The organism is Photobacterium sp. GB-56 (assembly GCF_003026105.1).
Lineage (GTDB): Bacteria > Pseudomonadota > Gammaproteobacteria > Enterobacterales > Vibrionaceae > Photobacterium.
Window position 1 is genome coordinate 1 of sequence record NZ_PYNW01000011.1, and the last position, 115,343, is coordinate 115,343.

At 41.5% G+C, this 115,343-nt stretch carries 96 protein-coding genes, 2 tRNA genes and 2 rRNA genes (1 of these 100 running past the window's edge); 63 read left to right on the top strand and 37 right to left on the bottom strand.

From position 1 onward, the window contains the following. From C9J42_RS14720 to C9J42_RS14730, 3 genes are all read left to right on the top strand, one after another. Positions 1 to 174 (top strand): 23S ribosomal RNA (locus C9J42_RS14720); the annotation flags it as partial. A gap of 132 nt (positions 175 to 306) precedes the next feature. Next, positions 307 to 422 (top strand): 5S ribosomal RNA (gene rrf, locus C9J42_RS14725). Positions 423 to 559: 137 nt separating this feature from the next. Beyond that, a tRNA-Asp gene (locus C9J42_RS14730) sits at positions 560 to 636 on the top strand. Positions 637 to 1,362: 726 nt separating this feature from the next. On the opposite strand, the gene C9J42_RS14735 is transcribed toward C9J42_RS14730, so the two are convergent. Further along, on the bottom strand, positions 1,363 to 2,715 hold the full coding sequence (locus tag C9J42_RS14735; protein ID WP_107302099.1) for an MATE family efflux transporter: 1,353 nt from the start codon (positions 2,713 to 2,715) through the stop codon (positions 1,363 to 1,365). 191 nt (positions 2,716 to 2,906) lie between these two features. Here C9J42_RS14735 and C9J42_RS14740 point away from each other — a divergent pair, with 191 nt between their 5' ends. From C9J42_RS14740 to C9J42_RS14795, 12 genes are all read left to right on the top strand, one after another. Further along, a complete protein-coding gene (locus C9J42_RS14740; protein ID WP_107302100.1) occupies positions 2,907 to 4,697 on the top strand; it encodes an IucA/IucC family siderophore biosynthesis protein in 1,791 nt (596 codons plus the stop codon). Continuing rightward, the gene (locus C9J42_RS14745; RefSeq protein WP_107302101.1) at positions 4,684 to 6,414 is read left to right on the top strand and encodes an IucA/IucC family siderophore biosynthesis protein; all 1,731 of its coding nucleotides are present in this window, start codon (positions 4,684 to 4,686) and stop codon (positions 6,412 to 6,414) included. Before C9J42_RS14740 ends, C9J42_RS14745 begins: the two co-directional genes overlap by 14 nt. Before the next feature lie 10 nt (positions 6,415 to 6,424). Further along, on the top strand, positions 6,425 to 7,681 hold the full coding sequence (locus tag C9J42_RS14750) for an AMP-binding protein (RefSeq protein ID WP_107302120.1): 1,257 nt from the start codon (positions 6,425 to 6,427) through the stop codon (positions 7,679 to 7,681). Positions 7,682 to 7,690: 9 nt separating this feature from the next. Then, positions 7,691 to 8,965, top strand: a complete 1,275-nt coding sequence (locus tag C9J42_RS14755) for a DUF6005 family protein (protein WP_107302102.1) — start codon at positions 7,691 to 7,693, stop codon at positions 8,963 to 8,965. A 1-nt stretch (position 8,966) separates the two neighbouring features. Beyond that, a complete protein-coding gene (locus C9J42_RS14760; protein WP_107247349.1) occupies positions 8,967 to 9,806 on the top strand; it encodes a sugar phosphate isomerase/epimerase in 840 nt (279 codons plus the stop codon). 131 nt (positions 9,807 to 9,937) lie between these two features. After that, positions 9,938 to 10,645: a response regulator transcription factor gene (locus C9J42_RS14765; protein WP_107205939.1), complete on the top strand. Its 708-nt coding sequence runs from the start codon at positions 9,938 to 9,940 to the stop codon at positions 10,643 to 10,645. A gap of 147 nt (positions 10,646 to 10,792) precedes the next feature. Next, positions 10,793 to 12,757 (top strand): TonB-dependent receptor domain-containing protein, encoded by a 1,965-nt coding sequence (locus tag C9J42_RS14770; protein WP_107247350.1) that lies wholly within the window; start codon positions 10,793 to 10,795, stop codon positions 12,755 to 12,757. 75 nt (positions 12,758 to 12,832) lie between these two features. Next, a complete protein-coding gene (locus C9J42_RS14775) occupies positions 12,833 to 13,975 on the top strand; it encodes an ABC transporter substrate-binding protein (protein WP_233220748.1) in 1,143 nt (380 codons plus the stop codon). 90 nt (positions 13,976 to 14,065) lie between these two features. Continuing rightward, entirely contained in the window at positions 14,066 to 15,142 is a 1,077-nt protein-coding gene (locus tag C9J42_RS14780) for an iron ABC transporter permease (protein WP_005369426.1), read from the top strand. Further along, entirely contained in the window at positions 15,142 to 15,918 is a 777-nt protein-coding gene (locus C9J42_RS14785) for an ABC transporter ATP-binding protein (protein WP_107302104.1), read from the top strand. Before C9J42_RS14780 ends, C9J42_RS14785 begins: the two co-directional genes overlap by 1 nt. A 267-nt stretch (positions 15,919 to 16,185) precedes the next feature. Further along, positions 16,186 to 17,166, top strand: coding sequence for a sugar-binding transcriptional regulator (locus tag C9J42_RS14790; protein WP_005369422.1), 981 nt, complete (start codon positions 16,186 to 16,188; stop codon positions 17,164 to 17,166). 106 nt (positions 17,167 to 17,272) lie between these two features. Continuing rightward, positions 17,273 to 17,367: transfer RNA gene (locus tag C9J42_RS14795), tRNA-Sec, on the top strand. A 10-nt stretch (positions 17,368 to 17,377) separates the two neighbouring features. On the opposite strand, the gene selB is transcribed toward C9J42_RS14795, so the two are convergent. From selB to fdnG, 6 genes are all read right to left on the bottom strand, one after another. Then, the gene (gene selB, locus C9J42_RS14800) at positions 17,378 to 19,300 is read right to left on the bottom strand and encodes a selenocysteine-specific translation elongation factor (RefSeq protein ID WP_107302105.1); all 1,923 of its coding nucleotides are present in this window, start codon (positions 19,298 to 19,300) and stop codon (positions 17,378 to 17,380) included. Positions 19,301 to 19,323: 23 nt separating this feature from the next. Next, positions 19,324 to 20,793: an L-seryl-tRNA(Sec) selenium transferase gene (gene selA / locus C9J42_RS14805; protein WP_107290910.1), complete on the bottom strand. Its 1,470-nt coding sequence runs from the start codon at positions 20,791 to 20,793 to the stop codon at positions 19,324 to 19,326. A 13-nt stretch (positions 20,794 to 20,806) separates the two neighbouring features. Further along, positions 20,807 to 21,697, bottom strand: coding sequence for a formate dehydrogenase accessory protein FdhE (gene fdhE / locus C9J42_RS14810; RefSeq protein ID WP_107206455.1), 891 nt, complete (start codon positions 21,695 to 21,697; stop codon positions 20,807 to 20,809). Positions 21,698 to 21,794: 97 nt separating this feature from the next. Continuing rightward, complete coding sequence (locus tag C9J42_RS14815; RefSeq protein WP_005369417.1) at positions 21,795 to 22,430, bottom strand: formate dehydrogenase subunit gamma; 636 nt, start codon at positions 22,428 to 22,430, stop codon at positions 21,795 to 21,797. After that, on the bottom strand, positions 22,427 to 23,302 hold the full coding sequence (fdxH, locus tag C9J42_RS14820; protein ID WP_005369414.1) for a formate dehydrogenase subunit beta: 876 nt from the start codon (positions 23,300 to 23,302) through the stop codon (positions 22,427 to 22,429). The genes C9J42_RS14815 and fdxH overlap by 4 nt, the downstream gene beginning before the upstream one ends. Positions 23,303 to 23,305: 3 nt before the next feature. Then, positions 23,306 to 26,320 (bottom strand): formate dehydrogenase-N subunit alpha, encoded by a 3,015-nt coding sequence (gene fdnG, locus C9J42_RS14825; RefSeq protein WP_146144304.1) that lies wholly within the window; start codon positions 26,318 to 26,320, stop codon positions 23,306 to 23,308. Between the two features lie 100 nt (positions 26,321 to 26,420). Between fdnG and fdhD the strand changes: the two genes are divergently transcribed. Both fdhD and mepA read left to right on the top strand, forming a co-directional pair. Beyond that, the gene (fdhD, locus tag C9J42_RS14835; RefSeq protein ID WP_107247356.1) at positions 26,421 to 27,248 is read left to right on the top strand and encodes a formate dehydrogenase accessory sulfurtransferase FdhD; all 828 of its coding nucleotides are present in this window, start codon (positions 26,421 to 26,423) and stop codon (positions 27,246 to 27,248) included. A gap of 280 nt (positions 27,249 to 27,528) precedes the next feature. Continuing rightward, positions 27,529 to 28,359 carry a penicillin-insensitive murein endopeptidase gene (mepA, locus tag C9J42_RS14840; RefSeq protein WP_107205948.1) on the top strand — a complete coding sequence of 277 codons (831 nt, stop codon included), beginning with the start codon at positions 27,529 to 27,531 and terminating at the stop codon, positions 28,357 to 28,359. Positions 28,360 to 28,442: 83 nt separating this feature from the next. Here the strand turns inward: mepA and C9J42_RS14845 are convergent, their stop codons facing one another. Next, entirely contained in the window at positions 28,443 to 28,697 is a 255-nt protein-coding gene (locus C9J42_RS14845) for a YfhL family 4Fe-4S dicluster ferredoxin (protein ID WP_005369403.1), read from the bottom strand. Between the two features lie 5 nt (positions 28,698 to 28,702). Then, on the bottom strand, positions 28,703 to 30,091 hold the full coding sequence (yegQ, locus tag C9J42_RS14850; protein WP_045084309.1) for a tRNA 5-hydroxyuridine modification protein YegQ: 1,389 nt from the start codon (positions 30,089 to 30,091) through the stop codon (positions 28,703 to 28,705). A gap of 278 nt (positions 30,092 to 30,369) precedes the next feature. On the opposite strand from yegQ, the gene C9J42_RS14855 reads away from it, so the two are divergent. After that, complete coding sequence (locus tag C9J42_RS14855; RefSeq protein WP_107205949.1) at positions 30,370 to 31,398, top strand: substrate-binding domain-containing protein; 1,029 nt, start codon at positions 30,370 to 30,372, stop codon at positions 31,396 to 31,398. Positions 31,399 to 31,481: 83 nt separating this feature from the next. Here the strand turns inward: C9J42_RS14855 and C9J42_RS14860 are convergent, their stop codons facing one another. From C9J42_RS14860 to C9J42_RS14870, 3 genes are read right to left on the bottom strand one after another with little or no spacing between them, the layout of a single operon-like run. Then, on the bottom strand, positions 31,482 to 32,120 hold the full coding sequence (locus C9J42_RS14860; protein WP_045127690.1) for a bifunctional 4-hydroxy-2-oxoglutarate aldolase/2-dehydro-3-deoxy-phosphogluconate aldolase: 639 nt from the start codon (positions 32,118 to 32,120) through the stop codon (positions 31,482 to 31,484). Positions 32,121 to 32,142: 22 nt separating this feature from the next. Further along, positions 32,143 to 33,933, bottom strand: a complete 1,791-nt coding sequence (edd, locus tag C9J42_RS14865; protein WP_107287725.1) for a phosphogluconate dehydratase — start codon at positions 33,931 to 33,933, stop codon at positions 32,143 to 32,145. Then, positions 33,930 to 34,442 carry a gluconokinase gene (locus C9J42_RS14870; protein WP_107205951.1) on the bottom strand — a complete coding sequence of 171 codons (513 nt, stop codon included), beginning with the start codon at positions 34,440 to 34,442 and terminating at the stop codon, positions 33,930 to 33,932. Before C9J42_RS14870 ends, edd begins: the two co-directional genes overlap by 4 nt. Positions 34,443 to 34,605: 163 nt before the next feature. Between C9J42_RS14870 and C9J42_RS14875 the strand changes: the two genes are divergently transcribed. The 3 genes from C9J42_RS14875 to C9J42_RS14885 all read left to right on the top strand — a co-directional run bounded on the left by C9J42_RS14875 (position 34,606) and on the right by C9J42_RS14885 (position 38,112). Continuing rightward, positions 34,606 to 35,967 (top strand): GntP family permease, encoded by a 1,362-nt coding sequence (locus C9J42_RS14875; protein ID WP_107205952.1) that lies wholly within the window; start codon positions 34,606 to 34,608, stop codon positions 35,965 to 35,967. Positions 35,968 to 36,036: 69 nt separating this feature from the next. After that, the gene (locus C9J42_RS14880; RefSeq protein ID WP_107205953.1) at positions 36,037 to 36,630 is read left to right on the top strand and encodes a DNA-3-methyladenine glycosylase I; all 594 of its coding nucleotides are present in this window, start codon (positions 36,037 to 36,039) and stop codon (positions 36,628 to 36,630) included. 132 nt (positions 36,631 to 36,762) lie between these two features. Continuing rightward, positions 36,763 to 38,112 (top strand): permease, encoded by a 1,350-nt coding sequence (locus tag C9J42_RS14885; RefSeq protein WP_107302107.1) that lies wholly within the window; start codon positions 36,763 to 36,765, stop codon positions 38,110 to 38,112. A gap of 102 nt (positions 38,113 to 38,214) precedes the next feature. Here C9J42_RS14885 and rdgC read toward each other — a convergent pair whose 3' ends face one another. The 4 genes from rdgC to C9J42_RS14905 all read right to left on the bottom strand — a co-directional run bounded on the left by rdgC (position 38,215) and on the right by C9J42_RS14905 (position 41,612). Then, on the bottom strand, positions 38,215 to 39,126 hold the full coding sequence (gene rdgC / locus C9J42_RS14890; protein WP_199187096.1) for a recombination-associated protein RdgC: 912 nt from the start codon (positions 39,124 to 39,126) through the stop codon (positions 38,215 to 38,217). Between the two features lie 157 nt (positions 39,127 to 39,283). Further along, a complete protein-coding gene (locus C9J42_RS14895) occupies positions 39,284 to 40,510 on the bottom strand; it encodes an NAD(P)/FAD-dependent oxidoreductase (RefSeq protein ID WP_107287723.1) in 1,227 nt (408 codons plus the stop codon). A gap of 294 nt (positions 40,511 to 40,804) precedes the next feature. Continuing rightward, positions 40,805 to 41,197, bottom strand: a complete 393-nt coding sequence (locus C9J42_RS14900; protein WP_005369367.1) for a hypothetical protein — start codon at positions 41,195 to 41,197, stop codon at positions 40,805 to 40,807. Between the two features lie 172 nt (positions 41,198 to 41,369). Then, positions 41,370 to 41,612, bottom strand: a complete 243-nt coding sequence (locus C9J42_RS14905) for a hypothetical protein (protein WP_107205957.1) — start codon at positions 41,610 to 41,612, stop codon at positions 41,370 to 41,372. A 480-nt stretch (positions 41,613 to 42,092) separates the two neighbouring features. Here C9J42_RS14905 and C9J42_RS14910 point away from each other — a divergent pair, with 480 nt between their 5' ends. The 6 genes from C9J42_RS14910 (at position 42,093) to C9J42_RS14935 (ending at position 51,687) form a co-directional block, all read left to right on the top strand. After that, complete coding sequence (locus tag C9J42_RS14910) at positions 42,093 to 43,031, top strand: DUF6236 family protein (protein ID WP_107302108.1); 939 nt, start codon at positions 42,093 to 42,095, stop codon at positions 43,029 to 43,031. Between the two features lie 218 nt (positions 43,032 to 43,249). Then, positions 43,250 to 44,482, top strand: coding sequence for an exonuclease SbcCD subunit D C-terminal domain-containing protein (locus tag C9J42_RS14915; RefSeq protein WP_107302109.1), 1,233 nt, complete (start codon positions 43,250 to 43,252; stop codon positions 44,480 to 44,482). Between the two features lie 14 nt (positions 44,483 to 44,496). Then, positions 44,497 to 48,294 (top strand): AAA family ATPase, encoded by a 3,798-nt coding sequence (locus C9J42_RS14920; protein WP_107302110.1) that lies wholly within the window; start codon positions 44,497 to 44,499, stop codon positions 48,292 to 48,294. A 187-nt stretch (positions 48,295 to 48,481) separates the two neighbouring features. Next, complete coding sequence (phoB, locus tag C9J42_RS14925; protein ID WP_005369349.1) at positions 48,482 to 49,171, top strand: phosphate regulon transcriptional regulator PhoB; 690 nt, start codon at positions 48,482 to 48,484, stop codon at positions 49,169 to 49,171. Positions 49,172 to 49,330: 159 nt separating this feature from the next. Next, the gene (gene phoR, locus C9J42_RS14930; protein ID WP_107302111.1) at positions 49,331 to 50,662 is read left to right on the top strand and encodes a phosphate regulon sensor histidine kinase PhoR; all 1,332 of its coding nucleotides are present in this window, start codon (positions 49,331 to 49,333) and stop codon (positions 50,660 to 50,662) included. Between the two features lie 14 nt (positions 50,663 to 50,676). Further along, entirely contained in the window at positions 50,677 to 51,687 is a 1,011-nt protein-coding gene (locus C9J42_RS14935) for a PstS family phosphate ABC transporter substrate-binding protein (protein WP_107302121.1), read from the top strand. A 96-nt stretch (positions 51,688 to 51,783) separates the two neighbouring features. Here C9J42_RS14935 and ppx read toward each other — a convergent pair whose 3' ends face one another. The 3 genes from ppx to C9J42_RS14950 all read right to left on the bottom strand — a co-directional run bounded on the left by ppx (position 51,784) and on the right by C9J42_RS14950 (position 56,015). Next, entirely contained in the window at positions 51,784 to 53,304 is a 1,521-nt protein-coding gene (gene ppx, locus C9J42_RS14940) for an exopolyphosphatase (protein ID WP_107302112.1), read from the bottom strand. 1 nt (position 53,305) lies between these two features. After that, positions 53,306 to 55,393 carry a polyphosphate kinase 1 gene (gene ppk1, locus C9J42_RS14945; protein ID WP_107287720.1) on the bottom strand — a complete coding sequence of 696 codons (2,088 nt, stop codon included), beginning with the start codon at positions 55,391 to 55,393 and terminating at the stop codon, positions 53,306 to 53,308. Between the two features lie 121 nt (positions 55,394 to 55,514). After that, positions 55,515 to 56,015 carry a glycine cleavage system protein R gene (locus tag C9J42_RS14950; protein WP_107287719.1) on the bottom strand — a complete coding sequence of 167 codons (501 nt, stop codon included), beginning with the start codon at positions 56,013 to 56,015 and terminating at the stop codon, positions 55,515 to 55,517. Between the two features lie 287 nt (positions 56,016 to 56,302). Here C9J42_RS14950 and C9J42_RS14955 point away from each other — a divergent pair, with 287 nt between their 5' ends. The 4 genes from C9J42_RS14955 to phoU are packed head-to-tail and all read left to right on the top strand — an operon-like array spanning position 56,303 to position 61,772. After that, positions 56,303 to 58,534, top strand: coding sequence for an ABC transporter permease subunit (locus C9J42_RS14955; RefSeq protein ID WP_107302113.1), 2,232 nt, complete (start codon positions 56,303 to 56,305; stop codon positions 58,532 to 58,534). A gap of 15 nt (positions 58,535 to 58,549) precedes the next feature. Then, positions 58,550 to 60,187 carry a phosphate ABC transporter permease PstA gene (gene pstA, locus C9J42_RS14960; protein WP_107302114.1) on the top strand — a complete coding sequence of 546 codons (1,638 nt, stop codon included), beginning with the start codon at positions 58,550 to 58,552 and terminating at the stop codon, positions 60,185 to 60,187. Positions 60,188 to 60,233: 46 nt separating this feature from the next. Beyond that, positions 60,234 to 61,052: a phosphate ABC transporter ATP-binding protein PstB gene (gene pstB / locus C9J42_RS14965; protein ID WP_107205970.1), complete on the top strand. Its 819-nt coding sequence runs from the start codon at positions 60,234 to 60,236 to the stop codon at positions 61,050 to 61,052. 12 nt (positions 61,053 to 61,064) lie between these two features. Beyond that, positions 61,065 to 61,772, top strand: a complete 708-nt coding sequence (phoU, locus tag C9J42_RS14970; protein ID WP_006646297.1) for a phosphate signaling complex protein PhoU — start codon at positions 61,065 to 61,067, stop codon at positions 61,770 to 61,772. Positions 61,773 to 61,857: 85 nt separating this feature from the next. Here the strand turns inward: phoU and C9J42_RS14975 are convergent, their stop codons facing one another. Both C9J42_RS14975 and C9J42_RS14980 read right to left on the bottom strand, forming a co-directional pair. Beyond that, positions 61,858 to 62,601: a copper homeostasis protein CutC gene (locus tag C9J42_RS14975; RefSeq protein ID WP_107205971.1), complete on the bottom strand. Its 744-nt coding sequence runs from the start codon at positions 62,599 to 62,601 to the stop codon at positions 61,858 to 61,860. A gap of 221 nt (positions 62,602 to 62,822) precedes the next feature. Further along, on the bottom strand, positions 62,823 to 63,434 hold the full coding sequence (locus C9J42_RS14980) for a peroxiredoxin C (protein WP_045084291.1): 612 nt from the start codon (positions 63,432 to 63,434) through the stop codon (positions 62,823 to 62,825). A gap of 131 nt (positions 63,435 to 63,565) precedes the next feature. On the opposite strand from C9J42_RS14980, the gene C9J42_RS14985 reads away from it, so the two are divergent. The 3 genes from C9J42_RS14985 to aceA all read left to right on the top strand — a co-directional run bounded on the left by C9J42_RS14985 (position 63,566) and on the right by aceA (position 68,196). Beyond that, positions 63,566 to 64,462 carry a hydrogen peroxide-inducible genes activator gene (locus tag C9J42_RS14985; protein ID WP_107247366.1) on the top strand — a complete coding sequence of 299 codons (897 nt, stop codon included), beginning with the start codon at positions 63,566 to 63,568 and terminating at the stop codon, positions 64,460 to 64,462. A gap of 678 nt (positions 64,463 to 65,140) precedes the next feature. Beyond that, the gene (gene aceB / locus C9J42_RS14990) at positions 65,141 to 66,754 is read left to right on the top strand and encodes a malate synthase A (protein WP_107205973.1); all 1,614 of its coding nucleotides are present in this window, start codon (positions 65,141 to 65,143) and stop codon (positions 66,752 to 66,754) included. Positions 66,755 to 66,888: 134 nt separating this feature from the next. Continuing rightward, complete coding sequence (gene aceA, locus C9J42_RS14995; protein ID WP_107205974.1) at positions 66,889 to 68,196, top strand: isocitrate lyase; 1,308 nt, start codon at positions 66,889 to 66,891, stop codon at positions 68,194 to 68,196. Between the two features lie 148 nt (positions 68,197 to 68,344). Here aceA and C9J42_RS15000 read toward each other — a convergent pair whose 3' ends face one another. Continuing rightward, on the bottom strand, positions 68,345 to 68,812 hold the full coding sequence (locus tag C9J42_RS15000; RefSeq protein ID WP_107302115.1) for a CBS domain-containing protein: 468 nt from the start codon (positions 68,810 to 68,812) through the stop codon (positions 68,345 to 68,347). Positions 68,813 to 69,087: 275 nt separating this feature from the next. Here C9J42_RS15000 and queA point away from each other — a divergent pair, with 275 nt between their 5' ends. The 5 genes from queA to secF all read left to right on the top strand — a co-directional run bounded on the left by queA (position 69,088) and on the right by secF (position 74,767). Beyond that, positions 69,088 to 70,140 carry a tRNA preQ1(34) S-adenosylmethionine ribosyltransferase-isomerase QueA gene (queA, locus tag C9J42_RS15005; protein WP_107287717.1) on the top strand — a complete coding sequence of 351 codons (1,053 nt, stop codon included), beginning with the start codon at positions 69,088 to 69,090 and terminating at the stop codon, positions 70,138 to 70,140. Between the two features lie 301 nt (positions 70,141 to 70,441). Further along, a complete protein-coding gene (gene tgt, locus C9J42_RS15010) occupies positions 70,442 to 71,569 on the top strand; it encodes a tRNA guanosine(34) transglycosylase Tgt (protein WP_005369317.1) in 1,128 nt (375 codons plus the stop codon). 16 nt (positions 71,570 to 71,585) lie between these two features. Beyond that, complete coding sequence (gene yajC, locus C9J42_RS15015) at positions 71,586 to 71,921, top strand: preprotein translocase subunit YajC (protein ID WP_107205975.1); 336 nt, start codon at positions 71,586 to 71,588, stop codon at positions 71,919 to 71,921. 32 nt (positions 71,922 to 71,953) lie between these two features. Next, the gene (gene secD / locus C9J42_RS15020) at positions 71,954 to 73,807 is read left to right on the top strand and encodes a protein translocase subunit SecD (protein ID WP_107205976.1); all 1,854 of its coding nucleotides are present in this window, start codon (positions 71,954 to 71,956) and stop codon (positions 73,805 to 73,807) included. 12 nt (positions 73,808 to 73,819) lie between these two features. Continuing rightward, on the top strand, positions 73,820 to 74,767 hold the full coding sequence (gene secF / locus C9J42_RS15025; RefSeq protein WP_045084286.1) for a protein translocase subunit SecF: 948 nt from the start codon (positions 73,820 to 73,822) through the stop codon (positions 74,765 to 74,767). Between the two features lie 264 nt (positions 74,768 to 75,031). Here secF and suhB read toward each other — a convergent pair whose 3' ends face one another. Beyond that, complete coding sequence (gene suhB / locus C9J42_RS15030; RefSeq protein WP_107292375.1) at positions 75,032 to 75,832, bottom strand: inositol-1-monophosphatase; 801 nt, start codon at positions 75,830 to 75,832, stop codon at positions 75,032 to 75,034. Positions 75,833 to 76,117: 285 nt separating this feature from the next. Between suhB and trmJ the strand changes: the two genes are divergently transcribed. From trmJ to der, 20 genes are all read left to right on the top strand, one after another. After that, positions 76,118 to 76,858, top strand: a complete 741-nt coding sequence (gene trmJ / locus C9J42_RS15035; RefSeq protein ID WP_107205978.1) for a tRNA (cytosine(32)/uridine(32)-2'-O)-methyltransferase TrmJ — start codon at positions 76,118 to 76,120, stop codon at positions 76,856 to 76,858. Between the two features lie 110 nt (positions 76,859 to 76,968). After that, positions 76,969 to 77,484 carry a Fe-S cluster assembly transcriptional regulator IscR gene (iscR, locus tag C9J42_RS15040; protein WP_107206458.1) on the top strand — a complete coding sequence of 172 codons (516 nt, stop codon included), beginning with the start codon at positions 76,969 to 76,971 and terminating at the stop codon, positions 77,482 to 77,484. Positions 77,485 to 77,515: 31 nt separating this feature from the next. Next, positions 77,516 to 78,730: an IscS subfamily cysteine desulfurase gene (locus C9J42_RS15045; protein ID WP_107247367.1), complete on the top strand. Its 1,215-nt coding sequence runs from the start codon at positions 77,516 to 77,518 to the stop codon at positions 78,728 to 78,730. A 33-nt stretch (positions 78,731 to 78,763) separates the two neighbouring features. Beyond that, positions 78,764 to 79,150, top strand: a complete 387-nt coding sequence (gene iscU / locus C9J42_RS15050; protein ID WP_006646316.1) for a Fe-S cluster assembly scaffold IscU — start codon at positions 78,764 to 78,766, stop codon at positions 79,148 to 79,150. Positions 79,151 to 79,168: 18 nt separating this feature from the next. Then, entirely contained in the window at positions 79,169 to 79,492 is a 324-nt protein-coding gene (gene iscA / locus C9J42_RS15055; protein WP_005369297.1) for an iron-sulfur cluster assembly protein IscA, read from the top strand. A gap of 86 nt (positions 79,493 to 79,578) precedes the next feature. Next, complete coding sequence (gene hscB / locus C9J42_RS15060) at positions 79,579 to 80,094, top strand: co-chaperone HscB (RefSeq protein ID WP_045084323.1); 516 nt, start codon at positions 79,579 to 79,581, stop codon at positions 80,092 to 80,094. Positions 80,095 to 80,127: 33 nt separating this feature from the next. Continuing rightward, positions 80,128 to 81,981 (top strand): Fe-S protein assembly chaperone HscA, encoded by a 1,854-nt coding sequence (hscA, locus tag C9J42_RS15065; RefSeq protein ID WP_107294704.1) that lies wholly within the window; start codon positions 80,128 to 80,130, stop codon positions 81,979 to 81,981. Positions 81,982 to 81,983: 2 nt separating this feature from the next. Further along, entirely contained in the window at positions 81,984 to 82,325 is a 342-nt protein-coding gene (gene fdx, locus C9J42_RS15070) for an ISC system 2Fe-2S type ferredoxin (RefSeq protein WP_005369292.1), read from the top strand. Positions 82,326 to 82,412: 87 nt separating this feature from the next. Next, positions 82,413 to 82,616: a Fe-S cluster assembly protein IscX gene (gene iscX / locus C9J42_RS15075; RefSeq protein WP_107205981.1), complete on the top strand. Its 204-nt coding sequence runs from the start codon at positions 82,413 to 82,415 to the stop codon at positions 82,614 to 82,616. Positions 82,617 to 82,803: 187 nt separating this feature from the next. Further along, positions 82,804 to 84,087 (top strand): aminopeptidase PepB, encoded by a 1,284-nt coding sequence (pepB, locus tag C9J42_RS15080; RefSeq protein WP_107205982.1) that lies wholly within the window; start codon positions 82,804 to 82,806, stop codon positions 84,085 to 84,087. 78 nt (positions 84,088 to 84,165) lie between these two features. Next, entirely contained in the window at positions 84,166 to 85,443 is a 1,278-nt protein-coding gene (pepB, locus tag C9J42_RS15085) for an aminopeptidase PepB (protein WP_107302116.1), read from the top strand. A gap of 64 nt (positions 85,444 to 85,507) precedes the next feature. Continuing rightward, complete coding sequence (gene ndk / locus C9J42_RS15090; protein ID WP_005369284.1) at positions 85,508 to 85,939, top strand: nucleoside-diphosphate kinase; 432 nt, start codon at positions 85,508 to 85,510, stop codon at positions 85,937 to 85,939. Between the two features lie 271 nt (positions 85,940 to 86,210). Next, positions 86,211 to 87,332 carry a bifunctional tRNA (adenosine(37)-C2)-methyltransferase TrmG/ribosomal RNA large subunit methyltransferase RlmN gene (locus tag C9J42_RS15095; protein ID WP_045148230.1) on the top strand — a complete coding sequence of 374 codons (1,122 nt, stop codon included), beginning with the start codon at positions 86,211 to 86,213 and terminating at the stop codon, positions 87,330 to 87,332. A gap of 56 nt (positions 87,333 to 87,388) precedes the next feature. Further along, complete coding sequence (pilW, locus tag C9J42_RS15100; RefSeq protein ID WP_107205984.1) at positions 87,389 to 88,147, top strand: type IV pilus biogenesis/stability protein PilW; 759 nt, start codon at positions 87,389 to 87,391, stop codon at positions 88,145 to 88,147. Continuing rightward, complete coding sequence (gene rodZ / locus C9J42_RS15105) at positions 88,137 to 89,186, top strand: cytoskeleton protein RodZ (RefSeq protein ID WP_107205985.1); 1,050 nt, start codon at positions 88,137 to 88,139, stop codon at positions 89,184 to 89,186. Before pilW ends, rodZ begins: the two co-directional genes overlap by 11 nt. Before the next feature lie 15 nt (positions 89,187 to 89,201). Beyond that, positions 89,202 to 90,323, top strand: coding sequence for a flavodoxin-dependent (E)-4-hydroxy-3-methylbut-2-enyl-diphosphate synthase (gene ispG, locus C9J42_RS15110; RefSeq protein WP_107205986.1), 1,122 nt, complete (start codon positions 89,202 to 89,204; stop codon positions 90,321 to 90,323). Between the two features lie 95 nt (positions 90,324 to 90,418). Beyond that, a complete protein-coding gene (hisS, locus tag C9J42_RS15115) occupies positions 90,419 to 91,687 on the top strand; it encodes a histidine--tRNA ligase (RefSeq protein ID WP_107205987.1) in 1,269 nt (422 codons plus the stop codon). A 13-nt stretch (positions 91,688 to 91,700) separates the two neighbouring features. Continuing rightward, positions 91,701 to 92,312, top strand: a complete 612-nt coding sequence (locus tag C9J42_RS15120; RefSeq protein ID WP_107290894.1) for a YfgM family protein — start codon at positions 91,701 to 91,703, stop codon at positions 92,310 to 92,312. Between the two features lie 11 nt (positions 92,313 to 92,323). Beyond that, on the top strand, positions 92,324 to 93,487 hold the full coding sequence (gene bamB / locus C9J42_RS15125) for an outer membrane protein assembly factor BamB (RefSeq protein WP_107205989.1): 1,164 nt from the start codon (positions 92,324 to 92,326) through the stop codon (positions 93,485 to 93,487). Positions 93,488 to 93,663: 176 nt separating this feature from the next. Then, positions 93,664 to 95,166 (top strand): ribosome biogenesis GTPase Der, encoded by a 1,503-nt coding sequence (der, locus tag C9J42_RS15130; protein WP_107205990.1) that lies wholly within the window; start codon positions 93,664 to 93,666, stop codon positions 95,164 to 95,166. Positions 95,167 to 95,258: 92 nt separating this feature from the next. Here the strand turns inward: der and C9J42_RS15135 are convergent, their stop codons facing one another. From C9J42_RS15135 to tesA, 3 genes are all read right to left on the bottom strand, one after another. Continuing rightward, complete coding sequence (locus C9J42_RS15135; protein ID WP_107205991.1) at positions 95,259 to 96,113, bottom strand: co-chaperone YbbN; 855 nt, start codon at positions 96,111 to 96,113, stop codon at positions 95,259 to 95,261. Between the two features lie 470 nt (positions 96,114 to 96,583). Next, a complete protein-coding gene (locus C9J42_RS15140) occupies positions 96,584 to 97,411 on the bottom strand; it encodes an SDR family oxidoreductase (protein WP_107302117.1) in 828 nt (275 codons plus the stop codon). Beyond that, the gene (gene tesA, locus C9J42_RS15145; protein ID WP_107205993.1) at positions 97,408 to 98,022 is read right to left on the bottom strand and encodes a multifunctional acyl-CoA thioesterase I/protease I/lysophospholipase L1; all 615 of its coding nucleotides are present in this window, start codon (positions 98,020 to 98,022) and stop codon (positions 97,408 to 97,410) included. Before tesA ends, C9J42_RS15140 begins: the two co-directional genes overlap by 4 nt. Between tesA and C9J42_RS15150 the strand changes: the two genes are divergently transcribed. Both C9J42_RS15150 and C9J42_RS15155 read left to right on the top strand, forming a co-directional pair. Next, positions 98,021 to 98,710 (top strand): ABC transporter ATP-binding protein, encoded by a 690-nt coding sequence (locus C9J42_RS15150; protein WP_107247375.1) that lies wholly within the window; start codon positions 98,021 to 98,023, stop codon positions 98,708 to 98,710. The two genes, tesA and C9J42_RS15150, sit on opposite strands and share 2 nt — an antisense overlap. Continuing rightward, the gene (locus C9J42_RS15155; protein WP_107247376.1) at positions 98,700 to 101,171 is read left to right on the top strand and encodes an ABC transporter permease; all 2,472 of its coding nucleotides are present in this window, start codon (positions 98,700 to 98,702) and stop codon (positions 101,169 to 101,171) included. Before C9J42_RS15150 ends, C9J42_RS15155 begins: the two co-directional genes overlap by 11 nt. Before the next feature lie 293 nt (positions 101,172 to 101,464). Here the strand turns inward: C9J42_RS15155 and C9J42_RS15160 are convergent, their stop codons facing one another. Next, a complete protein-coding gene (locus C9J42_RS15160; RefSeq protein WP_107247377.1) occupies positions 101,465 to 102,070 on the bottom strand; it encodes a hypothetical protein in 606 nt (201 codons plus the stop codon). A 56-nt stretch (positions 102,071 to 102,126) separates the two neighbouring features. After that, positions 102,127 to 103,029, bottom strand: coding sequence for a TIGR01777 family oxidoreductase (locus C9J42_RS15165; RefSeq protein WP_107302118.1), 903 nt, complete (start codon positions 103,027 to 103,029; stop codon positions 102,127 to 102,129). Between the two features lie 269 nt (positions 103,030 to 103,298). Between C9J42_RS15165 and yfcE the strand changes: the two genes are divergently transcribed. Then, on the top strand, positions 103,299 to 103,844 hold the full coding sequence (gene yfcE, locus C9J42_RS15170; RefSeq protein ID WP_107247379.1) for a phosphodiesterase: 546 nt from the start codon (positions 103,299 to 103,301) through the stop codon (positions 103,842 to 103,844). 115 nt (positions 103,845 to 103,959) lie between these two features. Here the strand turns inward: yfcE and C9J42_RS15175 are convergent, their stop codons facing one another. The 4 genes from C9J42_RS15175 to C9J42_RS15190 form a co-directional block, all read right to left on the bottom strand. Continuing rightward, positions 103,960 to 104,247 carry a SelT/SelW/SelH family protein gene (locus C9J42_RS15175; protein ID WP_107247380.1) on the bottom strand — a complete coding sequence of 96 codons (288 nt, stop codon included), beginning with the start codon at positions 104,245 to 104,247 and terminating at the stop codon, positions 103,960 to 103,962. Between the two features lie 24 nt (positions 104,248 to 104,271). Beyond that, positions 104,272 to 105,036 (bottom strand): sulfite exporter TauE/SafE family protein, encoded by a 765-nt coding sequence (locus tag C9J42_RS15180; protein ID WP_107206000.1) that lies wholly within the window; start codon positions 105,034 to 105,036, stop codon positions 104,272 to 104,274. 154 nt (positions 105,037 to 105,190) lie between these two features. Next, the gene (gene pta, locus C9J42_RS15185; protein WP_199187094.1) at positions 105,191 to 107,338 is read right to left on the bottom strand and encodes a phosphate acetyltransferase; all 2,148 of its coding nucleotides are present in this window, start codon (positions 107,336 to 107,338) and stop codon (positions 105,191 to 105,193) included. 154 nt (positions 107,339 to 107,492) lie between these two features. Beyond that, positions 107,493 to 108,689, bottom strand: a complete 1,197-nt coding sequence (locus C9J42_RS15190) for an acetate kinase (protein WP_107206002.1) — start codon at positions 108,687 to 108,689, stop codon at positions 107,493 to 107,495. Between the two features lie 335 nt (positions 108,690 to 109,024). Between C9J42_RS15190 and yfbV the strand changes: the two genes are divergently transcribed. Then, on the top strand, positions 109,025 to 109,474 hold the full coding sequence (gene yfbV, locus C9J42_RS15195) for a terminus macrodomain insulation protein YfbV (protein ID WP_158259290.1): 450 nt from the start codon (positions 109,025 to 109,027) through the stop codon (positions 109,472 to 109,474). Between the two features lie 422 nt (positions 109,475 to 109,896). Here yfbV and C9J42_RS15200 read toward each other — a convergent pair whose 3' ends face one another. The 5 genes from C9J42_RS15200 to C9J42_RS15220 all read right to left on the bottom strand — a co-directional run. After that, positions 109,897 to 110,205, bottom strand: a complete 309-nt coding sequence (locus C9J42_RS15200; RefSeq protein ID WP_105059635.1) for a DUF6172 family protein — start codon at positions 110,203 to 110,205, stop codon at positions 109,897 to 109,899. A gap of 442 nt (positions 110,206 to 110,647) precedes the next feature. After that, positions 110,648 to 111,610 carry a ChaN family lipoprotein gene (locus C9J42_RS15205; protein WP_107247381.1) on the bottom strand — a complete coding sequence of 321 codons (963 nt, stop codon included), beginning with the start codon at positions 111,608 to 111,610 and terminating at the stop codon, positions 110,648 to 110,650. A gap of 124 nt (positions 111,611 to 111,734) precedes the next feature. Beyond that, positions 111,735 to 112,565 carry a 23S rRNA (guanine(745)-N(1))-methyltransferase gene (gene rlmA / locus C9J42_RS15210; RefSeq protein ID WP_107247382.1) on the bottom strand — a complete coding sequence of 277 codons (831 nt, stop codon included), beginning with the start codon at positions 112,563 to 112,565 and terminating at the stop codon, positions 111,735 to 111,737. Between the two features lie 138 nt (positions 112,566 to 112,703). Beyond that, complete coding sequence (locus C9J42_RS15215) at positions 112,704 to 113,978, bottom strand: sigma-54 dependent transcriptional regulator (RefSeq protein ID WP_107206006.1); 1,275 nt, start codon at positions 113,976 to 113,978, stop codon at positions 112,704 to 112,706. Beyond that, a protein-coding gene (locus tag C9J42_RS15220; protein ID WP_107206007.1) for an ATP-binding protein crosses the window boundary here: on the bottom strand, positions 113,968 to 115,343 show its 3' portion. Its footprint extends 1,009 nt past the window's final position; the window shows 1,376 of its 2,385 coding nt (coding positions 1,010-2,385); its start codon lies off the right edge, out of view; it ends in the stop codon at positions 113,968 to 113,970. The genes C9J42_RS15215 and C9J42_RS15220 overlap by 11 nt, the downstream gene beginning before the upstream one ends.

Sequence of the window (115,343 nt, forward strand, 5' to 3'; positions counted from 1 at the left end):
GGAATCGATAACCGCTGAAAGCATCTAAGCGGGAAGCGAGCCTCAAGATGAGTCATCCCTAGACCTTTAAGGTCTCTAAAGGGTTGTTGAAGACTACAACGTTGATAGGTCGGGTGTGTAAGTGCTGTGAGGCATTGAGCTAACCGATACTAATTGCCCGTGAGGCTTAACCATACAACACCCAAGGGGTTTTTATCTCGTCAAGAGAAACGCGGACTCCAAGTACACTTGAACGTGTAGAGAACACTAGTTAACTTTTCCCAGATTGCTATTTATTGTCGATGACAATAAATAAAACCAAATTTGCTTGGCGACCATAGCGTTATGGACCCACCTGATCCCATGCCGAACTCAGTAGTGAAACGTAATAGCGCCGATGGTAGTGTGGGGTCTCCCCATGTGAGAGTAGGACATCGCCAGGCTTCCAATTCGTTTTCATCTTTTTAAGAAAAAGACGAAAGCAAAAAAATAGATATCTATTTGAACTATGGATATCGCATGTGGTGTTATCGCTCTTAGCCATCCATGGCTTCGCGATATTAGAACATCCATGTTCGTCGGAGCGGTAGTTCAGTTGGTTAGAATACCGGCCTGTCACGCCGGGGGTCGCGGGTTCGAGTCCCGTCCGCTCCGCCACTTATATTAAGCCCTAGTCGAAAGACTGGGGCTTTTTTACATTTGGAATAAATGAGTTAAATGTATTTGAGTGAGTTGGCAGTTCAGTTGGTTATCCTCTTTATTGGAGAGCTTAGCGGCCTGTCACGCCGGGGGGGCGCGGGTTCGAGTCCCGTCCGCTCCGCCACTTATACTAAGCCCTAGTCGAAAGACTAGGGCTTTTTTACATTTGGAATAAATGAGTTAAATGTATTTGAGTGAGTTGGTAGTTCAGTTGGTTAGCCTCTTTATTGGAGAGCTTAGCGGCCTGTCACGCCGGGGAGCGCGGGTTCGAGTCCCGCTTGAGCGCAAGCCCGAACTAGGCGTCCCCACCGTTCCGCCACTTATATTAAGCCCTAGTCGAAAGACTAGGGTTTTTTTACATTTGGAATAAATGAGTTAAATGTATTTGAGTGAGTTGGTAGTTCAGTTGGTTAGCCTCTTTATTGGAGAGCTTAGCGGCCTGTCACGCCGGGGGGCGCGGGTTCGAGTCCCGCTTGAGCGCAAGCCCGAACTAGGCGTCCCCACCGTTCCGCCACTTATTAAGAAGCCTCGCTAGTAATAGCGAGGTTTTTTTTCGTCTGTAGAAAGTGGAAATGATAGTGTGTAGTTAAGCTTTTATTGCGAAGCTTAGGCAAGTCTTGCACTCTCGGCCACTTATTTAAGATCTCAGTAGAGCTTTTTTGTATGGCTGATTATTGATAAGCATCATATAGTTACCAGCTTAGACTTGTGTTTTATGCTGTATTGGAAACGAAGGTAAAGCGTTAATGCAATAATAAAAGTGCTTAATTCTGCGATAGGTAAAGCAAAAAGAAACGGGATGCTTGGAATAAAATTTGTGAAGAGTAGAAGCAGTGATACAGGTAAAACTAACCCTCTTGATAAAGCGATAATAGATGATTGAAGAGGACAATGCATCGCTGTGAAATAACAAGATAGTAAGACATTTATTCCGCTAAAGATAAAACAGGGCCATATAACGCCAATGTAACTTAATGCCAATTTATAGGCGTCAGACTCTGTATTATCAATGAAAAGCTTCGTTATTGAATCTGATCCTGACAGTACGCTTACTATTAATAGTGTACTAATACTTATCACGGTAACGGTAGCTAAAAGCATGAATTGGTTGATGCGTGTGAAATTTTTTGCTCCATAGTTTTGGCTTACCAGTATATGAAGAGCATCGATAATGCCGTAAAACAGCATCATGCTAATAAATAACATATAGTTTGCGACAGCGAAGCCTGAGATAGCAGTATTGCCCTGCACTTTCATCAATAGCCAATGAATAGTGAAAATAACAATACCAACAGAAATTTCATTGATATATTCTGAAATCCCATTAAGTAGCCCTCTGAAGTAAGGTTTCACGCTTGAATAACAGAGCTTAAATTTAATTAATCTTTGTTTCTTAGTGAAAAAAGTACAGAGCACTAATAACTGTATTATCTGTGCTATACCTGTTGCCCAAGCGGCCGATTGAATTCCCCACTGAAAATAGCCAAGAAAAAGAACATCAAGCATGATGTTAACGACAGAGCCCAAGACTAAAGCTGATGTTGCTAGCGTTGGAAAGCCATCTGCGCGTACAAAATAATATAAAACCATCGTGGTTAGTTGAATGATGAGTACGACTGATATTACTTGGAAGTAAGCTTGAGTAAGGGGGGTTAATTGTTCATCAACACCAAGAAATAAAAATAAAGTCTCATTGAAAAATAAACTAATAATCGCCATCAAGGTAGCGAATAAAAAAATAGAGATTAACGATAAGGTAAAAATACCATTAGCCTCTTTATAGTTTCCTTCTCCGATAAATTTTCCTGCAGTTACTGTCCCACCAATAGCCACCATTAGACCCAATGCAAACATGAATGTGATGTAAGGAATAAGAATATTGATAGCTGCTAAAGCTTCATAACCTAGATATTTTCCTACAAAGATCCCATCGACCAAACTTGCAGTGGTAATAGCAAGTAATGCAATGAGTGCAGGAAAAGCAAACAGGAAAAAAGTACTAATGATAGGGCCCTGAGTGACCTTGTTATACGTCATGAATTTATGTTTTATGAATGAGCTTAATGTCCATTTTGAAGCGTTTCAATCATAAGTACGAGCGTTGAAGTGCCACGTTTTGCTGCTGCATACATTTTTGTGTAACAAATGTAATCATTGTTGAAATGAGAATTAATATCATTAAGAATCTTTAATTAATTTCTTATTTATCAATAAATAGTCGGTTCAACATGATGTTAACAGCAAAAAAAATAGCTGAAGTCGCTTCATTTCAGGCCCTCTTTAATTGTTACTTAAAAGAATGTAAGCAAGATTCATGGTACCGAGTTGATGCGTGGATGGAGAAAAATGAATTATGTTGTTCACCATCGTGTCAGTGGATTATTGAAATAAACTTACCTATAGAACATGTAGTTATAGCCGTTGAAGTGACTTATAAAACCATTGTTGGTCGCCATACTTTTGGTGATATCTGGTTAAAAAATAATGATGAAAATTGGTATAACAGCTCTGAAAAAGAAGCTGCAATTACGCTTTTAGATTCATTTTTTGAGCAAAAGACAATGTCACTGAAAAAACAGGAACTATTGATTCGCCTGTTAGAAAGTATGTCGCTCATGGAGTATTTTTTGGCGGAAAATATGACAAAAAATGCACCGCCTTCTCGCTGTTTTATTGATGCTGAACAGAGTTTAGTTTTTGGACATTGGCAACATCCGACGCCTAAAAGTCGTCAAGGGATGCTTGATTTTCATCATCAATATTATGCGCCTGAATTAAAAGGGGAGTTTGCACTTCATTACTTTAATGTTGCCCGCTCTTTGATTTGCCAGCGCTCAGCATTATCAATTTCAGCTGAAGAGATCATTGCTTCTTCTCTCGAAACCGCAGACTTACAAATTTCAGATGAGTTTATAGTCTTGCCTATGCATCCGCTGCAAGCGCAAAAATTATTACATGATCCTGCTATTCTGGATTTAATGACTCAGGGGCTAATTATTGATAGCGGACAGCATGGTTGTAAGTTCACCGCAACGTCCTCTGTGAGATCGCTATACAGTGCGCATTTATCTTGGATGTATAAGTTTTCGATACCTGTAAAAATTACGAATTCTCTTAGAGTAAATAAACGTCATGAACTTGATGCTGGCGTAGTTATGGCTGGGTTATATCGTAAGACGGGATTTAGTGGTGATTATCCTAGCTTTAATGTTGTGACAGATCCTGCATACGTCACCGTATTATTACCAGAGCGAGAAGAAAGTGGTTTTGAAACGATTATTCGAGAAAATCCATTTCAGGCGGATCAAGATCAGGATGTTCTTACTATTGCTGCATTGACACAAGATCCGCTGCCAAATCAAGCATCGTTATTAGCCTCTATTATTGTTGAGTTGGCAACGAAAGAGCATTGCTCTGAATCTCATGTAGCGATGCGATGGTTTGCCCGCTATTGGGATTGTGCGATAGATCCTATGATCCGTTTGTATGATGAGCATGGCATTGCGTTAGAAGCACACCAACAAAATAGCGTTATTCAATTAGAGACTGGTTATCCATCGAATTATTATTTCCGAGATAACCAAGGTTTCTATTTATCAAAAAGCTACCGCAGTTATTTAGAAGGTATGGAGCCTGAATCTAGCCGTGTTCATGACTTGTATTTTGATGATGAAATGATCTGTGAGCGATTCACTTATTATTTAATGATCAACCATCTCTTTTCGATTATTGGTCGACTAGGCGCTGATCATATTATTGATGAAGCTTTATTACTGAATTTTGTTAAGCAACGGCTCACCGCATTACATAAATCATTACTGGGTGGCGGTAAATTATTTGTCGAGCAATTACTGACAAATAAGCAATGGGCAATGAAAGCGAATTTACTGACACGTGTCCACGATGTCGATGAATTAATGGTTGAGAACGAACAGGCGATTTATTGCTACATCGATAATCCATTTATAACAGCTGATACCACAAATCAGAAAAAGGAGGTATCAGATGCCATTGCCTAATTGTCTTACGCTAGAACCTGAACAGAGAATCATTAAGCAAATTTTTGAAGCTATCATGTTTGAACAATTGGTTGAAATTGATGTTGGCTCTGAGAATGGTTACAACACGTTTACTTGGATCATGGCGGAAAAGCATTATCACGTTCGTGGTCATATTGGCGCTTTTGGGCGTTATCGTTTAGATATTTCAACCTTAACGATTGATGGTCAGCCTCAGCTTATCTCGCAATCTTGGGAAGATATTGTTCGAGATTTGCCTGCCCTTGAGCAAGTTAAGTTATCTATTATCGAAGAGTTTAAACAAACCTCCAATTTGTGTCGCTGGAATCAAGACAATATTCCAGCTCGTGATTCACGTCGGCAGGCAAGTTTTATTGAGTTGGAAGCACAACTTGATGAAGGACATCCTTATCACCCCTCTTTTAAAGCGCGAACAGGGTTTAACTTTCTTGATCATCAATGTTATGGACCTGAAGCTGGGGAATCATTTTGTTTGCACTGGATCGCGATAAAAAGAACACATTTTCGTTCACATTTACCTGATGAGCATGATCGTTTTTGGTCTAGTGAATTAGATCAAGATCACTGGCAAACATTGAGTTTTATTTTATCTCAGCAGCAAGGTAACTGGCAGGAGTATGCTTTATTGCCTGTTCATCCTTGGCAGTGGCGTCAATTACACAAAGAAGATTTTCCATCTTTACTTGATCAGAAAATTATTATCGATTTGGGAGAGTTAGGAGACCAATATGTTGCTTCGCAATCGGTCAGAACTTTACTCAATGTGACGAATAAAGCAAAAGCCAATATCAAATTGCCATTGAATATGGTGAACACCTCTTCTAAGCGGACCTTAGCTGGTTATTCCGTTTGCTTGGCACCAGAGATATCAACATGGCTTGAAACCATTGTTAGTCAAGATCCTGAGTTGTCAGGATTAGACATCTTAGCCGAATACGCGGGCGGGATTTATGTACCGCTTGGGAAAACGGTGGAGTGTGATCCTTTAAGTGACCAACTGGCGGTTATTTTTAGAGAAAGCCTAGAAAAAAAATTATCACCTGAGCAAACGGCGGTACCATTTAATGCGTTGATGATGGTCGAGCAAGATGGTCAGCCATTCATTGATCATTGGATTGATAAATATGGCTTAGTACCGTGGCTTTCGCAACTTATCGAGGTGGCAGTGATCCCAATTTGGCACTTATTGGTCAAGTATGGGGTGGGAACGGAGCCGCACGGACAAAACATGGTATTGGTTCACCGCAATGGTTGGCCTGAAAAGATTATTATTCGTGATTTTCATGAAAGTGTCGAATACCACTCTGCGTTCCTTAGTACTGAGTTTCCAGCACCTGATTTAGCATTATTAGAACCAACCTTAGCCAAGGCACCTCTAGATATATTTTATGCCATGAGTTCGGTAGAGCTGCTGCGCGAATTAGTGATGGATACCTTATTCATTTATAACCTTGCAGAGGTCTCTCACCTTATTGAATGGCATTACGGTGGAACGGAAAGGCAGTTCTGGCAACTGGTTGAGAATAAGCTCGAACAATACAGTGCAGCGCATCCAGAGCTCGCTGATCGGATAGCTCAACTCGATTACCAATCTACTTCAATTGCAACAGAATCATTATTAGCTCGAAAATTTCAGGCTAAGAAACAAGAGTGTCACCATATCGTGTCGAATGCGCTTTCGTGCGCTTTTAAATAATAGGGATATTATGATTTACGTTAACGATGATTATATCGATAGTGCTTTTTTCTCACAGTGCTTCCAAATATTTTCAGCGCACCCTCAGTTAAAAGACTGTGCAGGAAAACGTGTTGCCGTGTGCCTACAAAATCCTGCTCAGTTGCTAGCACTTTGTTTATATTTAAAAAGAAATGGTGGTTCATTTTATCCTATTTTAGCCACGACTCCGCGTTTAGCGGCAAAGCGTTTAGCAGACAAAGCAAACTGTCATATCGTTATTTTTGATATTGAGCAGACGGGACTGACGCTAAAAAGAGAAGATAAAGATCAACAAGCGGTTTTAGTACAAACTAGCTCTGGGACAACTGGTGAGCCGAAAGTGATCACTCGCTCTTGGTTGTCTATTGATGAAGAAATTGAAAGTTATGTGACAACCTTTACAGCACCTCAGTCCATGACCCCTTTAATTGCATGTCCAATTACTCACTCTTATGGATTAATTTGTGGCGTACTTGTCGCGCTTAAGCGTGGTTTAGTGCCTGTGATCATAACCAACATTAATCCTAAATACCTATTGAGAAAATGCTTAGAGAATAGTGAGCACTTGCTTTATTCATCACCAAACTTACTGCATTCCCTCGTACAGCTCTATCCCAAACAAGAACAACTACATGCTGTGATGACGTCAGGAACGGTGCTACCGCAAGCCTGGTTTGAAGCGATAAAGGTACGAAGTCAGTATTTATTCCAGCAATACGGTTGTTCTGAAGCCGGTTGTATTGCCGTCTGTGAAAATCCTGAATATGCCAATCAAATGGGCTTTCCACTTCCACATTTAAGGGTATCAGCAGGGAGTGATGTCACTTCCCCGCAAGAGATCATCGTATCCAAAAATAAGCTTGATATTAATACTCAAGATCTTGGTTTTTTTGATGTGCAAGGGCAGTTATGTTTCGTTTCCCGTAGCGATGACATGATCAATGTTTCTGGGCTGAATGTGTATCCACAAGATGTGGAAAACGTTGTGATGGAATTGGCTGAAATTACAGATGCGGTGGTGTTTAAGCGTGCCGATGAGTTATCTGGTGAGCGTGTGTGTTTGCAGTTTGTGGCTGACACAATGATTGAACCAAGCCGGATTCGTCAATGGTGTGGAACGCGTTTAGCGAATCACCAGTTACCCGTTGATATAGAGCAGCGCGAGATTATCGAAAAAGCGGCAAACGGAAAGATAAATCGAAAAGCGCTTTCACAAAGTAGTGTTTCAATTGCAGCGATTGGTTAAGGAAGAAAAATGCAGCGCGAAGAGATGATCCAAGCTATCAAAAAAGTGCTTGAAGAAAATATGCAAAATAGCCATATGGCGCTTTTTAGTCCATCAGCAAAGTTGAATGAAGAGTTGTATTTAGATTCAGTGTTAATACTTCAGCTTATTTTACATTTAGAGCTCGATTTAGGATTGACCGTACCAGAGCAACATATTACAGCTGCAGATTATGCGACAGTTGCGAGCCTAGCCGATTTCCTATGCCAAGTTAACAATGAGTCAGAGCTCGCACCGAAAGAGCCTGAGGTTGAATTTGAAGATGTAAAAGTACATTGCTTTGTTAGTTGTGTATGTGAAGCGTTAAAGAGCAAAGGCATTGATCATCGACCATTTTATTTTGCGGTATGGGATGCGACGTTTGATGTAAGTGAGCGCTACCAACTGCAATACCATAGTGACGACATTAATCACCAATTATTTATTGATTGGTACCAACGTTTGTTTGGTGGCGAGCTTATCGCTTGGTATGACAGTGAGAAAACCAAGCTCGCGAATTTAGCCACCATGAGAGCGTTACTTGGTAATAAATCGAACTCAGAGCACTTGATGGTGATGCTCGATCTTTATCACCTTCCTGAGCGTGAAAATAAATTTAATCAGAACCCATTTCCCCATTACGTTATGTTGACGGAAACAGAGACGCCAGAGCACTGGATGATGTGGGATCCTGACTTTCGTTGGCAAGGTGAAATTTCACAAGATCGCATTGAAAATGCGATCTCTCAGCCGACCGTTGAGGGAGGGTATATTTTTAATGAAAATGCTCTGCACGATGCGCCGTTACATGTGGTGCAAGATTATTTCAAGCTTTGCTTTATTGAAGATAAAAACCCGCTAACAAATGCCGTTCGTGAAATTATCCAAGCTCACCTTGATGAAACGCAGGGGATTAGTTTGTCAGATCTCCCACTTGCTTTACGTGAATTAAAAGTTATCGCGGTGCGTAAATATGCTTACGAACATGGCTTTGCTTATTTTGGCAGAGCGTTAGGTCAAAGTGATGATGATTTTGAATATTGGTGTGATGTGATTGAAGAATTAATCCAGACCTATACCAGTATTCAGTATCAAGTAATGAAAATGGCAGAAACCAAAGATCTTAATTTATATACAGGTATTCAATACTTGTTGGATAAGCAAGACAGAACAGAAAAGCGTATTAAGAAAGGGTTATTTGATATGTATTCCGATTGGTGTGAATTAAACGACTTACCGTGTGATTCTGTTATGGAGGCTTGCTGATATGCAATTATCTATTTGTACTATTTCGTTTCGTCATCAATTAATGTCATTAGAACACTTAGCGCAATGGGCAAGAAGCCATGACTTTCAAGGTATCGAGCTTTGGGGGGTACATGCCATAAGTCTGGAGTCACAACCTCAATATGATGCTCAATGGTTAAAGGAAATGGGACTCTCGATTTCGATGCTAAGTGATTACTTACCCTTAGTGGGTGACCCAACAGTCACTCAACAAAAGTGTGCGCATATTTGTAAGTTAGCGAACTATTGGAACACAAATAAAATACGTACTTTTGCAGGGCATCAAGCCAGCGATAAGGTTAATAAAAATGACCGAGAAAAGCTGGTTACAAGACTACGTCATATTTGTGAATACGCGCATCACCAAGGGTTAAATGTACTTGTTGAAACCCATCCCAATACTTTAGCGGATACGACAGAATCGATTCTGCAGCTTTTAGATGAGGTTTACCATCCGGCTTTAAAAATTAATTTTGACAGCTTACATGTTTGGGAATCTGGTGCTGACATTAATTATTTTCACAATCAAATTAGTGATTATGTCGATCATTACCACTTAAAAAATATCGCTTCCCGAGAATATTTAAACGTGTTTTCACCTGATAACGTTTATTCGCCAGCAGGTAGCCGTGAAGGAATGACACCTTTATTTGAGGGGGTATTAGATTATCAACATTTTATTGATGGATTATCTCGAAATAAAAATACAACCGCATCACTTGAGTGGTTCGGTAATAATGTAAAGCAAATCTTAATAAATGACAAAAAAGCATTAGATAGGTTTGGTGAGAATATAAAACAGGCTGAATTACTGTTTTAGTTTTAATTTTTATTTAACTGATTTCGATAAATAGGCATTGATTATAAAAAAACGCTCGTATACTATCAGTTACCTAACTGATAGTGATAACTATTATCAATAAAGTGACAGATACTTAGCTAGGGATTGGCATGAATATAGATAAGGTCCATCATTCAAGAACAATCTTAATTGTGGAACCTGAGCATAATTATGGTCAGCAGTTAATTGAACTGTTTTGGCGTGAAGGTTTTGTGATCAAACGTTGCCAATCTGCACTTGAAGCTGAAAACGTTTATAAAAATGCGACAGTAGATCTTATGCTGGTCTCTAATCAATTACCTGAAATGAAAGGGTTTACGTTTTTAAAACAGTGCCGGCAAGTTTCTCACATTCCTATTGTCTTATTAGCGGATAACTATAGCGATACTGAATGCGTAAACAGTTTTTTCCATGGTGTAGATGATTACATTCCACGTAAACAGCCGATTAAGGAAGTCTTGTGTCGTGTTATTGCGATTTTAAGGCGTATTCAGCAGCGGCAATTACCGTCAAATAAAACCAAGTTATTAATTGTTGATGATTTGAAAATGGATAAGCAAAGTTTAGCGGTAAGTTATAAAGAAACCACATTATCAATGACACCAATTCAATTTAATTTACTTTGGACATTAGCTTTTCAACAAAATCAAGTATTGAGTAAAGACTATTTATACCGACAGGTATTGTCACGTGAGTTTAGCTTATATGACCGCAGTTTAGATATGCACTTAAGCCGAGTTCGACGAAAATTAGTATCGGCAGGTATGCCAGTTGAGCGGCTGAAAACGGCTCATGGCGTTGGTTATAGTTTTAGTTAATAAGGAAAAAGCTCTTATCGAAAGGTAAGGGCTTTTTTCATAGTAATTAATTAGTTGTGTGGTTGTAACAATTGTAAAAAGCATTTACATCTTAGTGCGTAGAAGCAAAATAATGATAATTATTATCATTAACAATGGAAAATTAAGATGTTGAAAGGATGCAAATTCAAGCTGCTACCGACAACGGTTGCTGTCTCAAGTGCGTTGTTTACACAAATTGCGGTTGCCGACTCAGAAGGTGAACATGAAAAAATGGTTGTAATGGGTAACCCATTACAAGCGACAGAAGTGTTTATTGATTCTGAGCAGCTTGAACGACAACAAGCCAACGATATCAATGATATTTTCCGCACAGATCCCGAAGTCAGCATCGGTGGCGGTACTGGTGTTGCTCAAAAGATTTATGTTCGTGGTTTAGAAGATAGCCAGCTAAACGTGACTATTGATGGTGCTGTTCAATCAGGCAATATTTTTCACCACCAAGGGCGTTTATCAATAGAACCAGAATTATTGAAACAAGTTGAAGTTGCGGCGGGTGCTGGACGTGCGACAGATGGTGCGGGGGCACTGGGTGGTGCGATTCGTTTTAAAACCAAAGATGCTGAAGATATGTTGCAAGGTGACGAACGTTTTGGTGGCTTAGTGAAGGCGGGCTACTATGATAATACGAAAGGATATAAAACGAGCGTCAGCGGCTATGGTTACCTTACTGACAACGTAAGCGTTGTTGCTACTATGGTGTATAGCGATTTAGGTAACTACACAGATGGCGATGGTAACGAGCAGCCGTTTACTGAAGCACAAAACAAAGTTGGCTTTATTAAACTTGTTGGTGATATTACTGACGCGCAGAAAATCACTTTAAGTTATGATCACCGCGGTGATGAAGCGTATCGTAACTTCCGACCTCACTGGGCTGAAAGTAGAAAGAATTTCCCGCTTGACCAAGAGATGAACCGAGATACTTTCACGCTGAATTACGGTTTAAATCCTGCTGATAACCCATACCTTGATCTTGATGTTACCGCATATAACACCGAAACTGAGCTAAAGCATAAGAGTCGTCCAGACGTACCTCGTGAAACAAATAATATCGCGAAAACACACAGCTATGGTGGTGATATTCGTAACACGAGTAGCTTTAACTTGTTTGCTGTTACGTATGGTGTTGATTACCGTAAAGATATAACAGATGGCACATTCTTAGCTTATAGCCCAGATACTTATGAGTTTAAAGGCACTGTTGCAGGCGTCTATGTACAGAGTGATTTCCGTATTGTTGAGCCGCTACTATTAAGTGTTGGTGGTCGTTACGATACATATAAATTAAAAGATTCTTACGGTACAGAAGTCGATCATTCAGGCTTTAGCCCTAATGTTAGCCTGAACTACAGCGTTATACCGGGTTTGAATGTTTATGCCGGTTACGCAGAAGCTTTCCGTGGCGCCCAGATCCCAGATTCATTCATGACTGATATTGAGTTAGATCCAAACCGTAAAGCAGAGCGAGCACATAATACCGAAGTGGGGGCTAGCTGGGTAAACGGCGGTCTAAATCTATCAGCAACGGCGTACATTAATAAAATTGACGATGTGGTCGGTAAGAGTGCGAAAAATCAAGGCGACTTAGAAACCAAAGGTTTCACTGCGCGTGCTGGCTACACCTTCAATGATTTAAGTATGTCATTAAGCTTCAATCACTCTCTCTCGGATCTTGATGGTCAACGTTTAATTGATGAGAACTTTGGTATTGGTACCTCGACAGGTGATACATGGGTTGCGGATATTAATTACTATGTATTTGATAACTTGTTAATTGGTTATACAGGTCGCTATGTTGCTCGTCTTGATGATGCAGTAGAAGTGGTTGAAATCTATAAAGGTGAAGAGTACGTCACTAACTACAGTGAAAAGCCAGGTTATGCCGTTCATGATATTTACAGCCAGTGGCAACCATTATCGGGTGAAGAGTTAACACTCTCTCTGGCAGTTAAAAATCTCTTTGATAAAGATTATCGTGATCATGCTAGCTACGGTGATGTAAACGCTATTGCGAGTGCACCACGCGAGCCGGGTCGTGATATCCGATTTAATGTTGCGTATGCCTTTTAAATAAATGAACAAGGAGGGACGTCTGTCTCTCCTTTTTTCGTTTAAGGCTAGGTGAATGTGATCAAAGGGAAAGTTATGCCGCAATTTCTATCAATAAAAAATCGTCTTATTGCTCTGCTCAGTGTTTGCTTGGTGTTATGTAGTACTCACAGTGTAGCGAAAAGCATTACTGTAACGGATTTAGCTGGGCGAGAAGTCGTAATATCCCAACCTGCGGAAAGATTACTGTTAAGTGAAAGTCGCTATATTCCCGCGTTAGCGATTTTAGAAGGCGATCAAGTGTTATCTCGTATTGTCGGTATGATGGGAGACATGAAGTTAGTCGATCCTGATTCTTATCAACAATATCAAACCGCATTTCCTGACATCGATAATATCCCTCTTTTTGGTAAAGGCGCAACGGAGAGTTTTAGTTTAGAAACCGCATTAGCGCTTAAAGCGGATGTGGCTTTTTTAGGTGTCGAAGGTCATGGGCCTAATGCGCGAAATAGCGAAATTATTGAAATTTTAGAGCGTGCGGGTGTAACGGTCGTCTTTATCGATTTTCGCAAAGAGCCGGTGAAAAATACCTTACGCAGCCTAGAAGTTATGGGCAAAGTACTGGGTCGAGAAGCGCAAGCGAAAAGCTATATTCAATTTTATAACCAAGAATTAGATAAGGTGAAGCAAGGTCTTGCAACGGTAAAACCTGAAGATGTTCCGACAGTCTTTCTTCATAGTCGTGTAGGTGTTAACGGTGAATGTTGTGAGACCATGGCTCGGGGTATGGTTGCTCAAATGCTTGACTTTATTGGGGTGAAGAATATGGCACAGCCACTACTTCCGGGATCTGTGGGCGTATTAAATCAAGAGTATTTATTAACGCATCAGCCTGACATTTATATTGGTACTGCTGTTGGCTCAACCCAGACTCAAAAAGAAGCACCGCAATATATTGTTCTTGGTACCAGTATTAGTGCCAAAGTAGCACACCAGTCTTTGGCTGCCATTACTCAACGACCGCCACTTAATCAATTAACCGCAGTGAAAAATAAACGGGCTTATTCTATCTGGCACCATTTTTATAATACGCCGCTCAATATTGTTGCTATTCAGACGTTTGCTAAATGGGCCTACCCCAAAACGTTTGCTGAGCTATCACCACAAAAAACATTAGAAACACTATATCGTGATTATCAGCCAGTGCCTCTTAATGGTACCTATTGGATGGCGTTATAAATTAAATATTAGTGTTGTTTTAATTAATTCAATGAGCCGGATGACGTCACTGTTATCCGGTTTTTGGCTTTGTAAGATAAAGGAAATATCATGAAATCAGCCACATTAAGTGTTGATGAAAACCATCAAACAACCAGTTTGTCACAGCGTTATCGGCGCTTTGTGATTAAACGAATTCTCTTGTTAAGTATGATGGCGATAGCACTTGTCATTGCATGGGTTATTGATACTGCAACCGGCCCGTCTCAAATTGGCTTAAACCATATTTTTTCTGCGCTCTTTCAGCCAGAAGTACTCGATCCCGTCCAACAAGTGATTATTTTTGATGTCAGGATCCCTTACGCTTTAATGGCCATTGTTGTTGGTGCGGCATTAGGGTTAGCGGGGGCTGAAATGCAAACCTCTTTAAATAATCCGTTAGCGAGTCCGTTTACCTTAGGCATTGGTGCGGCTGCAACATTAGGCGCGGCGGTTGCTATCTTATTTGATTGGTCGTGGTTACCGTTTCGCTTTGACTACATTCTGCCTTTGTTTGCTTTTGCTTTTGCGCTTTTAGCATCACTTTTGGTGGTGGTGTTATCACGAAGCCAAGGCGCATCGGTTAATACCGTGATCTTGTTTGGTATTTCACTCTTTTTTGCCCTTAACGCCTTAGTCAGTTTATTAATGTTTGTCGCAGACAGTAATGCTTTACAACAGATAGTGTTTTGGACCATGGGCAGTTTGGTGCGAGCAAATAACGAAAAAGTGTTGATTGTCGCACTTGTCTTTGCGGTGTGTTTCCCGCTTTCTATGCGTCAAGCATGGGCGATGACAGCGATTCGCTCGGGAGAAGATCAAGCAAGAAGTATCGGTATTCGCGTAGAGCGCATGCGCTTAATGGTGTTGTTGAGAGTGAGCTTATTAACGGCTGTCGCTGTGGCGTTTGTGGGGGAAATTGGCTTTGTTGGGTTAGTCGGTCCTCATATAACAAGAATGTTATTAGGCGAAGATCATCGCTTTTTTCTTCCGGGGAGTGCCATTGCCGGTGCATTGTTGTTATCGCTGGCTTCCATCGCGAGTAAAAGCTTGATCCCTGGAGTGATTTTACCAATTGGAATCGTAACATCATTAATTGGTATCCCATTCTTCATGAGCCTTATTTTATCGAGTAAAGGGAAGTTGTAATGTCATTAAATATTAATAGCCTCACAACGGGGTATGGTCAGCAAAAGATCATTGAGCAACTTTCTGTTGAGCCGATCCAAAATGGTGAGTTGGTGGCGGTACTCGGCCCTAATGGAGTAGGTAAATCGACATTGCTCAAAGCGATCGCGCGATTACAAAAATATCAAGGTGATGTGTCTCTTGATGGTGAAATATTAAGTCAGTTAGCCCTTAGCGAAAGTGCCAGAAGAATCGGTTACTTGCCACAAACACTGCCTCAGGCAACTAGCCTTGTTGCTTATGAAATTGTATTTAGTGCTTGTCGCGCGGTAAAACCCGAACTGAGTAAAAGTTATATTGAGCAAATCATTGAAAAAACATTTTCCCAATTAGGAATAACCCATTTAGCACTTAAACAACTTGCACAAATGTCAGGTGGGCAGCGACAGATGATCGGATTAGCGCAAGTGCTGATTCGAGAGCCTCGATTATTATTACTTGATGAGCCAACCAGTGCGTTAGATCTGCATTGGCAAATTAGTGTACTTCAGGCTGTAAAACAAAATTTGGCGTACACTGGTGGCATGGGTCTTGTCGCGATCCATGACATAAATTTAGCATTACGTTTTTGCGATAAAGTGTTGGTCCTCAGTCCTGATGGGGTAGTCGTTATGGGCAAAGGAGAGCAAGTGTTAACAGCAGAGGTATTACGTAACGCTTATGGTGTCAAAGGGCGAGTAGAGCAGTGTTCGCAAGGCTATCCGATAGTACTGGTGGATGAAGCGATGAGTGCGTAATGAATTGTGTGCAGCCTTTTTAGCTTTTGGTACATTTAAGGTAAAAAGCTGTACGTGATATTAAGTGTTTATATATCATACTGTTATATGTGGCGTTGGGAGTTGGCCTATAGGTGGTAAAAAACACGTTCACTTTTGTGCTGTTTTTATGAGTGAAAGCTGTACACGTCTAAATGTGAGAGTTTAGTCAGTATTGCTTTGTTCTGCTCAGTGATAGAATAAACCGATAATATAAATAAATCGGTTATCCACACAAAGGGCACAAAAATGAGCATAAGCAGTACTGACAGTAACCATGTAGACAGTGATTTACTTACCGAGATCGCTATTGCTTATTATCAGGATGGTGCTACTCAAGAAGAGATCTCTCAGCGCTTTGGTATGTCTCGCGCTAAAGTCGGTCGTTTACTTCGTCGTGCGCGTGATGAAGGGGTAGTGGAAATTACCGTTAAATATCACCCTGTTTTTAGTGAAAAATTAGAACAGCAATTGATTGAGCGTTTTAATTTAAAGCGCGCATTGGTTGCACTCGATCAGCCTGATGACGAAACCCAACGTCAGCAAGTGGCAAGTCTGGTTTCGAGCTACCTAACGACGACATTAACTGATGATATGGTGGTTGCGGTTGGGCAAGGACGTAATATCGCGTCTATTGCTAATCATGTTGGTGTTGTGCCGCATCGTAAATGTCGATTTGTTTCTGGTATTGGTGGTACACACCGTTCAGGCAATGCCATTAATGCCGATCACATTTGTCGCCAATTGGCGAAAAAATATGATGGTATTAGTGAAACCTTGTATGCCCCCGCTTATGTTGACGACATCATAGTGAAAGAAGCATTTATGAAAAATGGCACGGTAAAAGAAACCTTAGATCGTGCTCGTCGTGCTGATTTAGCGTTGGTTGGCGTAGGCGATATGAATGAAAATAGCCATATGGTGAAGTTAGGTTGGTTCACACCACAAGAAATTGTTGAAGCGCGAATTCGTAAAGGTGTGGTCGGTGATATTGCGGGCTATGACTTTTTTGATAGCCATGGAAAACAAGCCGATACCATGATGAGCGATCGTGTTATTGGTTTAACCATGGAAGAATTACGAAATATTCCAACTGTTGTGGTAACGGCAGCAGAGAATAGTAAAGCCTTAGCATTATTAGGCGCACTGCGTTCTGGGGTTGTTGATGTATTAGCAACCAGTGTAAGTAACGCGCTCACTATTTTAAATTTAGATCAGCAAATGAAGTAGCTTGATATTTAATCAGTTGTTCTTAAAAAACAACTGCTATCCCTGAAATATGGTGATAGCAGTTGATAACTATACCTTTAATGCATAAAATACATCACACAAATGAGGAAGAACGGCGTATCCGGTGATGCGTCCGGATTTCAAATCCGGGTAGGGCTGCCAGCAGTCCTGGGTAGGTTCGACTCCTATGTTCTTCCGCCACTTCATTTGTTTATCCTTTCAGTAAACCTTCATCTCGCAGTTCGCGATAGTTAAATTTCCTTTTTGTAAAACCAATCTTATCGAAATATTCCAAGATCTGAATGGCGACTTTTCGTCCTAGTAGACTAATCGTTCTAAACTCTGCTGTTTCAAGTTTTTGATGGTGTTCAATATGTTCACGGACACGATTAGCAATCGAGATCAAATAGTCGTGGCTTACATAGCGATCTTTAACAATCGCAGAGATATAGCCCAGTTGTGCCAATTTATAGCTTAGAGCACGCAATTCGTCTTCATCAAAATCACATTCATTGGCGAGATCGCGCACCCACCAAGGGGTTGAACTTTGCTGCATGATTTGGGCAATGCGCTGCCAGCTTTTTTGTTCAAGCTCTGTGAGTTGTAGCTGGTGGCTGGCAAGGTGTAACCAACCACGAGTATTGATAATGGTTTGCTGGGCTAATAGCTGAGCCAACAGCTCATTAAAAATAGCAGCAGGTTGGTTGAGTGCTGCAATGCGATAAAGACGATCTTTACCTAAGCCGATGTGGTCATTTTCTTGTTGATGGTATAACGCGAGTTTTTCAATGATGTTCTGTTGTAGTTGTACTTGATACGCAGAAGTACAAAGGAAATCACCGTACTGGGTAATATCATTTTCAACATGACTACTTGCGACTTGTTCGATGTGCTGACTTTGATGCTGCCACGTTAACTCACTGATAGATTGTGGTTTATTGGCAAGTTTAAAGGCAATAATATCTTTAAGGGAATCAAGTTCTGCACGTTGGGTTAAATAAGCTAAACGCTCTGCCTTTCGCTTACCACGATTAGGTGGTAGCAAATCAATGACGACGCCACTACCAAGGTTTGTTTTTAAAGCGGGATCGCGCAGTAATAGACGATCTTGCTCTGCTAAACATAATGGACTATCGAAGGTAATCTCAGCCAGTACATGCTCGCCTCCCTTCGCCTTATCTGTTTCAAGTAGCGCAATACGACCAGTGGTATGGGCTGCAGCATGGAAAAGTTGTACTGCTTGCCAGTGTTTAATATCGGTATTGGCAGCCAGTGTAATCGTTACGCGATTGATCACTGCGTCGGGCACAATATTGATTAACCAGTCGCCACGGCTAAGCTCGTCCTTATCAATGTCACCAACGATATTCATCGCTACACGCTGGTTTGCTGTTGCCGTTTGCGCTGTATTTCCTTGGGCGTGTAAACCTTTTATACGGACAGTTTTTGCCTGTGTTTGACCTTGCTTAAGTTTGTTATGGCTAACAAAATTCAGGCTATCACCGACCTTTATGCTGCCACTTAATGCCGTCCCAGTAACAACCAATCCTGCCCCTTTTGCGTGAAAAGCACGATCAATGGCAAGACGAAAGCCTAAATCATTTTGTTGCTGTTTTTCATTGTCAGCTAAAGCGATTAAGTGAGCTTTAAGTACATCAATACCATCACCAGTAAACGCGGAGCAATGAAATATTGTTGGCTCGGTAAAACCTTGTTGAAATAAGAGTTGAGTGAGTTGTGCTTCTAACTGCTGTTGTTGCTCTAAGGTAGTGAGATCTGATTTTGTGATCACCACTGTTAGGCTATTCATCGCCAATAAACGCAAAATGGCTAAATGCTCATAGCTTTGCGCCATCATGCCTTCATCACCTGCGACAATCAGCATCGCATGATGGGCTGTACCGACACCGGCGAGCATGTTGGAAAGAAACCTCTCGTGACCCGGTACATCAATAAATCCGAGGGTTTCTTGTTGTTGCGTTTGCTGTGAGTGATAGGGCATAAACGCATACCCTAAATCAATGGTTAGCCCACGTTTTTGCTCTTCTGGTAAGCGATCAGCATTGGTGCCTGTTAGGGCTTGAAGTAAATGGGTTTTACCATGATCAACATGGCCAGCGGTGGCAATTATCATAAAGTGGCGTTATTAGTTCTTTGTTATTCGTGATTAGCATTAGAAAGTGAAAGTTGAGCAAGCTGAGTCATGAAATCTTGTTCATGGCTGATCCCACGTAAACATAACCACAGTTTGTCATGGTGAATACGACCGATAATTGGGATCTCACCGCTTGCTAAAAGATCGGCAAGATCATTAAGCGTGTAGGATGTTTGATTATTGTTAACACTGAAACATAACGCGACAGATTCAAGTTGTTCGGTGGGTAGCGCACCACTGCCTATTTGCCCCATTGAAGGCATCACCGTTACTGTAAAGTACTGACCAACCAATTGCTGACAGTAAGGCACTAGACGTTCCCCCAAATCTGTCAGCGTATCAAGGCTGCGAGTTAGCATCGACAGCGTAGGGAGATCGCAAGGTAAACGCTCTGGATGACGGTATAAATTCAATGTTGCTTCAAGGGCAGCTAAGGTCATCTTGTCACAGCGAAGTGCACGTTTAAGTGGGTGATGTTGCAGCTGTTCAATGAGTTCAGATTTCCCAGCAATGATCCCAGCTTGTGGTCCACCGAGTAATTTATCGCCAGAAAAGCTCACTAAATCAATGCCATCTTGCAGCATCTTTTGTGGCATCGGCTCGCTTGGTAGTCCGTATTGGGCTAAATCGATTAATGACCCACTGCCTAAATCGCTGATCACTGGTACTTGCATTGCGCGTCCCAACGCACAGAGTTCAGCTTCAGATACCGCGCTGGTAAAGCCTTGGATCATGTAGTTACTGGTGTGTACTTTCATCAGTAACGCGGTATTTTCATTAATCGCTTGTTGATAGTCTTTCAAGTGAGTGCGATTCGTGGCACCGACTTCAACGAGCTGACACCCTGCTTGTCGCATGACATCTGGAATGCGAAATGAGCCACCAATTTCAACTAACTCACCACGCGATACAATGACTTCTTTTCCACTGGCAAGGCTGGCTAGCATTAACAGTACCGCAGCGGCATTGTTATTTACTAAGCACGCATCTTCACAACCAATGAGCTGTTGCAGTTGTTCACTGATGGCTTGATCGCGGTGGCCTCGTTTACCTTGCTGGAGAGAATACTCTAAAGTCGAAGGGAAACGCATCACCTCTGTCACCGCTTTTATTGCAGCTTCTGCTTGCAGCGAACGACCTAAATTGGTGTGTAAGATAGTACCGGTTAAGTTAAAAACACGACGTTGCCCTTGATGTTGTAAAGGCAGGGTCGATTGCGCGAGATGATGAGAAAACAGATTTATACGTGCAAGTTTCTGTTGCGATAGTGCCAGCCCGTCGCACTCATTAAGTGTCAGCCACTGAGGTAATTGTTGTTGATCTCGAATTGTCTCGCGGGCTTGATCTAATAATTGACGAACAAGCGTAGTGATGTGCTCTTTACCAAATTGATGGATCAAAGGCTGTTGTAATTCGTGATTTAAAATCAGATCAACACTGGGTAAGTGGGCATAGAGTGCTTGGGCTGTCATATCGCTCTCAGTATTACTGTATTAGTGGTAAAAAGAATGGGTTAAATCCATTACGGTATAATTCGTTTTGGTTTAGCTTATGATCTAACACTAATGTCGCAAGATCGTCTGCGATAGGATCAAGGTTTGGTTGCTTTTCTAAAAATAAAATCTTGAGGTAGCTATTACAGTGACCGCAAGTTTCAGCACGTACCGCATCTTCTAGGGTTTCACTTTGTAGATGAATATTTTCACCATCCGCACATTGGGTACATTCAGCACGAAGACGATGCCATTCTGTTTCACATTGGCTGCAATGCAAGTAACGGTGGCCACTGCCTTTAATCAAACTTGCCACTGGCGCACCACCACAAAGAGGGCAGAAATGCTGTTTTACATTGGGCTCGGGTTGCCACTCTAGTGCCGTGGTTTTTACAAGTAGGCTGGTGAATGTATTAATACAAGCCCATAGCAAAATAGCAAGATCAGCAGGTACACGCTCAGGCTGGTTATGCTGAAGTGCGGTGAAGTAATGGTGTAGGGTGTCGCTATCAAGATCTTGAAGTGAATCGATCACTTTTACGATGTCGTCAGATGCAACTAAACGTAATGAGGTGGTTAATTGCGCTAACATGGCTTCTAAGATTGGAAACCAAGCTTGATCTAAAGATAGCGGCCAAGTTAAAGCATTTTCTGATACGAAGTTAGCAACAGGTTGGGCAAAGTCTTCGGCCAATCGCGCTTGTTGTTGAACAATTTGTCCGGCTAATAGTAGGTAATCTGCCATGAAAGAGTCTTTAGCCAGTGCACGTAAACGCTCGGCACGAGCTGAAAAAATGGTTGCAGGATCACCAATAATTAACGGAGTAAAGCCATCACTTTTTTGTTTTATAATGGTATTTTTATCTAGAATTTTAACGCTCATGCTGTTTTCCAATGACAAGAATACCAACCAAAGTAAACCTTGGTTGGTATAAAAAGGTAAAGCGGTAAGTGCAGGCTTACCGCTTTTAATCATGTTGTTAGTGTTGGTTTTTGCCGCTAGTTAGCGAACGTAGCCAACGAGGGTGGTGTTTTTTCGCCCAAGCAGGAGAAACCTTCCCTTCTAACATGCCATCGATAGAGCCTTCTACCCAGTACGCCATGTAAGCATGGATAATCAGGCTAAGAGCAAAAACAATGGCTGTGATTGAGTGAACAATCAGTGCAATGCGAACGACATCAATGCTGAAGTAAGCCGCAAAGTAGGCACGCCATGCAATCAAACCGGTAACAAGAAGGATCAGACCACAAGCAATAAATTGACGTAGGATCATTTTTTGACCTGCGTTGTATTGTCCAGCTTCTGGTACGTTTTCTTCGTTCTCGGTTAAGACGTCTTTAACTTTTAGCATCCACTGGAGATCACCTTTTTCAAAGTGGTTATGGCTCCAGTAGCGTGCAACTAAAAACGCAAGTCCGATTGTCATCACAATTGCGCCGAATGGGTGCAAAATACGTGCAAGTTGCGGTGAACCGTAGACATAGCTAAGGAAGTGCAATGGTGCGAACATAAAAGATAAACCAGACAATAGAGTCCAGATACCCGTTAGTGCTACCGTCCAGTGCACAACGCGATCTAAAGGCTTATGACGTAAAATTGTTTTATTCAAACTCATTTTTCATCTCCTTCTTCTTCCGCAACACGGCTGCGACCAACAGTCACACGGTGAATCGCTGCCAACGCAAGCGTACCCACTAAACCTGCTGCTGCAAGTGGCTTCACATCGTCTTTCCACAATTTCACTGTTTCGCTGATCTTTGGATCTTTTGGCAGATCGTAACGTTCAGGATCAGTAATATCGTGCAACACATAAATCACGTGTGTGCCGCCCACACCAGCTGGGTTGTAAATACCCGCATTCTTGTGACCTTTGGCTTGCAGTGCAGCCACTCGTTGGTTAGCGTATTCAAGAATTTCTTCTCGCTCACCAAAACGTAGTGCACCTGTAGGACAGGTTTTTGCACATGAAGGCACTTGACCTGCCTGTAGGCGATCAAGACACAAAGTACACTTGTAAACACGGTTATCGACTGGGTTCATACGTGGAATGTCGAATGGACAACCCGCAATACAGTAACCACAACCGACACACTTTTCAGAGTTAAAATCGACAACACCGTTTTCATATTGCACGATAGCATCAGGTTCAGGGCAGGCTTTTAAACAGCCAGGATCAGAACAGTGCATACAGCTGTGTTTGCTGAATAACCATTTGAACTTGTTATCTTCTTCAATTTCTTTGAAGTGGATAGTGGTCCATGTTTCAGCGGTTGTATTTGGCGGATTTTGGTAGGTACCTTCAAAGGTACCTACTTTGCCGCGCAAGTTGTTCCATTCGCTACACGCATCCATACAGCCTTTACAGCCAGTACAGCACGTTACATCGATAAGCTTTGTTACCTGAATTTGGCGTTTACGCGCATCAGGTGAAGGCGTTAGCGATGATGTCGCAGAACTACGAATAATATTCTGTGATTCCATACCCATGGCTTACTTCACCTTTTCCACGTTAACCAAGAATGCCTTGTACTCTGGCGTTTGTGAGTTAGCATCACCCACACATGGCGATAGCGCATTTGCTAAGTAGCCAGGTTTGGTGTCGCCTTCATAACCCCAGTGAATAGGAATCCCCACAGTGTGAACGGCTTGGCCATTAACATGCAGTGGTGTAATACGCTTAGACACATACGCTTTTGCTTCAATGAAGCCACGCTTAGAGGTGACGCGAACCATGTCAGCATTCTTAATGCCACGCTCTTTTGCCAAGCCTTCGCCAATCTCAACAAATTGTTCTGGTTGTAGAACAGCGTTGAAGTGAGAGTGACTTGTCCACGTATGGAAGTGCTCCGTTAAGCGGTAAGTCGTACCCACAAATGGGAACTGCTCTTTTTGACCAAGCTGTGCAAGATCGTCTTTGAAAATACGTGCCGCTGGGTTTGATACCACATTCTTATGTAATGGGTTGGTACCAATGGGTGTTTCAAACGGTTCGTAGTGTTCAGGGAACGGACCTTCAGCCATTTTATCTAATGCAAATAGACGACCAACGCCTTCTGGTTGCATGATAAATGGACCCGCATTGCTTGATGGTGGAAGCTTAGCGTTAAAGTCAGGCACATCAGGGCCAACCCATTTGCTACCATTCCATTCAACTAAAGTACGTGACTTATCCCAAGGTATGCCGTCAGGACGTGTTGATGCACGGTTGTACAGAACACGACGGTTAGCAGGCCAAGACCATGCCCAGTTTGGTGCTAAACCTAAACCAGATGGATCGCTGTTATCACGACGTGCAGTTTGGTTACCCGCAGGAGTCCAACTACCGGTGTACAGCCAACAACCTGCTGTAGTAGAACCATCAGCTTTTAGTTGAGCAAAGCTAGATAGCTGGTTGCCGTTAGCATCTTTACCGTTAAGTTCTTGTGCTAATTCTTTAGTGTTTGGCGCATCAGGAATGGCGTAGTTCCAATCTAGAGAAAGGATTGGATCTGGGTATGTACCACCATGTTGTTGGTACATATTACGCATCTTCATGAAGATACCCGCTAAGATCTCAGCATCACCTTTCGCTTCTCCCGGCATATCTGCCGCTTTCCAGTGCCACTGTAACCAGCGCGCTGAACTTACGATGGTGCCATCTTCTTCAGCAAAACATGCACAAGGTAAACGGAATACTTCCGTTTGGATATTCTTGGTATCCACTTCGTTTACGTTTGGTTTGTTCTGCCAGAATGTTGATGTTTCTGTCGCTAGTGGATCGATAACCACTAAGTATTTCAACTTAGATAGCGCATCCAATGTTTTTTGCTTGTTGGACATAGAGCCAACAGGGTTAAAACCTTGACAGATGTAACCGTTCATTTCGCCTTTCTTCATCATGTCGAAGACGCGAAGCATGTCGTAACCCTGATCCCACTTCGGCATCATGTCGTAACCAAAGTTATTTTCTGCGGTTGCATTTTTACCGTAGAACGACTTCAGTAATGATACGAAGAAAGACGGGTAGTGTTGCCAGTAGTTTGTTTGATCTGCTTCAAGTGCCACTGGTGTGTGGTGCTTAAGGTGAGTGGCAAGATCGACATCTTTATCAGATGGCAGTTTCAAGTAACCCGGCAGATTTTGTGCTAACAAACCAAGGTCAGTAATACCTTGGATATTTGAGTGACCACGTAGGGCGTTAACACCGCCGCCAGCCATACCCATGTTACCTAGAAGTAACTGGATCATTGCCATACAACGGATGTTTTCAGCGCCTTTTGAGTGCTGAGTCCAACCTGTTGCGTACAAAATAGTGGCAACACGGTTATCGGCAGCAGTGCTACCTAGCGCCTTACATACGTGTTCAAACATATCAACAGGCGTACCTGTGATGTTTGAAACTACATCAGGTGTGTAGCGAGATACGTGTTCTTTCAGTAAGTTCCATACACAGCGAGGATGTTGTAGGGATTCATCCTTCATTGCGTAGCCGTCATCGTCTAGCTTGTAGAACCAGCTACTACGATCGTACTGACGTTTCTCTGCGTCATAACCTGAGAACAGACCATCATGGAATGCGTAATCATCACGTACGATAAAGCTAGCGTTAGTGTAGGCTTTTACATATTCGTGATTTACTTGGCTGCTTGCGATCAGGTAACGAATAGCACCTAATAGGAAGGCAATATCAGCACCAGAACGGATTGGTGCATAGTGATCAGCCACTGCTGCAGTACGCGTGAAACGTGGATCAACCACAATGATTTCAGCGTTATTGGTTTTTTGAGCTTCAATTGCCCAGCGGAAGCCTACAGGGTGTGCTTCTGCTGCGTTGCCGCCCATTACAAGGATTACGTTGGCATTTTTAATGTCAACCCAGTTGTTGGTCATCGCACCGCGGCCAAATGTTGGAGCAAGACTTGCTACCGTTGGGCCGTGTCAAATACGCGCTTGAGTGTCAACTGGAACCATGCCCAAACCACGGGCAAATTTTTGTGTTAACCAACCATTTTCGTTGCTTTCTGCCGAAGCACATAGCATACCTGTGGTTAGCCAGCGGTTAACTGTGGTGCCTTGCTCATTTGTTTTAACAAGGTTTTCATCACGGTCTTGCTTCATTAACTTGGCAATACGAGTGAATGCTTCATCCCATGAAATACGTTGCCATTTGTCTGAACCAGGTGCGCGATATTCGGGGAATTTCAAACGTTGTTCGCTGTTAACAAAACCAGCTAGACCCGCACCTTTTGGACATAATGCACCACGACTTACTGGATGATCGGGATCACCTTCAACGTGGAATACCTTTTGTTTGATATTACCGTTTGCTGCACCAGTACTGTAAAGTAAAGTTCCGCAACCAACAGAACAGTAAGAACACGTATTACGCGTTTCTTTTGCTGCTGTTAATTTAAATTCTCGAGCTTGCGCCCAAGCTTTTTGCGGTATTGTGGCAAGGGAGGCAATAGATGTCGTAGCGACAGCTCCCGCGCACAATTTAAATAATTGACGTCTACTTATATTCAAAGTCAACTCACCTAATTATTATAAAAAAATTGTATTACATAAGAGGTCGGATATTATATGCGCGAATATAATATCGTCAAATCTTTGTGTGAAATAATAAATGTCTAGTTGTTTAATTACTGATGAATATATAGAGCATCAGGAATATTCTGTTCATGAAATAATTAAATATAAGAACGGAATAAAAATAGAATGTGAAGACTTTATTGCTGAAGAAGTTCCCATTGCGCTTATTTATAATGGAATATCTCATGCAGTAATGATGGCAACCCCATCAAATCTAGAAAACTTCGCAATTGGTTTTTCATTATCTGAAAGAATTATTAATAATATTAAAGAAATAAAAAATATTGATATAAAAAGTAGTAAAGAGGGGATAGAAGTTTATATAGAATTACAAAATCGTGCTTTTATGATGCTAAAAGAACAGCGTCGACAACTGGTAGGAAGAACCGGTTGTGGGTTGTGTGGTATTGAACATTTAAAGCAAGCAATGAAGCCTGTAAATACGGTTCCTGATACGCAAAGAATGCCTCTTTCTGTTATTAATCAATCTATTAAGTTTCTACATGAGAATCAGGAACTCGCTAACCGTACAGGTTGTACCCATGCTGCCGTATGGTTAAATGAACACGGTGAATTAGCGGCGATTTATGAAGATGTTGGTCGTCATGTGGCGCTAGATAAGTTAATAGGCGCTCGTGCAAAATATTCGCAACTTACCAAAGGTGCAATCTTAATTACCAGTCGTGCTAGTTATGAAATAGTGCAAAAGGCAACATCTGTCGGTGTGGAGATATTATTTGCAGTATCAGCACCTACAGCATTAGCGATTAATTTAGCTGAAGAATCTGGATTGACATTAATAGGTTTTTGTCGAGAAGGTAGGGCTACTATTTATACAAAAAAACATAGAATAATAAATTAAGCATATTTCATGAAATTAAAACCTAGATTATTTATAAAATAATATAAGAGGTTTATGACGTTAATACTTTCTTTGTTTATATTTCCATTAATCAGTAATAATCATGTTAAATAAGTAAAAGTAACAAAGACTGACTTAAACAAACCAATAATCCCCTTTAATTTTAGTTGTATAAGATAACCAGACTTTTAATTATAGGTGATATATAAATATTTTTATAACTGTGAATTATAAATGATTAACAGTATGATTTGTTTTTTATCATAATTAGGAATCAGTTGTGTTAGGGAAAATATTAACAGGATTGTTACTTGTAGCTTCAAGTACGAGCGTGATAGCAACACCTTGGGAAAAAGTAAAAACACCAACATCTGGTGAGTCAATGTCTATTGGCTCATACTCGAATGGGTGTTTAGCAGGCGCGGAAGCACTGCCACTGGAAGGTGATGGTTATCAAGTTATCCGCGCTGAACGCGGCCGTTACTATGGTAACCCTGAAACAATCACTTTCTTAAAAGAGTTAATGAAAACTGCACAGCAACTGAAAATTGGTAATGTGCTGGTGGGAGATATTGCGATGCCTCGTGGTGGACGCTTTTCATCAGGTCACGCCAGCCACCAAACAGGCTTGGATGCGGATATTTGGTTACGTATTCCAGAAAAACCGTTATCACAGAACGATTTAAAAACAGTTTCAGCACTACCTATGGTTGATGTGAAAAATCACAAAATCATCGAAAAGAACTGGAGCAGTAAACAAGCGCATTTGATCCAGCTTGCGGCAAGTGATGATCGTGTCGCCCGTATATTCGTTCATCCTGTGATCAAAGAACAGCTTTGTAAAACGGAGTGGAAAGATCGTGATTGGTTACGTAAAGTTCGTCCTTGGTTTGGTCATTACTACCATTTCCATGTCCGGTTAAATTGTCCTGAAGGCAGTACCTACTGTGAGCCACAAACCCCACCACCAGCAGGTGATGGCTGTGGTAAAGAGTTAGCCTCATGGTCACCAGATTTTAAAAAGCCAGAGTCAAATAAACCGGCGGTTAAACCAAAACCTAAACCGAAGCCAGTGTTACCTGCTCAGTGTAAGGTGCTTATTAATAGTTAATTTTTCTAAATTAACTGTGTATAGGTATAAAAAAAGCGCCGCAAGGCGCTTTTTTATTGTTTGATGGTTGGATCGAATAAGAACTAAGCAAGACCTTGTAAGGTAACAAACTTTTCTAGCAGTTCATCGTCAGATTCAACGTGATCAGGATCGGTAATAATGCAGTTGGTGATTGGACAAACCGACTGACAGGTCGGCTTGTCGTAATGCCCTTTACATTCAGTACAGCGATCTGGGTTTATTTCATAGATGCTATCACCCATGGTGATCGCCTCGTTAGGGCATTCAGGATCACACATGTCGCAGTTAATGCATTTGCTTGTAATGAGCAGTGCCATAGTGCTTATTTACCGTCTTTAGGAGCGTGAGGGTTACGTGTATCTTCGCCATTACCCAAGTTACGCATTAACAGACCAAAATCAAGATCCATATCAGCTGGTACAGGGATAAATACGAAGTGTCCATTGCCTTTCGCGTCATCAATCACTTCAGACTTACGGTTTTCCATCGTCTCAAGATTGAAGATAACGTTACCTTTTGGTGTCATTACTTCAAGGCTATCACCAACAACGAACTTGTTCTTCACTTCGACTTCAGCAAGATCACCACGGCGTTTACCTGTGAACTCACCAACAAATTGTTGAGAATCAGAAATTGAGTAACCGTAGTCATAGTTTTGGTACGTGTCATGGGTGTGACGACGTAGGAAACCTTCAGTGTAACCACGGTGCGCTAAGCTTTCTAATGTGCCTAGTAATGATTCATCAAATGGTTTACCTGCAACAGCATCATCAATCGCTTTACGGTAAACTTGCGCAGTACGAGCACAGTAGTAGAACGACTTAGTACGGCCTTCAATCTTCAGTGAGTGAACACCCATTTTAGTTAGACGCTCAACGTGTTGAACAGCACGAAGATCTTTTGAGTTCATAATGTAAGTACCATGCTCATCTTCAAACGCCGCCATTTTTTCTTCAGGACGGTGAGATTCGCTTAGTAGCACAACATCATCAATTGGTTTTCCTAGACCTAGTGTATTATCAGGACGCTCTTCAACGTCTTGTGTTTGCACTGCGTCTTGAATTTCAACGATTTGCCCCGCATCGTTTTCAGTCGCTTTTTCTGTTTTATATTCCCAACGGCAAGCATTTGTACACGTGCCTTGGTTTGGATCGCGCTTGTTGATGTAACCAGAAAGTAGGCAGCGACCAGAGTAAGCCATGCAAAGAGCACCGTGAACGAAGATTTCTAGTTCAGTGTCAGGGCAATGCTCACGAATTTCTTCGATTTCTTCTAGTGATAACTCACGAGATAGAATGACACGCTCAACACCTTGGCTAGCCCAGAATTTCACTGTTGCCCAGTTAACTGCGTTGGCTTGAACTGACAGGTGAATAACAACCTCAGGGAATGCTTCACGAACCATCATAATAAGACCTGGATCTGACATGATAAGTGCGTCAGGGCCCATTTCTACGATTGGTTTAAGATCGCGAATGAAGGTTTTTAGCTTTGAGTTATGCGGTTGAATATTACATACCACATATAGCTTTTTACCTTGAGCATGTGCTTCATCAATACCAATCTTTAGGTTTTCGTGGTTGAACTCGTTATTACGAACGCGAAGACTGTAGCGAGGTTGACCTGCATAAACGGCATCAGCGCCGTAGGCAAATGCGTAACGCATGTTTTTAAGGCTGCCTGCAGGTGAAAGTAATTCTGGTTTAAACATTGCTCTATATTCTCTTATTCTGATTCCAGATCAGTTCGTATCACCTAGTGATACAAAGTTAAGGCGGGATTTTACGTTTTTCGTGACCTAAGTGCCACTTTTCTCCTTGAGTTTTTTCTTTGTTGCAATAATTACATTCGGTAAAATCGCTTTTAAGGCGGGGCGTAAACAATCTAATCGTGATGAAATTACAGATAAATAGTTGCTGCTATTAGATTTACCTCATAATCTACGTCTATTGCATTTTATTTTCTTCATTTCATCGTCAGGACAGACTAATGACAACCAAACCGAAACACCGTCCCACATTAAATGATGTTGCAAAACAGGTGGGAGTAACAAAAATGACGGTGAGTCGTTATTTGCGTGATCCTAGCTCTGTGGCTGAAAGTACACGAGAAAAAATCGCGGTAGTGGTGGAAGAGCTAGGTTATGTCGCCAGTCGCGCGCCTGATATTTTATCGAACCGTAACAGTAAGGCGATTGGGATCTTACTGCCATCGTTATCTAACCAAGTGTTTGCTTCTTTATTACAAGGGATTGAATCGGTAACCAAAAAAGAAGGTTATCAAACCCTGATCACCCACTATGGCTACAGTGCGGAAGAGGAAGAAGAGAAGATTGCTTCGTTATTGTCTTACCATGTTGATGGTTTGATTTTGACTGAAAGTATTCACAGCGAACGCAGTTATAAGATGATCAATGCTGCGGCTATTCCAGTGGTAGAAACGATTGATTTGCCTGAACATCCAATTGATATGGCGGTAGGGTTGGATCACCAACAGGCGGCATTTGATTTAGTCTCTAAGATGATTGAATACGGACGCTGCAATATTGTTTATTTCGCTGCGCGATTAGATCGCCGTACCCAATTGCGTTGTGACGGCTATATTCAAGCGATGGAAGCAAAAGGACTAACGCCACGTATTGTCTCGACAGAAGAGCACTCGAGCTTTACCCAAGGGCGAGAATTAATGCGTCAGGCTCTCTCGCAACACCCAGAGTTAGATGCTGTGTTTTGTACCAATGATGACTTAGCAATTGGCGCTATGATGCATTGCCAAGAGCACAATGTTGCCATTCCAAGTCAGGTAGCCATTGCAGGTTATAACGCCTTAGATATTGGTAAAGCGATTTCACCGACGCTTGCGAGTGTGAATACACCACGTGAAGAAATTGGTGCTGCAGCTGCGACATTATTATTGAAGAAATTAGCAGGAAAGAAAGTGGCTAATCCTATTCAAGATATTGGTTATAGCTTGTACTTAGGCGAGAGCTTAGGAAAGCCTGAAGTAGAAAGTAAGTAATAAAAAAACAGCGCACGAGAGTCACGTGCGCTGCCTACATTTATTCATCAATCTTTATTTATTAATCACTGATTGATTTAGCATTACGCTAATAGCGCTACCGCCTCTTGAGAAAGTTTGGTGATTTCTTCCCACTGACCATTATCAATCAGATCTTTAGGTAGCATCCAAGAACCACCAACGGTGGCAACACATTTCACCGCTTTGTACTGATCAACGTTTGCTGGGCTAATGCCGCCAGTTGGGCAGAACTGTACTTGTGGTAATGGCGCTGCAATAGCGGCGAGAGCTTTAGCACCACCATTCGCTTCTGCAGGGAAGAATTTTAATTGCTGGTAGCCAAGCTCTAATGCTTGCATGATTTCTGATGGTGTACTCACACCTGGAATTAAAGGTGCAGTGCCAGATTTTGCATAGCTAAGTAGCTTAGGTGTCATTCCTGGAGAAATCACAAATTTTGCGCCAGCTTCAACTGCAGCGTCATACTGCTCGCAGGTAAGTACCGTTCCAGCGCCCACCATCGCATCAGGCATCGCTTCCGCAATCGCACGAATTGCATCAAGAGCAACAGGCGTACGAAGGGTAATTTCAAATACCGTGATACCACCATTTTTTAGTGCTTGTGCCATAGGAACAGCGTCTTCTACGCGTTCAATGATCATTACAGGTACAACTGGCGATGCGGCAAACACATCTTGTGGATTAACTTGCCAAGTATTCATGTTTTTCTTCCTATCCAATAACTTAAAAAATAGTGGCGCCAGTATCGGCACTTGAAACTTGCTTGCGTAAATTGGCGAATAAGTTACGACCAAAGGTAAATGCAGGTATATCGTTTTCAATCGGTGCGCGACGAGCTGTAAGATCAGCGTTAACCGTTAGCTCACCTGTGATCGCATTTAATTCCACCATATCACCATCTTGAATTAAACCAATTGCACCACCACGTAGTGCTTCTGGCGTAATATGGATTGCAGCAGGAATTTTGCCTGATGCACCTGATAAGCGACCATCGGTAACCAATGCGACTTGATATCCTTTCTTTTGGATATTACCTAAAATTGGCATTAATTTGTGAAGTTCAGGCATACCATTTGCTGCAGGTCCGTTATGGGTCACAACAATCATCGCATCTTGATCTAACAAACCTTGTTTATAGGCTTTTTCAACCTCGTTTTGGCAACGGAATACTTTCGCTGGTGCTGTAATATGTTGATGCTGTTTTGCAACCGCAGACACTTTAATCACCGATGTACCAATATTTCCCTTTAATACTTTTAAGCCACCTGTCGGGTTAAAAGTGATCTCAGGTGTACAAATTACATCACTATCTGTTGAGTCTGCACAAGGCGACCATACCAGTTTGCCATCTTGTAAGCTTGGGGTGGTCATTTGATCAGTAAATTCACCAAACGCCGTTTTCACATTGGTATTGAGTAGCCCACGTTGGTGCAATGTTTTCATTAAGGTTGGTACGCCACCTGCTTGTTGGAAAGCATTAATATCAGCAGGCCCATTCGGGTACATGCGCACCAATAAAGGAACCACATCAGATAAATCACTAATGTCATCCCACGTTAAAATAATGCCCGCACTACGAGCAATCGCCACCATATGTAAGCTATGGTTAGTACTGCCACCCGAGGCTAACCATGCCACTAAACCATTTACCAAACTTTCTGCCGTCATTACTTCATAAAGAGGGCGGTATTGGCTTGATTGCTGATTTGCTGCCGCAGCAATACGACAAGCCGCTTCTTCGGTTAATACTTTACGTAGCTCGCTTGTTGGTGGTACAAACGCCGAGCCCGGTAGCATTAAGCCCATGGCTTCTAAAATAAGTTGATTAGTATTCGCTGTGCCATAAAACGTACAAGTCCCCGGTGAGTGGTATGCCTGACATTCCATGGTTAATAGCGCAGCGGAATCGACTTCACCAGCGGCATATTGTTGACGAACACTAACCTTTTCATCATTGCTTATGCCTGTACCCATAGGTCCAACTGGCACGAATGCTGTTGGAAGGTGTGCAAAAGATAATGCACCGATCAATTGTCCCGGGGCGATTTTGTCGCAGATGCTTAACAATAATGTTGCATCAAAAGCGTTATGACTTAAGGTAATTGCCGTTGCTTGAGCGACAATATCACGAGAAAACAGCGACATTTCCATGCCCGGTTGACCTTGAGTAATACCGTCACACATTGCAGGAACACAACCAGCCACTTGGCTCGTATGGCCGTATTCCGCTAGCGCTTTTGCAATAATATCTGGGTAATATTTATAAGGCTGGTGAGCACTTAGCATGTCATTGTAGCCACTGACGATAGCAATGTTGGCATGCAGGAAATCTAAAATCGCTGATTTTTCTTGGGCGCAATTAGCGGCAACAACGTGAGCAAGATTACCGCAAGAAAGTTGGCTACGGCCTTTACCCGCTTGTTCCATTTCTTTGGTCATGGCTAACCATTGCGGATAACTTTCAGCACTTCTTGCTTTAATGCGCTCGGTAACGGCTGAAATAATCGGATTCATAGATTTGCCTCACGTAATTGCTGAACAGCATCTTCAATAATTTCGTTAATAGAACCATCGATAGAGACAGTGAACACATCCATCTCATCAACAGGACGCTCAAGAGTTTCAAGTTGGCTAGTTAACATGGTGTCACGCATAAAATGACCTTTACGGGTACGCATTCGGTCAAGGATCAATTCACGATCACCATCTAAAAAGATGAACGATACATTTTGATTACCTTCACGGATCTGATCGCGATATTTCTTCTTTAAAGCTGAGCAAACAATGATCCCAACTTCGTTTTTATTCTCGAGGCTATAAGCCGCATCACGAATACGTTCTAACCAAGGTTCACGATCGGTATCGTTCAATGGATTTCCACTGGCCATTTTTTGGATGTTGGCTCTTGGGTGTAAATCATCACCATCGATGAACTTTGCATTTAAGCTGTGGGCGATACCTTCACCAATCGTAGATTTCCCGCAACCACATACCCCCATTACAATTATGCTTTGACCTGCCATTTTTTAACCTCTATCTCACTTTTGAACATCAGTTGTTCTATTTTCTTGTAAGTTACCATGTTACGGGTAACATGTTACCCGTAACATTTAGCGTTGTGAAGATACTCACAATAAAAATATTCACAACGGAATAAAACATTCTTTTTTGCTGGAGAGATCCTGTATGACGTTAGACCCAACCTACTTATTGTTCATCGCAGTATGTTCTATCTTGTTGTTATTATTACTAATAATGAAATTTAAGTTACATGCTTTCCTAGCTTTAACTTTAGTGAGTTTTATTACAGCAGTAGTAACAGGTGTAAATGCTGATCAAGTTGTACCTACCATGATGTCAGGTTTTGGAGGCACATTAGCCTCTGTTGCTCTGCTTGTCGGTCTAGGTACCATGATAGGGCGAATTCTTGAAGTAACAGGGGGCGCTAAAGTACTAGCGGATACCTTAATTGGTAGGTTTGGCCCTGAAAGAGCACCTTTTGCATTAGGTGTTGCGTCGCTGTTGTTTGGTTTTCCAATCTTCTTCGATGCTGGGTTAATGGTTATGATGCCTATTTTGTTTAGTGTTGCTAAACAATTTGGTGGCTCAACAATTAAGTACGCGCTACCTGTTGCTGGTGCTTTTGCTGTAATGCACGCATTCTTGCCGCCACACCCAGGTCCTGTCGCTGCAAGTGAGTTATTAGGTGCAAATATTGGTTTATTGACCATTGTTGGTTTGTTGATTGCACTACCAACTTGGTACCTAGGTGCTTACCTTTACGGTCTATGGGCGGGTGAACGCTTTAAACTGCCATTGCCACAAGCTTTCTTGGCAACGCAAGAAGTAATTGACGAAAACAACTTACCTAAGTTTTCAACAGTTCTTGCTATTTTGTTAATGCCTTTAGTGCTTATCTTTATGGACACGGGTCTACACACGCTAACAGTAATGGGTGTGGTAAATGGTGATGACGCTTGGGTTAATGCCTTACGTATGTTGGGTAAAACTCCTATCGCATTGATGATCACCTTGTTGTTCTGTTTAGCGCTATTTTCTAAGAATTACGGCATGGCAAAACTTGAAAAGCTATGTGGTGATTCACTTGCGCCAATCTGTGCCGTTATTCTTGTAACGGGTGCGGGCGGTATGTTCGGTGGCGTACTACGTGCAAGTGGTATTGGTGACGCGTTAGCTAACTTAATGTCTGATACTGGTATGCCAGTGATTGTGGCGGCATTCTTAGTTTCAACAGCGTTACGTGTCGCGCAAGGTTCAGCAACGGTTGCTCTAACTACAACAGCAGCGCTGATTGCACCTATGGTTGCCGCAACAACAGGTCTAAGTGCTTTAGATTTATGTTTCATCGTAATTGCAATTGCATCGGGCGCAACCGTGTTATCTCACTTCAACGATTCAGGATTCTGGCTAGTAGGTAAACTGCTAGATATGGATGAGAAAACAACCCTAAAAACGTGGACGGTAATGGAAACTCTTCTAGGTACAATTGCCTTCACAATTGCTGCAACATTAAGTATTTTCTTATAAATTAAAATAACGTGTAGAAGCCAATACGGGAGTAGTGATACTCCCGTATTTTTTTATAAGGACTGTATTATGACAACCCAGAGTAAGCCAACAACATGTTGTGACTGGGCAACGACCGATCCACTGCTACAGCATTATCACGATACCGAATGGGGCAAAAAAACGTGTGATGATAACGCCCTTGCTGAATGCTTTATTTTAGAGAGTATGCAAAGTGGCTTGAGTTGGTTAACCGTTCTGCGTAAACGTCCGGCTTATCGAGCAGCTTTTCTTGATTTTGATTTAGCTAAAATTGAAGCAGAATTATTGCCACAGCCACGAGAAGGATTAGTTGAGCATATTTGCCAGCAGTTCGATGTTATCAAGCATAAAGGTAAAATCGCGGCAGCATTGAATAATTTAGAGCTTTTGGTTGCAGTGCGAAAACACACCCCATTAGTCGATTTCTTTTGGCAGTTTGTTGATAACAAAGCCATTATAAATCAATGGCAAACCATTGCTGAAATACCAGCACAAACTGAGCAATCAGCAAATATGAGTAAGGTGCTAAAAAAGCAAGGTTTTAAATTTATAGGTGCGGTGACTTGTTATTCCTTTATGCAAGCAGTAGGCATGGTGAACGATCATCTTACAACCTGTCACGGTTATTCAAAAAATAGCTAGTTATTGATATTGTTAAACTTTTATTTAGGCACATTTGCAAAGTTAGTTTGAGTGATAAAGCAATGCAACGCTTTAGATAAGCGTACTATGCTTAACGACATCTCTCTTATAAATAACAACAAAGGTCTCTTCATGGAAAGTGGGGATAGCAATATCATCTTTCATGTCATTTCTGTGTTTTTTAACATGTCATGGCAAATCTTTTGGCCATTAGCCTTTGGCTTAATACTCTCTTCTTTTATTCGTAACTTATTACCCGTTGATACCGTGGTGCAACACTTGGGTAAAACCGATGTGAAAAGCCTTAGCTTTACCACGCTATTAGGCATGATGTCATCATCGTGTTCTTATGCTGCGGCGTCACTGTCTCACACCCTATTAGCCAAAAAGGCAACAGTCGCTAACGCAATGGCATTTTTAGTATCAAGCACTAATTTGATAGTGGAAATGTTTATTGTGCTGGTAGCACTCATGGGCTGGACATTTTTATGGGGTGAAGTTATTGGTGGCTTGATCTTAATTGCAACTGTTGGCTTTTTGTTTAGCCGTTTTTATCCCAAAGATGTTGAACAAGAATTACGTCAGCACATAGCCAATGCTGCGCCGCAACAAAAAGCCAGTTGTGGCATGGATATGTCTGAAATGAAGCATGAGAGCAGTGATTGCGGTATGGACATGTCTAACATGAAACATGAGAGCAGTGATTGCGGCATGGACATGTCTAACATGAAGCATGAGGGAAGTGATTGCGGCATGGACATGTCTAACATGAAACATGAGAGCAGTGATTGCGGCATGGACATGTCTAACATGAAGCATGAGAGTAGTGATTGCGGCATGGATATGTCGAACATGGCTATGCCAGCAAAAAATGACACTGGCACAATGGCAAAAATCACTAAATCTGCCAGCTTCTTCCAAATGGATTTGGCAATGATAGGCAAAGAGATCTTAATTGGTGTTGTTGTATCATCAATCTTAATTGCTTTAGTACCACAAGAAGGTTGGCGCGCCTTATTTATCAGTAATGATGCCGGATTACCTGCTTGGTTACACTCGTTGCTTGATGTCATTATCGGTGTTTTTGTTGCTATGATTGCCTATGTATGTTCAGTGGGTAACTTAATTTTAGCGGCAGCACTGTGGCATGGTGGCATTTCATTTGGTGGGGTGATTGGCTTTATTCTTTCCGACGTATTAACCATTCCAATGATGCGTGTGTACCAAAAATATTATGGTAAACGTCCAACAAAATGGATGGTGGGTTTACTGTTTATTGCGATTATATTTACAGGTATGTGCGTTGATGCCATTTTCAACGGTTTTGGTTGGGTCACAACCGATCAAACCTTACGTACTTTAAACCAATCCGGTTTTGGTATGAACATGACCACAGTGATGAACTTGATCTTCATTCCGCTTTCTATTTGGTATTACCGTTTAGGTAAAAAAGCCAATGCAGGCATGGGAATGAGCATGTAATCAATCCGCGAGTTAATAACAAAGCCGTGGTGCTTAGGTTGTAAAAACAACAGAGCACCACGGCTTTTATTTCGCATATTCGATGTCGATTAAATAAAGGGATTAGCCTTTATTTTCTAAACCGCCAACCACTTCAAATAGGTTTGGTAAGAATGCTGAGAACTCGCCACCCATCAGTGATAAATCCGCATCAATACGTTGCGCCATATCTTCACGGTCGATATCTTCGTTTTGATCTTTGATTTCATCAGAGAACTTCAAACGTTTCACGGTTAAATCATCAGCAAGGACAAAGTCGACACGGTCTTGCCAGTTTAAAGCCAGTTTCGTTACCACCTTGTTTGCTTCAATGTGTGCAAGAATTTCGTCGCAGTTTAAATCCTGTTGTTTACAACGGATCACACCGCCATCTTCTTCAATCGCTTTAAACTCTGCTTCTTCACCGATAGTGAATCCATGAGGCGCTTGATTGCTACGCACCCATTCTGTCATCGTTAGGGCTAACGGTTTTTCAGGAACGACAGGTACAACAGGTAGGCTACCGATAGATTTACGTAGTAGCGCTAGCATATCTTCTGCTTTTTTAAAGCTGCCTGCATCAACCACAATATAGCCAAGCTTTGGCATGATAAGGGCAAAAGTTTGCGATTGACGACTGAAAGCGCGAGGCAGTAAATCCATCACGATTTCATCTTTAAGCGTATCTTTCTCAGTCTTTTTCAGCTTACGACCAAGATCTTTTTCCTGTATCTCAATTTTGTTATTCAGTGATTCTTTGATCACAGAAGCTGGCAGCATTTTTTCTTCTTTACGCGCACAAATTAAAATATTGTCGCCAGAAACATGGGTGAACATATCACCATGTTTGCCTAATGCGTGTGCCCAGCCAAATTTTTGGATATCTTGGCTGCCACAAGGCGTGAAGCGGAACTCTTCCAGCTGTTTTTCCAGTTGGTCTGCATTTAAATCAATTTCACGCGTAAAGCGGTAGGTTAGTAAATTCTTAAACCACATCATGGCAGTCACACTTCCTAGGGTTAAACAGTTGGGTCGCACATATTAACCTAACCACTAAAAATTACTAAGAGGCGTTTGTGATTGAAGCTTAAGATTGTGTAATAACTTACTGAACTGTGAGTGAAATTAAATTTATGCTCTCACAATAAAGCCGTTATATTTTAGGTTTGAAAATCGCTTTCATACGTTTAGCAACCATTAACCGAGAAACCGTAAACATGTTACTGATGGTTCTTTGGTGTAAACGGAAAATCGTATCGTAGATGCGGCGAATAAGTAGCCCATGTAACACAAACTGGCTTTCCATTTTAGAGCCGGGAGCAAAAGAGCCAACCGCAAAGTAATGCCCAACCGCAACCACCATTCCGCCATCTTTAAAGATAAAGTCAGTGAGTGGTTTCCCATGTAAAAAACCACCCAAACTTTTGGCTAAATGTTCTGCTGCTCGATTCGCCGCCTGTGCTTTTGGTGGAACAAAACTGCCATCGGGTTGCGGAATAGCCGCGCAATCACCGAGCGCGAAAATACAGTCATCAACCGTTGTGGTTAAATCCATATTGACTTCAATTTGATTGATACGGTTATAAGCCAATCCGCCAATACCATTTAGCCAATCAGGGGCCTTAATCCCAGCCGCCCAAAATTGAACATCAGCATCAAGCGTACGATCATCGCTTGTGATCATACTTTTCTCAGTCACTTCGCTAATGCGAGTTTGAAGTAAAACATTAATGTTATTTTTCTCAAGCTCTTGTTGCACCTTACGCGACATTTTTTCAGGACTATTTGGTAATACGCGATCTGCCGCTTCTATTAAATTAATCGTTAACGGTGTGCCGTTATAACGTTGTAGCTTTCTACTCACACGTTCAAGCTCTGCTGCCAGTTCAACCCCTGTTGCACCAGCGCCGACAATATTAACTGTACGGGGCTCTCCTGCACGTAAAATGTAGCTCATTCGGTGCCATGCTTGGCGTGCTTGGTTGGCTGAGTCTAAAAAGATGCAATGGTCTTTAGCGCCAGGGGTATTAAAGTCATTGCTTACCGCGCCAATAGCGATAATTAAATAATCGTAATCCAGCTCATAGTTAATGTTATCGGCAGCACTACAGACAGAAATCGTTTTTTCTTCGCGATGGATATCTGTCATTGAGGCTTGATAATGCTGATAGCCATGTCGCGCGCCATGAGTGAAATAACAAACCGTATCAAGATCGCTATCAAATGTCCCCGCTGCGATTTCATGCAAACGCGGTTTCCAGAAGTGATGGGTTTCTGGTTCAACTAAGATGACATCATCTTCTTTTCTTATTGTTTTCTTTAATAGGGTTGATAGTTCAATGCCAGCAGCACCCCCACCGACAATAATAATTCGTGACATAGTCAGTCCTCATATAATGATTATGAGTTCGTTCATAATGGGATAATTATCACTGTCGCCGCATCGACAAAATAAAAAAGACCGTTAAGATCGAGAGTTAGAAAGGCGAAATGATAGGGTTAAAAATTACTATAGAGTCTAGATGGGATTTTCTGATTGTGTGGACATTTGTTATTAAAGAATTCTGCCATTATCGGATGCGTTAATGAAATAAAGTAAGGAGGGGGGGATTTACAAACAGAAAAAAGCCTTGAGCAAAACTTAAGGCTTTAGAGGATTCATTTGGCAATGAAATTATTTAGCAGGCGCGAAATCTTCTGCAGCTTGGCGATGCGCGGTGTAGATAGCTTCACCGTCACTTTCGGCATCGAAGATAACAGTAACATCAGGTGAGAACAGGATAACGTCGCCCACTTCAGCAACGTATTTATTGCCGTCTGTATCACGCATGACGATCTTACCTTTAGTAACCACTTTGTACTCTACTGAATCGTAAAAGTATTCAAACTCTACGCCTGGAGACATAGTGAAATGACCAATCGTCAATGGCGCGCTGTTATTGGTAACAGCAACTTCAGCCATATCACTTTTTAAGCCTTCAACTTCTAACAGTTTGCTTAAATCATTTAGCTTAAAAGTACCTGATTTAATCAGAGTGATGCCTGGCTTTTCGGTTAATGTTGTCATTGGATTGACCTTATTTTTTATAATAAGGCTGAAATAGCGGATTCAGCCTTTTGTAGGGCGTAACAAAAAGTACAATAATTACCTTTTAAGTTAGTAATTAATGGAAAATAGAAAGAACAATAGTTAAACAGTAATAATAAAAGAAAGAGTAGTGTTCTTTTATGGGTAATACTTACTTATCTGCTGCTGAAAGTAGTTTTTCAGAAAAGTTTAATGCAGCTTTGTGCTGTGAAAATACTAAGCCAGAGTGAGAGCGTTCAGCAGTGCCTTGTTTTTGGTAGTGACCAATATTAACTGCATTAGTTTTTGATTGCTTAACGTTAATGTTGCCAGTGAAGTTACCGTCTTTTGCTGCAGCAGTAAAAGATGTTGCGATAATAGCGGCTGCGATTGTTGCTTTAATAACTGTTTTCATGAGTAATAAAACCTTTTGTTTTGAATTTTTGTGAACGTCTTGTGCGTTTCGATGTGGCTATATTAATTCTTTCAAAAAACAAAACAATTACACAATTTGGTAATTAATTATTACTCATGTGTAATAATTTGTATTGGTGGTATGAATTAGGCTCGGAATGGGGTATAGGTGGTTGAATTTATGGGAAATGAAGCGAGATTCAATTTTTGAGTGATGCAAAACAGAGCTGATATAAAAGAGGAATTATGCTGGTGGTTCACATTCTTTACTTAATAGTAACGTGGGAAATTAGGTGTAAATAGGTCACTTTTGTGAGTAAGAGGATGGTTTGAACTTATTTTCTATGTGAACACGGATTATGTTGTTTTCTCTATTTTAAAATGTCTCCTTTCAAGGTAGTACATTTCCTTTCTAATTGGATGCGTTATTTTACGTTCTCTATTAGTATGTTATTCCTTATCTTTATTACTTGGATTTTATATGGAACGCGGAATTGTATTATCTCCTCAGTTTTCTTTTTTACCTACAGGTGAGGTTTTTTTTAAATCCGTTGTTGATGATATGGAGCTTCGTAAGTATCTGTTATATTGGGATAAAATCAACGTTCCTAAATCATCTTTTTTAGATTTCGATTGTCATCAATTTCGTTTTTTACAAAAAGCAGGAGTTCTTGAACGTACACCTTATGGGCAAGAATATAATATGTATGCTTTTGGTATGAATAATAGTCACACCCTTATGATGAGGAATATAGGTCTTGGTCAAGGAGTCGGTTTGGCTCGAATTGATGACTGTACAAATATTCATCTTGATAGATATGCGGGTGATGAAATCTTAAGAGCTCATGAAGATGTATATATGCTTCTTGAATCTAAAAATAAAGGTTGCTGGTCTAAAGGGCAAGTAGCCTCAGAATTAATGTCTTTTGATGCTGAAGATAAACAGTCCCTTGAATTTAATCTTTATAATTTATTACCAGTACCTTCTGTTGATACTCCTTTGGGGGATATTCTTGAATTTAAAACTCGACGATATGATGAACTATTAGCTTTCCGAATTTATCTTGATGAACTTTATCAATCAATCATAAGCTCGGCTGATATTCCGAGGGCTTATAATACTGAGATGACAAAACTTGAACTGTCATTAAGAGATTTAAATAGAACAATGAAAGAGTCAAAAATTCAGATTGTTATTGATTCACTGAGATCTGTAATGGGAGGTATGGGGGAGATTTTAGGTTTAAGTTTAAGTGCTATCGGAACAGCATCTATATTTGGGGTTACGCCATTTATTGCCGGACTATCAGGAGCTGGAATAGGCATTGCTACGAAGGTTATACCGCAATCAAAAAACTCTATACCTAAGGAGCTCACTTATATTAAAAGTATTAAAAAAGATCTCAGTGCGCATAAATAGAATTGTTAAATACACATTCAAAAGATCGTTGTACAGCGGTCTTTTTTCATTTTAACTTACCTAAAACTACACCTAGTTTCCCCAAACTAAACCCCTGACTTATTTATCAAAAATAAAATTCCGTGATAGCTGTGTAAGGCAGTGAAATAGCAGATGTGGTTTGGCAGATCTCACGGTACAATCAGCAGATTATTTCTGGCTAGGTTGCGCATTATATTATGAAAATTATCCATACCTCTGACTGGCACTTAGGGCATCAACTCCACGGTTATAACCGCGACTATGAACATCAAGCGTTCTTAGATTGGTTAGCCGATGAACTTGAAGCTCAGCAAGCGGATGCCTTATTAGTTGCTGGTGATATTTTCGATACTGCCAATCCGCCAGCCAGCGCATGGCGCATGTTGTATCGCTTTTTGGCAAAAGTGTCGAAAACCCTACCGAATTTAGATGTAGTGATGATTGGCGGTAACCATGATTCACCAAGCAAGCTTGATGCGCCTCATGAACTATTAAAAGCCTTTGATTTGCATATGGTTGGCGGTATCCATCGCTTAGAAGATGGCACCTTAGATGTTAAGCGTATGCTGGTGCCTATCACTAATAAAGATAAACAAACTGCCGCGTATGTATTAGCTGTGCCGTTTTTGCGCAGCGCAGATTTACGTACCGATAACCTTGATGAAAACGAAGACCGCTTAATTAAAGGGGTAGAAGTGCTATATAGCGATATGACCCAAGCCGCCCGTGAATTGCTTGCGCCAGAACAAGCGATGATCGGCATGGGACACGCGTATATGGCATCAGGGCAATTATCTGAAATGTCAGAACGTCGTGTACTTGGCGGTAATCAACATGCGCTACCAGCCTCAATTTTTGCTGATGACATGGGTTATGTCGCGCTTGGACATTTGCATTTAGCCCAAAAAGTGGCGAAGAAAGAGCATGTGCGTTATAGCGGATCGCCGATTCCACTATCGATGTCAGAGCGTAATTATAACCACCAAATTTTAGCAGTAGAGTTTGATGGTAGTGACGTTAAAGCGATTGAAGAGATCAGTATTCCTCGCTGTGTCTATATGCTTAAAGTGCCAACAAAACCCGCGCCGTTAGATGAAGTGTTAGCCGCATTAAAAGCCTTACCTGACGATGAATTGCCACGTGAGCAACAACCCTTTTTAGAAGTGCATGTGTTGCTTGATAAACCACAAGCCCTCTTGCGTGAAAAAGTGCTGCAAGCATTAGAAGGCAAATCTGTTCGCCTTGCCAAAATTACGCCTCATTACAGCCAACGCGAGCAACAAGATAGCTTGCAACACCGTCGATTATCAGAGGTGTCGCCACAACAAGTGTTCGCATTAAGTTGGAATAAGAAATTCGATGGTGAGCCAACCGAAGCAATGGCTGAAGCGTTTGAAACCCTATTAACCCAAGTTGAAGAACAAGAATAAGAGAGATAATAACAATGAAAATCCTTGCGCTTCGTGGTGAAAATTTAGCGAGTTTACAAACCAAATTTGAGATTGATTTTGCGGGTGGCAGATTAGGCGATGCTGGCTTGTTTGCGATCACAGGTAAAACAGGGGCAGGTAAATCAACCTTGCTCGATGCGATTTGTTTGGCGTTGTTTGATCGTATTCCGCGTTTGCAATCAAACAAAAAGAACGATGCTGAAATCGGTCGTGATGATGAAGATAACCGCATCAAAGCCAATGATGTGCGTAGTATTTTATCGCGCGGTAAAGGTGAAGGTTTTGCCGAAGTCGATTTTATTGCCAATGATGGTTCACATTGGCGTTCGCATTGGCATGTTCGTCGTGCGCGTGGTCGTGCAGAAGGCAAAATTCAAGCCGCTGAACAGTGGTTAGAAAACATTGAAACAGGGCAGCGTTTCGCGGGTAAAAAACAAGAACTACAAGCAGAAATTGAAAAGCTGATTGGCTTGAGCTTCGATCAGTTTCGTCGTGCTGTGATGTTGCCACAAGGCGAATTCGCGGCATTTCTAAAAGCAGGGGCTGATGAACGTGCAGCACTGTTAGAGCGTATGACGGGCGGTGAAATTTACGGTCGATTATCCATTGCGGCTCATGAACGTGCCAAAGATGAAAAGCTCAAACTGACGCAACTTCAAGGTAAGTTAGGTGATATCGCACTGTTAACTGACGAAGAGCGCGAAGCATTAAATACTCAATTGGTCAGTGCTCGTGAACAAGTAAATAGCCAGCAACAAAAGTTAGAGCAACTAAAACAGCATCAAGATGTGTTGGTGAATGCTGAAAAACTGACGCAGCGTATTGGTGAAAGTGAGCAGCAGTTAGTACAAGCCAAGCAAGACCAACAATTAGCCGCGCCGCGTTATTTGCAATTGACTAAATATGAGCAAGCACTGCCTGCTCGCGGTGATTTCACGCTATTAACCCAAGCGCAGCAACAAGTGCTCAAGTGGCAGCAATCACTACAATCAGCGACCGCTGAATTAACGGCTAAGCAGCAACAACAAGGGCAATTACAAACGAGTGTTGAGCAAAGCCAGCAGCAATTAGCGCAAAAACAACAGCTGTTAACCGATCTTGAACCAAAGCTAAAACAGGCGGCAAGTATTGAGCAAAAGCGTGATGCTTTACAGCAGCAAAGCGCAGAGTTACAGCAGCAATTAGCTGGCTTAAATAAAGATCTCACGACCCAGCGTGAGCAACTTGTGAGTAAGCAACAACAGAAACACGCCGCCCAGTTACAACAGCAACAAGTGACCGCTGCATTGGCTCAAACGCAAGGGGTAAAGGCCTTAGCGGAGCAGCAAAATGCGATCAAAGATAACATCAGTCAGTATCAACAAGCGCAAAGCCAAATTGCACAGCTGCAAACTGACATAAAACAGCGTGAAAAAACGTTAGCGAGTGTGGCGCAGCAGCAGATCCAATTGGATAAACAGTTATCAGCATTAGATCAGCAAAAGCTGCAATTAACGCAGCAAACCGCAGCGCACGATCTAACGGCATTAGAACAATTACAAGATCAAGAACGCCAGCATTACTCTGCATATCAGCAATTAAGTAGTAAGTTAAAAGAGAGTTTATTCGGCCTAGATAAATGGCATGGTTTGCTTCAACAGCGTGATAAATCTCAGCTTCAGCAGCAAGGTTTAGTGACGAATATTGCAGGCAGTGAACAACGTTTGGCGGCATTAGCGCCTGAGTTATTACAACTTGGTGCTCAGCATAAAGAAGTAGAGCTTCAGCTAAACCAAAGCCGTGCTGTCATGAGCTTAACTGACTATCGCGAGCAGCTTGTTGAAGGTGAAGCTTGCCCACTGTGTGGCTCTGAAAATCATCCTTATCAGCAGCATAATCCGCAAGTTGAAAGCATTATTAGCCAACAACAACAGCGATTACAGCAATTAGCCCAGCAATTGCAAGATGCTAATGCCGAGCAGCGCCAGCTAACTCAATCTGTCTTGCAAGATAAGCAACGTCACACTGATATTGAGCAAGAGATTGCAGGTTTTAATAATACGATTCAGACGTTAGTTAATCAGCAGCAATGCCATTGGACCGATCTTATGGCAACGGATCTAAATGCCATTACTTTGACTGAAATTACCTTATCGACTGATAGCGATGTGGCTCAGCTTTCTCATTATCAAGCGCATTGGTCACAAGCAGTTGATGATGCTAAATCGCAAATGCAGCAGATTAAAGTACAGGGTGAGCAGCGCAAAGTGCTGATTGAAGAGGTCAAGCAACAGCAGCATCAATTACAGCAATTAACTAAGCAAGATGCGGAGCTAAAAGAGCAATGCTATCTGTTAACGCAGCAGCAAACTCAAGCACAAGAACAATGTAATGCGTTTACGACACAAGCTAATAATGTGCAAAACGTGATCGCTGAAAGACAGCAGGCGTTAATGACAATCTATGGTAATGACGCATGGATAAATGCATTAGCTCAGCAAGGTAAAGCGGGCTTTATTGCCGATTTAGAGCGCCAAGTTCAACAATATCAAACCAATATTGAGCAACAGCAATTGCTTGAAAAACAGCTGACAGAGCTTGCACCAGTGCTCGCAACATTAACCAATAGCGTTCAGCATGGTGAGCAACAAGCCGATGAGTTAACGGCAAAAGTAGCCCTTTTTGCGAAAGAGCAACAGGTTTGTTGGCAACAACGTATTGAGCTTATTGGCGATCAGCCACTCGATACGATTGAACGCTCAGCCAAAGCCGATGTTGACGCACAGCAGCAACAATGCCAACAGCGACAAACACAATTAAACCAATTGGCAGAAGTGATTGCCGCAGAGTTAACCAAACAGCAGAACGCGACCCAACAATTAGCAGAATCTGAAACAGCACAACAGAATCTACAACAAGTGTGGCAAGCATGGTTGGAAAAGCTTGCGTTAACAGAAGCTGAATTAATGGCATTATTAAGTCACGATGAAGCATGGTTACAGCAAGAGCGCAGTGAGCTAAAACAGCTAGAGCAAGCGGTGTCGCAAGGAGAAACTATTGTTAAAGAAAGACAGCAAGCACAGGTGGATTATCAGCCGACGGTTGAATTAGCCAAGCAGTGGTTTAGTGAACATGACATTAGTGATGACGCCTCAACTCAGCAGCAATTGTTTAGCCAATGGCAGACGGAAAAATCGCAACTTGATGATCAAGTCTTCCAATTGCGTCAGCGCTTAGATTTAGGCGAGCAAGCCGAGAAACAAGCAGGCGATTTACGCTCTGCATTAGCGACTCAGCAAACGCAAACTGAGCTGTGGATGGAAATAAGTGATTTAATCGGTTCGGCTACGGGTAATAAATTCCGTACCTTGGCTCAAGGGTTAACACTGCAACAGTTAGTGATTAATGCCAACCATCACTTGCAAGATCTTGCGCCACGTTATGCGTTACAACCGGTACCGGGAAGCCCGTTGGCGTTGCAGGTTATCGATCATGATATGGGCGATGAAGTACGTAGTGTGGAATCGCTTTCGGGGGGCGAGAGTTTCTTAGTGTCGTTGTCTTTGGCTTTAGCCTTAGCCTCACTGGCGGCAGATACGCGACAACTCGGCTCTCTGTTTATTGATGAAGGATTTGGTACCCTAGATCCTGATAGTTTAGAAATGGCATTAGCCTGTTTGGATGCACTTCAAGCGGATGGTCGACAAATTGGTGTTATTTCCCATGTAGGCACTTTAGTTGAACGTATCGGGGTGCAAGTGGCTGTTGAAGCACAAGGGGGGGGACGTAGTCATATTGCCATAAAAGGTTAATATAAATACGCATTAACTCATTGTAATTATTTAATATTCATATCATTATTTTATAAAATATGAGAGTGTTTAAATGATACATATTCAACTTAGTTTATACTTTTATTACAATAAGTCACAAAAGTGTAATATTAAGAACACATAATGGCGCTTGTCAGATGAAGCAAACGACTAGGTATATTTGATTATGGTAAGACGGATTCTTGTGGTAGAAGATGAAGCTCCAATTCGTGAAATGTTATGTTTCGTGTTGGAGCAAAAGGGCTATCAAGCGATCGAAGCTGAGGACTATGACACAGCGCTAGAAAAAATGTGCGAACCATATCCTGAACTTATTCTCATGGACTGGATGTTACCCGGTGGTTCAGGTATTAACCTGATCAAACACCTTAAGCGCGATGAACTTACACGCCAAATCCCTGTTGTAATGTTAACAGCACGTGGTGAGGAAGAAGATAAAGTTCGTGGTCTTGAAGTAGGTGCGGATGATTACATCACTAAACCATTCTCTCCAAAAGAGTTAATGGCACGCTTAAAAGCGGTTATGCGTCGTGTGTCACCAACAGCATTAGATGATGTAATTGATGTGCAAGGGCTGAAATTAGATCCTGTATCGCACCGTGTAACATCGGATGATGAACCATTAGAGATGGGCCCAACAGAGTTTAAAATGCTGCACTTCTTTATGACGCACCAAGAGCGCGTTTATAGTCGTGAACAATTACTCAACAATGTTTGGGGCACTAACGTTTATGTTGAAGATCGTACTGTTGATGTTCACATTCGTCGTTTACGTAAAGCGTTAGAATCAGGTGGGCACGATAAGATGGTGCAAACGGTACGTGGAGCGGGCTATCGCTTCTCAACTCGCCCATAGTAATGATCCACAACCCACACTCGGGTTGGCTATATAAAGAAAAATACGAGCCTTCACCCATTATCGCAGTTCGATAAGGTTGGAGGTTGTGTTGTTTGTACGAGTAAAGAAATTTAATGTAACGGATCCATACCATAACTCCGTTACAAGGAGTAAAGCATGGTCGAAAGATTGTCATGGAAAAAATTGGTATGGGAGTTAATTCTGTTTTATCTACCGTGGATCATCCTTGGTATGATTTTCGGTTATTTACCGTGGTTTTTACTCGTCGCAACTTGGATTCAACTGATTTGGCATTTCCACAATCAATTGAAAATGTCAGATTGGTTATGGAAAGATCGTAGCCTTACTCCTCCTTCTGGCTCTGGTAGTTGGGAGCCGCTATTTAATGGCATGTATCGTTTACAACAACGTAATCGTCGTCGCCGTAAAGAGCTCACTACTTTAATTCGTCGTTTCCGTAATGGTGCTGAATCATTGCCCGATGCGGTTGTTGTATTCCGTAGTGAAGGCAATATCGTTTGGTGTAATAAATTAGCGCAGCAATTATTGGGCTTGCGTTGGCCTGATGATGCGGGTCAACCTATCAGTAACTTATTAAGAAGCCCTGATTTTGTCCGTTATCTGGCAAGACAATCTTTTGATACGCCATTAGAAATCACTTCACCTATGAACTATGACCGCACCTTAGAGCTGCGGATCATGCGTTATACCGAAGGTGAGTATTTGATGGCGGTACGTGATGTATCTCAGCTTAAGCAGCTTGAAGGCATGCGTCGTAATTTCTTTGCAAACGTTTCTCACGAATTGCGCACGCCAATGACGGTGCTGCAAGGCTATCTCGAAATGTCGTCAGATCCTGATATGTTATCAGGACCAATGTGGGATCGTGCACATGGTGTGATGACGGAGCAATTAGCACGAATGAATTCGCTAGTTGAGCAGCTATTAACCTTGTCAAAAATTGAAGCCGCTCCAACCATTGAGTTAGAGGAAGTGGTGGATGTTCCAGCGATGTTAGATATTTTAGAAAAAGAAGCGATCTCACTCAGTGGGGATAAAAATCAGCACTTTAATTTTGAGATTGATCAGAGCTTAAGTGTCTTAGGTGATGATGATCAGCTACGTAGTGCAATTTCTAATTTGGTTTATAACGCGGTTAAACATACTCCAAGTGATGCTGATATTACGGTTCGTTGGTATCGCTCGCCTAACGGCGCAAGATTAGAAGTAACAGATAGCGGTGAGGGCATTGAAGCTCAGCATATTCATCGCTTAACAGAGCGTTTCTATCGTGTGGATAAAGCCCGCTCTCGTGAAACGGGCGGTAGTGGTTTAGGACTGGCGATTGTTAAACATGCTTTGAGCCACCATGATTCCCATTTAGAAATTGAAAGTGAGCTTGGAAAAGGCAGTACTTTTGCATTTACATTACCGTCTCGATTAATTGCAGATAACACTCCAGCGGCTGAATTAGCCGATGATATTTAGAAGTGATTAAAGAGATGAAATATATAGATAAGCGATTGAAATCTTTTGTTGGGGTATTGTTGTTATTACTGGCAGGTAGCGCTCAGGCTGAAACTGAAACATCCAGTATAGAAACATCAAGCGTTAAAGCAGTAGAGCCAAGCTTATTGCCTTATCAGAAAGTGAGCGGCATTTCGGGTAACTTGTCGTCAGTTGGTTCAGATACCTTGGCGAACTTAATGACTTATTGGGCGGAAGAATTTAAACGTCGCTATCCAAATATTAATATTCAAATTCAAACCGCAGGCTCATCAACAGCACCAACTGCATTAATTGAAGCGACAGCGCAACTTGGCCCGATGAGCCGAGCAATGAAAAACAAAGAAATTGAAGCATTTGAGCAAGAGTATGGTTATAAACCGACTGCGATTAAAGTTGCCGTCGATGCGCTTGCGGTGTTTGTGCATGAAGATAATCCATTAAAGGGGATTAACTTTGAGCAGTTAGATGCGATTTATTCACGAACATTGCGTTGTGGCGCATTAAAGCCAATTACCGAATGGGGACAGCTTGGCTTACCCGGTAGCTGGAAAGATCGTGGTATTCAGATCTATGGACGAAATTCAGTTTCAGGGACTTATGGTTATTTTAAAAAGCATGCGCTGTGTCGAGGGGATTTTCGTAACAATGTTAATGAGCAACCGGGATCGGCATCGGTTGTACAGTCGGTATCAACGTCATTAAATGCGATTGGTTATTCAGGGATAGGCTATAAAACGACAGGGATTAAAGCGATACCTGTCGCGCGTGAAGGGGATGATTATGTTGAAGCGACGATTGAGAATTCAGTCAGTGGTCATTACCCATTATCACGCTTTTTATATATTTATGTTAATAAACATCCGAACAAGCCGTTAGCACCGATGGAAGGCGAATTTCTGCGGTTTATTCTATCGAGTGACGGCCAGAAAATTGTTCAAAAAGACGGTTATATTCCGTTACCCGTGAAGGTTGTTGAACAAAATATGGCTGCGCTTGGGCTGTAACTGTAGATGATTTTTACTGCCTAATAAGCTAAGTAAAAATGGTTAATTAACAACGCCAGCATTTCGCTGGCGTTGTTGTTTTAACGGTTAGGTATACTATGAGTCACTCAATTCGTTAACGTCTAACATCCATCCCGCTTTATGCCAATATTCTTGTTCTGTGCGCATATCTGCTGCGAGTAATTTATTTTCTGTTGTCCAACCTTTAGATAAGGTTAATTGCCAGTGTTCTTTATTGGCCTTAACTTTTATTTGTGGCAATGGTTCATCACTGCGTTGCCCATTTAGCACCACGGCAATACGTAAGGCACGAATTAAGGGGTAAAGGTGCTTACGTTTATAGATGGTCAGTTCGGGCATTTCGGTCAGTTTTAATGTTTTACGTTGATAGCGTACTAACGTTGAAAGTACCGTTTGTTGTTCGATATTGAACCCTGGCATCGTGCTATGCCGAAGTAAGTATGCACTATGGCGATGAAATCCGGGATAGCTAATATTTAATCCAACCTCATGAAGTAACGCGCCCCATGATAGCAAGGTCGATAATTCATTTTTGTTCATGCCCGGTTGAGTATCTATTTGGTCGTAAATTTTAATCGCAGTTGTTTGAACACGTTTCGCTTGTGTGGTGTCGATATTGTATTGTTTTGCCATTGTATCAGCGGTACGAATACGAATGTCACTGTGACGGAACCGTTGCTCCATTTCATACAGTAACCCCTCACGTAATGCGCCATTGGAAAAATGCATATCATCAATATCAAGCGCTTCAAACACGGCACTTAAAATCGTTACTCCGGCAGTAAAAACAGGCTTTCTCTCATCGGTTAAGCCCGGAAGTTCGAGATCATCTTGATGTTTAAAAGCACTGATTTGATCAAGTAATTGGTTTAAACGAGATGAGGTGATCACCCCATCGCTATGACCTTGAGCGATTAATACTTCACGGATCGCTTTAATGGTGCCAGACGAGCCCAAGGTTTTATCCCATCCAATATCGGTATATTTACTGGCGATACTTTCCAGCTTCTGGCGTGCTGCAAGTTGTGCCGCCGCAATGTTTTTACGGCTGAGTTTGCCATTAGAAAAAAAGAGTTTGTTGTAGCTTACACACCCCATATGCTTGCTATATAAAATATGGGTATCAAAGTCTTCACCAATGACTAATTCAGTGCTACCACCACCGATATCGACCACCAGTTTTTTACCTTTATCGGGTTGGGTATGTGCAACGCCAAGATAAATTAAGCGGGCTTCTTCTGTGCCGGGAATGATCTCGATGGGGAAGGGTAAAATACGCTCAGCTCGTTGGAGAAAAATATGGGCATTTTGCGCCTGACGTAACGTGTACGTTGCCGCGATACGGACATTTTCAGGTTTAAAGCCTTGTAGCCTTTCGGCAAACATTGCAAGGCAGCTTAAGCCGCGATTCATGGCGGCTTGATCAAGGTTTAAATGTTTATCAAGCCCAGATGCAAGGTGGACTCTTTGTTTATGACGGCTGACAATTTGAAGGCTTTGACCAACAATGCGAGCCACAACCATATGAAAGCTATTTGAACCGATATCGATAGCTGCTATTTCGCGAGGTTGTGGCGAAGAATTAGTTTTTGTCATCTTATTTCTCTGTTTTTTCAGCGTGCTTTTTCTGTTTTTTCTCGCTGTGTTTCAGATAATCATAAATTGCCGTTTGTGAGCGAATTTTTCGTCTATTACCACGCGGTACATAATGGTTATGCATACCTTCATCGATAATACGTGCTTTGACAGTATCGCAAAGTTGGATATTAAGAATATCGATAATACGTTGTTTTAACACCGGTGAATTAATAGGGCACCCGACTTCAATACGATTATCAATATTACGGCTCATCCAATCAGCAGATGAAATATAAACCTCAGCATCACCATTATTTTCAAATACCGCGACGCGAGGGTGCTCTAGAAATCTGTCGATAATACTGATCGCGGTAATGTTTTCACTGATCCCTTTAATTCCGGGAATTAATGAACACATACCTCGAACAATTAATTTGATTTTCACGCCGCTATTACTGGCTTGATATAGCATATTAATCAAACCTCTATCGACGAGGTTATTGACCTTAAGTGTAATCCCTGATGGTAACTTTTGCTTAGCATGAGCTATTTCTCTATCAATGAGTTCATACAATCGAGAGCGAGAGTTACGCGGGGATACGATTAAATGGTTAAATTCAACGGGGCGATATGGGTTTGCGATATAAGCAAAGACTTGTTTTACTTCATCGGTAATGGCTTTTTCACAGGTTAGGAGTGAAAAATCAGTATAAATTCGAGCAGTTTTTTCATTAAAGTTACCTGTACCTATATGCGCATACCGAACCAGCTCGCCTGATTCTTTACGGGTGATTAGGCAAAGTTTGGAGTGGATTTTTAACCCCGGCACACCAAAAATAACGTTTACCCCAGCCTCTGTGAGACGCCTTGCCCATTCAATATTGGCTTCTTCATCAAAGCGTGCTTGTAGTTCAACAACGACGGTTACACTTTTACCGTTGTTGGCAGCATCAATCATTGATTCAATAATGCGTGAGTTTTTAGCGACACGGTAAATATTGATTTTAATGCTACGAACTTTGGGATCGTAAGAGGCTTGTCGTACCAACTCAGTCATATGGCTAAAGGTGTGGTATGGGTAATACAATAAAATATCTTGCGCTTTGATGGCATCAAAGGCATTACGAGCGGATGTAAATTGATAGCTTTTAATTGGCGGAAGATCTTTGTTCTCTAAATAGCTTCTACCGACATTAGGGAAACCAATAAAGTCTTTAAAATTGTGATAACGGCCACCGGGGATCACACTGTCATAGCTTGATACTTGGAGTTTATCGCATAATACATTGATCATATCACCCGGCATATCACGCTGATATACAAAACGTACAGGCATCGCAGTTAGGCGTTGATTTAACCCTTCTGACATTTGTTCTAGCAAGCTGTGTTCAACTTCTTGGCTGAGATCGTATTCTGCATCGCGGGTCATTTTCATCGCAAATACGGCAAGATCGTCATATTCAAAAAAGCCGTTGAATAAATCATCGATACAAAGTCGAATAATATTATCAAGCAAGATAAGGGTTTTATGACGTTTCCCTTTGGTTTTTGGCAACTGAACAAAACGGGGCAGTTGATCGGTTGGGATCTCTATTAACGCATAATGGGTTTCATGGTTTTTAGTCATAGCGACAGCAAGATAGGAATATTCATCCTTGAGGACTTGCAGTATGTCGACATCGTCAGTCAGTAAAATCGGGGTAACATGGGGTAAAATGGTGTGTTGGAAATAATGTTTCAACCATGCTTTCTGGCTGTCTTCTAACTGTAATTCATTAACTAAAAAGATATGACGACGCGCCATTTCTAACAATATTTCATTGTATAGCGTATCAAAATCTTGATTTAGCTTTAGTACTCGACTTTGGATCTTGCTCAATAATTTTTTGGCTTGATCACTGCCACCTTGTGCTTCGTGAATTAAAATTTGGCGCTTCACATCAGCAAAGCGGACTTTGTAGAACTCATCTGTATTGCTGGAAAAAATACCGAGAAATCGTACTCGTTCAATGAGAGGAACAGACTTGTCTGCTGCTTCTTGTAATACTCGTTCATTAAAAGAGAGCCAACTTAGCTCTTTTTCAATATATAGATTTTCGGTAGTCATGCGCGGTGTTCGTCCTTGTTACTTTGCATTATAAAACTAAGCGGTTTGTGGCAAATATAAGGTATTAGCGTTACAGTGAGATGTAAATTTGAGTGATTGTTTTATCTGCCAGATATTTAAATTATTGTTCAACATCTATGGTTAAATCATCGGCTAATAATTCTAATTGTTCTTGGACGGTATCCATGCTGAGATCGGTTGGCAGCTCGAGTTGAAATTGCGCGGTAAAAATCGGGTATCCCCAGTTAGGAGCGCTTTCCGTTTTCGTTTTGAGCTTGTAGATGTTTATGCCCAGTTGATGCAGATGGGTAGTGACGTCTTTAACAATCCCTAACCGATCATTACCTGTAACGGTTAATTTCTGCATTTGCTGTTGTGAGGAAGCTTTGATTTGTGCTTCGACAATGTGGATCTGCAACCCTGAAATTTGCGATAATGCACCGCTAAGTTGTTGAATGTGCTGAGGGGAAACTTCCACTTGAACAATTCCTGCAAATTGGCCACTTAGCTGAGTTAATGAACTTTTTAGCCAATTTGCATGGTTGTTATATACCGTGTCTGAAAGTTGCTCTACCAGTCCCGTTTTATCTTTACCTATAACAGTAATTATGAGTTGTTTCATTACTGCTCTCCTTATTTGTAATGGTTGTTGATGCCGTGACAATTAGCAACAAACTTATTGATACTTATTAATAATTATCCGAATAACCATTTATGCTGTCTATGGTTGATATGGACATAAATGAGTAAATGCGTAAGTTGTCATGATTTATTGATGGTTAGTGACATTCTCTTTCAGTTCTGATTTATAAATTTGTGCACTATGTAATTTTGGGAAATATCAACTGTAATAAAAGTGTCATCTAATAGAAATACACTTTAGTCCGTATAAATAGGTTTGAGGTAATAATGGCACACGCCAGTTCGTTTTTAATGGGAGAAAATCATCTTCGTCGAATGAAAGATAAGTTAGCGCGTTTAGGTGTGACGGCTGGCGGTATTTTTGTACTTGTAACCTTGGTACTGATTTTTTTCTATTTACTCTACGTTATTGTTCCGATTTTCTCTTCTGTTTCGGTTAAACCAACCTACCAGTTCTCATTGACCTTACCGGGGCACACTGCGCGAGTAGGCATTGATGATAGTAATACCTTAGCTTATCGTTTTACCACGGAAGGTCAGGTCGATTTTATCCGATTATCACCACCGCCAGCATCAGGACAGGTAATTAAACAACAGACACTTGTTAATGATCCTACTGCTGTTGCAACCAGTTTGCCGCGGGACGGATTGGTTGCCTATGCATTGGCAGACGGGCAAGTAAAAATAGTGAAAGCGGATTTTAATTTCACGTTTGATCAAAACAAAAAGCAGCTGTTTCCTGTGATTGATTATCCGGTAGGTAAAGCGCCGTTATCTATCGTTGCCAAACAAGATGTTATTGATAAATTAGCTATATCAGGGCGTGATAACACTATTATTTTAGCCGCTTATACTAACCAAGATAAACTCTCTGTGGTTAGGTTCTCTCATTCAGAAATGAACGCAGCAGATGATAAAATATGGCAACAATTTCAATTTAATATTGATGATGTACCAGCGAATGTTGAGCAGCTTGTATTAACGCCTGATGGTAAAACACTTTATATTTTAAGTGGTAAAACACTCTTTACTTATTCTCTTCAACACCAGCACGCGGTATTAAGACAAACAACCAAACTTTCCAATGATAAAACAGTAACGCCTGAGCGGATTAATTTATTATCAGGGGCGAATTCCTTATTAGTAACCAACTCTAATAATACGATCACCCAATGGTTTGAAGTGGTCAAAGAGGGGAAACGTCAATTAGTGAAGGTGCGAGATTTCCTTTTTTCTTCTAGCCCTATTGTGAAAATCGTCCCTGAGTATTACCGCAAAGGCTTTTTTGTTATTCAACAAGATGGTCGAGTATCGGCTTATTATACCTCTGAGCGTGATGTGATTTATCAAGATCAGGTATTTGAGACTGTCCCTCAAGATATCGCTATATCACCAAAAGCGAATATGTTGCTCACGCTAGATAATGGTAAGTGGCAAACCTATAAAGTGAATAATTCCCATCCGGATATTGGTATTTCATCACTGTGGCAAGAAGTGTGGTACGAGGGATATCCTGAGCCTGATTATGTTTGGCAATCAACGTCAGCAAGTGACGAGTTTGAACCCAAATTAAGCTTGGTGCCGATTATTTTTGGCACATTGAAAGCTGCGTTTTTTTCGATGTTATTTGCGATACCGTTGGCACTGGCGGGTGCGATTTATACCGCTTACTTTATGTCCTCTAAAGTGCGTCGATTAATCAAGCCAACGATTGAATTAATGGAAGCTTTACCGACGGTGATCTTAGGTTTTTTAGCTGGAATTTGGCTTGCACCTATCGTTGATCAGAATCTGACTGGGGTTGCCTTAAGCTTTATTACATTACCGATAAGTATGGTTGTAATTGGTTTTATTTGGTCAATGTTACCTGGACAATGGCGTTCACGTATCCCTCATGGTTTTCACATCGCTATTTTGATCCCGATGATCGTCTTGATCGGTTATGGCTGTTTTGCGGTGAGTCCATGGTTGTCTCAGTGGCTATTTGGCAGCGATTTACAAAGTTATTTATCTCATGATTATGGTATTGGTTACGATCAACGTAATGCGTTAATTGTTGGTATCGCAATGGGGTTTGCGGTGATCCCCACTATTTTCACGATTGCAGAAGATGCAGTGTTCTCTGTCCCTAGCCATTTAACGAAAGGTTCTTTGGCATTGGGTGCGACGCAATGGCAAACCTTAACCAAAGTGGTTTTGCTAACAGCAAGTCCAGGTATTTTCTCGGCGGTAATGATGGGGCTAGGTCGAGCTGTTGGAGAAACGATGATTGTATTGATGGCGACGGGGAATACCCCTGTTATGGATTGGAATTTATTACAGGGCTTAAGAACATTGGCTGCAACCATTGCGATTGAAATGCCTGAATCGGAAGTGGCAAGTTCGCATTATCGCGTATTGTTTTTAGCGGCGTTTGTATTATTCGTCTTTACCTTTGTATTCAATACAATCGCTGAGGTTGTGAGGCAACGTTTACGTGAAAAATACAGTTCACTATAAGAGAGGGAGGTGAGCATGATTAAATGGTTTAAATCTGGCTCTCCTTGGATTTGGGTAACTGCGGGTGCGGTTAGCCTAAGCCTTGTTGCTGTTTTAGGATTATTATTACTTATTGGTTATAAAGGCTTAAGCTACTTTTGGCCTTCACCTGTTTATCAATTCGATATTGATATTGCAGGTAAACACCAAACCGTGATTGGTGAGTTGTATGACAGTAAAGCGATCCCGTTGCAGCAGTTGCGTGAAGCTGGGGTTGATGTTTCTCATATGCCTGGTCCGGTTGAGATGCGTTATCTCATCAAAATTGGTAATCGTGAACGAGTGGGCACCGACTTTTTTACGGTATTAAAAAGCCAAATAAAACATCAAGAAATAGCGAAAAACATTGCTGTTGTCGATCGAGAAACGAATGGTAAGTTTTATGGCTATCCTATCGCAATCATGGCAAATGGTGTGCGTAATAGCATGGACTATTTACCTATCGCGTTAAGTGAAGCTTCTGCAATTAGAACTGAATTAAAGAAACTACAACAGATCGAAATTGCAGATACGAATTGGCATTTAGAAAAGCTACGTTTAGAAAAGCGTCAATTAGCTTTAAAAGATAAATTAACGTCTGACGAAAAAGCACGGATTGAACGTGAGGAACTGAACTATAAAACGATTTATAAAAACATTGAAAATCGTTTGTTTTCATTACAGTCTCAACTAGATAGTGCCAGTTTATTACTTCGAGATAGCCAAGGTAAAACGATCACCTTATCGATGTCTCAAGTACTAGATATGTGGTATCCCAATAAATTAACCTTAATTGAAAAGTTTCAGCATTGGGGGAAACAGGTTTATAAATTTTTAACCGAAGCGCCCCGTGAAGCTAATACCGAAGGCGGTGTATTTCCGGCAATCTTTGGTACAGTATTTATGGTGTTGCTAATGAGTGTCATGGTGACGCCATTAGGCGTATTAGCAGCAATTTATCTTCATGAATATGCAGGGAATAATAACTTTACAAGGATCATACGTATTGCGGTGATTAACCTTGCGGGTGTACCGTCTATTGTTTATGGGGTGTTTGGGTTAGGCTTTTTTGTGTACATGGTAGGGGGGACAATTGATGATGTCTTTTTCTCTGCTCAATTGCCAACACCCACATTTGGCACCCCTGGGATTTTATGGTCGGCATTAACATTGGCGATCATGACATTACCGGTTGTTATTGTTTCAACAGAAGAAGGTTTATCGCGAATACCGAGTTCAGTGCGAAATGGCTCTTTGGCACTAGGTGCAACTCAAGCGGAAACCTTATGGCGTATCGTGCTTCCTATGGCAAGCCCTGCCATTATGACGGGGTTGATTTTAGCGGTCGCAAGGGCGGCGGGTGAAGTGGCGCCGTTGATGTTAGTTGGGGTCGTAAAAATGGCACCAACATTACCCGTTGATGTTCATTTTCCTTTTGTTCACCTTGATCGTAAGTTTATGCATTTGGGGTATCATATTTATGATGTTGCGTTCCAAAGTCCAAATGTTGAAGCGGCAAGGCCCTTGGTTTATGCGACGTCATTTTTATTAGTGACGGTGATTGTAAGTTTGAATTTAACCGCAATTGGGATCCGTAATCATCTGCGTGAAAAATTTCGCTCATTAGAATTGTGAGCAAACGTAGTGCGATGAATAGTCGATTATAAACAGAGAGAACATTATGTATTCTGCTTCACCATCAATAGGTTTATTTGAACCCGTCGATCTCTCTTCGTTACCCGATGAGCAAACGGCATTATCGATTGAAGGTTTGAACCTACACTATGGTAAAACGCAAGCTTTGTATAATATCAATATGCGTATTCCTAAAGGTCAGGTTACTGCATTTATCGGCCCTTCAGGTTGTGGTAAATCAACGTTATTAAGTTGTATTAACCGAATGAACGATTTGATTGAAGGCTGCCATGTCGATGGTAAAATTATGCTACATGGACAAAATATCTACGATACAAAAGTGGATGTTGCGTCATTACGTCGTCGTGTAGGAATGGTGTTTCAACGCCCGAATCCTTTTCCTAAATCCATATATGAAAATGTGGTTTATGGTTTACGTCTACAAGGGATCAGTGATCGACGTATTTTAGATGATGCGGTTGAAAGTTCATTGCGTTCGGCAGCGTTATGGGATGAAGTAAAAGACAGGTTGCATGAAAATGCGTTTGGTTTATCAGGAGGCCAACAGCAGCGTTTAGTGATTGCGCGTGCGATTGCTATTGAACCTGAGATATTACTACTTGATGAGCCAACATCAGCGCTGGATCCAATATCAACCTTAACGATTGAAGAGTTGATCAATGATCTAAAAACCAAATATACCGTGATTATCGTGACACATAACATGCAGCAAGCAGCACGGGTGTCAGATCAAACAGCTTTTATCTATATGGGAGAGCTGGTGGAATACTCGAGCACCAATGATATTTTCACCACCCCAAGAGAAAAACGTACTGAAGATTATATTACAGGACGTTATGGTTAAGGACACACCATCATGTTAAATAACATTAGCCTTGGTCGACATATTTCTGGTCAGTTCAATCATGAATTAGAAAGTATTCGTACCCATGTTTTAGCGATGGGCGGCTTAGTTGAACAGCAGTTGGCAGATGCCTTAAAAGCACTGCATAAACAAGAAGAAGATTTGGCGAAACGCGTGATCCAAGATGATCGCAAAGTTAATGCAATGGAAGTCGCAATCGATGAGGCGTGTACGCGTATTATTGCTAAACGCCAACCGACAGCCAGTGACTTACGTCTTGTTATCGCAATTATAAAAACCATTACCGATTTAGAACGTATTGGTGACGTGGCGGAAAGTATTGCTAAAGTCGCACTAGGGAATTTTACTAATAAGCAATATAACTTGTTAGCATCGTTAGAATCTTTAGGTCAAAATGCAGTACGCATGCTACATGAAGTGCTAGATGCTTTCGCCCGTATGGATGTTAAAGCCGCGATTGATGTTTATCAAACGGATGATCGAATTGATCGAGAATATGAAGCAATTATTCGTCAACTGATGACTTACATGAAAGAGGATCCCGATTCTATTCCTAGTGTGATGAAGGTGATGTGGGCGGCGCGCTCTATTGAACGTGTGGGGGATCGTTGCCAAAATATTTGTGAATACATTATCTATTTCGTGCAAGGTAAAGATATTCGCCACACTAACCCAGAAGATATTACTAACTTCCTATAATACTCGGGATACATGAATCTGTAATAAGGGCGCTGAGCTTGATTTAGAAACTTAGCGCTCTTTTTAGTTGTGTTCATTTACCGGCTTATTCTCTTCTCAGCTTAGATTTGACACTTTTGATCGTATCAATACTTGTCACTGGGATTTGAAAATCATCAAAGATGGCGTTGCCCATATGTGCACTAGAAGTGTGATTTAATATTTTACTGGGGCGCGTTGTTTTACCAGAAAGATGCACTTCTTTTATTCCCGTCTCAGCAACTAAGGTTTGAACATTATCTGGTGTGACGCCAGCACCTGCCATAATACTGAGCCTATCACCACAATAGCGAACCATTTTTTTGATCATAGCGGCGCCTTCAGGTGCGGTAGCTTCAAGCCCAGATGTCAGTACGCGCTCGCAGCCGCAGCTCATAATGGTATCTAATGCTGCAAAAGGATCGACACATTGATCGATGGCTCGATGAAAAGTCACCCCTAAGCCTTTCGCTTGTTTTATTAAGCTCGCAACGGTTGTGCTATCGATAAGGCTTTGTTCTGTGAGTGCGCCAATGACGATTCCTTGTAATCCTGCTTGATGGGCTGCATGAATGTCGGCAAGCATGATCTCAATATCGTCACCACTAAATAAAAAGTCACCTTGGCGTGGTCTGATCATGGCGTAAACCGGAATGTGTGCTTGTTTTGCGGCTAAGTGCATAAAACCAGCACTTGGCGTTAACCCGCCTAGTGCGAGAGAGGAACACAACTCGATACGTGTTGCGCCACCTTGTTGGGCATAGTGGAGTGATTCAAGATTATCGATACAAACTTCAAGTTGAATAGACATAATTTTTAATGAAATAAAAAGCGTGTCTTGCAGTGTAGAGGATTAGCAAGGTAGGAGCGAACAGAGACGGGATATAATGTGCGGTTGGTTGTAAATTACAGATAAAAAAAAGGGCCTGGTATTATCCAGGCCTTATTATATTTCTTATCTTTGAGCTGACTGTCGCTTTATGTTTCGCTGTTTGTCAGAAATAACACCGTGAGCATGGTGTTATTAGGTAATTACTTCTTACCTAGATCTGCAGTGTGCTCAGATAGGTAGTCTGCTACACCTTTTGGTGATGCGTCCATACCTGCTTTACCTTCTTCCCACTGTGCCGGACATACTTCACCGTGTTTTTGGTGGAAGTTTAATGCGTCAACCATACGTAGCATTTCGTCAATGTTACGGCCTAGAGGTAGGTCGTTAACAACTTGGTGACGTACAAGGCCATCTTCGTCGATTAGGAAAGAACCACGGAAAGCAACGCCTGCTTCTGGGTGCTCAACGTCGTAAGCTTTACAAATTTCATGCTTAACGTCAGCAACTAGTGGGTACTTAACTTGACCGATACCGCCGTCTTCAACAGCAGTGTTACGCCATGCGTTGTGAGAGAATTGAGAATCGATAGAAACACCAATTACTTCAACACCTTTCGCTTGGAAATCTTCGAAACGCTTGTCAAAAGCGATCAACTCAGATGGACATACGAATGTGAAGTCTAGTGGATAGAAGAAAACTACCGCTTTTTTACCTTTAGTGAACTCTGCAAAGTTGAAGTTATCAACGATTTCGCCGTTACCTAGAACAGCTGCAGCAGTAAAATCTGGTGCTTGACGACCTACTAGTACCATTTTGGTGCTCCTGAAATATTGGGTTTTGCTAACCTTCGGGGGTTAGCTCCATACTTGGACGAGACAAACTATAGCCAAACTGTTAAATTGAAAAAAGCGGAATAAACAGATTGAAGTAATCGAAAAATACGATGAATAAGTTTCCCTCGTTAAAACAATTGCATTACCTAGTTACTCTATCGGAAACTCGGCACTTTGGCGAAGCGGCAAAAAAGTGTTTTGTGAGCCAGTCGACACTTAGTTCGGGGATCCAGAATTTAGAAGATTTATTGAGTTGCCAACTTATTGAGCGTGATAATAAATCCCTTGTTTTTACCAGTATGGGGGATGAGGTTGTGGTGCGTTCCCGTGAGTTACTGGCACGCAGCCAAGATTTAATTGAATTGTCCCATTCTGCCGGTGATGGTATGGAAGGTCCTCTTCGTGTGGGATGTATTCCAACGATAGCGCCTTTTCTATTGTGTGATTTGGTGCAGGAGGTTAATCGACGCTATCCCAACCTTAACTTACTCTTACGAGAAGATACGACCACGAATTTACTTACAGCTCTACGCAATGGTGAAATGGATGTTCTGATCCTTGCACTACCGATTGAGATTAACGGTATGCACAGTAAAGTGGTTGGGCGTGATGCATTTAAAATGGTGATCAGTAAAAACCAAGCTGAACGTGTCTCTGTACCGTTACGTTATGCAGATTTACCTGATGAATCCGTCTTCTTACTAGAAAAAGAGCATTGTTTAACTGAGCATGCTGTTTCTGCGTGTAAGCTAACAACGAAAGAAAAAATTAATCCATTCACTGCAACTAGCTTGCATACCTTGGTTCAGATGGTAGCCAATGGATTAGGAACGACATTTATTCCCCAAATGGCAATTGAGCACGGTATCTTAGATAACCAGAATCTGGTGGTGATTGAGCCACCAGGCCAAGCGGCATTTCGTGAAATAGGATTAGTTTGGCGACCAACGTCTAGTAGGGTTAATACCTTTGAAAAACTTGCCTCTCTCGTTGAAACCTTATTATAAGTAAATTATCACTATATTAGAGAAGTCTGAATGGGTGCCGTTATTATTTGAAATGATAATAAGTGGTATTTTTCAGGCTTTTTTTATTTAACTTTGTCGTCATAATAAAAAATCATTAATTTGGATTAAAATATCGAAAATTCTCAATTAAACGGCATTTTAATCTTTTTGTTGTGATGGGTTTAAGTTGCTGTTTTGATGGATTATTTTGTTTTGCGTCACAAACAAAGAATAGTGATATTTATCAGTATATTCCTCCTTTGTTTAACTACAGTCTTAATAATTACTTTTAAAATATATTAAATCAGATAATTACCTTCCCTTGATAAAATTATTTTTGTTTAAAACAAATATTATCAATAAATTCTAACCTCCTCATTGTGTAATAAAATTACGTAACTACCTACAAAAAATATCATTATTAAAACAAGTTGTTGATTCCGAGTTATTTACTGACTTTTGTTTTAATTCAGTGTTTTGACTTTTTACTCTAATTTTTTTAACTTTTTGTTTTTGAAAGGTTTTGTTGTTTTATTGTGATTTTGGTTAGAAAAGGTGAAATTTGCTTTTTGTTATATGTTGCGGCAACGTAAAGGGAAAGTTAAGAAGTAAATAACATTAAAAAGCTCTTGAGGCTTATTGATAAAAGTAGTGATTAAGTTACAAGGATGGGGCGTTATGGCAGATACTGCGGTTCAATCTAATTACCAAATGAAATTATCATTACAGCAACCGTTAACAGAAACTCAGCGTGAAATCCTAACTGATGACGCGTTGCTTTTTTTAGAACGCTTAGTGGATCGTTTTGCTGAACGTGTTCCATTGTTGCTAGAAGATAGAGAACGTCGTCAATGCTTGATAGATAAAGGGCAATTACCTGACTTCAACCCTGAAACAGAGTCTATTCGACAAGCAGAGTGGAAGATTCAGAATATTCCAGCAGATTTGCAAGACCGACGAGTTGAAATAACAGGCCCTGTGGATCGTAAAATGGTTATTAATGCACTTAACGCCAATGTGAAAGTGTTTATGGCTGACTTTGAGGATTCCTTCGCGCCGGCATGGAATGAAGTTATTGAAGGTCAGCGTAATCTGCGGGATGCGGTGAATGGTACGATTAGCTATACCAATCCCAACACTGGTAAGCATTATCAACTTGCTGATGATCCTGCAGTATTAATCTGCCGTGTGAGGGGATTACACCTTCCAGAAAAACATGTGCTGTGGAATGGAAAACCCATCCCTGGGGCGCTATTAGACTTTGCCTTATACTTTTTCCTGAATCAAAAAGCATTACTAGCCAAAGGCAGTGGTCCTTATTTCTACCTACCAAAACTACAGGCTTATCGTGAAGCCGCATGGTGGAGTGATGTGTTTAGCTACACCGAAGATGAGTTCGGTTTAATGCGCGGAACAATTAAAGCAACGGTACTTATTGAAACATTACCTGCCGTGTTTGAAATGGATGAAATCCTTTTTAGTTTGAAAGAACATATTGTTGGGCTTAATTGCGGTCGTTGGGATTATATCTTTAGCTACATTAAAACCCTTCGCCAGTATCCCGATCGTATTTTGCCTGATCGCCAAGTTGTAACCATGGAAAAACCGTTCCTTAATGCTTATTCACGTTTGCTGGTGAAAACCTGCCACCGTCGTGGCGCATTTGCGATGGGAGGCATGGCCGCTTTTATTCCATCTAAAGAAGCAGAGCGTCAAGCATGGGTGCTTAATAAAATTCAAACAGATAAAGCACTGGAAGCGAGTAATGGTCATGACGGTACATGGGTTGCACATCCAGGTTTGGCTGACACCGCTTGTGGAGTCTTTGATCAGGTACTGGGTGATCGTAAAAATCAATTAGATATTACCCGAGACGGCGATGCACCCATTACTGCTGATGAGTTATTAGCGCCGTGTGATGGTGAGCGTACAGAAGAGGGGATGCGTCATAACATTCGTGTTGCGGTGCAATATATTGAAGCTTGGATCTCCGGCAATGGCTGTGTACCTATCTATGGCTTAATGGAAGATGCAGCAACAGCTGAAATATCGCGAGCTTCAATATGGCAATGGATTAAACATGGTAAAGCATTATCAAACGGTAAAGTCGTAACTAAAGCTTTATTTGAGCAAATGCTAATAGAAGAAATGCGAGTTGTAGAAGCTGAGCTCGGTGATGAGCGCTTTAAGCAAGGGCGATTTGATGAAGCTGCAGCATTAATGGCAAAACTAACGACAAGTGAAGAGTTAGATAATTTCTTAACCCTTCATGGCTATGAATATTTGAATTAAACGCAGTCGCGTTTGAGTAAAACTGAGGATCCGCGGTAGTTGAGGGTAAGCAGTAATAGAACCACCTTAGAACGTAATATCAATTGACCATCATACCAACGGATTAATGCGGACAGAGACGAGGGATAACCATTATGACATTAACACGCCAACAGCAAATCGAAGCAATTGAAAAAGACTGGGCAGAAAACCCACGTTGGAAACATGTTAAACGTACCTACACTGCGGAAGAAGTCATTAACCTGCGCGGCTCATTTGCACCTGCAAATACGATTGCCCAGCGTGGCGCAGATAAATTATGGCAATTAGTGAATGGTGATGCCAAAAAAGGCTATGTAAATTGTCTTGGCGCTTTAACTGGCGGTCAGGCAGTACAACAAGCAAAAGCCGGGATTGAAGCGATTTATTTATCAGGTTGGCAGGTTGCGGCTGATAATAATACTGCGTCGACCATGTATCCTGATCAATCTCTCTATCCTGTCGATTCAGTACCTGCGGTTGTTAAACGTATCAATAATTCGTTCCGTCGCGCAGATCAAATTCAGTGGGCGAATGGTGGTAACCCTGAAGATGGCGTTGATTACTTTTTACCTATTGTTGCCGACGCAGAAGCCGGATTTGGTGGCGTATTAAATGCGTATGAATTAATGCGTAGCATGATTGAAGCAGGGGCGGCTGGTGTTCACTTTGAAGACCAATTAGCATCGGTGAAAAAATGTGGTCATATGGGCGGTAAGGTATTAGTACCGACACAAGAAGCGGTACAAAAGTTAGTTGCAGCTCGTCTTGCGGCTGACGTGGCGGGAACCACGACTTTAGTGATTGCTCGTACCGATGCCAATGCAGCAGATTTATTAACGTCCGATTGCGATCCGTATGATAAAGATTTCATTATTGGAGAGCGTAGCGCAGAAGGTTTTTATCGTGTTCGTGCAGGGATTGATCAGGCCATTGCTCGTGGCTTAGCGTATGCGCCTTACGCTGATTTAATTTGGTGTGAAACAGCAACACCATGCTTAGAAGAAGCACGTAAGTTTGCAGAAGCCATTCATGAACAATACCCAGATCAACTCCTGGCTTATAACTGTTCACCTTCTTTTAACTGGGAGAAAAACCTTGATGCTGAAACCATTGCTAAATTCCAGCAAGAACTTTCCGACATGGGCTATAAATACCAGTTCATTACATTAGCGGGTATTCATAATATGTGGTTCAACATGTTTGAATTAGCCCATGCTTATGCGCAAGGTGAAGGTATGCGCCATTACGTTGAAAAAGTTCAGCGCCCTGAATTTGAAGCAGCCGATAAAGGTTATACCTTTGTTGCTCACCAGCAAGAAGTGGGAACAGGGTACTTTGATACCATGACCAATACGATTCAAGGGGGGAATTCTTCAGTGACCGCATTGACGGGGTCTACAGAAGAAGAGCAATTTAAGTAAACCTAAAAACAGTTTTAAGATAACGTGTTTATAGTAGTGACTATCCTAGCAGTGTTGTTATCAACAGTACTCATGTATTAAGCCGCATATAATACCAGTACTTGTTAATTACGTTATCATCGGGGAGCAGTGATGCTCCCCTTTTTTATTAATCAAGAATATCAAGGGTATCTAAATCAGGCTCAATAGGATCGACTTCTTCTTGCATTTCTACCAGTGAAATTGCAATTGATACAAAATCACTATCTGTAATAATACCCACTAATTTTTTATTTTTTAGTACGGGTAAGCAACCTATTTTATGCTTTTGCATATAAAGTGCTGCTTCTTTTAATCCTGCACGATAATCCACACTCATTATTTTTGTTTTCATGCCTTGTTCAATTAAAACATCAAGTGGGGAAGACAGTGGATTTTCAATAATTGATTTTAGATTGGAATCTTGGGCTGACAAAATATCGCGCTGGCTTACTAACCCGATAAGTTCATTGTTGTGGTTGGTGATCGGTATATGGCGAATAGATAAAGTATCCATCATTTCTTTCGCATCAAGCAACGTATCATTACGTGACAAAGTACGCGGTTGGGGTGTCATCATATCGGCAACGGTAAACATATAAACCTCCATGCAATACTGCAAAAAATCGCGAACGGTGGTTCTATTCGCTGATCTTTTTTCAATATATCGGAATACGTTGTTTGCACGCATGATGAATATCAAATATTTCAATATAATATTTGTGGTCTTTATTCCTTGGTGGGATGAGTGTTTGATATCAGACGATATGAAAGAAATTCTCATATTACGAGATCTAAATTACAGTTGGGTTTCGCATCTTAAGGGAAGTTAAGTATATAATGCCCGCTTGCTGTGATTTAGGGCGTAATACAATGCAAGTTTCAGATTTTGATTTTGACTTACCAGATGAGCTGATTGCTCGTTATCCTCAACCTGAACGTACCGCGAGTCGTTTATTACAAATGACGGGCAATACGGGTGAATTGGCACATAAAGGTTTTAAAGATGTGCTAGATCTTGTACAAGCTGGTGATTTACTTGTATTTAATAATACTCGTGTGATCCCTGCGCGTATGTTTGGACATAAAGCTTCAGGTGGTAAAATTGAAGTTTTAGTTGAGCGTATGCTTGATGAAAAATCTATTTTAGCGCATGTTCGTGCCTCTAAGCCGCCGAAACCAGGTAATGAATTATTATTGGGTGAAAATGGTGAGTTTTCAGCTGAAATGGTTGCCCGTCATGATGCATTGTTTGAAATTCGTTTTAATAGCGATAAAACAGTGCTGGAGATCTTAGATGCAGTGGGTCATATGCCGTTGCCTCCTTATATTGATCGCCCAGATGAAGATGCTGATAAAGAGCGCTACCAAACAGTATATAATGCCAAGCCTGGTGCGGTAGCTGCACCAACAGCAGGCTTACACTTTGACGATAAGCTAATGGCGGATCTAAAAGCAAAAGGTGTTAATTTTGCTTTTGTCACTCTGCATGTCGGTGCTGGTACGTTCCAGCCTGTGCGTGTTGATGATATCAATGATCACCATATGCATTCTGAATATGTGGAAGTTCCTGAAGAGGTTGTTACTGCTGTTAACGAGACGCGTGCAAATGGCGGACGAATTATTGCTGTGGGGACAACATCTGTACGTTCATTAGAAAGTGCCGCACAAGATGCCCTAAAAAATGGTACTGAATTTAAGCCATTTTTTGGTGATACTGAGATCTTTATTTACCCGGGTTATCAGTTCCAACTCGTGGATGTGTTGATTACTAATTTCCACTTACCAGAATCAACATTAATTATGTTAGTTAGTGCTTTTGCGGGTTATGAAAACACCATGAATGCCTATCATGAAGCAGTAGCAAATAAATACCGCTTCTTTAGTTATGGCGATTCAATGTTTATCACTCGTAAAGATGTATAAGGCTTAATAGGTATACATTTTTACCAAGAAAAGGTTGAGGCTGCTTTTTGTTACAATTGCAGCCTTTGTTGTGTCTGTAGCATAGTATAAATTCTATGATATTAAGCCAGCCACAACGTTACGTTCTTCCGCTACGCTTTAGGTTGTCATTGCCAATATGGTTTGATGAGTTAAGGTGCAGTCGGCAATCATATATCTATATATTGTGATTGTTTTTTGTGGCTGATCAGGCGTTTGCCTGTGGGGCTAGGTCCTGTAATGGGAAATACGTCAGATTGTTTCTCTGGCTTTTGGAGGTTTTGTGAAATTTGAATTAGATAAAACGCAAGGTCGTGCTCGTCGCGGTCGTTTGCAGTTTGAACGTGGTACGGTAGAAACACCTGCGTTTATGCCGGTAGGTACTTACGGTACTGTTAAAGGTATGACACCTGAAGAAGTTAAAGATACGGGTGCTCAAATCTTACTGGGTAACACGTTCCACCTATGGTTACGTCCTGGTCAAGAAGTGATGAAGTTACATGGTGATTTACATGACTTTATGCAATGGCAAGGTCCGATCCTTACCGATTCAGGCGGTTTCCAAGTATTTAGCCTTGGCTCTTTACGTAAAATCACTGAAGAGGGGGTTCACTTCCGTAACCCTGTTAATGGTGACAAGATTTTCATGGACGCTGAAAAGTCGATGGAAATTCAAAAAGATCTTGGTTCTGATATCGTAATGATTTTTGACGAGTGTACGCCATATCCAGCGACACACGACGAAGCGAAAAAGTCGATGGAAATGTCACTACGTTGGGCACAGCGCAGCCGTAATCATTTTGATAAGCAAGAAAATCCAAATGCACTGTTTGGTATTGTTCAAGGTGGTGTATACGAAGATCTTCGTGATGTTTCTGTTGAAGGTCTAACCAAAATTGGTTTTGACGGTTATGCAGTAGGCGGTTTAGCGGTCGGTGAGCCTAAAGAAGACATGCACCGTATTCTTGAGCACACGTGTCCACAACTGCCAGAAGATAAGCCTCGCTACCTTATGGGTGTAGGTAAACCTGAAGATTTAGTGGAAGGTGTTCGTCGCGGTATTGATATGTTCGATTGCGTAATGCCAACACGTAATGCCCGTAATGGTCACCTATTTGTGACTGGTGGTGTGATCAAGATCCGTAATGCGAAACATAAAACAGACACAACGCCTTTAGATCCGCATTGTGACTGTTACACTTGTAAAAATTACTCTAAAGCGTATTTGTACCATCTAGATAAATGTAATGAAATCTTAGGTGCACGCTTAAATACAATTCATAATTTACGTTACTACCAACGCCTAATGGCAAGTATTCGTAAATCAATTGAAGAAGATCGTTTCGATGCGTTTGTAGAAGAGTTCTACGCGCGTCGCGACCGTGAAGTTCCACCATTACAAAATGTTTAAAACGAGGACGTTATAAATGAGTTTCTTTATCTCACAAGCACACGCAGCAGCAGAAGGTGCCCCTCAGGGCGGAAGCATGCAGCTATTTATTATGCTTGGTTTATTTGCTGTTATTTTTTACTTCATGATTTATCGTCCACAAGCTAAGCGTGTGAAAGAGCACAAAGCGCTAATGAGCTCGATGGGCAAAGGTGATGAAGTAATGACGAACGGTGGTCTACTAGGCCGTATTACTAAAGTTTCTGCTGAAAGTGATTACATTGTTCTAGCACTTAACGACAATACGGAAGTAACAATTAAAAAAGATTTCATTACGGCTGTTTTACCAAAAGGCACAATGAAGTCGCTTTAATATAAAAACATTCGCTTTGAAGGATCATAGCAGTGCTTAACCGATACCCCCTGTGGAAGAACCTGATGGTGTTGTTTGCGCTTATCATTGGTTTGCTTTATGCACTTCCTAACGTATACGGTGAAGATCCAGCGATTCAAATTACCGGGGCGCGTGGCGCCTCGGTTAATATGAGTGCTTTGGATACTGTCATCGAAGATTTAAAAAAGAACAATATCCCATACAAGTCAGCTGTTTTTGAAAAAGGTTCAGTGCTTGTCCGCTTTAATGATACTGATACCCAAATCAGTGCTCGCGATATCTTAAATAGTGAGTTAGGTAATGATTATGTTGTCGCACTAAACCTTGCAGCTTCCACTCCTTCATGGCTTGAATCTATTGGTGCATCACCAATGAAATTGGGTCTCGATTTACGTGGTGGTGTTCATTTCTTAATGGAAGTGGATATGGATGCGGCTATGGATAAACTTCTTGGTCAACAAGAAGAAACATTCCGTACTGAGCTTCGTGAAGAAAAAATTCGTTACCGTGCAATCAGTAAAACAAAAGACAGTGTTCAAGTTCGTCTTCGTGATGAAGCGCAATTGGAACAAGCTGAACTCGCGTTAGAAAAATTGCATCCTGATATGCTGTTCACAACCAGTAAAATCAATGGTCGTTATGTATTAACGGCGAAGTTTACTGAAGAACGTTTACAGGAAATCCGTAATTATGCTGTCGATCAAAACATCACCATTTTACGTAATCGTGTAAATGAACTCGGTGTTGCTGAGCCATTAGTACAGCGCCAAGGCGCAAACCGTATAGTGGTAGAGCTACCTGGGGTTCAAGATACGGCTCGTGCAAAAGAAATTTTAGGTGCGACAGCAACGCTTGAATTCCGTGAAGTTGATAATAATGCTGATTTAGCTGCGGCTGCGGCTGGACGAGTACCGGCTGGCAGTGAAGTAAAAATGACCCGTGATGGCCGCCCTGCGGTACTAAAAAAACGTGTCATTCTTGCGGGCTCTCATATTACGGATTCAAGTTCGAGTGCGGATGAATATGGTCGTCCACAAGTTAACATCTCGCTAGATACCGAAGGTGGTAGCAAGATGACAGCTTTCTCGAAAAATAATATCGGTAAGTTGATGGCAACGGTTTTCACTGAATATAAAGACAGTGGTAAGCGAACGCCTGAAGGGAAAGTTATCCTGACTAAACACGAAGAAGTTATAAACCAAGCAACGATTCAATCTGCACTTGGCCGAAGCTTCCGTATTACAGGTATCGACTCTCAAGCTGAAGCACACAACTTATCATTATTATTACGAGCAGGTGCATTGATTGCGCCAATATCGATAGTTGAAGAGCGTACGATTGGTCCATCAATGGGTCAGCAAAACATCGATATGGGTGTACAAGCATGTATCTGGGGTATGGTTGCGGTAATGCTATTTACGCTGCTTTACTACCGTGGGTTTGGCATGATTGCTAACTTAGCATTGATAATGAACTTAGTGCTTATTATCGGCATTATGTCGATGATCCCGGGGGCTACCATGACCTTACCAGGTATTGCTGGTATCGTACTGACTGTCGGTATGGCGGTTGATGCCAACGTGCTTATTTTTGAACGTATTCGAGAAGAGCTTCGTGAAGGACGTAGTCCACAACAGGCAATTCAACAAGGCTATGGAAATGCGTTTAGCACGATTGCAGATGCAAACATCACAACCTTAATTACAGCAATTATTTTGTTTGCTGTGGGTACGGGCGCAATTAAAGGTTTTGCCGTGACATTATCGATTGGTATTTTAACGTCGATGTTCACCGCAATTATTGGTACACGTGCTGTTGTTAACTTGATCTATGGCGGTAAACGCGTAGATAAGTTGTCGATTTAAGGAGTCGCAGAGATGAGAGAGTTATTGAATGCGAACAAAGTCGTCGACTTTATGCGTTGGTCAAAGTTTGCCTTTATCTTTTCATTGATAATGATCATGGGATCGATTGCCACTATCTCGACCAAAGGTCTAAATTGGGGCTTAGATTTTACTGGCGGAACGCTGATCGAAGTTAGCTTCAAAGAGCCTGCTAATTTACCCTTAATACGTGAATCATTAGAGAAAGCGGGTTTTGGTGATGCCGTTGTGCAAAACTTCGGTACTGCGCGTGATGTGATGGTGCGTTTGCAGCCTCGAGAAGGTGTTAAAGGCGAAGTACTTGGTAACCAAATCCTTGATGCACTAAAAGACGGTACTGCACAGTCGGTTGAAATGCGCCGTATTGAGTTTGTCGGTCCTAATGTTGGTGATGAACTAGCAGAAGCCGGCGGCATGGCTATTTTAATCGCTTTGTTGTGTATCTTACTTTACGTATCACTGCGTTTTGAGTGGCGTTTAGCGGCAGGTGCTGTGTTGTCGTTAGCACACGATATCATCATTACTGTTGGTATTTTCTCTGTGCTACAAGTAGAGGTTGATCTAACGATTGTTGCGGCATTACTAACAGTAGTTGGTTATTCACTTAACGATACTATTGTTGTATTTGACCGTATTCGTGAAAACTTCCGCAAAATGCGTAAAGGAAGTCCTGCTGAAATAATGAATTGTTCAATTTCGCAAACATTAAGCCGTACCTTAATTACATCCGGTACAACCTTGTTTGTTGTCATTGCGCTATTTGCTCAAGGCGGATCAATGATCCATGGATTTGCATTAGCACTTCTGATTGGTATCACGATTGGTACTTATTCTTCTATTTACGTCGCGTCAGCATTAGCGCTTAAATTGGGTATTACCCGTGAGCATTTAATGCCAACGCCAGTAGAAAAAGAAGGTGAAGAGCTTGATGCAATACCATAATCAGTTGGTATAAGTAATTAATGAGAAAGGACCGCTTGCGGTCCTTTTTTTATATTTTTATTCTAGCTGCTTAGGATAGACAGTTTTAGAAAGTTGATGCAGTGATAATGTCTTTTTCATGTCTACTTGGTATATAGTGCTTTACAGTGATTGCAATGCACGCTGTTTAATTATGACATTATTTAATTATCATATTGTTATAAAACAAAACGCCCTGCTGTATAACAGCAGGGCGTTTTTTAATCTTACTGGATAATCAGTGGATTATTTTGCTAATGCGTCACTACCGAATTCACGGATTTTTGCAAGCATTGGCTTAACTACACGTGCATTACCAGCAACAATGTTGCCAGATGTTAGGTAGTTAGTGTTACCAGTAAAGTCAGCACAGATAGCACCAGATTCGCGAGCGATTAGTTCGCCTGCAGCAAGTTCCCAAGGCTTTTGACCTAGCTTGAATACACCGTCAACACGACCAGCCGCTAAGTAGCAAAGATCCAATGCTGTACAGCCTGATTGACGCATGTCATCACAGTCTGCAAATAATGCATTTTGGATTTTTAGGTAGCTTTCTGCATGCTGTTTAGCGGCAAAAGGAAGACCTGTTGCTAAAACAGTTCCTGTTAGATCACGAGGTTGTGATGAACGGACACGCTGGCTGTTAAGCTGAGCGCCTGCACCGCGAGTCGCAGTGAATAATTCGTTACGTACAGGATCGTAAACAGCAGCAACTTCAGTGCGACCACGCATACGTAGTGCAACTGATACTGCAAAGTGAGGGTAACCGCGAACGAAGTTCATGGTGCCATCCACTGGGTCGATAATCCATTGACACTCTTTGTCACGTCCTTCTTTGTTACCAGACTCAGCTGCAATGATGCAGTGATCAGGGTAAGCCTTAAGGATTGTTTCGATGATGATAGCTTCAGCTTCATGATCGATATTGGTAACAACATCATTACCTTTATTAGCAACCTCAATCGATTGAGGCTTTTCTAGAGATTTAATGACATGGTCACCAGCCTTTCGCACAGCGCGAATGGCAATATTAAGCATCGGATGCATAGGATCTTCCCAACGGATGTTAAAGAACTAAAAAGCGGCGGCGAGTATAACAGAGCTAAAAAAAAAAGGAAGTGGTTATTTTTTCGACATTGTTCAGATTGTAGTGTGCGCTTTTGCGAGGTAATACGTATAAGTTACTAATAAATAGTGTTGATTATCGTTATCTGATTATTGAATAGCAGCAATAGATAATTACTGCTATCAAAAACACATGTTTTCACCACTTTTATTATGGCTGTGCTAAAATCTGTCAGCTTTAGTTAATTGTTGGAATGTTGCTTCATCATGTTAGATAAAATTCGCGTTGTTCTTGTTGGTACGTCACATCCAGGTAATATCGGTTCAGCTGCACGTGCAATGAAAGTTATGGGATTGACGAATTTGGTATTAGTTGATCCTGCCTGTGAAATTGACGGCCACACTATTGCATTGGCGGCAGGTGCTGCTGATGTTGTCGAAAACGCAAAAATTGTAAAAACATTAGATGAAGCGGTTGCAGATTGTGGTTTTGTTGTTGGGTCAAGTGCACGCTCTCGTACCCTTGAATGGCCACAATTAGATCCACGAGAGAATGGCATCAAAGTGGTTGCTGAATCTAATCAGCATCCAGTCGCTATTCTTTTTGGCCGTGAGCGAACAGGGTTAACTAATGAAGAATTACAAAAGTGTCATTGCCATGTCTATATTCCAGCAAATCCTGAATATAGCTCATTAAATTTAGCAATGGCTGTACAAACAGTAAGTTATGAAGTCCGTATGGCTTATTTGGATTCTCAAAAGTATACGGGTAAAACGGAAGTTGAAGAATATCCTCGCGCTCAAGAGCTTGAAATGTTTTATGAGCACCTCGAAAAAGTCACTCGTCAAACCCGCTTCATAAATAAAAACCATCCAGGTGTAGTGATGGCTAAATTACGCCGTTTATTCACCCGTGCTCGCCCAGAGCAGCAAGAGTTGAATATTTTACGCGGTATTTTATCGTCAGTAGAAAAGACGATAGAAACACTAGAAAAGACTGAAAAATAACCACTTAAACTTAATGGTTTAATAACCAACTAAAACAGTCAGGTAAATACTTGACCATTTTAGTTGGTTATGAGAAGCTTGCTTTAAATATTCAAGCAGGTAGCAGTGTTATGAAGTTGACTTCAAAGGGAAGATACGCGGTAACAGCAATGTTAGATGTTGCATTACACTCGCATAATGGACCGGTTCCATTGGCGGATATTTCAGAGCGCCAAGGAATATCGCTGTCTTACTTAGAACAATTATTTTCGCGTCTTCGCAAAGCAGGGTTAGTAACCAGTGTACGTGGTCCTGGCGGTGGTTACCGTTTAGGCGAAGAAGCATCTGATATTGCTGTCGGTATGGTTATCGCTGCAGTTGATGAATCAGTTGATGCAACCAAATGTCATGGAAAAGGGGACTGCCAAGGTGGTGCTCGTTGTTTAACTCATACGTTATGGCATGACCTAAGCGATCGCATTAGCGGCTTTTTAAATAACATCACTCTTGGTGAGTTGATGAAAGATAATGATGTACAAAGCATTTCTGATCGTCAGGATGAAATCCTACAAGGAAATAGCAAAGCATCTTTTGGACATAAAAAATCACACGACAGCGCCACAATAGGTGTCGATGTCCGCTCCTAGAGACCAGACGTTCGTGTTTTCGGAGAAGAAAATGAAACTGCCAATATATTTTGATTATTCCGCTACTTGCCCTGTAGATCCTCGCGTTGCCGAGAAAATGATGCAGTGCCTAACTATGGAAGGTAACTTCGGTAACCCAGCATCACGCTCTCACCGTTATGGTTGGCAGGCAGAAGAAGCAGTAGATACTGCTCGTGAACATATCGCTGATTTAGTAAATGCAGATCCTCGTGAGATCGTATTTACCTCTGGTGCAACGGAATCTGATAACTTAGCGATTAAAGGTGCGGCACACTTTTATAACAAAAAAGGTAAGCACATTATTACCTGTAAAACTGAACATAAAGCGGTTCTTGACCCATGTCGTCAGCTAGAGCGTGAAGGTTTTGAGGTAACGTACCTTGAGCCTGAATCTAACGGTTTGATTGATTTAGCTAAGCTACGCGATGCTATGCGTGAAGACACAGTTCTAGTTTCAATCATGCACGTGAACAATGAAATTGGTGTGGTTCAAGATATTGCAGCAATCGGTGAACTTTGCCGTGAAAACAAAACAGTTTTTCATGTCGATGCAGCACAGTCAGCAGGTAAATTACCGATTGATGTACAAGCAATGAAAGTTGATTTAATCTCTTTCTCAGCGCATAAAATTTATGGCCCTAAAGGTATTGGCGCACTATATGTTCGTCGTAAGCCTCGTATTCGCCTAGAAGCGCAAATGCATGGTGGTGGTCATGAGCGCGGCTTCCGTTCTGGTACATTACCAACGCATCAAATCGTAGGTATGGGTGAAGCATTCCGTATCGCGAAAGAGGAAATGGATCAAGATTATCAACACGCTGTTAAATTACGCGATCGTTTGTTAATGCGTTTAGAAGGCATTGAAGAAATGTCTATTAACGGTGACTTAGAGCAACGCGTACCCCAAAACTTAAACATTAGCTTTGCTTTTGTGGAAGGCGAATCACTGTTAATGGCATTAAAAGATCTTGCTGTATCATCAGGTTCAGCGTGTACCTCTGCAAGTTTAGAACCTTCTTATGTACTTCGTGCATTAGGTCTTAATGATGAACTAGCACATAGCTCTATTCGTTTCTCATTTGGTCGTTTTACGACGGAAGAAGAAATTGATTATGCAGCAGCCCAAATTAAAGGTGCCGTAGATAAACTACGCGAAATGTCGCCACTTTGGGATATGCATAAAGAAGGTATTGATTTAAACACAGTTGAGTGGGCGCACCACTAATCTGCGGCTAGACTGTTTTCGAGGAAATTTATCATGGCATATAGTGAAAAAGTCATCGATCATTATGAAAATCCGCGTAACGTGGGTTCATTTGACAAAGATGATCAAAATGTAGGTAGCGGCATGGTGGGTGCACCAGCATGTGGCGATGTAATGAAACTTCAGATCAAAGTAACTGAAGAAGGCATTATCGAAGATGCAAAATTCAAAACCTACGGTTGTGGTTCTGCAATTGCTTCTAGCTCACTAATCACTGAGTGGGTTAAAGGCAAAACATTAGATGAAGCCGCATCAATCAAGAACTCTGCAATTGCTGAAGAACTTGAGTTACCGCCGGTTAAAGTTCACTGTTCAATTCTTGCAGAAGATGCAATTAAAGCGGCAGTTAGCGATTATAAAAAGAAACACGAGCAAAAATAACTTTCTGAGGTTTGTTGTATGGCCATTACTATCACTGAAGCGGCAGCAAGTCGCGTATCGACTTTTTTAGCCAATCGTGGCAAAGGCCTTGGTTTACGACTAGGTGTTCGCACTTCAGGATGTTCTGGAATGGCTTATATCCTTGAGTTTGTAGATGAACTCGATGAAGGGGATCAGGTCTTCGATGAAAAAGGCGTTAAAATTATCGTTGATGCAAAAAGTTTAGTTTACCTTGATGGAACTGAACTAGATTTTGCCAAAGAAGGCCTAAATGAAGGTTTTCAGTTTAACAACCCTAACGTGTCTAGCGAATGTGGTTGTGGCGAAAGCTTCAACGTATAAACGTTTTTAGTGTTTCAGTTGAACCTGACTGCTAATCGTCTTTGGCGAGTTAGTCGTCAGGTTTAATTTTTATTAATGGTCATAATATGAATCATTTCGAATTATTCGGGTTACCTTTTCAGTTTGAATTGGATAACAGCCTTCTTGCCAGTCAGTTTCGAGAATTACAGCGTCGCTTTCATCCTGATAATTATGCGACAGCGTCCGAACGTGATCGTTTGTTGTCAGTTCAAAAAGCTGCACAAATTAACGATGCATTTCAAACCTTAAAAAATCCGGTATCACGTGCCGAATACATGTTGGCTGAGCGTGATGAAGATATTCGTGGTGAACAAAAAACCTTGCAAGATATGGCTTTTTTAATGCAGCAAATGGAACTGCGCGAAGCATTAGAAGCGATTCCTGATTCATCCGATCCTGAAAGTGCGTTATTTGATTTTGAGCAGCAAGCTTCTGCGATGTATAAAGAACAATTGGCGCAACTTGCTGAGTTATTGAATAATGAACAATGGCTCGAAGCGGCTGATGGCGTACGAAAATTAAAGTTTATTGTAAAATTGCGTGATGAAGTTGAGCGCCTTGAAGAGTCGCTATTCGATTAATCATCCACATGCGTTATTTAGATAGGAATGACAATGGCACTGTTACAGATTGCTGAACCGGGTCAAAGTGCTGCACCGCATCAACACAAGTTGGCGGTGGGTATAGATCTAGGTACAACTAATTCACTTGTTGCTGCAGTACGCAGTGGCGTTGCAGAAACATTAAATGATGCAGAGGGGCGTGCGATTTTACCTTCTGTTGTTCATTTCGGTGACAATGAAGTCCTAACCGGTGATGCAGCCCGCGCTTTCGCTCAACAAGATCCAACCAATACTATTTTATCAGTTAAACGTCTAATGGGACGTTCACTGGCTGATATTGAGCAACGTTACCCGCAACTACCATACCAATTTGAAGCATCGGATAATGGATTACCTCAGCTTATTACGCGTAGTGGCAATGTAAACCCTGTTCAGGTATCTGCTGAAATTCTTAAATCATTAAGTCAACGTGCGGTTGATACGCTGGGTGGTGATCTTGAAGGTGTGGTGATTACGGTCCCTGCTTATTTTGATGATGCGCAACGTGCAGGTACAAAAGATGCAGCGAAATTAGCTAACCTTAATGTGCTTCGTTTACTTAATGAACCAACAGCTGCCGCGATTGCCTATGGCTTAGATTCAGGTCAAGAAGGTGTGATTGCTGTCTACGATTTAGGTGGTGGTACGTTTGATATTTCTATTTTACGTCTTTCTAAAGGTGTATTTGAGGTATTAGCGACGGGCGGTGATTCGGCATTAGGTGGTGATGACTTTGATCACTTGTTAGCAACGTGGATCTTAGAACAAGCGGGTTATACTGAGGTACTTACAGCGCAGCAACGTCGTGCGCTACAAGACACGGCACAAGCGGCAAAAGTGGCGTTGACTGATGCTGATAGCGTTGATCTTGATGTCTTAGGTTGGCAAGGTCAGATTAGCCGTGAGCAGTTCGATGCACTTATTCAACCATTAGTGAAAAAAACACTGATGGCGTGTCGCCGTGCATTAAAAGATGCTGATATAACCACTGATGAAGTCATTGAAACAGTGATGGTTGGTGGTTCAACACGCGTACCATTGGTTCGGGATATGGTCGGCGACTACTTCGGTAAAACACCGTTAACCTCTATCGATCCTGATGAAGTTGTTGCGATTGGTGCTGCTATTCAAGCTGACATTTTGGTGGGCAATAAGCCTGATTCTGACATGTTATTGCTTGATGTGATCCCACTGTCGCTAGGTATTGAAACGATGGGAGGCATGATTGAGAAAATTATTCCTCGTAATACGACGATTCCTGTTGCTCGTGCACAAGAGTTTACCACGTTTAAAGATGGTCAAACGGCAATGTCCGTTCACGTTGTACAAGGTGAGCGTGAAATGGTCAGTGATTGTCGTTCACTAGCACGATTTACCCTACGTGGTATTCCTGCGATGGCTGCGGGTGCTGCTCATATTCGTGTCACTTACCAAGTTGATGCTGATGGTTTATTGTCAGTAACAGCAATGGAAAAGAGTAGTGGCGTACAGTCTTCTATCCAAGTTAAACCATCGTATGGCTTATCTGAAGATGAAATTGCGACTATGCTTCGTGATTCAATGACCTATGCACAAGATGATAAAGATGCACGTGCATTGGCAGAACAGCAAGTGGAAGCAGATCGTGTTTTAGAAGGGTTAATCGCAGCACTTGCCGCTGATGGTGATACCTTATTGAGCACACAAGAGCGTGCCGAATTAGAAACAGTAATGATGGAACTAGTTCAATTGCGTCAGGGATCAGATTCTCGCGCTATTGAAGCTGGAATTAAGAAAACAGATAAAGCGAGCCAAGAATTTGCTTCTCGTCGAATGGATAAGTCTATTCGTCAAGCATTGGCTGGCCAATCTATTGATGAGGTTTAAGCATGCCTAAGATTGTTGTACTTCCCCACGAAGAGCTATGCCCTGAAGGTGCAGTATTAGAAGCAGAGTCAGGTGAGACAGTGCTTGATGTTGCACTACGTAATGGTATTGGAATTGAACATGCGTGTGAAAAGTCTTGTGCATGTACTACGTGTCACGTTGTGATTCGTGAAGGTTTTGATTCATTAAATGAAAGTGATGAACTAGAAGATGACATGCTTGATAAAGCATGGGGGCTAGAGCCTGAATCACGTCTAGGTTGTCAGGCTCGAGTCGCTGATGAAGATTTAGTGGTTGAAATTCCACGCTATACGCTAAATCTTGCCTCTGAGGCTGCGCACTAATTATAAAAAAGGTTACCATTAGGTAGCCTTTTTTTTCATCTCAGCGTTGTTATTATTATATCTGTCAATATATAAGAGGGTATTTCGATGAGCTTGAAATGGATTGATTCGCTCGATATTGCTATTGAGCTTTGTGAACAGCACCCTGATGTTGATCCCAAAACAATTCGCTTTACTGATCTTAGTGAATGGGTGCAAGCATTGGATGATTTTGATGATGATCCTAACCACTGCAGTGAAAGAGTGTTAGAAGCCATTCAAATGTGTTGGATTGAAGAAGCAGACGAATAAACGGTTGTAATAGAGTAAGCATCTAATTGATTGTCGAAACAATTGAATTAGGTGCTTTTTTTGTTTTTATTCGTAGATAAATATTTTAAATCTAATTGCAATCAGCGGACTTTACCCCCATAACTATTTATCTATAACGCATGTATTTGTTTAACACTGCGCAGTTGCTACATTCAAGGAGTTTTTAATGTCGACTATCATGGCTGTTTCTCTCACCCAACAAGCAGCGAATGCACAATGGGGTGCCAATGCCTTACTTAGCTTTAGTGCTGAAGGTGCTGTTATTCATTTAATGGAAAATGAGCAACTTGCTAATATCCAACGCGCAGCCCGTCGTTTAGATACCCAGGGTATCAAACAGGTAGAACTTTCAGGTGAAGGCTGGGATTTAGATCGAACGTGGGCATTTATCCAAGGACATCGTACATCTAAGCCTGGTAACAGTGTGGTTTGGTCGGCGTTAAATGAGACAGATGAAGCGGAATTACAAGCACGAATCAAAGCGACTGAGTGGGTACGTGAAATTATTAACCAGCCAGCAGATGTAGTGCGCCCGTCACAGTTAGCGACACGTGCTGGTGAATTTATTAAATCGTTAGCACCAGAACATGTAACTTATAAGATCATCAAAGGCAATGATTTATTGGATGAAGGTTGGAACGGTATCCATGCTGTAGGTCGTGGCTCTGAGCATCGTCCAGCCATGCTTCGCCTAGATTATAATCCAACAGGTGATGCTAATGCGCCAGTGTTTGCATGTTTAGTTGGTAAAGGGATCACATTTGATTCCGGTGGCTACAGTATAAAACCCTCAGCGGGTATGACGGCGATGAAAGCCGATATGGGTGGGGCAGCATTAGCGACCGGTGGTTTAGCATTAGCGATGGCACGAGGTTTAAACAAGCGTATTAAGCTGGTGCTATGTTGTGCTGAAAATATGATCTCAGGTCGTGCATTAAAACTTGGCGATATCATTAAATATAAAAACGGTACGACAGTCGAGATTTTAAACACGGATGCCGAAGGACGTTTAGTCTTGGCTGATGGTTTAATTTACGCGAACAGTCAAAACCCTGAATTAGTGATTGATTGTGCAACATTAACAGGTGCAGCCAAAATGGCGCTTGGTAATGATTACCATGCGTTACTAAGCTTTGATGCGGAATTGTCTCATACTGCATTAACAGCAGCGGCAGAAGAAAATGAAGGTATGTGGCCGTTACCACTTGCCGATCTTCACCGTAACATGTTGCCATCAAATTATGCCGATCTTGCCAATATCTCAAGTGGTGATTTTATGCCTGGGGCAAGTACTGCTGCAGCATTCCTTTCTTACTTCGTTGATGATTATAAAAAAGGCTGGATGCACATTGATGCCAGCGGTACCTTCCGTAAAAGTGCTAATGATCAGTGGTCAGCTGGTGCAACAGGTATGGGTGTAAGAACACTTGCAAACATCCTAACTAAATAAGTTCCGTTTCAAAATTAAAAGCCTTCTTACGATAAGAAGGCTTTTTGCATTATCTGAATAAGAAAGGAAGACTTCATTATGCTCAATGTTTATTTATCAACTGAAGAGTCCAACGGTCCTTGGGGATTAAATTCGCTACTAAGCTATCAATCAGATAGCGCGACGGTTCATTATCGCAGTGATTTTCCATTACGTCGTATTCAGCAGGCTGGTCGTCAAATTCAATCACAAGGTGCACAAGCTGTACGTTTAGTGGGTGACGGTTGGAATTATGAGCGTCAATGGGCGTTTTACTGTGGTTTTGCAGCAACGATTACACCAGTAGAAATTCAATGGGCCTCCATTGATGAAGATGAATTAGAGCTGTTAAATGCCCGTCGTCATTGCTCTGACTGGCTACGTAAAACAGTTAACGCGACACCTGAAGAGATGTCACCTGAGAAGTTAGCCCATGAAGCAACTTGTTTTCTAAAAAAAATCGGTGGTGACAATATTCATGCACAACAAATTGTGGGCGATGAACTATTAGCTGATGGTTGGGTAGGAATATACAATGTTGGTCGCGGTAGTGTGCGACCACCTGTAATGCTTGAAGTGGATTACAATCCTACTGGCGATCCAGAAGCGCCAGTATCGGCTTGTTTAGTTGGTAAAGGGATCACCTTTGATTCTGGTGGCTACAGTTTAAAACCTAGCGCAGGCATGGTTGCGATGAAGTGCGATATGGGTGGGGCTGCAACGGTTACTGCGGCATTAGGTTATGCGATAGAGCAAGGGCTAGGTCAACGTGTGAAGTTGATCCTATGCTGTGCTGAAAACCTCGTATCAGGTAACGCTTATAAGCTTGGTGATGTGCTAAGTTATAAAAATGGTGTTACGGTGGAAATAGTTAACACTGATGCTGAAGGGCGCTTAGTGTTAGCTGATGGTTTAATTGCAGCTTCTGCGACAGGCGCACCACTGATTATTGATGCTGCGACGTTAACAGGCGCAGCAATGGTTGCAGTAGGTAGCGACTATAATGCAATTTTTGGTTTAGATAAGCCATTATTACAACAAGCACAGCAGTTATCTGAGCTAGTAAATGAGCCCGCATGGCCATTACCATTAGAAAAATGGCATCAGGAATATTGCCCGTCGCCTTATGCTGACACCGCGAATAGCCGTGTACAAAAAGGTGGTGGTATGGGAGGCGCATCCAATGCCGCAGCGTTTTTGTCCCGCTTTGTTGACACTGAAAATAGTCGTTGGATCCATTTTGATTTAGCGGCATGTTTCCGTGATGGCGGAGATCCGCTTTGGGCTGCTGGCGCGACAGGGTTAGGTCTTGCTAATATTGCAGGTTTGTTGCTGTAACTTAAATTCATGAATTTGTTTTTGGCTCGCAGAAAGCAATAAGACTCAAAAGGAAAATATAATAATGACAATCGAAAGAACTTTCTCAATTGTAAAACCAGATGCGGTTAAACGTAATTTGATTGGTGCAATCTATCAGCGTTTTGAAAATGCAGGTTTGAATATTGTTGCGGCTAAAATGTTGCATTTAGACAGTGCGAAAGCGCAAGGTTTTTATGCAGAGCATGAAGGTAAACCTTTCTTTGATGATTTAGTGGCATTTATGACATCAGGTCCTGTCATGGTTCAAGTACTTGAAGGTGAAAATGCGATTACACGTTACCGTGAGTTGATGGGTAAAACTAACCCTGAAGAAGCGGCTTGTGGCACTATCCGTAGTGACTTTGCATTAAGTATGCGTCATAACTCAGTACATGGTTCAGATAGTCCTGAATCTGCTGCGCGTGAAATTGCATACTTCTTTGCTGAAGATGAAATTTGCCCACGAGGTGAATAAAGGTTTTAATTTTATGAGTATTCAGTGAGTGGTATTAATGCGAAGCACTGAAAAAATAGATTAATCATATTATTAACGGGAAGTATTGACTTCCCGTTGTTGTATCTAGCGTTTTGAAATTGGCAACACTAAAATAACCATAGAGTCTAGGTGTGGAAACCATGCCATAAAGTCTGTACAATTTCGCGCCTTAAACCCGAGATAACTAAGCCATCGATAGAGCTTGGTTATTAAGGCGCAGCAATAGTCATTTTTAGTGAGGCACCAACCGATGACAACTGTCAAAATCAATCTGCTGGATTTCGATCGCAAAGGTCTGCGTAAATACTTTGCCGAAGAACTTAATGAGAAGCCATTCCGTGCAGATCAGATCATGAAATGGATTTATCATTTCGGTTGTGATGACTTCGATCAAATGACCAATATTAATAAAAAATTACGTGAAAAATTAAAGCGTGTCGCTGAAATTCGTGCGCCGCATGTATCTGAAGCTCAGTACTCAACGGATGGTACGATTAAATGGGCGATGCGTGTTGGCGATCAAGATGTTGAAACCGTTTATATTCCTGATGAAGATCGCGCGACTTTATGTGTTTCTTCACAAGTTGGCTGTGCATTAGAATGTAAGTTCTGTTCAACAGCACAACAAGGCTTCAACCGTAACTTACGTGTATCAGAAATTATTGGTCAGGTATGGCGTGCTGCAAAAGAAGTCGGTATTCAAAAAGACACCGGTCGTCGTCCAATCACCAACATCGTAATGATGGGAATGGGTGAGCCATTATTGAACATGAAAAACCTGATCCCTGCATTAGAAATCATGCTTGATGATTTAGGTTTTGGTTTATCTAAGCGTCGCGTTACAGTTTCAACCTCGGGTGTTGTATCAGGCCTTGAGCAAATGATTGATACAATTGATGTTGCTTTAGCTATTTCATTGCATGCACCAACGGATGAGCTGCGTTCTCAAATCATGCCAATCAATGATCGTTGGAATATTGAAACATTTTTAGATGTTGTTCGTCGTTATGTGAATTCAACGAATGCGAACCGTGGTCGAGTAACGGTAGAATACGTACTGTTAGATCATGTTAATGATGACATGGAGCATGCTCGTCAATTAGCGAAAGTATTAAAAGATACGCCAGCAAAAATTAACTTAATTCCGTTTAACCCGTACCCTGGCTCACCATATAAAAAGCCAAGTAATTCTCGTATTGATCGTTTTATGAAAACACTGATGGAATACGATTTCACAGTAACGGTTCGTAAGACACGTGGTGATGATATTGATGCGGCTTGTGGTCAGTTAGTCGGGGATGTTATTGACCGTACTAAGCGTACCCAAGCAAAATTGAATACGGGTGAACAAATTGCAGTAAAAGCGGTCTAAAATCAGGCTACTATAAATAACTGCGCAATTTCACATGGATGTTGAGGTGAGCGAAAATGGTACGATGGAGCGTGTATCCACTGTTGTCATGCCTATTATTTACAGGCTGTGCCACAGTTGATGTGGTCGATAATGGTAAAGAATTTGATGCCAAAGCAGCCTCAGAAGCGAGATTGAACCTAGGGCTAAATTATTTAAAAGATGGTCAGTGGGAGCGTGCACGAGAAAATTTGGAAATAGCATTAAGGTATGATCCTAATTACTACCGTGCACAAATTTCAATGGCTTATTATTATCAAAAAGTTGGTGAAAAAGACGCTGCAGAGAAAATGTACCGAAAAGCATTAAAACATTCGCCTAAAAATGGCGATGTTTTGAATAACTATGGTGTATTCTTGTGTAGTGAAGGGCGCTATGATGAAGCCATTGCCGCTTTTGTTAAAGCGATTGAACAACCTTATTATTATCTGATTTCGGCAAGTTATGAAAATGCAGGCTTATGTAGTCGTAAACAAGGTAATTTAGAAGCAGCGACGGGTTATTTTGAAAATGCGCTTTCCCATGACCCGTACCGACCGAGATCTATGTTGCAACTGGCGCAAGTTGAAATTGAATCTAACAATTTTAAAGATGCTCGCGTACAGTTATTCAAATTTAATAAGAGATATGGGTACACAGCAGACAGTTTGTGGTTGCTCATTCAGTTGGAAAGACAAGCTGGACGTTTAACGCAGTCAAAAAAATACGCTATTTTGCTGAAAGAGAAATACCCAGATTCTCTGCAATATCAGAATTATTTGGCCAATGAATACTGAAAATAATGAAGAACAAAAAATAACAGAAGGAACACAGCTTCCAGGTGACGTACTCCGTCAAGCTAGAGAGCAACTAGGCTATTCACAAAAGGATATTGCGAACCGTTTGAGGTTGCGACTTTCTGTTATTGATAACATAGAAAATAATCGATTTGACCAAGCCCAATTAGCCACGTTTACACGTGGCTATGTGCGTTCATATGCAAAATATGTCGGTTTGGAAGAAGAAGCTGTATTAGCCTTGCTTGACAAATGTGGACACACCAAGCCAAAAGCGCAAGAAATGCAAAGCTTTTCACGTCGAACGAAACGTGAAGCACATGATAGTCGCATTATGGGATTAACATGGATTCTTGCTGCTGTTTTTGTTGGTGTAACCGCTGTTTGGTGGTGGCAAAATATTCATTTAGAACAAGCGCCAGTTGCTACAACAACTACAGCAGATCAAACCGCGGCTCATGAAAAGCAAGAGCAGGGTTCTGATGAAACGATAGTAACGACATTAAATGGTGATGATGCATCAATTAGTGCGACTCAACCAGCAACAGTCGATACCGATGTGGATCACTCAGCATCAACTAGTACAGAACAAAAAAACGCCGCATCGACAACATCTGCTGATGCTGTGACAGATTCATCTCCAACAACCGCATCGACGGCTGCAACGGGTACTACAGCGGAAGTGTCAACAACGCCTGCTGAGAATGCTGAAACAGCCGCAACATCAGTATCAACAGCCACTGATACAACTGCTAATGCTGAAACAATAGCGAATGTAACACCTGTCGTTGATGCAACTGCACCACAGTTACAGTTAAAGTTTTCAGCTGATTGTTGGATAGATGTGCGTGATGCAACGGGTAAACAATTAGAGTCTGGTATCAAGAAAGCTGGTCAAGTATTAGATTTAGAAGGTAAAGCACCATTTCGTGTTCGACTTGGTGCACCTGGTGCCGTTAAAATTAATATTAAAGGTCAACCTTTTGATTTAAGTCGTTACTCCGCGTCTAAGCCAGTAACACTTAAGCTACCGCAGTAATGTAGAGAAAGAGCAATGCATAACGAATCACCAATTATACGCCGTCAATCGAGCCGAATTTATGTCGGTAATGTTCCTATTGGCGATGGTGCACCTATCGCCGTTCAGTCGATGACCAATACTCGTACAACAGATATCGAAGCGACTGTTGCACAGATCAAGGCATTAGAAAAAGTTGGTGCTGATATTGTACGTGTCTCTGTACCAACGATGGATGCCGCGGAAGCTTTTAAATTGATCAAGCAACAAGTGAATATTCCGCTGGTTGCTGATATTCATTTTGATTACCGCATTGCACTTAAAGTGGCAGAATACGGTGTGGATTGTTTACGTATTAACCCTGGTAATATTGGTCGTGAAGATCGTATTCGCTCTGTGGTTGAATGTGCTCGTGATAAAAACATTCCTATCCGTATTGGCGTAAATGGAGGTTCTCTTGAAAAAGAGATCCAGCAAAAATACGGTGAACCGACACCTGAAGCTTTGGTCGAGTCAGCAATGCGTCATGTGGAAATATTAGACCGTTTGAACTTTGACCAATTTAAAGTCAGCGTAAAAGCGTCAGATGTTTTCCTTGCTGTTGAGTCATACCGTCAGCTTGCGAAGCAAATTATTCAACCCCTTCACCTTGGTATTACCGAAGCTGGTGGTGCTCGTGCTGGCTCGGTTAAATCAGCCGTAGGTTTAGGCATGCTTCTATCAGAAGGTATTGGTGATACGTTACGTATCTCGCTTGCAGCTGATCCTGTTGAAGAAATCAAAGTTGGTTTTGATATATTAAAATCATTACGCATTCGTTCTCGTGGCATCAACTTTATTGCTTGTCCAACATGTTCACGTCAAGAGTTCGATGTTATCGGTACGGTAAACGAGTTAGAACAACGTTTAGAAGATATCGTTGTTCCAATGGATGTTTCAGTGATTGGTTGTGTGGTTAATGGCCCTGGTGAAGCAGAAGCGTCTCACTTAGGCATTGCTGGCGGTAACCGTAAGAGTGCTTTTTATGAAGACGGTATTCGTCAAAAAGAGCGATTTGATAACGACAATGTGATTGATCAGCTTGAGAGTAAAATTCGAGCAAAGGCATCAATGTTAGATCAAAACAACCGCATTGATGTAAAACAACAAGATATATAATCAAAAAACCATGCTCATATCGGTGAGCATGGTTCACTATTTCAAAAAGAAATTATATATTCGATTCTAATACCCAGCGGTTAACGAGAATAAACGTGGCGAAACAAATTCAAGCAATTCGAGGCATGAACGATTGCCTTCCAACACAATCTCCACTTTGGCAGAAAGTCGAAGGTACAGTTAAACAAGTGATCAGTGCATACGGTTACAATGAAGTTCGTATGCCGATTGTTGAATCAACACATTTGTTTAAACGTGCTATCGGTGAAGTGACCGACGTTGTTGAAAAGGAAATGTACACTTTTGAAGACCGTAACGGTGATAGCTTAACGCTACGTCCTGAAGGGACTGCGGGATGTGTACGTGCTGGTATTCAAAATGGTTTACTATATAACCAAGAACAGCGTCTTTGGTACATTGGTCCCATGTTCCGTCATGAGCGCCCTCAAAAAGGCCGTTACCGTCAATTCCACCAAGTCGGTGTAGAAGTCTTTGGTCTTAATGGCCCTGATATTGACGCTGAATTGATCATGATGACATCACGTCTATGGCGTGAACTTGGTATTAATGAGCACGTACGTTTAGAGTTAAACTCAATAGGTTCACTCGAAGCGCGTGCAGAATACCGTAAAGCTTTAATCGCATTTTTAGAGCAACACTTAGATGTGCTTGATGAAGATGCAAAACGCCGTATGTACACCAATCCATTACGCGTTTTAGATACTAAGAATGCAGCAATTCAAGAAATTCTAGAAGATGCACCTAAACTTTCAGAGTACTTAGATCTAGAGTCTAAAGAACACTTTGCTGGTTTATGTGAACTATTAGACGCTGCTGGCATCAAATATCAAGTAAATGAACGTCTTGTACGTGGTTTAGATTATTATAACCGTACTGTATTTGAATGGATCACAGAGAGCCTTGGTTCACAAGGCACTGTTTGTGGTGGTGGTCGTTATGATGGTCTAGTTGAACAACTAGGCGGTAAAGCGACACCTTCAGTTGGTTTTGCGATGGGGCTTGAGCGTCTAGTATTACTAATGGAAGCATTAGAAAAAGATGAGGTTCGTCGTTCTGTAGATGTATACATGGTTACAGCTGGTGAAGGCACATTAGCTGCGGGTATGAAGTTAGCTGAAAAACTACGTACTGAAGTACCAGGTTTACGAGTGATGACTAACTTTGGTGGTGGTAACTTCAAGAAGCAATTTAAGCGTGCTGACAACGTTGGTGCCGCGGTTGCATTAGTTCTTGGAGAAAATGAAATAGCTGAAAACTCCGTAGTAGTAAAAGATTTACACGGCGGTGAGCAGACGACCATGGCACAGGATGAGGTTGCCGCGAAGCTGGCAGCATTGATTTAAGAGAGGACAGGAAGTGAACGACTACGCCACAGAAGAACAACAGGTTGAAGCGATTAAATCGTGGTGGCAAGAAAACGGCAAAGCCGTTGTTCTAGGTGCCGTGATTGGTTTAGGTGGTCTTTGGGGCTGGCGTTACTACCAGTCTGAAGTACATGTTGCAAAACACGTTGCATCTGACACCTATACACAAGTTGTTTCTGCGCTTGATGAAAACAGCAAAGACGCAGTCGCTGAAGCAAAAACGTTTATTGATGCGAATAAAGATAGTCAATATGCGGTACTGACAGCACTACAGCTAGCGAAAGTTCAGGTAGATAATAAAGATCTGGACGGTGCGGTTGAGCAACTTCAGTGGGTGATTAATCACACTAAAGATGACGCTATTTTGCCATTGGCAACAACACGTTTAGCTCGTATTTATGCTGAGCAACAAAAATTTGATGAAGCATTAGCTGAGCTTAAAAAAGTAACAGTGCCAAGCTGGAAGTCAAACGTTGCTGAACTGCGTGGTGATATCCTGTTACAAAAAGGTGATATCACTGGTGCACGTGAAGCATATGTAGAAGCTCAGCAGGAAGGTTCGTCACCTGCGCTGCAAATGAAACTTGATGATTTAGCGCAATAAGGCAGATGATGATGCATAAGGTGTTAAAACGTGTTTTGGCCGTTGCTGTTGCAGTAAGCGTGCTATCGGGTTGTGCAAGTGAAGTCGATTCAATTCAAATGGCGCCATTGCCAAAGGTTGATAATACTTTCACACCAAAAACAGATTGGAGCCGTAGCGTAGGTAACGGTGTTTCTGGTTATTACTCAAAACTCACCCCCGTTGTTGGGCTAGATAAAGTGTACGTTGCAGATCGTAATGGTTTAATCGAAGCACTGAATCCAGCAAATGGTAAAGTTGAATGGAAAACTGATCTAGAAAAAGACAGCAGCGCGTTGTTGACTGGTGGACTTGTTTTAGGTGATGGTAAACTGTTCGTCGGTACAGCCAATGCAAAAGTCATTGCACTTGATGCAGAGACGGGTAAGGAAGTATGGCGTACCACTGTCGCTGGTGAAGTTCTGTCAAAACCACTTGTTTCTGATGGCTTAGTTGTTGTTAATACCAGCTTGGGTGTGCTGCAAGCACTTGATGCTGAAACGGGCGTTTCTAAATGGCAAGTCAGCAATGAAGTTCCAACCTTGACATTACGAGGTGATAGTTCACCGGTTGCTGTTTCTGGTGGTGTGTTCTGGGGCTTAGCGAATGGACGTATAGCTGGCGCATTAATGTCTGATGGACGTATGTTGTGGCAACAATTGATTGCGTCACCAAAAGGTTCAACAGAAATTGATCGTTTAGTTGACGTTGATGCGTCACCAGTTATTGATGGCGATCGTTTATATGCTGTTGGTTATAATGGCACATTAGTATCGATCGATCTTCGTTCTGGTCAGATCGCATGGAAACGTAACTATTCGTCAGCAACTGACTTTGTTATTGATGGTAGTGAGCTATTCTTAGTAACAGCGAAAGATCATATTGTTGCTGTTGATGCGCGTAGTGGTACAGAACTATGGCAGAACACTGATTTACAATATCGCCAGCTAAGTGCGCCTGCTGTGATTGATGGTTATTTAGTTGTGGGTGATGCTGAAGGTTACTTACACTGGCTTGATACCCAAAGTGGCGAGTTTGTTTCTCAAGAATCAGTCGACGGTAGTGGTATTGCTGTACCGCCTGTTGCACTAGACGATAATGGCTTTATTGTTGTAACCCGAGATGGTGAAATCAACAAAATGCAAATACCGCAATAAAACGGTATAATGTCGCTAGATTAATTTGTCGGCTCCAGCTGCGATACGTAGTTGGAGCCGTTGTTGTTATATCCGTTGAATATATTATTGTCGGATGAAGGTTCTCAGAAATGTGAACTGGAGGCAAGAATGAACGGTAAAAATGTCAATAAGACTATGAAAAGTAAGAGGTAGTTATGATTCCTGTTGTTGCCCTAGTCGGGCGCCCGAACGTGGGTAAATCGACGCTATTTAATCGTCTTACTCGCACAAGGGATGCACTTGTTGCTGACTTTCCTGGCTTAACTAGGGATCGTAAATACGGTAGAGCAGAGCTAGAAGAGCATGAATTCATTGTTATCGATACCGGTGGTATTGATGGTACTGAGGAAGGCGTTGAAACAAAAATGGCTGAACAGTCATTAGCAGCGATTGAAGAAGCTGATGTTGTTCTGTTCCTAGTAGATGGTCGTGCTGGTTTAACTGCCGCAGACGAAGCAATTGCTAAGCACTTACGTAGCCGTCAAAAGCCAACGTTCCTTGTGGTAAACAAGGTTGATGGTATTGATGCAGACAGTGCTTGTGCTGAATTCTGGCGTTTAGGCGTTGATGCAATGTACCAAATTGCAGCAACTCAAAACCGTGGTGTTACTGCATTGATGGAGCGCGCATTAGCACCGTTCTCTGACAAACTGAATGCAGAGCTTGCAGAAGAAGGTGAAGAGCAAGAACTTCAACTTGAAGATCTCACATCGGTTGAAGATATTGAGAAAGCAAACCTTTCTGAAGCGGATGCGGAAGCTGCCTATAAGCGTCTTCAAGAGCAGCCAATTAAGCTTGCAATTATTGGTCGTCCAAACGTAGGTAAATCAACACTAACAAACCGTATTTTAGGTGAAGAACGTGTTGTTGTTTACGATATGCCAGGAACAACGCGTGACTCTATTTACATTCCAATGGAACGTGATGGTCAAGAGTACGTATTGATCGATACTGCGGGTATCCGTCGTCGTAAGAACATGCACCAAGCGGTTGAGAAATTCTCAGTTATTCAAACGTTAAAAGCGGTTGAAGATGCTAACGTTGTATTGTTGATTATCGATGCTCGTGAAAACATTTCAGATCAAGATCTAAGTTTATTAGGTTTTGCGCTAAATGCAGGCCGTTCATTAGTGATTGCTGTGAACAAGTGGGATGGTTTAGATAACGAAGTGAAAGAGCGTGTTAAGTCTGAACTTGACCGTCGTTTAGGCTTCGTTGACTTTGCGCGTATTCACTTTATTTCAGCACTTCACGGTACCGGTGTTGGTCACTTATATGAGTCAGTGATTGAAGCATACCAGTCTGCAACTAAGCGTATTAGTACTTCGCTACTAACGCGTATTATGCAAATGGCACAAGATGATCACCAGCCACCAATGATCCGTGGTCGTCGTGTGAAGCTTAAGTATGCGCACGCCGGTGGTTATAACCCACCGATCATTGTCGTTCACGGTAACCAAGTTAATGATCTTCCGGGTTCATATAAGCGTTACCTAATGAACTACTACCGTAAGTCATTAGAAATGATGGGGACACCGATTCGCATTCAATTCCAGAATAGCGAAAACCCATTTGAGACTAAAAAGCAGAAGCTAACTGTTTCTCAAGAACGCCAACGTAAACGTCTAACGAATGTACTGCGCGATCGTAAGAAGTAATATTTTACGATAAATAAATACGAAAAAGCCCGATACGTGAACTCTTAGAGTTAAAAGCGTATCGGGCTTTTTGCTATTTATACTTTATCGAATTAATACATCAAAGAGTAAAGCTGACGGCGGTAAGAGGCTGCAATTGGATTGCCTTGACCTAATGCTGCAAGAATATCCATCATGGTTTTCTTTGCATTACCATCTGAGAAGTTCATGTCTTTACGTAAAATTGCAATCAATAACTCTAGCGCTTCTTCATTACGGTTTACTTGGCTGTATTGCACGGCGAGTTCATAACGTAATTCAACATTGTCAGGTTCGGACGCTAGTTTCTGTTCTAGTTGTTGGATCTCTGGCGAGTTACCCGCTTGCTTGTGTAATTCTAATTTAGCGACCAAGCCTTTGTATTGTGCATCCTGATCTTGCATTGGGATTGTCGCAAGAATCGGCTCGGCCTCATCAAACAAAGCGGTTTCAATCAGGCACTCTGCAATAGCGAGTTTTACTAAGCTATCGTTAGGAAGTTGTGCTGACAGTTGACGCAGTAGCGGTAGAGCTTGAGCGTATTCTTTATTATCAACTAATACCAATGCCTGTTTTAATGCCAGCTCTTCTTGACTTGGTAGATGACGAGTTAGCATTTCACGTAATGTTTGCTCTGTTTGTGGCCCTGCAGAGCCATCAGCAGGTTGACCATCTTTAAACAGAGCAACAGTAGGTAAACCACGGACACCGAACTGAGAAGCGACCATTTGTTGGGTTTCACAGTTTAGTGAAGCAAGGATAAATTGTCCTTGGTATTCACGAGCCAGTTTTTCTAGCGTTGCATTCACTTCTAGCGTTTCAGGCATCGATGGCGCCCAAAAACTGATCACAACAGGTGTTTGCATCGATTGCTCGATAACCTGTTGCAGATTTTGTTCATTAATTTCTAGCGCAGTATTTTGGTACATGTAATTCGATCCGTTGACTATTTGAAAGGCTATACCAAATATATGGGGATGAATCGATGTGGATCAAGTTGAGATAATGAAACAGAAATTAGTAAGTGTTTAAAAAACGAGAAAGAACAGTATTAATTACCGAATACCAGCAAAAGCACTAACGTGATACACGCGCATAGTAAGTTAATTTGGCGCAATGTCATATATACACCTTAAACGTAATGAAGAAAGAGCTAAGTTTGATAATTAGCTTAAGTTATGGGATCACATTACATTTGTTATATGACAATAATATTACGTTTTATAGAAAATGTCATATTGGGTGATATTCTTAACTGGAGTAAGTGTTTTTTTATGTTTAGTGGTTATAAATCAGCATATTAATCATCATTGATTTTATAAATGTTGTTTTTATCACCACTTTTATAAGGTGATAAAACTGCCTAAAAGCGATGGGTTTTAAGCAGGTTTTTTCTTTATTAATTGCTTTTTATCAGTAACTTATCAAGAAATCTTGTTGGTAGGATACGACGTAAGAAACCAAAAATATAAGTCGGTTGTGTCACGTAATAGCGTGATTTTGGGCGAGAGCTATTAATGATGTCCAATAGTGGTCGTAATACTGCATCAGGTTTTAAAGTAAATTTGTTGGTCACCTTTTCTTTACCAAGGCGAGAGAGGGTGTCTTGGTAGTTGTCATAATGGCGAGAGTTGTTCATATCAATATGACGTTCAAACATGCGTTTTGCGTTTGCGCGAAATTGGCTTTCAATTGGTCCTGGCTCGATCAAAGAAATACTAATCGGCGTATTGTCTAACTCTAAACGTAAGGTATCGGTATAGCCTTCAATTGCAAATTTACTGGCGTTATATGCGCCGCGATATTTCATGGCGACTAATCCCAGTACTGAGCTGTTTTGTACAATTTTACCGTGACCTTGGGTAAGCATCAGTGGGATGACTTGCTTAGTTAGCTCGTGCCAGCCAAAGAAGTTCGCTTCAAATTGTTCACGTAGAGCTGAGGTCGGTAAATCTTCTAATGCGCCGGGTTGTCCGTAAGCGGCATTATTAAATAACACATCTAATTTTCCGCCAGTGATAGCTAGAGCTTGGCTTAAACCTTCTGTGATGGATGACTCTGAAGTGACATCCAATTGAACGCAACGAATACCTTCTTGATTGAGCCTTTCTACATCCTCTGATTTTCGACAACTAGCAACAACGTTAAGGCCTTGCTCGGTCAGTGTTTTTGCGCAGTAATAGCCAATACCAGAGCTACACCCTGTCATTAAAATAGATTGTGTCACTGTGAGCTTTCCTTGTTGAGATAAGGTTGAAGATGCTTTGCCATAAATTGAGCGATCAGCGGCTGTGCTTGTGCGGTTGGGTGAAGGCCATCTTTCATCATTAATTCTGGCTTTACAATAATATCGATAAGAAAAAACGGCAATAAAGGCACATTGGTGTCTTCACTTAATGATGGGTAAGTATTACGAAACAGTTCGTTATAACGTTTGCCATAATTGGGTGGGACTTCAATTTGCATTAATAGTGGCTGTGATCCCACTTTTTGGATCTCATTGATCATTTGGCTAAGGTTATTACGTAATATTTTAGGATGAAACCCACGTAAGCCATCATTCGCACCTAATTCGATTAAAACAAAATCAGGCTTATGCTGTTCCAATAATGCTGGTAATCGTGCCAACCCATTACCACTGGTATCGCCAGAGATACTCGCATTCACAATGGTCGTTGGTTGTTTTTGCTGTTCTAACAGTGGCGGCAGTAGTGCAGGCCAGCTTTTCTCTGCTGGCATCTGATAACCAGCACTGAGGCTATCGCCAAGAACTAACAGTGTTTGACTCAATGCGGTGGATGAAAACACCAGCATCAACAATGAAAGGATTCGTATCATGTCTGTCTCCGTAATTAAGGCACACTCTGTTTCAAAACAAGTCACGACTACCTTGTCGCCTATGACTATTTTGCAGGATGTTTCGCTTGAGGTCGAGCAAGGAGAGTCTATTGCCCTTGTCGGTGTCTCTGGCGCGGGTAAATCAACCTTGATGACATTACTGGCGGGGCTCGATGTACCAACACAAGGTGAAATAGAGCTACTTGGTCATAACCTTTCTACGTTAGATGATGAACAACGCGCTCAATTACGTAGTGAATCTATTGGTTTCGTGTTTCAAAACTTCCTGTTACTACCGACCTTAAATGCACTCGAGAACGTCACGTTACCGTGTTTGATCCAAGATAATGAGGTGGATGTTGAGCGAGCAAAAGAATTGCTTGCTGTTGTTGGTTTGAAAGGGCGAGAAACTCACTTACCGAGTCAGTTATCCGGTGGTGAACAGCAACGCGTCGCGTTAGCTCGCGCTTTTATGATCAAACCGAAAATTTTGTTTGCTGATGAGCCAACAGGAAACCTCGATCAGCATACCGCAGCCATGGTTATTGAGCTGTTGTTTGAGCTTAATAAAAACAGTGGCACAACACTGGTGCTTGTCACCCATGACGATACATTAGCGGCTCGTTGCGATCGAATTATGCGATTAGATAACGGCAAACTCGCGAGGGATGAACGTCATGCAGAGTGATTCACTTTCGATGAAAAAACGTCCGTTCTTTTTACGTTGGGCGTGGCGTGAAATCCGACAAGGTCAGTTGTGGTTAGTCACCTTAGCGCTGAGCTTAATTATAGCCTGCGTATTTGCGTTATCGGCATTGGTAAGCCGTGTTGAAGGGGTCATAGTTTCGCAAGGTCGCTCTGCGTTAGCGGCAGATATGGTATTGAAGTCATCGCAAGCGGTAGATTTACAACCGTTATCAACCAATAAGATCACCACTTCACAGCAAACTCGCTTTGGTACCATGGCATTTAGCGATAACGGTATGCAGTTAGTCAGCATTAAAGCGGTTGATGCGAAATTTCCATTGCGTGGCGATTTACGATTACAAGCGGCTGATAAGTCTGTGCACCATCATGTGAGCCCCGGTGAGTTGTGGTTATCAGAACGCTTATTTTCGCTGCTGGATGTCAAAGAGGGCGATACACTCATGCTGGGGGATGGGGAGCTAACCATTAGTGGGAGAATCTTAGAAGATCCTGAACTGTCTTTTAACCCTTTTAGCCAAATGCCAGCAGTATTGATCAACAATAAAGACATTGCTGCCATTGGCGGGATTCAAGAAGGTAGCAGGATCAGCTATCGCTACTATTTTTCCGGCTCCGATCCTGATCTTGCTGATATTCGTGAAACGATGAAGTTAACCCCAAGCCAGCGCTGGTTAACTGAAAACGATGCCGGGCGCAGTGGTGACTTTATAGAGCGAGCAAGGCAATACCTATCGCTGACTTTAGTGCTGGTGGTGCTCATGGCATCAGCAACCTTAGTGCTTACATGTCAGCACTATGCGTCGACGCGGATCACATCAGTCGCGATGATGAAGAGCCTTGGTGCAAGTCGTCGTTTTTTATGGCGATGGTTATTACAACAAATTGCGGTTGTGTTTTCAGTCGCGATTGGCGTTGGTTTACTGTTGGGTTTTTGGCTCGAATGGTTACTGCGCTATCCACTGCAACAGTTGTTACCTGATGAATTACCGACGATTGGTTTTGCGCCATTAGTGATCAGCTTACTGCTCGCTCTTTTCATTTCATTGCCAGCATTGGGTATTCCGCTTTCTCGTTTAGTGAATGCTTCTGCAATGAATACGGTACAAGCAACCCAGACTCCAACATCTAAGTTCTCAGCTATATGGTTGTTGTTGATCTTCCCTGTTTTTGCAGCAGTATGGTGGATTGGTAGCAATGTATTTGTTTGGCTGACCTTATTGGGCATGGTGGCACTGTTAGTGTTGTTAGCTTTAGTTGGCCTTGCTGCCATTGCTTTACTTAAGAAAGTTAAACTCGGTGCTGCGTACAGTTTGGCGTTAAGTCGTGTCAATCGTAGTAAAGCGAAGACCGCGACGCAATTGGCGGCATTGACGTGTTCGTTAATGCTATTAGCTGTGATTGGATTATTACGTAACGAGTTACTTGCGGATTGGAAAAATACCTTACCTGCTGATGCGCCTAATGTGTTTGCAATTAATATTGCGCCAGATCAGCAACAAGCCTATTTAGATTATTTAGATGCGAATCAATTAGCCCGTTCTGAAGGTTATCCTGTGACCCGTGGAAGATTGGTCGCGATTAATGAGCAACGCTTTTACTTATCAGAAGATGAAAGCCAAAGTGGCGTAGCTGCAGAGATTACTTCCGACAATAGTCCAGAACGCGATCCTGCATTAAGACGAGAGCTTAACTTCACATGGGCGGAAAGCTTACCGAGTCATAATGAGGTGATTGCAGGTAAATGGGGAAGTAGCTCAGGTGTTTCAGTGGAATCTGGCATTGCGAAACGCTTAAACATTGCATTGGGTGACAAGCTGGCTTTTACCATTGGTGGGCTAGAGTTTAACGCCACAGTAAACAGCATTCGTGATGTGGAATGGCGTAATATGAAGCCGAACTTCTACTTCATTTTCACCCCAGATGTATTGCAGTCGTTTCCTGCAACATGGCTAGTGAGTTTTAGAGTGAATGATCAGCAAAGCGATTTACTTAATACCTTAGCCAGTAATTATCCAACGGTGAGTGTGCTTGATTTACGTATGATGGCAACACGGATTCAAGCTTTATTAGCCCAAGTGAGTTGGTCACTTACGGTATTAGCTGGCTTAGGTGTACTGAGTGGATTACTACTCATTATGACCTTATTACGCTTGAGTATTTCAGAGCGTCAAACCGAAATTCAGCTTTATCGCACACTCGGTGCCAGCCGAAAACGCATTGCTGCTACCTTGTGGTTTGAATACGGCATTATTGCGTTATTAGCTGGGATTATTGCAGCCATTGGCGCTGAATTTGTTGTCGGTTTGCTGGTGGTAAAAGGTTTTGAACTGCCGTTTACCTTGCATCCATTAATGTGGATAGGCTTACCTATGCTGGCTATTGGCTTGGTGTATTTAGTGTCACGATCGCAGATCAAGAAGTTGTTGTTGCCGTTGCGTTGATGGAGTGTAGATTATTTAAATAATAAATGTCCTTTGAAAGACAAAGTGGTGGTAGCCATGATGAAGATGATAAGTTTTGCTTAATCTGATATCAAGCAAGGTCGTACATCGTCAATAACTTCATTAAAAGAGATTAGGTGCTCGTAAAAAATAGACAAGAAATCATGCCTAAAACTACTCTAATTCCTACAAAGACATTTGAGAATACAATTTTGTAATTAGTCTTGTTTATAAATAAAAAGCCGCTTTATTTACAAAGCGGCTTTTTATTTATAATGTCATTTTTTAGGTTGTTATACGTTTTTACGTAAATAATCAAAAAATGTAATTACACGTGTATGCGTATTATTAACGCTACTTTCTAGTTTGCCTAGAACGGTGCTTTCCTTGATATCTCGAGATTTATCAGTGTAGTTATCCATAGCATGAAAATATTCATTAAGAATACTTTCAATTTCATCTTTTTCTTTATTTGAGAAAAAACGATTATATCGTTCTTTTGAAAGGTATAAGCTTTTTAATTTTTGCTCTAAATTGTATTTTTTTGAGGAGTATTCTTCCGCTGCTTTTTGCCATTCGAGGCTAACATCGTATCCATTATCAATTAAAGACATTGCTGTATTACTATGTTTCAGTTCATTAAATGCGTTATAGCATTTAAAAATATCTTCTTCTATAGATACTATAGCCTTGTAACGCTCTTCGTATTTGTGTTGTTTTTTCCATCTATTTAAAGCTACCCATGCAATAAATAAGGTAAGAGCACTTATTAGAATGCTCAGGATATCCTTAAATTTTGTCCATTCTTGAATACTCTGATCATTAGTACTGACTCCTAACCAAAAAGAAATACAAACTAATACCACTACAAGTATCACGTTAAAATTATTATTGTTCATATATGATTATCAAAGTTAATAATAGTTTTTTTAACCATTTAATAAATATATTTTATCTAGTCACACAACGTCTGCTTTAGTGCTTGCTCAATACAAGGGAAGCTAAAGTTAAACCCTTCTTGCTGTAACTTATTCGGTAGCGCACGTTGGCTATCAAGCAATAGCTGTGCTGATTCTCCAAGTCCTAGTTTTAGAACCCAAGCAGGGGTAAATAAAATGTGTGGACGCTTTAGAGTTGCGGCTAAGGTTTGGCTAAACACTTTATTCGTCACCGGTGTTGGGGCGGTAAAGTTAAATGCACCATGCGCTTCTGGGTGATTTAGTAAAAAGATGATGCCTTTGATCATGTCTTGTATATGGATCCAAGGAAAGTATTGTTTACCGTCACCAATTTTTCCGCCTAATCCTAGTTGATAAGGCAGTAACATGCGCGCTAATGCACCGCCTTGTTTGCCAAGTACGATACCTGTGCGGATAAAGCACACACGGGTTTGTTCTGATTTGGCTTCAAGAGCAATTTGCTCCCAGCGGTAACAGACGTTCTGGGCAAAGTCGTTATCGTTAATATCAAGCGGGGTGGATTCATCAATGGTTTTATCTTGGTTATCACCATAAATGCCCACCGCAGAACCACTAAGAAAAGTATGCGGAGGATGACGACTGGCTTTAATTTTATCAACGAGTTGCTGGGTAATATCCCAACGACTTTGACATATTTTCTCTTTTTGTTTGTCACTCCAACGCTTATTGATGATCGGCTCACCCGCAAGGTTGATAACAGCATCAAATTGGTCGAAATTGTCGAAGCTATCTAGGCTATCAACGGCGAGGATATGATGACCGAGTTGATTGTAAGCACGAGTCGGGTTACGTGTAAGTATGGTGACGTGATCATGATTGAAATGAGGAATCAGTGCTCGTCCGATAAAACCTGTTGCGCCTGTCATTAAAATATTCATGTCGTTATTCCATTATCAGTCATCATCTAAGCTTTGATGTGTTGCTTATTTCTATTATATATCAGCATTCTATATCAGTTAAATTATCAGTATAACGAGAGACTTAAAATCCATTATCTTAATATTGTGACGTAAGAGAATTATCACGAATATTATGCACGTATAAGCATTTGGTTGCATTTTATGATGAGATATCAGTACCGCTAACATGGAAATTTGATAAGACTACGAGTAGACTTCGAATCTGGATTAATGACTGGTTTTTGATTATGAAATTATTTTTTGCCTCTGATATTCATGGCTCTTTAGCGAGTGCTGAAAAGATGATTGCTGCTTTTGAACAAAGTGGTGCAGAGCACTTAATTCTATTGGGTGATATTTTAAATCATGGCCCGCGTAATCCATTACCTGAAGGGTACAATCCTATCAAGGTATCTGAGCTGTTAAATCGCTTCGGCGAACGTATTACGGCGGTACGCGGTAACTGCGACAGCGAAGTCGACCAAATGCTACTTGAGTTCCCTATTATGGCAGATTACAACCTTGTGTTATTGCCAACAGGACAGCGTCTTTTTTTAACGCATGGTCACGTGTATAACGCCAATAAACATCCTCGTTTACGTGCCGGTGATGTGATTGTATCGGGACATACTCATATTCCTGTTGCAGAAGCAAAAGATGAGCTATTTGTGTTTAACCCAGGCTCTGTCGCTATTCCTCGTAATGGGTTACCTGCAAGTTATGGTTTATTAGATGGCAACCAGCTATCTGTGATCAGCTTTGACGGTGAAGTACTGGTACACACCCAGATCTAATTTTTAATTGATAAAAGTAACGCCCTGAATGCAGCTCTCTGGTTTTAAGCGCAAAGCCACTTAATAGAGAAAGCACATTCAGGGCGTTATTGTATCTGGAGCGAGGTATTATCGTTTATGGTTTACTATGGCGATCTACATGGCCTAAATCGCGCTCTGGGTCGATAACATCACGAATACGTTGCTTTAGCTGTTTCGCATCTGGAAAGCCACCATCGGCTTTACGTTCCCAAATAAGCTGACCATTACAGTGAACTTCAAAACGTCCACCTGTGTCTGGGTGAAGGCTGATGGTTTGGATTTCTTCACTGAAGGTATGCAGTAGCTCTTGGGCCATCCATGTAGAGCGTAGCATCCAATTACATTGACGACAGTAGTAGATATCAATGATCGCTTTATCCATGAAATACTCCTTAAATAACGTGGACTAGAAAGCTGAGAAAAGTAACTTAAAGCCAATAATAAAAGTCAGGGCTTCAAAGCAACGTTTAATGAGTTGATTACTTTTTTGATGAGCAAGGTGAGCGCCTAAATAACCACCCAGTAATGAACCGAGTAATAATACGGGGATCCAAGGCCAGTAAATCGGTGCGCCTGCTTGGTAAATTGCGATAGCGCCAATTCCATTCCAAAATAGCCCAACGCTCACCAAGGTTAGTGCTACCGCTTGTTTGTAGTTAAAGCCAAACCAACGGATTAAAAATAAGGTAACAAATAGCCCTGTTCCGGCGGTAAGTGAGCCATTTAATACTCCAATAATGGCTAGACCAAGCCCACCAATGATCATCCCTTTTATGTCGCGATGAATAGCGTTTTCGTTTTGTCCTAGCTCTTTTTTCATCAGTGAATAAATACCAAGACTGAGTATTAACATACCGAGTGCAGCTTCAGCGATATTTTCAGGAAAAGAGAGGATCAGGTTTGCGCCAATAATCACACCTATTGCGCCTGTAAGGATCACATAGAGTGTAAATTTCAACGACAGTGTGCCTTGACGTAAATGTTTAATGGCTGCACCAACGCCTAATGCCACACTTGCCACTTTGTGGGTCGCAAGAGCGATGCTAAAGGGTAAGCCAAGAAAAATAAGTAGAGGAAATTGAATTAAGCCTGCGCCGCCACCAGAGAGTGATGCGAGGGTGTTGGAGATCAATGAGCCAATAAATAGCCCGAGAGAGTTGAGAAAATCCATGCTAACAGGTTGTCCTTAACCGTTAATTAGCTTGCCAGCATAAAGGGTTAAAACACCTTATTCCAGTAATAAAAAACGCCCCAATACACATTTCAATAAAAATTGAAGACATGTATTGGAGCGTTTTATCAGTCGATTAAATAAGTATTAAAACTTACTTAGCTGAAGCTTGTTCTGCCTGAATCGCAGTTAGTGCAACTGTGTAAACGATATCGTCTACTAGTGCGCCACGAGAAAGGTCGTTAACTGGCTTACGCATGCCCTGAAGCATTGGACCGATAGATACTAGATCTGCTGAACGCTGTACCGCTTTGTAAGTTGTGTTACCCGTGTTTAGGTCTGGGAATACAAATACAGTTGCTTTACCTGCTACTGGAGAGTTAGGTGCTTTAGAAGCAGCTACGTTTTCCATGATTGCAGCATCGTACTGAAGAGGACCATCGATCACTAGATCTGGACGTTTCTCTTGAGCGATCTTCGTTGCTTCACGTACTTTATCTACGTCTGCACCCTTACCTGATTCACCAGTAGAGTAAGAGATCATAGCAACACGTGGGTCGATACCAAATGCTTTTGCAGAATCTGCAGATTGGATAGCGATTTCAGCTAGTTGCTCAGCTGTTGGATCTGGGTTGATCGCACAGTCACCGTAAACCAATACTTGGTCTGGTAGTAGCATGAAGAATACAGAAGATACGATAGATGCATCTGGTGCAGTCTTGATGATTTGGAACGGAGGAACGATAGTGTTTGCAGTTGTGTGAACAGCACCAGACACTAGACCGTCAACTTCGTTGTTCTCAAGCATCATTGTGCCTAGGAATACTGAATCTTGTAGTTTCTCACGAGCAACAACGTCAGTCATACCTTTCGCGCCACGTAACTCAACTAAACGAGCCACGTAGTTTTCACGTACTTCGTCAGAGTTGATGATAGTTACGCCAGCACCAAGAACGACGCCTTGCTGCTCAGCAACGCGACGGATTTCATCTGGGTTACCTAGAAGCACACATTCCGCGATACCGCGCTCAGCACAGATAGCCGCAGCTTTAACTGTACGTGGCTCGTCACCTTCAGGAAGAACGATACGCTTAGCCGCTTTACGAGCTAGCTCAGTTAGCTGGTAACGGAATGCTGGTGGGCTTAGGCGACGCTCACGGTTTGAACCTTCAGTTAGAGACTCAATCCAGTTACCGTCGATGTGGCTTGCCATGTACTCGTTAACTAGCTCTACACGCTCTTTATCGTCTGCAGGTACTTCTAGTGTGAAGCTCTGTAGATTTAGAGAAGTCTGCCAAGTGTTACCTTGAGCAGTCATGACTGGAAGACCAGTCGCGAATGCGCGCTCACATAGATCCATAACAGGTTTTGGTAGTTCGTAACCACCTGTTAGAAGTAGTGCACCTAGCTCTACGCCGTTCATTGCTGCAAGACATGCTGCAACGATTACGTCTGGACGGTCAGCTGAAGTGACGAGTAGTGAACCTGGACGGAAGTGCTCAACCATATTAGGGATAGAGCGTGCACAGAAAGTGATGCTCTTAATACGACGAGTTTCGATGTCACCTGCATTGATAATTTCAGCATTTAGGTGCTGAGCAATATCAGTTGCACGTGTAGCGATAAGCTCTGCGCTCCAAGGTGCACAACCTAGTACACGAATTGGGCTTGAGTTGAACACTTGCATGATTTCAACATTTGAAGGAACAGTACCTTCTACGTCATCAAAGATCTCAGAAAGATCTGGACGCGTACGGCCTTCAGCATCAACTGGCGCGTTAAGTTTGTTAACGATAACACCAGAGATTTGCTTGTTCTTGATACCACCGAAGTTAGAACATGCTACTTCAATACGCTCTTTAAGTTGAGCTGGGTTATCAGTACCTGGAGATACAACGAACACGATTTCAGCATCTAGCGTTTTTGCAATTTCAAAGTTGATTTGGTTTGCAAAAGGGTGCTTACGAGTAGCAACTAGACCTTCGATTAGCGTTACGTCAGCATCTGCTGTTGCCGCTTTAAAGCGTGCAACAATGTCTTCTAGAAGAACATCAGTTTTGTCGTTACGGATCAATTCTTCAGCGCTTGCCATTGAGAATGACTCAGCAATTTTCATATCGCTGTTAGCACTAATAATTGTTGTTGTTAGATCTGGCTGATCGCCACCTTTACGCGGTTGCGCAATAGGCTTAAAGAAAGAAACGCGAACGCCTTTGCGTTCCATTGCACGAAGTACACCAAGGCTAACACTTGTTAGACCAACGCCAGCGCCAACTGGAACAAGCATAATAGTACGGGACACTATGAATTCCTCAAACTATTGAATGATAAAGCACTGTTCAATAACAATTCATTTTAATTAGTAGAATAACTATAGAACAATACCACATGAGAACATGACGGGATGTCATGAAGAAACGGCTGACTTAAAGCCAGCCGTTAAGATAATCGTTAGATTAGATTTCAGCTAGAAGCGCTGTATCTTCTGCGATTACTAACTCTTCGTTAGTAGAAACAACCATTGCAGGGATGCGGCTGTTTGCAGAAGTGATAACACCTTCGTTACCGAAGCGTGCTTTAAGGTTTGCTTCGCTGTCTACTTCGATACCGAAGATAGATAGACGCTTAAGTACTTCTTCACGGATAGGAGCAGAGTTCTCACCGATGCCGCCTGTGAATACGATAGCGTCTAGACGACCATCCATGTTTGCAGCGTAGCTAGCTACGTACTTAGCAAGACGGTGACAGAATACGTTCATTGCACGCGTTGCTTCTTCTTTAACGCCGTAGTTTTCTTCAACGAAACGACAGTCAGAAGTCACACCAGTTAGACCTAGTAGGCCAGACTCTTTAGTGAACATTGTGTTGATTTCAGCAACGCTCATACCTAGACGATCGTGTAGGTGGAACATAACTGCTGGGTCAAGGTCACCACAACGTGTACCCATTACTAGACCTTCAAGAGGAGTTAGACCCATAGAGATATCTACAGATTTACCGCCTTTGATTGCACATACAGATGCGCCGTTACCTAGGTGACAGTTGATGATGTTTAGCTCATCAAGAGGCTTGTCTAGAAGTTTCGCTGTTTCACGAGCGATGAAACGGTGAGAAGTACCGTGTGCGCCGTAGCGACGGATACCGTTTTCTTTGTATAGGTTGTAAGGGATAGCGTATAGGAATGCTTCTTCAGGCATAGTCTGGTGGAAAGCCGTGTCGAATACCGCTACGTTCTTAAGATCAGCGAAGTTGTGTTTAGCAGCTTCGATACCAACAACGTGTGCAGGGTTGTGTAGTGGTGCGAAATCAGACGCATCTACGATACCTTGAAGAACAACATCGTCGATTAGAGCTGAAGCAGAGAACTGCTCGCCACCGTGTACGATACGGTGACCGATAGCGCCTAGGTTCTCTTTAAGCTCAGGCTTAGAAGCAAGGATAGTATCAACCATGAATGCTAGAGCTTCTTCGTGAGCCGCGCCTTCACCTAGTTGTGCTTCGTGCTTGCCATCAAGTTTCCACTTGATGCGTGCTTCAGGAAGACCTAGACATTCTGCTAGACCTGAAAGGTGTTCGTCACCTGATACAGGATCGATGATTGCGAACTTAAGAGATGAACTACCGCAGTTTAGAACTAAAACCAGCTTAGACATGAGAGTGACTACCTATAATCTGTCTGAAAGTTGATATTCATTTTTGAATAAAAAAGTACCCATAGAATAGACGATGATATATTTATCGGTCTAGTCAGGGTGAAATTCGTGCTCATTCTTGAGTATTTGAATTGAGTTACCTGCAATTCTGGTTCATCCTTGAGGGTGCCTAACTTGCAGTTAATACCATTAACAGCAACAATTACCTTTAGGCGTGCTTAGGATAGCGATTGTTAAGCAATATAACAAAAACATTTTTAGATAAATTTAATTTTAATCAAGTTTATTGCTTAAAAATTTTAAAGATTATATTTTTTTTTGATAAATGGTGCTTTATGACTCAACAAACAAAGTGGAAGTATTTCCAAGACGGTCAGCATTACATGAGCACATGGCCAATGCGTAAAGAGCTGGCTGCTGTTTTTCCTGAACATCGCTATATCAAAGCAACAAAGTTTGCCACTAAGGTGATGCCGGCCGTCGCTGCTATTAGTATTTTGACCCAAATGGTATTTCATAATTATGCAGGCATGCCGCAAGCTGTTGCCATTGCGTTATTGGCGTTATCGATGCCATTACAAGGTTTATGGTGGCTAGGTAAACGTAGCCAAACCGTACTCCCACCATCACTGGCGAAATGGTACAGCGAGATCTACCAGAAAATTGTCAGTGAAGGTTATGCGATGCAACCGAAAAAATCACAACCTCGCTACCAAGAACTTGCTGATGTACTCAGCCGCGCATTTAAGCAATTAGACCGTAGTGCATTAGAACGCTGGTTCTAATCAGAGATATTTAACGTACAAAAGCAGCCTAATGAGCTGCTTTTTTTTCGTTAAATATTTTACCGTTCGTTTTCTAAATATTTTGCCACTATTTAGCGTGAGCTCTCATCTTATATACCGAGGCCGCTTTTCTATGCGTATTACTTTTGTATTTACAGCGACAGTTAACAAAGACCGATATATTTATTTATCTTAATCTATGGGGATAAAATACAACGTTTAAATATGTGGTGTTTGAGTTTTTATCTTGTTTAACTTGTTGAATTTAAATGTTTTTTATTGTTGTAATATTGGTTTCTATCGCTTTTTAAATAAAAGGTTATTTAAATTTTATGATATTTAACTGTTTGTTTTTTTTTATAAAAAAGAGCCACCGTAGTGACTCTTTTATCGTAAAGAATATAACCTAAAACGTTATGTGATTATTCTTCGTCGAAATCAAAATCTGGACGTTGTGCGCGTGTTGCAGGCTTTGCCAGAATTTCTAAGTATAAAGATGGCAGTTCTAATTTTTCAGCTTCATCGATGTACTTGTTGATTTCTTTTACATGAATAACTTTGGCTTCTTGCTCGGTATGACCAAACTTACAATCAAAATCCCAAAAGTCAGCGCCAGCAGGAAGTGCTTTGTTACGCTCACGACGTAGGTATTTCTTAACTTCAAACTTCACTGCTTCAACAACGCGAGGAACAGCTTTTTTAGGGTGGGTTAAAGCAAATGTTTTTTTCATGGTTTTCCTAGTTTTCTTTGGCTCAAAATTGTGAGAGCTGTATTTTTTCTATTTTACTTTAATTTGGGATGGGTAGCGATGGCAGAGATAAGATTTCATGTGTTTTTCGTTCGGGGAAAGAAAGTGAAATGTGGTCTTAAAAAGTTTTCTCAAAAAAAATAACGAAAAAGTGCAACTAAATATCTACATAGCTGTCATAAAAAATACATAGAGGATTATTAGTATCTACACTGTTTTTCGCTATGGATGTTAATGAAAGTTATGTTGCCATTTACCTATCAAATGGGCGGAATGGATATGCTGTTCAGGTATTAGAAAGGTTGCTATGGCATTATAATATGGCTACTAAGAGATATAGCTGTTATCTCCCTTAAGAACCCCAACTGCTTGGCCGCCGATGGGGTTCTGCTCTATCTGGGCTATGGTAATTTACTGCTTTAAGTTATTTATAACACTTTAAATCCTTGTTTCTTTTCATCATATCCATCATTGCTTTGTTCTGTTTTTCTTTTTGTACGTAACGAACAGGAAGCGATGCCATAGTAACCTTATAATCTAGAGCACCATCAGAGAGTAGTTCTGAAGCTGTTATTGGAGTGACAACTGCGACTTTTAAATTGGGATTACGCGCTTTAATGCGAGAAGCCGTACCCAGTCCTTCCATGGTATGAAAACGACCTGCGACATGAATGATTTGTTTATTTGGATGCGTGTTCAAATACGTGACCATACTTTCTGCCATAGTATCGTCCCACGCGGTTTGTGCGGCAAACATACGTAGGTTTTGCTCTTCATTGCCGTGATGCATTGAGTTTAAAAATTTGGTTTGATATGCATCTTTATTAAGAGTCAATGAGTGTGCAATCCATGAACGCTCTGATGGTGGCAGTTTATTTAAGTACTCAGGCCCATTTTTACTAATACAGCGTACAATACTTTTTGGCGCATTAGCGGCAATCACGTCTAAGTTATTCTGCTTGGCAAATTCAACCAGCGGACGGTAATCACTGTCGTAGTTTGGCCACGCATTACCTTCCGATACCAATGTTCGTTCACCAATCTTACCTGCAAGATATTGATCAACAACAGCTTGTTTATCTCGGGTGAATTGCTCCATTGATAAGGTTAATTGTGGATTTTGTTGGTATAACGCAGCGAATAATTGGCTTTGTAATAGGTGAGCTGCAGGATGGCTATGCCACTCACCAACTAAGATAATATCAGCATTCTTTAGCTCTGTTGCTAATTGATCGACTGTTAAGGTCTTTCCATTTGGTGATGTAATGCTGTAGTCGTATAGCGTGGTTAGGTTTGCTGAAGACGAAGATGTTATATCGGAGGTGTTAGATGCACAACCTGTTAAAAGTGTGGCAAAGCTAAAACTCAAAGCGAGCCATTTATTCATTATTGATATCCCTGAAAGTGAGCTTATTGATTAAAAATAAGCAAAATTCACAACAATAATAAATAATATAGTTAATACGAGTTATTATCAATTGCGTATGGTAATAACTCGCATTAATACAGTGTTACTGGCGGCGATATACGCGGATTGCGAAATCTGCCTCACAATGGAAATTATTGGCGTTAGCTAATTGCTGCCATACTTGCTCTGATGTTTTCCAAGCAAACGGCGTCATTTGCATCAATGCCGTAGCTTCTTCACCGCTTAATGTCATGTCGTAGTGTAGTTGCTCATCGGCAACCAGATCAAAGCCAGGAATCGTTTCAACGGGGACATCATGAAGGCGTACACCATCATAAATTAATGCTTTTAATTGATATAAGTGGCGGGGTGCAGGGGTCACAGCCACTAAAATTCCACCGGGTTTGATGGCGCGTTCTAACTCTTCACCTTTACATGGCGCATAAATACGGACTACACCATCAAATAATTGATCGGCAAAGGGTAAACGGTGACTTGATGCAACACAGAAATCACATTCAGGGTAACGCTTAGCGGCGTATTTCACTGCAACTTTTGAAATGTCTAAACCATGGACGGAAAGTGCAGGAAATTGTTGGCGTAGTTTTACAAATTCAGAGGTGTAGTAGCCTTCACCACAACCAATATCAAGTAGTTCAGTCGCACCATCAGGGAGAAGTGATGCAAGTTGTGCAATGACGGCATCACGCAGTGGTTGATAATGCTCTGTATTGAGAAATAGGCGACGAGCTTGCATCATCTCTTTATTGTCACCAGGATTTTTCGAGCTTTTATGGTGAGCAGGCATGAGATTCACATAGCCTTCTTTTGCCAAATCAAATTGGTGATTATTACAACAACGGTAGGTTTTAGGTTGTTCGCTATGAGCGTCAAGAAGAAGCGACTCATGGCATAGAGGACATTGATAGGACATAAGAGTAAACCAAAGCGGAAAAACAGCCGCTAAGTGTAATGCTTATTGTTGGTTGTCGCTAACGTATTTTTGTTCTGATAGTAAAAAGCCTTCGCGAGAGAAGGCTTCTATTCAAGGAGTATTGATGAGCAGACCTGCTTAATGGCTTGGTCTTACTTTATATTCGGCTTTATCAAGTCCATGCTTTTTCATTCTTAGATAAAGCTTTTTACGTGGGATTTGCAAATATGATGATACTTCATTAATACGTCCTGCAAACAGGTATAGCGCATCTTCAATGACTTGTTTTTCATAGCCATCAACTAAATCATCCAGTGGGCTACTCATTTGCTCAAGGGGTTTAGAACGCTCTTGTCCGGCTAATTTCACAATGCCAATGGCATATAACTCTGCAACGTTTTTAAGCTCTAAGACATTCCCTGGCCACTCATAGCGACAGAGTGTGTTGATGTAGGCTTTATCAATAGCAGGTAATGCTTTATTAAGTTTTTTACAACTCTGTTTTAAGTAGTGTTTAAAAATAAAGGTAATATCGCTACTACGTTGACGCAGTGTCGGCAGACTAAAACGTACTTGGCTTAAAAAATAAAATAGTTCAGGTAAAAACTGCTCACTTTCCACCGATGGTTCAGGTGAGCCTGTGAATAGAGCAAGTAAACGCACTTCTTTTTTACCTTGTCGCTCTTGTTCTAATAAGAAACGACATAACCATTGCTGGCTTTCGATTGGCATAATGTGTGGATTACTTAAACACAAACACCCGCTGCGAGCTGAAATCATGCTACGTTGAAGATCGGGGGTACAAGTAATACTTGAGCCATCAACCTCGATAAACGGGCCTTGATGAAGTGGACTATTCTTATGCAGAATTTTAGCAACGGTATGACGCCCCGTGCCGTTTTCACCTTCAATTAAGGCATCCTTGGTTGAATTAACAACCAGTTTTAATTGTTCGCGTATTTTTACAATCAATGGACTCTCACCGAGAAGTAACTCGGTGGCGGTATTATGCAATGTTTTACGCTGTTCAATGATCTTTTTACGCTGAGGTAGATGCTTTTCTAATAGTTTTATCAGTTCGTTAGGCTGTAATGGCTTTTGTAAAAAATCAATCGCCCCTTTTTTAAGTGCGTCAACAGCCATTGGAATATCACCATGACCCGTTACGATAATGACAGGAATTTCGTTATCAAAATCTTGAACTTTTTCTAATAGTTCCATGCCATCTAAACCGGGCATGTACATATCTGTTACAATCACTCCAGACCAATTATGACTTAACATATTAATTACTTTGGTTGAGTCTTGAACCGTTGCTACATTGTAGCCTGACAACTCTAATAACTCTTGGTAGGCATCTAATACATCTTGATCGTCATCGACAATCAGTACATTTATTTCATCACTCATCATCTTTTTTTAACTCCAAAACAATCATCGCTCCACCTGTGAGACCAGAAGCGAGGAAGATGTTACCTTTTAACCTTGTCATAATTGAACCACAGATGCTTAATCCTAGACCAAGACCAACATCTTTTGTTGTCGTAAAAGGTATGAATAGTTTCTCAATAATGTCATGACTAAAGCCATTACCGCTATCTAAAACTGCAATCCTGATAGTTTTTTTTGTGCTTTCTAGCTGAAGAATTGTTATTTGGCGCTCTTCACAGCTAGCAACAGCATCACAGCTATTAACCAGTAGGTTTACCAGTACTTGTTCAAGTTGTACCTGATCGGCTTGTACAAAAAGCGGTGTGGTAATGGTGTTTGTTATGGTTGTCTTTTGTACTTTTGCGCGACTTTCAACGATGACGATAGCTTGCTTGATCGAGTCTTGAATATCAACTCGCGTTAACGGATTCGTTGCTGACTGTTTTTTTGCAAAATTACGTAAACTAGTGATCAGTTTACTCATACGCATCACTAAATCATCTATCTTTTCGATATTATCCGGTAATTTTTCATATTTTTTGTTATCAATTGCAAGTTTCGCACTAAATAGACGTGTCGAAATAGCAGAAAGAGGCTGGTTCAACTCATGAGCGAGTGATGTCATGGTTTGACCAACCGTGACCATTTTAGCCGCCTGGATTAATTCATCTTGAGTGGCGATTAAATCCCCTTCGATACGTTTGCGATCTTCTATTTCTGCTTTTAGTTGTTGGTTTCTTAATATCAATGATTGCGTTTTTTCCGTGACCTTACTTTCAAGCCAACGGGTGGTTTTTTCTTGTTCTGTAATATCAGTCATAGTGATTATGACTTTATCCTGATTACCTTGTTTGAATACGCGAAAATCGAGTCTGAGATAGAAGATGCTATTTTGGTCTGTACTAAAGGTAACCGTGAGTTTATAGGCACCTAATTGTCTTAATGGGCTTTTTTGATCAAAGAGTTGGATCAGTTTATGAGATACTGAGCTATCAAATAAATCCCATAATGTTTGGTGTTGGCTTATACGATCAAAGTTAAATTGCTTTAGCGCCTGTAAATTGACAGATTCAACTACACCTAGCATGTTACAAGTGATGATGCTCGCCTGAGTGTTATTGATTAGGTTAAGGGCATTGGTGGTTTGAATATCTTGCATTTGCTGACAGAAGTCACGCAGGTTTTCGCCAAGCATGCCTATCTCATCTTCGCCTGTTGTTGCAATTTTTACATTAAGATCGCCTTTTGCAACCGCGTATAAATCTTTACTTAATAAATTTAAGCGATTCACAATACCGTTACCGACAAGGTAAACCGAGAGAAAAATAGTGAGTATGATAGTAATAA

Coding starts and splice junctions, on each gene's coding strand:
- C9J42_RS14755 (WP_107302102.1), top strand. CDS start 7,691: ATGCAGCGCGAAGAGATGATCCAAGCTATCAAAAAAGTGCTTGAAGAA.
- fdx (WP_005369292.1), top strand. CDS start 81,984: ATGCCTAAGATTGTTGTACTTCCCCACGAAGAGCTATGCCCTGAAGGT.
- C9J42_RS15045 (WP_107247367.1), top strand. CDS start 77,516: ATGAAACTGCCAATATATTTTGATTATTCCGCTACTTGCCCTGTAGAT.
- C9J42_RS15165 (WP_107302118.1), bottom strand. CDS start 103,029: ATGAATATTTTAATGACAGGCGCAACAGGTTTTATCGGACGAGCACTG.
- C9J42_RS15155 (WP_107247376.1), top strand. CDS start 98,700: ATGCAGAGTGATTCACTTTCGATGAAAAAACGTCCGTTCTTTTTACGT.
- C9J42_RS14745 (WP_107302101.1), top strand. CDS start 4,684: ATGCCATTGCCTAATTGTCTTACGCTAGAACCTGAACAGAGAATCATT.
- C9J42_RS14765 (WP_107205939.1), top strand. CDS start 9,938: ATGAATATAGATAAGGTCCATCATTCAAGAACAATCTTAATTGTGGAA.
- C9J42_RS14985 (WP_107247366.1), top strand. CDS start 63,566: ATGAATAAGTTTCCCTCGTTAAAACAATTGCATTACCTAGTTACTCTA.
- C9J42_RS14975 (WP_107205971.1), bottom strand. CDS start 62,601: ATGTCTATTCAACTTGAAGTTTGTATCGATAATCTTGAATCACTCCAC.
- queA (WP_107287717.1), top strand. CDS start 69,088: ATGCAAGTTTCAGATTTTGATTTTGACTTACCAGATGAGCTGATTGCT.
- C9J42_RS14905 (WP_107205957.1), bottom strand. CDS start 41,612: ATGAAAACAGTTATTAAAGCAACAATCGCAGCCGCTATTATCGCAACA.
- C9J42_RS15180 (WP_107206000.1), bottom strand. CDS start 105,036: ATGGATTTTCTCAACTCTCTCGGGCTATTTATTGGCTCATTGATCTCC.
- C9J42_RS14750 (WP_107302120.1), top strand. CDS start 6,425: ATGATTTACGTTAACGATGATTATATCGATAGTGCTTTTTTCTCACAG.
- C9J42_RS15190 (WP_107206002.1), bottom strand. CDS start 108,689: ATGTCTAAGCTGGTTTTAGTTCTAAACTGCGGTAGTTCATCTCTTAAG.
- C9J42_RS15150 (WP_107247375.1), top strand. CDS start 98,021: ATGTCTGTCTCCGTAATTAAGGCACACTCTGTTTCAAAACAAGTCACG.
- C9J42_RS14790 (WP_005369422.1), top strand. CDS start 16,186: ATGAGCATAAGCAGTACTGACAGTAACCATGTAGACAGTGATTTACTT.
- C9J42_RS14735 (WP_107302099.1), bottom strand. CDS start 2,715: ATGACGTATAACAAGGTCACTCAGGGCCCTATCATTAGTACTTTTTTC.
- C9J42_RS15160 (WP_107247377.1), bottom strand. CDS start 102,070: ATGAACAATAATAATTTTAACGTGATACTTGTAGTGGTATTAGTTTGT.
- C9J42_RS14775 (WP_233220748.1), top strand. CDS start 12,833: ATGCCGCAATTTCTATCAATAAAAAATCGTCTTATTGCTCTGCTCAGT.
- hscA (WP_107294704.1), top strand. CDS start 80,128: ATGGCACTGTTACAGATTGCTGAACCGGGTCAAAGTGCTGCACCGCAT.
- C9J42_RS14815 (WP_005369417.1), bottom strand. CDS start 22,430: ATGAGTTTGAATAAAACAATTTTACGTCATAAGCCTTTAGATCGCGTT.
- C9J42_RS14895 (WP_107287723.1), bottom strand. CDS start 40,510: ATGTCACGAATTATTATTGTCGGTGGGGGTGCTGCTGGCATTGAACTA.
- C9J42_RS15095 (WP_045148230.1), top strand. CDS start 86,211: ATGACAACTGTCAAAATCAATCTGCTGGATTTCGATCGCAAAGGTCTG.
- C9J42_RS14845 (WP_005369403.1), bottom strand. CDS start 28,697: ATGGCACTGCTCATTACAAGCAAATGCATTAACTGCGACATGTGTGAT.
- aceB (WP_107205973.1), top strand. CDS start 65,141: ATGGCAGATACTGCGGTTCAATCTAATTACCAAATGAAATTATCATTA.
- rodZ (WP_107205985.1), top strand. CDS start 88,137: ATGAATACTGAAAATAATGAAGAACAAAAAATAACAGAAGGAACACAG.
- secF (WP_045084286.1), top strand. CDS start 73,820: ATGAGAGAGTTATTGAATGCGAACAAAGTCGTCGACTTTATGCGTTGG.
- phoB (WP_005369349.1), top strand. CDS start 48,482: ATGGTAAGACGGATTCTTGTGGTAGAAGATGAAGCTCCAATTCGTGAA.
- yegQ (WP_045084309.1), bottom strand. CDS start 30,091: ATGTTTAAACCAGAATTACTTTCACCTGCAGGCAGCCTTAAAAACATG.
- iscA (WP_005369297.1), top strand. CDS start 79,169: ATGGCCATTACTATCACTGAAGCGGCAGCAAGTCGCGTATCGACTTTT.
- ppk1 (WP_107287720.1), bottom strand. CDS start 55,393: ATGACTACCGAAAATCTATATATTGAAAAAGAGCTAAGTTGGCTCTCT.
- C9J42_RS14875 (WP_107205952.1), top strand. CDS start 34,606: ATGACGTTAGACCCAACCTACTTATTGTTCATCGCAGTATGTTCTATC.
- C9J42_RS15175 (WP_107247380.1), bottom strand. CDS start 104,247: ATGGATAAAGCGATCATTGATATCTACTACTGTCGTCAATGTAATTGG.
- C9J42_RS14955 (WP_107302113.1), top strand. CDS start 56,303: ATGGCACACGCCAGTTCGTTTTTAATGGGAGAAAATCATCTTCGTCGA.
- aceA (WP_107205974.1), top strand. CDS start 66,889: ATGACATTAACACGCCAACAGCAAATCGAAGCAATTGAAAAAGACTGG.
- C9J42_RS15000 (WP_107302115.1), bottom strand. CDS start 68,812: ATGTTTACCGTTGCCGATATGATGACACCCCAACCGCGTACTTTGTCA.
- pstB (WP_107205970.1), top strand. CDS start 60,234: ATGTATTCTGCTTCACCATCAATAGGTTTATTTGAACCCGTCGATCTC.
- edd (WP_107287725.1), bottom strand. CDS start 33,933: ATGAATCCGATTATTTCAGCCGTTACCGAGCGCATTAAAGCAAGAAGT.
- C9J42_RS15205 (WP_107247381.1), bottom strand. CDS start 111,610: ATGAATAAATGGCTCGCTTTGAGTTTTAGCTTTGCCACACTTTTAACA.
- fdxH (WP_005369414.1), bottom strand. CDS start 23,302: ATGGGTATGGAATCACAGAATATTATTCGTAGTTCTGCGACATCATCG.
- C9J42_RS14860 (WP_045127690.1), bottom strand. CDS start 32,120: ATGAATACTTGGCAAGTTAATCCACAAGATGTGTTTGCCGCATCGCCA.
- C9J42_RS14950 (WP_107287719.1), bottom strand. CDS start 56,015: ATGAAACAACTCATAATTACTGTTATAGGTAAAGATAAAACGGGACTG.
- ispG (WP_107205986.1), top strand. CDS start 89,202: ATGCATAACGAATCACCAATTATACGCCGTCAATCGAGCCGAATTTAT.
- trmJ (WP_107205978.1), top strand. CDS start 76,118: ATGTTAGATAAAATTCGCGTTGTTCTTGTTGGTACGTCACATCCAGGT.
- pilW (WP_107205984.1), top strand. CDS start 87,389: ATGGTACGATGGAGCGTGTATCCACTGTTGTCATGCCTATTATTTACA.
- C9J42_RS14935 (WP_107302121.1), top strand. CDS start 50,677: ATGAAATATATAGATAAGCGATTGAAATCTTTTGTTGGGGTATTGTTG.
- C9J42_RS14880 (WP_107205953.1), top strand. CDS start 36,037: ATGACAACCCAGAGTAAGCCAACAACATGTTGTGACTGGGCAACGACC.
- phoU (WP_006646297.1), top strand. CDS start 61,065: ATGTTAAATAACATTAGCCTTGGTCGACATATTTCTGGTCAGTTCAAT.
- rdgC (WP_199187096.1), bottom strand. CDS start 39,126: ATGTGGTTTAAGAATTTACTAACCTACCGCTTTACGCGTGAAATTGAT.
- bamB (WP_107205989.1), top strand. CDS start 92,324: ATGCATAAGGTGTTAAAACGTGTTTTGGCCGTTGCTGTTGCAGTAAGC.
- C9J42_RS14920 (WP_107302110.1), top strand. CDS start 44,497: ATGAAAATCCTTGCGCTTCGTGGTGAAAATTTAGCGAGTTTACAAACC.
- C9J42_RS14785 (WP_107302104.1), top strand. CDS start 15,142: ATGTCATTAAATATTAATAGCCTCACAACGGGGTATGGTCAGCAAAAG.
- C9J42_RS14780 (WP_005369426.1), top strand. CDS start 14,066: ATGAAATCAGCCACATTAAGTGTTGATGAAAACCATCAAACAACCAGT.
- fdhD (WP_107247356.1), top strand. CDS start 26,421: ATGTCTAGTTGTTTAATTACTGATGAATATATAGAGCATCAGGAATAT.
- C9J42_RS14980 (WP_045084291.1), bottom strand. CDS start 63,434: ATGGTACTAGTAGGTCGTCAAGCACCAGATTTTACTGCTGCAGCTGTT.
- C9J42_RS15200 (WP_105059635.1), bottom strand. CDS start 110,205: ATGAAAAAAACATTTGCTTTAACCCACCCTAAAAAAGCTGTTCCTCGC.
- iscX (WP_107205981.1), top strand. CDS start 82,413: ATGAGCTTGAAATGGATTGATTCGCTCGATATTGCTATTGAGCTTTGT.
- ppx (WP_107302112.1), bottom strand. CDS start 53,304: ATGACAAAAACTAATTCTTCGCCACAACCTCGCGAAATAGCAGCTATC.
- C9J42_RS14885 (WP_107302107.1), top strand. CDS start 36,763: ATGGAAAGTGGGGATAGCAATATCATCTTTCATGTCATTTCTGTGTTT.
- C9J42_RS14900 (WP_005369367.1), bottom strand. CDS start 41,197: ATGACAACATTAACCGAAAAGCCAGGCATCACTCTGATTAAATCAGGT.
- pstA (WP_107302114.1), top strand. CDS start 58,550: ATGATTAAATGGTTTAAATCTGGCTCTCCTTGGATTTGGGTAACTGCG.
- selB (WP_107302105.1), bottom strand. CDS start 19,300: ATGATAATTGCCACCGCTGGCCATGTTGATCATGGTAAAACCCATTTA.
- C9J42_RS14740 (WP_107302100.1), top strand. CDS start 2,907: ATGATGTTAACAGCAAAAAAAATAGCTGAAGTCGCTTCATTTCAGGCC.
- suhB (WP_107292375.1), bottom strand. CDS start 75,832: ATGCATCCGATGCTTAATATTGCCATTCGCGCTGTGCGAAAGGCTGGT.
- C9J42_RS14770 (WP_107247350.1), top strand. CDS start 10,793: ATGTTGAAAGGATGCAAATTCAAGCTGCTACCGACAACGGTTGCTGTC.
- der (WP_107205990.1), top strand. CDS start 93,664: ATGATTCCTGTTGTTGCCCTAGTCGGGCGCCCGAACGTGGGTAAATCG.
- ndk (WP_005369284.1), top strand. CDS start 85,508: ATGACAATCGAAAGAACTTTCTCAATTGTAAAACCAGATGCGGTTAAA.
- yajC (WP_107205975.1), top strand. CDS start 71,586: ATGAGTTTCTTTATCTCACAAGCACACGCAGCAGCAGAAGGTGCCCCT.
- fdhE (WP_107206455.1), bottom strand. CDS start 21,697: ATGAGCGTTAAAATTCTAGATAAAAATACCATTATAAAACAAAAAAGT.
- rlmA (WP_107247382.1), bottom strand. CDS start 112,565: ATGTCCTATCAATGTCCTCTATGCCATGAGTCGCTTCTTCTTGACGCT.
- selA (WP_107290910.1), bottom strand. CDS start 20,793: ATGACAGCCCAAGCACTCTATGCCCACTTACCCAGTGTTGATCTGATT.
- iscR (WP_107206458.1), top strand. CDS start 76,969: ATGAAGTTGACTTCAAAGGGAAGATACGCGGTAACAGCAATGTTAGAT.
- C9J42_RS14760 (WP_107247349.1), top strand. CDS start 8,967: ATGCAATTATCTATTTGTACTATTTCGTTTCGTCATCAATTAATGTCA.
- pepB (WP_107302116.1), top strand. CDS start 84,166: ATGCTCAATGTTTATTTATCAACTGAAGAGTCCAACGGTCCTTGGGGA.
- C9J42_RS14910 (WP_107302108.1), top strand. CDS start 42,093: ATGGAACGCGGAATTGTATTATCTCCTCAGTTTTCTTTTTTACCTACA.
- C9J42_RS14855 (WP_107205949.1), top strand. CDS start 30,370: ATGACAACCAAACCGAAACACCGTCCCACATTAAATGATGTTGCAAAA.
- hscB (WP_045084323.1), top strand. CDS start 79,579: ATGAATCATTTCGAATTATTCGGGTTACCTTTTCAGTTTGAATTGGAT.
- iscU (WP_006646316.1), top strand. CDS start 78,764: ATGGCATATAGTGAAAAAGTCATCGATCATTATGAAAATCCGCGTAAC.
- yfbV (WP_158259290.1), top strand. CDS start 109,025: ATGACTCAACAAACAAAGTGGAAGTATTTCCAAGACGGTCAGCATTAC.
- phoR (WP_107302111.1), top strand. CDS start 49,331: ATGGTCGAAAGATTGTCATGGAAAAAATTGGTATGGGAGTTAATTCTG.
- C9J42_RS14870 (WP_107205951.1), bottom strand. CDS start 34,442: ATGGCAGGTCAAAGCATAATTGTAATGGGGGTATGTGGTTGCGGGAAA.
- yfcE (WP_107247379.1), top strand. CDS start 103,299: ATGAAATTATTTTTTGCCTCTGATATTCATGGCTCTTTAGCGAGTGCT.
- C9J42_RS14915 (WP_107302109.1), top strand. CDS start 43,250: ATGAAAATTATCCATACCTCTGACTGGCACTTAGGGCATCAACTCCAC.
- C9J42_RS15215 (WP_107206006.1), bottom strand. CDS start 113,978: ATGATGAGTGATGAAATAAATGTACTGATTGTCGATGACGATCAAGAT.
- C9J42_RS15135 (WP_107205991.1), bottom strand. CDS start 96,113: ATGTACCAAAATACTGCGCTAGAAATTAATGAACAAAATCTGCAACAG.
- tesA (WP_107205993.1), bottom strand. CDS start 98,022: ATGATACGAATCCTTTCATTGTTGATGCTGGTGTTTTCATCCACCGCA.
- pepB (WP_107205982.1), top strand. CDS start 82,804: ATGTCGACTATCATGGCTGTTTCTCTCACCCAACAAGCAGCGAATGCA.